Here is a 112174-nt window from a genome sequence, read left to right as displayed (position 1 = left end):
TTCCGTGGTGACCGGTCGCGTGATGACCGGCCCCGTGAGGACCGTGGCGGCTACCGGCGCGATGACCGGCCCCGTGAGGATCGCGGTGGGTTCCGGCGCGATGACCGTCCGCGTGAGGATCGCGGTGGGTTCCGGCGTGACGATCGTCCCGGGTTCCGTGGCGACCGTCCGGGTTTCCGTGGCGACCGGTCGCGTGACGATCGGCCGCGCGACGACCGTGGCGGGTTCCGTGGTGACCGACCTCGTGATGACCGGCCCCGTGAGGACCGCGGCGGGTTCCGGCGCGATGACCGACCCGGGTTCCGTGGTGACCGGCCGCGTGATGACCGGCCCCGCGACGACCGCGGCGGCTACCGGCGCGACGACCGCCCGCGTGAGGACCGTCCGCGTGAGGACCGGGGCGGGTTCCGGCGCGACGACCGGCCCGGGTTCCGTGGTGACCGGCCGGGCTTCCGGGGCGACCGGCCGCGTGACGATCGGCCCCGTGAGGATCGCGGCGGCTACCGCCGGGACGACCGGGGCGGTTACCGGCAGGACGACCGGGGTGGGTACCGGCGCGATGAGCGCCCGGGCTTCCGCCAGGACCGTGCCCGTGATGACCGGCCGCGCGAGGACCGTGGCGGATTCCGGCGTGACGACAGGCCCCAGCGGCCCGGAGGCTTCGACCGCGACCGTGGCGCCGGCCGTGACCGTGGTTTCGACCGCGATCGTGGTCCCCGCGATCGTGGCCCGGCCGAGCGGCCGGACCGGGGCCGGTACGACCGTGCCGACCGGGCACCCCGCGACGGCGCCCGACGTGATGAGGCACCGCGCGGCGGGTACCGGCGCGACGAGGCACCGCGTGACGCCGGCCGCTGGGCCGACCGCCCCCGGGACGAGCAGGCTCGCACCGACCGTGGCCGGGAGACCTTCCGGCGAGAGGTCGGAGCCCGGGAGACCGGCCCGGAACTGGACGAGAGCATCACCCCGGACATGCTCGACAACGACGTACGCGCCGAGCTGCGCTCGCTGTCGCGGTCGGTGGCCGAGACTGTCGCCCGCCGGCTGGTGGCCGCCGGTCAGCTGGTCGACGACGACCCCGAGACGGCGCTGGAGCACGCGATCGCCGCGCGCAGGCTCGCCTCGCGTATCCCGGTGGTACGGGAGGCGGTCGGGATCGCCGCGTACCACGCAGGGCAGTGGCAGACCGCTGTCGCGGAGCTGCGCACCTACCACCGGATGACCGGTCAGCAGACCCATCTGGCGGTGCTGGCGGACTGCGAGCGGGCCCTGGGCCGCCCGGAGAAGGCGATCGACATCTACCGGTCGGCCGACCGCGGCCAGCTCGATTCGGGCGAGGCGATCGAGCTGCTGATCGTGGCGGCGGGAGCGCGACGCGACCTCGGCCAGGACGAGGCGGCGCTGGCGATGCTCCAGGTACGGGAGCTTGGCGTCGACGCGCCGTGGGCGGCCCGGCTCCGGTACGCGTACGCGGACGGGCTGCTGGCCGCTGACCGGCGCGACGAGGCGCGGGAATGGTTCGCTCGTGCCGTGGAGGCTGACGACGAGGCCACCACGGACGCGGCCGAGCGCCTGCTGGAACTCGACGGCGTGACCCTGGACGAGGCCGAGGACCCCGACGACGAGTACTCCGAGGAAGGCGAGTACTCCGAAGACGACGGCGACGGGCGCGGCGATGACAGGCGCGACGGCGATGACGTCGCCGCCGATCGCGACGAGGACGACGCCGACGAGCACGACGATGACGACGCCGCTGACGACGACGAGGCCGAGTTCGACGACGACGATGTCGCCGCCGATCGCGACGAAGACGACGACGCCGACGAGTACGACGATGACGACGACTACGAAGACGAAGACGAAGACGAAGACGACGACGAGCTCGGATATGACGACGAGCGCGGCGATCGGGTCCACCCAGCCGACGTCAGCGACGCCATCGGCATCGACGACGAAGATGACGAAGACGACGACGAAGATGACGACGACCGGGACGTCGAAGATGATGACGACGAGGACCGGGACGACCGAGGCGACGACGATCTCGACGAGACCGGCGGGGAGTCGCGCGAGCGCGACAGCCGCCCGGCCGATCGCGACGAGGTCGACGTGGACGACGCGGACGTCAAGGACCTCGACGACGAGTTCGACACCGACGGCGCCGGGGATCGGCGGCCGGGGGCGGGCGGTGCGCCGGGCGAGGGTACCCCTGCATGAGTGGGCAGGCGCGGGTCGTCGATGGGTACGACCTGATCATCTTCGATCTTGACGGCGTGGTCTACCTGGGTACCGAGCCGGTCCCGGGTGCCGCCGACGCGATCAACCGGTTGCATGAGGAGCACCGGGCGCTCGCGTACGCGACGAACAACGCCGGCCGGCTCCCGCAGGATGTCGCCGCGCTGCTGGTCTCGCTCGGGATCCCGGCCTCCGCCGACGAGGTGATCACCTCGCCGCAGGCCGCCGCCCGGCTGCTCGCCGAACGGTTGCCGGCCGGCTCCCGCGTGCTGATCGTCGGAGCCGACGCGCTGCGCGCGGAGATCGCCGGGGCCGGGCTGGAACCGGTCGACACGGCAGAGGACGCGCCGGCCGCGGTCGTGCAGGGGTACGGGCCGGACGTCGGGTGGCGCATGCTGGCCGAGGCGAGCGTGGCGATCCGTGCCGGTGCGCTGTGGGTGGCGACGAACGCCGACCGTACGCTGCCGTCGCCGCGCGGCCCCCTGCCGGGCAATGGTTCCCTGGTCGCGGCGCTGGTTACCGCGCTGGACCGGGCGCCGGACGCGATCGTGGGCAAGCCCGAGCCGGCCCTGTTCAACCAGGCCGCCAAGCGGATCGGGGCGCAGCGGCCGGTGGTGGTCGGCGACCGGCTGGACACCGACATCGAGGGCGCCGTGCGGGCCGGGATGGACAGTGTCCTGGTACTCACCGGGGTGAGCACGGCCCAGGACCTCCTCGCCGCGCCGGCGCACCAGCGGCCGACGTTCGTCGCGTTCGACCTCACCGGACTGTTCACAGTGGACTCGTCGAGCGACGAGTCTGGCTCGGCGCGTCTGACGCCGCGCGGCGACCCAGACCAGTCGGCCAGCGGCTGGCGGGTGAGCCGCGAGGGGGACGCCCTGGAGCTGGCCGGGGAAGGTACCCCCGTCGAAGCGCTGCGGCTGCTTGCCGCGCACTCCTGGGACGGCGGGCCGCCGGACGCGGTGATGGCGGCGGGTTCCGCGGCGGAAGAGGCGCTACGTGTCCTGCGCCTGACCGGCTGAGCCGTCCGTCACATCAACTTGCGCAGCTTGAGCAGGTCGAACGGGTTGGCGTTGATCGACACGCGGCCGGAGGCCCAGGACTTCGCCAGGTCCAGCTGGCCGGCGACCAAGGCGAGCAGGTCGTCGCTGGTGGTGGTCAAGCGGATCTTCGCCTTCGGGTCGTCGCCGTCGGTGAGGTCGACGAGCCGCCCGCCGGTCAGCCGGCCGTGAAACGAGACGCCGAGATCCTTGATGGTGCAGGCAAGCGGGCGGTCCAGGTCGATTTTCGTCCCGACCTCCGCCGCGTGCTCCGCCATCCGGTCGGACAGCTCGTGCAGAGCCGTCCGACACTCATCCACCGTCGCCATTTCGCCTCCTGTACCGGCTTTCCCCCGCGATGTGCGGTGTCTCGGCACGGTACCGCACCGCGGCGACCGCGTCCCTTGTAGCGTGGCAGCAGTACGCAGATGTCGGCGCGAAATTGACGAGGTGTGACGGTCATGGCAGGACGCGAGGATCTTCGCTCGATGCAGGAAGCGTGGCGGGCATATCTAGATCTGGCGATGGGGCTGACCGAGACGTCCCGTAAGCGCGCGACGAGCGTCGCCAAGAAGCTGGTGGGCCGGGGCAACGCGACCGCCGAGCAGCTCCAGAGCATGGCCGAGGAGTTGATCAGCACCAGCATGGCGAACCGGGAGGCGATCACCCGGCTGGTCCGGTTCGAGCTGGACCGGGCGCTGGGCCGGGTCGGCCTGGCCACCGCCGAGGAGGTCTCCGAGCTGACCACCCGGGTACGGGAGCTGGAGCAGGAGCTCAGCGAGGCGCAGACAGCGGCCGCCACCGCGCCGGCGACCACCACCACGGTCGGCGTGCCGGTCGGCGCGGCCGGGCCGGTCAAGGCGGTCCGCAAGGTCGCGAAGAAGACCGTCGCCAAGAAGACGGCGGCGAAGAAGGCCGCGGCGGCGCTGGATCCGGCCGCCGCCGGTCCGACGGCCACGGCGGCCAAGAGCCCCCGGGTGACCGTGCGGAAGGCCAGCACGGGCGACGCGGTGGTGAAGGTGACCCCGTCGCGGGTGGTGGCGAAGAAGGCCGGATCGTCGGTCACGCCGAGCAAGGTGGCGCCGAGTAAGGCGGTGGCCAAGAAGGCGGTCGCGAAGAAGGCGGCCAAGAAGGCGGCCCCGGGCGCGGCCGGCGAGCTGGGTCAGGCGTGACCGGGATGGACGGATACCCGACCGGGGGCGGTCTGGGCCCGGATCCGGTCGTGGCCGGCGTGGGTACCGGACCGGAGGCCGCCCCCGGCACGAGCGGGGAGAGCCAGGCGTCCGGGCCGACCGGGCATCCACTGGTCGACGCGGCCCTGGCGCAGCTCGACCGGGTCGCCGGGCAGCCCGCCGCCGAACAGGTCGCAGCGTACGAGGAGACTCACCGGGTGCTTCAGCAGACGCTGGCCACCATCGATCAGACCTGATGGCAAGACGTACCCGGCTGGATGCCGAACTGGTCCGTCGTGGCCTGGCCCGGTCCCGGGAACAGGCGGTGGAGTTGATCGACGCCGGGCGCGTCGAGGTACGCGGGACGGCCGCGCACAAGGCCGCCGCCATGGTCGACCCGGCCGACCCGGTACGGGTGCTGGGCGGCGACCCGAGCGACGAGTACGTTTCGCGCGGCGGGCACAAGCTGGCCGGAGCCCTGGCGGAGTTCGGTCCGCGCGGTCTTTCCGTGGAGGGCCGGCGGTGCCTGGATGCCGGGGCGTCCACCGGCGGCTTCACCGACGTGCTGCTGCGCGCCGGTGCCCGGCAGGTGGTCGCGGTGGACGTCGGGTACGGGCAGCTGGCCTGGTCGCTGCGTACCGACTCGAGAGTGGTGGTGCACGACCGCACCAACGTACGGGCGCTGACTCCGGAGCAGATCGACGGACCGGCCGAGCTGACCGTGGCCGACCTGTCGTTCATCTCGCTCCGTCTGGTGCTGCCGGCACTGGTCGCCTGCACGGCACCCGATGGCGACCTGGTACCGATGGTCAAGCCGCAGTTCGAGGTGGGCAAGGGACGGGTCGGTGCCGGTGGTGTGGTGCGTGACCCGCAGGTGCGCGCCGAGGCCGTGCTCGACGTGGCCCGGTACGCCGCCGAACTCGGACTCGGGGTGGCCGGCGTGGCGACCAGCCCGCTGCCCGGTCCGTCGGGCAACGTGGAATTCTTCCTCTGGCTGCGCCGGGACGCGCCCGGTGTCGACGAGACGGAGGTTCGTACCATCGTCGGCCGGGAGGTGGGTCAGTGAGCAGGGAGGCGTTGCTTGTCACCCATACCGGGCGCCGCGACAGCACGCAGCATGCCCGTACGGTCGCCGCGGACCTGCACGACGCCGGCTTCACGGTACGGGTGATCGCCGAAGAGGCACCCGATCTGGACATGCCCGGCGTGGTGCCGGCCTCGGGCCCGGACGCCGCCGAGGGTGTGGAGATCGTGTTCGCGCTGGGCGGCGACGGCACGCTGCTGCGCGCCGCCGAGCTGGCCCGGCCGGCCCGGGCGCCGCTGCTGGGCATCAACCTGGGCAAGGTGGGCTTTCTCGCCGAGGCGGAGATCGAGGACATCGACAAGGCCGTCCAGGACGTGGTGAACCGGTCGTACACGGTGGACGAGCGGCTGACCATCGACGTGGTCGCCGAGAAGGCCGGCTCCGCGCCGGTGCGCTCCTGGGCGCTCAACGAGATGAGCGTGGAGAAGGGCGAGCGGGAGCGGATGCTGGAACTGCTCGTCGACGTCGACGGGCGTTCGCTGTCCCGGTACGGCTGCGACGGGGTGGTGTGTGCGACGCCCACCGGATCCACCGCGTACGCGTTCTCGGCCGGCGGGCCGGTGGTGTGGCCGGAGGTGGAGGCGCTGCTGCTGGTACCGATCAGCGCGCACGCGCTGTTCAGCCGGCCGCTGGTGACCGCGCCCACGTCGACCATCACGGTCACGGTCGACCCGTACACGACCTCGGCGGTGCTGAGCTGTGACGGGCGGCGGGTGTTCGACCTGAGCCCGGGCACGGTGGTCACGGTGTGCCGGGGTGAACTTCCGGTGCGGGTGGTGCGGCTACACCCGCGGCCGTTCACCGACCGGCTGGTGGCCAAGTTCGGCCTGCCGGTGGACGGCTGGCGGGGCGGTCGCTGACCCGCGACTGGTCTGGGTCGTCGCGCGGTGACAGACACGCCGAGCCAGACCAGTCGAAGCGCTCCGTCAATCCAGCGTGATCGCGTGCTTGGCCCGCTCGACCGACTCCTCGGCCGGCGGCCCACCCGGGTTCTCCGTGGCCAGCGCCTGGTTGAGCGCGACGAACGGGCGCATCCGCCGCTCGTACCGGTCGAACCCGGCCGGGTGGTCGCCGCCGGCCCGGGCGAGTTCCTGGGCCAGCACGTACGCGCCGACCAGCGCCAGGCTCGTGCCTTGGCCGGACATGGGTGACGGGCAGTACGCCGCGTCGCCGAGCAGCGCGACCCGCCCCGCCGACCAGCGGTCCATGGAGATCTGCGCCATCTCGTCGAAGTAGAAGTCGGTCGCCTCGTCCATCCCCTTGAGCAGTCGCGGTGTCTCCCAGCCGACGCCGGACAGCTTCTCGGTCACCAGGCGCTTCTGCGCGTCGACGTCGCGGTGGTCGAACTCGACCGGTTCGCCGCCGAAGCCGAGCGTGACCCGTAGCTCGGTGTTGTCGTGCACCGGGTACAAGGCGTATCCGGCGTGCCCGGCCTGCACCCACAGTTGCCAGTTGTCCAGGTCGAGGATGTTGTCCATGCCGAAGACCGCCAGGTAGGTGTTCATCGGGCGGAGGAAGTCCGCTTCCGGCCCGAAGACCAGCCGCCGCACGGCCGAGTGCAGGCCGTCGGCGCCCAGCACCAGGTCGAAGGTCCGGGACGCGCCGCGCTCGAAGTCCACCCGGGCGCCGCCGGCGTCCTGCGTGATCGCCGCGATGGCGTCGCCGAAGACGTACTCGACGTGCTCGCGGGTCTGCTCGTAGGTCAGGCGGTTGAGGTCTTCGCGCAGGATCTCGATGTCCGGGCTGTCGAGCCGGCCGCTGCTGTAGGTCGCCTCGGTCGACCGCATGATCTCGTTGCCGTCGCTGTCGAGCACCGACATGCCGCGCATGCGGGTGCGCAGCTGTTGCGCCTGGGGCAGGATGCCCATCCGCTCGATGACGTCGAGTGCGACGCCGCGTACGTCGATCGCCTGGCCACCCGGGCGCAGCCCCGGCGCCCGCTCGACGACGGTCACGGCGAACCCGTGGCGGTGCAGCCAGTAGGCCAGGGCGGTGCCGGCGACGCCGGCCCCCGAGATGAGCGCGGTTGCCACGATCTTCCTCCTCTATTTACGGTGTACGCGACTGAATGTACGACGTAAGAACAGCGCATGCAAGGTCGGATCTGCTACCGTTCTGTACTAGTACAGGAGAGGAGATTTCCGCCGTGACCGTCTCGGGACCGCCGTACCAGCGCATCGCCGCCGACCTGCGCCGCCGGATCACCGGCGGAGAGTTGGCGCCGGGCGACCGCCTGCCGTCGACCCGGCAGATCGCCCGGGACTGGAACGTCGCGCTGGCCACGGCGACGAAGGTGTTGGCGCTGCTGCACGCCGAGGGGCTGGTGCGCGCCCGGCCGCGGGTCGGCACCGTGGTGGCCGGCGCCCCCGAGCCGGCGCCATCGGCAGGGGCAGGGGCCGGGCAGCCGGCCGGCGGCAGCCGGCAGTCCCGCACCGGGACCGAGCACGAGCTGACCCGCCAGCGGGTGGTGCGCGCCGGCATCGAGATCGCCGACACCGAGGGGCTGGACGGACTGTCCATGCGCGGCGTCGCGGCCCGGCTGGGCGTGTCCGCCATGTCGCCGTACCGCTATGTCGACGGCAAGGAGCACTTGGTCGTGCTGATGGCCGACGAGGCGTACGGCGAGGAGGGCTACCCCGACGCACCGCCGCCGGACTGGCGGGCGCACCTGGAGCTGGTCGGGCGCACGCTGTGGCGGCTGCACCGCAGGCACCCGTGGCTGGCCCAGGTCACTCCGCTGACCCGGCCGCTGCCGCTGGCCAACCTCGCCACCCACGCCGACCGGTCGCTGGCCGCCCTGGACGGCCTCGGGTTCACCGATGCCGAGATGCTCGACCGGCAGATCCTGCTGTACGCGCACGTCCAGGGGCTGGCCACGCACCTGGAGAGCGAGGCGCGCGCCGCGGCCACCAGCGGCCTGTCCGACGAGGAGTGGATGGAGCGGCAGGGCCCGGCGATGGACGCGATGGTCACGTCCGGGCGCTACCCGACCTTCGGCCGGGTGCTGGGTACGCTCACCGAGACCGGCTACGACCTCGACCTGGACGCGCTGTTCGAGCTGGGCCTCGGGTACCTGCTGGACAGCGTCGCCGCGGACAGCGCCCGCCGGCAGCGCGGCGCGGCACCCGCGTGATCCGGCGGCCTGTGGAAAACCTGTCACGTCATCGACCCGAGCGCGCATAACGCCAGGCCGGAACGGTCGAACGGGACCCGGGACCGGGTGCCGGCCTGGCGGGGTGTCCCAGGGCACGGATAGTGTCATTCCGTGCTTGAGGAGCTGCGCATCACCGGGCTCGGGGTCATCGAGGACACCACCCTTCCCCTCACCCGGGGGATGAACGTCATCACTGGCGAGACCGGCGCCGGCAAGACCATGGTGGTGACCGGTCTCGGCCTGCTGTTCGGTGGGCGGGCCGACGCCGCCCGGGTGCGGGCGCAGCCGGGACGCGCGCTGGTCGAGGGCCGGCTGCGGCTGTCCGGCGCGACCGCCGCGGCGGTCGCCGAGCGGGTGGTCGACGCGGGCGCCGAACCCGACGAGGACGGCAGCGTGGTGCTGTCCCGCACGGTCACCGCGGAGGGGCGCTCGCGGGCGCACATCGGCGGGCGCACGGTGCCGGTCGCCATCCTGGGCGAGGTCGGGGAGCAGGTCGTGGCCGTGCACGGCCAGTCCGACCAGCTGCGCCTGCTGCGCCCGGGTGAGCAGCGCTCCGCGCTGGACCGGTTCGCCGGCTCCGATCACGACAAGACGCTCGCCGAGATGCGCGAGCGCTACCAGCAGTGGCGCGCGGTCGAGGACGACCTGGCCGACCGCAGGCGCAACGCGCGGGAGCGCAACCAGGAGGCCGACCTGCTGCGCCTGGGCCTGGACGAGATCACCCGGGTCGATCCGCAGCCGGGCGAGGACGAGGTGCTGCGCGAGGAGGCGCAGCGGCTGGAGCACGCCGAGGGTCTGCGCGCCGCGGCGCAGCTGGCCCACCAGGCGGTGGCCGGGGCGCCCGACGCCGGTGACGAAGCGCCCGACGCGACCAGCCTGCTGGGCCTGGCCCGCCGCACGCTCGAGGGCCAGTCCACTGTGGACCGCCAGCTCGGGGAGCTGGCCGCCCGGCTGGAAGAGGCGGCCACCCTGGTCGCCGACGTGGCGGTGGAGTTGGGCAGCTACCTGGACGTGCTGGACGCCGACCCGGCCCGCCTGCAGGACGTGTACGAGCGGCGGGCCGCGCTGCGCGCGCTGACCCGCAAGTACGCCGAGGACGTCGACGGGGTGATCGCCTGGGCGGAGCACGCCCGCACCCGCCTCGCCGAACTGGACACCTCCGACGAACTGCTGGAGGAGCTGGACCGGGAGCGGGTCCGGCTGGCCGGTGAGGTGGCCGAGATCGCGGCGCGGGTGTCGGCCGGGCGGCGCGAGGCAGCCGGCCGGTTCGCCGACGCGGTCACCGTGGAACTGGCCGGGCTTGCCATGCCGCACGCGCGGGTCGACGTCGTGGTGGGGCCGCGGCCGGCCGGGCGCGGTGAGCCCACGTTGACCGTCGCCGGCACGGAGTGCGGGGTGGGGCCCGACGGCGCCGACGACATCGAGCTGCGCCTGCTCGCCCACCCGGGCGCGCCCGCCCTGCCGTTGCAGAAGGGCGCTTCGGGCGGCGAGCTGTCCCGGGTCATGCTGGCCATCGAGGTGGTGTTCGCTGGCGCCGGTGGCCCGCCCACGCTGGTCTTCGACGAGGTGGACTCGGGCGTCGGTGGGCAGGCCGCGGTCGAGATCGGTCGGCGGCTGGCCCGGCTGGCCCGCGCGCATCAGGTCCTGGTGGTCACGCACCTGCCGCAGGTGGCCGCGTTCGCCGATCAGCACCTCGTGGTGGCGAAGGACACCGGCGGTGCGGTGACGACCAGTGGCGTGCACGCGGTGGAATCCACCGAGCGGGCGAGGGAACTTGCCCGGATGCTTGCCGGTCTGCCCGATTCGGACCTGGGCATCGCGCATGCCGAGGAATTACTCGCCGTGGCCGATCGGGAGAAGCACGGCTGAACTCCGCGTTCGCGGACGTGGGCCCGCCACCAAGATCGACACGAAGAGTGACTTGGTGTACGTCGGGACGGACTTAGTCGTAGGGACGTGTCAGGATGGGTCACGATGCGTCTACCTACGTTGCGCCGGGCCCGGAGCGCCGATCCGGGCGTGATCACCGGTATCGCGCGGCTCGACCGACGGACCAAGCGGCTGGTCGGACGGCTACGCCCCGGTGACGTAGCCGTGATCGACCACGTCGATCTGGACCGGGTCGCCGCCGACTCCCTGGTCGCTGTGGGTGTTGCCGCGGTTCTCAACGCGAAACCGTCGATCTCCGGCCGGTATCCGAACCTCGGGCCGGAGGTTCTCGTTCGCGCCGGCATCCCGCTCGTCGACGACCTGGGCGAGGAACTGTTCGAGCAGCTGCGCGAGGGCGACCTGATCGCCGTGGAAGACGACCGGGTGCAGCGGCGTGGCGAATCGATCGCACAGGGTAACCGGCAGGACACGGAATCGGTCGCGGCCGCGATGTCCGGCGCCCGGGAGAGCCTGTCGATCCAGTTGGAGGCGTTCGCCGCCAACACCATGGAATACCTCAAGCAGGAGCGTGAGCTGCTGCTCGACGGCGTCGGCGTGCCGGACATCGAGACGCGCATCGCCGGGCGGCACGTGCTGATGGTCGTCCGCGGCTATGACTACCAGGCCGACCTGGACGTGCTGCGCCCGTACATCCGGGAGTTCAAGCCGGTGCTCATCGGCGTCGACGGCGGCGCGGACGCGCTCGTCGAGGCCGGATACAGCCCAGACGTGATCATTGGGGACATGGACTCGGTGACCGACGACGCCCTGCGCTGCGGCGCGGAGGTCATCGTCCACGCGTACCCCGACGGGCGCGCCCCGGGCCTGGCCCGGGTCCACCAGCTCGGGGTCGCGGCGCTGACCTTCCGGGCCGCGGCGACCAGCGAGGACCTGGCGATGCTGCTCGCCGACGAGAAGGGCGCCTCGCTGATCGTCGCCGTGGGCACGCACAACAACCTCGAAGAGTTTCTGGACAAGGGCCGCGGCGGAATGGCCTCGACGTTCCTGACCCGGCTCAAGGTCGGTGGCAAGCTGGTCGACGCCAAGGGTGTGAGCCGGCTGTACCGGCAGAACATCTCGGGCTCATCGCTACTGCTGCTCATCCTGTCGGCGATCGCCGCGATGGCGTCCGCGCTCGCGGTGTCGACGGTCGGCAAGGCTTATCTCGGCTTGGCCGCCGAGTGGTGGGACAACTTCATCTATTCGGTGCAGAGGCTGCTCTAGTGATTAATTTCAGGTACCACGTGGTCTCACTGACCGCCGTCTTCCTCGCGCTGGCCATCGGCCTGGTCGTCGGTACCGCCGCGCTCAACGGCACCTTCGTCGACACGCTCAAGGAGCAGGTCACCTCGCTGAGCAAGCAGAACCAGCAGTACCGCGACCAGGTGACCCAGCTGGAGGCGGGCGCGGGCAAGCAGGAGAGGTACGCCTCCGACTCGGCGGCGATGCTGCTGCAGGGTCGGCTGGTCGGGCGCCGGGTCCTGGTCGTGTCGATGTCGACGACCAGTTCCTACGTCGACGACGTGATCAAGATGCTCACGATGGCCGGGGCGAAGGTCACCGGTCAGATCGAGGTCGAGGACAAGTTCTTCGACCCGGCCTCCAACGAGGGGCTGCTGGACCTCGCCGGTACCACCGTGCCGGCCGGGCTGACCAGCAACACCATCAACAGCGACGGGGTCGAGACGGCCAGCAACCTGCTGGCCTCGGTGCTGCTGGACCACAACCCGCCGGTGTCCGCCGACAGCCTGCGCAGCGTGGTGACCTCCTTCAAGGAGGCCAACTACATCGAGCCGACCGGACAGCCGACCGGCCCCGCCGAGGCGGTCGTGGTGCTGGGCGCCCAGCCGTACACCGACCAGCAGGCTGACGCGAAGAACAAGAGCGTGCTGACCATGACCGCCCAGTTCGACAAGGCCGGTGCCGAGATCGTGGCGACCAACGGCGCGACCGGTGCGGACAACATCGTGTCGCAGCTGCGCTCGGATCCGACGCTGCAGAAGACGGTGTCCACGGTCGACAACCTCGCCACCCCGCAGGGGCAGGTCGCGGTCGCGCTGGCGGCCGACGAGCAACTGGTACTCAACCGGGCCGGCCACTACGGGCTGGGCGGCGGCGCGACGGCGATGCTGCCCAAGCTCGTCCAGGGGAGCTGAGCGTGCGCCGGATCGCGCTGGGGGTGGCCGGCGGCCTGGCCGCCGTAGCGGCACTGCGGGCGCTGCGTGGGGCGCCGGGGGCGCAGCGGTTGGAGCGCACCAACTTCCGCGGGCACACGGTGAGCCTCGCCGGTGGGCCCGCGCTGGCCGTGGCGGCGTCGGCGACGGCGGCACTGGGCGCGGCGAGCGCACCGGCCGCGGCGGCCGCACTGTGCGCCGGGCTGGGTGCGGGCGGGGTGGGCTTCTACGACGACGTGGTCGGGTCCCGGCCGGAGCAGAAGTCGGCGAAGGGCTTCCGCGGCCACCTCGGCGCGCTGCGCGAGGGCAGGATCACCAGCGGACTGGTCAAGATCGCCGGGATGGGCGCGGCCGGGCTGCTCGCCTCCGCGCTGCTGGACAGCGACGGGCGGGGTGGGGCCGGGTCGGCCGGCGGTGCCTCCGGCCGGCGCCAGCGGCCCGGCCGGGACGGGCGCGGCGGCTCGGGGGCGACCCTGGTCGGTCGCGGCGGCGCGGGCGCTGGCTCGGCGGTGGCAGGCCGGCGCGGGGGCTCGGTTGCGGGCTCGGGCACGCGCGGCCGCCGGCGGCCCGGATCGGCAGCCGGACGGGTCGGCGACGTGCTGCTGGGCGCCGGGGTGATCGCCGGCACCGCCAACCTGGTCAACCTGCTGGACCTGCGGCCGGGGCGAGCGTTGAAGGCCGGGCTGATCATCGGGGCGCCGTTGCTGCCGGGCGCGGCCGGCGGTCTGGTGGCCGGCCCCGCCGGAGCGGCCGGCGCGCTGCTGCGTGAAGACCTCGGCGAGCAGATCATGCTGGGCGACGCGGGCGCCAACGCGCTGGGTGCGCTGCTGGGCGTGGCGCTGGCCGCGCGTACCGGGCCGGTCGGGCGGGCCGCCCTGCTGGCCGGCATCGCCGGGCTCACGGCGGCCAGCGAGAAGGTCAGCTTCACCAAGGTCATCGAGGCGACGCCGGGGCTGCGCGAGCTGGACGCGCTCGGCCGGCGCAGCGGCTGAGCCCGGTGGCGGCCTCGTCGTCCGGTGCTCAGCCTCCCGTGTCCGGGGGGCCGACCCGCGCTCCCGCCGTGTCACCGACCGATGGTCCGGCCGTAACGTCGACCGATGCTCCCGCCGTCGCACAGGCAGATGCTCCCGCCACGGCGCCGGCCGGTGCTCCCGCCACGGCGCCGGCCGGTGCTCCCGCCACGGCGCCGGCCGGTGCTCCCGCCACGGCGCAGACCGATGCTCTCGCCGTGGCGCCGGCCGGTGCCGAGCAGCCGGTGGGCGCCGGGCCGCTCGGGGAGCCCGCGATCGGGCCGTCCGCGCCGCTGGGGGAGCCCGCGATCGGGCAGCCGGCGCCGCTCGGGAAGGCCGCGATCGGAGACCTGGCGGCAGAGCGGGAGCCCGCGGTCGGGGAGCCCGCGGTCGGCGAGCCCGCACCGGTGGACGGCGACAGCGGTGCCGCGCCACCCAGGATCGCCCGCGCCGCCGCGCTGATCGCCGGGCTCACCCTGGCCAGCCGGCTGGTCGGGTTCGCCCGCATCCTCGTGTTCGGCTACGCGGTCGGATTCACCCTGCTGGGCGCCGTCTACCAGACCGCGAACACCACACCCAACATCATCTTCGAGATCGTCGCCAACGGGGCATTGGCCGCCCTGGTGGTGCCGCTGGTGGCCGGCGCGGTCAGCCGGCGCGACCGCGACGAGGTCGGCCGGACGGCGTCCGGCCTGCTGACCTGGGTGCTGCTGCTGCTGGTACCGATCGCCGTGCTGGTCGGGCTGATCGCCCATCCGGTGATCTGGCTGCTGGAACCGCACGGTACGCCGGACGAGGTGCGCGTCGGGACCGGGATGCTGCGGGTGTTCGCCCCCCAGCTGCCGCTGTACGGCGTCGGCATCGTGATGAGCGGGGTGCTGCAGGCCCACCGGCGGTTCGCCTGGCCGGTACTGGCCCCGCTGCTGTCGAGCCTCACGGTGATCGGCGCGTACCTGGCGTTCGCCGCCGCCGAACCGGGCCGGCTCGACATCCCCGCGGTCGGCATCGGCGGGCAGCTCATCCTGTCGGTGGGCACCACGCTGGGCGTGGTGGTGCTGTCCCTGTCGTTGATCATTCCGCTGCGGCGGCTCGGCCTGCGGCTGCGCCCCACCCTGCGCCTGGACGACCACGTCCGCCGCTCGGTACGCGGACTGGCCGGCGTCGCGGTGATCACCGCCGCCTCCCAGCAGCTGACCCTGGCGCTGATCATCGCACTGGCCAACTGGGACAGCCCGAAGGGCTCGCTGGTGGTGTTCACCCAGGCCCAGACCGTGTACCTGGTGCCCTGGGCGGTGCTCGCCGTGCCGGTGGCCACCTCGGCGTACCCGGCGCTGGCCACCGCGGTGGAAACCGGTGCGGCACAACGGTTCCGGGAGACCCTGGCCTCAGCGACCCGCAGCGTGCTGCTGCTGTCCGCCCTGGGCGCGGCCGCCCTGGTCGGGCTCGCCGGGCCGATCGCCTGGATCCTGGCGCACCTGGCGAAGGCCCCGCAGGCCGGTACGCTGACCGCCGCGATCGCCGGCTTCGCCCCCGGCCTGCTCGGGTACGGGCTGTTCGCGCTGCACTCCCGGGCCCTGTACGCGCGCCGGGACAACCGCTTCGCGGCGTTGGCCACACTGTCCGGCTGGGGCGGCGTCGCCGTCGTCGGGGTACTGGTCGCGCTGCTGTTCCCGGCCCGGGACCGGGTACCGGCGCTGGCCGCGTCCAACTCCGCCGGAATGCTGGTGATGGGTGCCGTCCTGGTGACGCTGATCCGGCGCCGGGTCGGTGCCGGTGCGCTGGCCGGGGTGAGTCGGGCGGCGGGTACCGCGGTGCTGGCCGGTACGCTGGCCGCGTTGGCGGGGATCGTGGTGCGCTGGCCGCTGACCGGCACCGGCTGGGGCGTCGTGTCGCGGGCGCCCGGCGGCACCCCGGGATACTCCGGCGTCGTGGCGGGCGGCATCCTGTCCGGTGTCACGATCGCGCTCGTCTTCCTCGGCGTCGCGGTCCTGGTCGACCGGCATGACGTGCGACCGATGCTGGCCCGGTTCGCCCGTCGGGCCGGGGCCGGACGGCTGGCGCGCCGGACCGGCGCGGGACGGATCGAGCATCCGGCGACGCAGCGACCCGAGCACCGGGCCGAGGCGACGCGGTCCGAGGCGACGCGGCCTGAGGATCGGGTCGCGGCGGGGCGGTCCGAGCACGGGGCCGACGTGGCGCGGCCGGCCGGGGGCGCGGGGGCGCCACCCGAGGGGACGGGAGGTGGCCGATGACGGCGCAGGTGGCTCTGGTCCTCGCTTCCAGCACGGGAGGCATCGGGCGGCACATCGAGTCGCTGTCCGCCGGCCTGGTCGCGCGGGGATCGCGGGTGACCGTGTACGGTCCGGCCGCCACCGCCGACCGGTTCCACTTCGCCGGCGACTTCGTACCGGTGGAGATCCCGGCCAGCCCGCACCTGCGTGACGCCCGGGCGGTGGCCACCCTGCGCCGGGCGCTTGCCGCACGCCGGCCCGACATCGTCCACGCGCACGGGCTGCGGGCCGGCCTGGTCGCTGGCTGGGCCCGGCCGGCCGGTGTGCCGCTCGTGGTCACCTGGCACAACCCGGTACCCGCCGGCAGCGGCCTGCGCGGCCGGCTGACCCGGACGCTTGCCACCCGGGTGGCCCGCAGCGCGCAGGTGACCCTGGGCGCCTCGACCGACCTGGTCGAGCGGGCCACCGCGCTGGGCGGCACGGACGTGCGCCTGGGCCCGGTGGCCGCGCCGGAACTGGTGGCCGACCGGTCGCCGGCGCAGGTACGCCAGGAGCTGGGGATCGACGCGGACGCGCCGCTGATCGTGTCGGTGGGCCGGCTGCACCCGCAGAAGGGCTACGCGATCCTCATCGAGGCGTCGGTGCGGTGGGGCACTCGCCGGCCGGCCCCGGTGGTGGCGATCGCGGGTACCGGGCCGCTGTACATGACCCTGGCCTCGCAGATCTCCAACACCCGGGCGCCGGTGATCCTGCTCGGGCACCGTGGCGACGTCGCCGACCTGCTCGGCGCCGCCGACCTGGCGGTGGTCAGCAGTGTCTGGGAGGCCCGGCAGTTGTTCGTCCAGGAGGCGATGCGGGCCGGCGTGCCGCTGGTCGCCACCGCCGTCGGCGGGCTGCCCGACCTGATCGGCGACGGCGGGCTGATGGTGCCGCCGGGCGACGTGGACGCGCTGGACGAGGCCGTGACCCGGCTGCTGGACGACCCGAAGCTGGCCGCCGAGTACCGCGAGCGGAGCCTGGACCGGGCCCGGCAGTGGCCGAGCGAGGCGCAGACCGTTGACCAGGTCGCGGCCGTGTACGCGGAGCTGACCGGGCTCCCGGTAGGCGGCTGATGCGCCGCGCCGGCATGATCCCGTACCTGGCCGTCGTGGCGTTCGCGCTGGCCAGCGTGTTCGGCTTGGTGTCCAGGCCGGCCACCGGGGCGCCCAGCGAGCACGTCGAGCACGTCATCGTCGCCGGCACGGCGGGCCTGCGGTGGGACGATGTCGATCCGGTCGACACCCCGAACCTGTGGCGGCTGGCCCAGCAGGGCTCGATCGGCGCGCTGTCGGTGCGTTCCGCGCACTCGCCGACCTGCCCGCCGGACGGCTGGCTGACCCTGGGGGCGGGCAACTACGCGGAACGTACCGACCCGGCCCTGCAGATCACCGACGAGTGCCCGCAGACCACGGTCAGCATCCAGCAGCAGGGGCGCAGCGCCACCCTGCCCGACCAGGAGACCGACGTCGCCGACTGGAACCGCCAGCTGGGAAACCACGTCCAGCCCGGGGCGCTGGCCGACGCGTTGAGCTGCACGGTGGCCGTCGGTCAGGGTGCGGCCATCGCGGCGGCCCGCCCGTACGGCCGGGTCGACCGGTACGAGCCGACGCTGCCGTCCCGTCCCGGCCCGCTGCTGTCGGAGTGCCCGCTGTCCATCGTGGATCTCGGCACGCTCGACGCGACCGACCCGGACGCGCGTGCCGAACAGGCGCGACAGGTCGACGCGCACCTGGCCACCGTGCTGGCCGGCCGGCCGAAGTCGTCGCTGGTGCTGGTGGCCGGCCTGTCCGACACCGACCGCAGCTCACGGCTGCACGTGGCCATCGCCGACGGGCCCGGGTACCGGGGCGGCTGGCTGACCTCCTCCAGCACCTCCCGCCAGGGGTACCTGCAGCTGACCGACCTCGCGCCGACCACGCTCAACGCGCTGGACCGGCCCGCGCCCACCGAGCTGTTCTCCGGCCAGCCGGTGGACAGCGCGCCCGGCCGGCCGACCGACGTGGTCAACGCGGTGTCCCACCTGTCCGACGCGGATCGCGAGGCCGACGCGCAGCGGCACGTCGCCGGCTGGTTCTTCGCCATCCTGACCCTGTTCGAGCTGGTTCTGTTCGCCGGTGCCGTGCCGCTGCTGCGCCGGGCGCGGCGGGCGCGGAGGCTTGCCGGGCGGCGGCTGCGGCCGGCACCCGTCGCGCTGGTGCAGGCCGCCGAGGTCCTGCTGGTCGCCGCGTCGCTGGCGGTGCCCGGCGCGCTGATCGCCGACGCGGTGCCCTGGTGGCGCAGCGGCGCACCCGGCCTGATCTTCGCCATCTCGACGCTCGGCGTGGTCGCCGGGCTGACCGTGCTGGTGATGCTCGCCACCCGGGGCAGGGGCACGCTGGCGCCGCTCGGCGCGGTCGGCGGGATCAGCGCCGGCATCGTCGGGATCGACGTGCTGACCGGGGCCCGGTTGCAGCTCAACGGCGTCGCCGGGTACTCCGCGGTCGAGGGGGGCCGCTACGCCGGGCTGGGCACGATCGGGCTCGGCCTGATCATCGCCGGTATCCTGCTGGCGGCCGGGTGGCTGGCTCAGCGGCTGGCCCGCAAGTGGCGTCCGGTGGCCGTCGCCGCCCTCGGCGCGGTCGGGGTGATCCTGGTCGGCAGCCCGTACCTGGGCGCCGAGGCCGCCGGCGCGATCGCGCTGACCGCCGGGGTGTGCGTGGCGGCGGCCATCTGCACCGGCGGGTTCCTCACCTTCGCCCGGCTGGCCTGGGCCACCCTGACCGGGCTGGTGGTGACGACCGGCTTCGCGCTGCTGGCCGTGCACCGGCCGGCCGGCGACCGGGGCAGCCTGGGCCGGTTCGTGTCCGCCGCCCGCAACGGCACCGGCGGCTCGCTGGTGCAGTCGACCAGCGCGACGAACGGGACCTCGGTGGTCACCAGCCCGCTGACCCTGGTGGTCCTCGGCTCAGTGATCTTGATCGTGTTCGTCCTGCTCCGCCCGACCGGCGGGCTCAAGCGGCTGTTCGGCATCTATCCGGCGATGCGGGCCGCGCTGATCGGCATCGCGGTGGCCTCGGCCCTGGCCGGTTTCCTGGACGGGGTCGGGTTCAACGTGGCGGGTGCGGCGGCGGCCACCGCGGTACCGCTGGCGACCCTGGCCGCGCTGCGGGTCCTGGACCACGCCGACGACCGCACGATCGTCGTGCTGCCGCTGGGTGAGCAGGTGCCTGCCGGGGTACGCCCGACGCTGGCCGGCGTCGGCGAGCCGGTCGGCGTCGCGTCCGGCGTGGCCGAGCCGGGGAGCGCCGCCGCGGGCGACGCGCCGGGTGGGTCCGACGGCGGTGTCCGGCCATCGACGCACGCCAACGGGGATCAACCGGGAACCGACACCGCGGTTAACACCGGTCAACAGGAACCGGACACCCCGGTGAGTGCGCCGACAGCACCGGTCGGTGACGTGTTACCGTGAAATCCCGTGGACCGCGCGGTAATCGCGCGTGACGGATACGACCACGGGAGCAGGCGTTGGCCCCATCGGCACGAACGACCAGGCACATCTTCGTCACCGGGGGCGTCGCCTCCTCGCTGGGTAAGGGCCTCACCGCCTCCAGCCTCGGCAACCTGCTGACCGCGCGGGGAATGCGCGTGGTCATGCAGAAACTCGACCCGTACCTCAATGTCGATCCGGGAACGATGAACCCGTTTCAGCACGGTGAGGTGTTCGTCACCGAGGACGGCGCCGAGACCGATCTGGATGTCGGGCACTACGAGCGTTTCCTCGACCGCGACCTGTCCAGCCGGGCGAACGTGACCACCGGACAGATCTACTCCGAGGTGATCGCCAAGGAGCGGCGCGGCGAGTACCTCGGCGACACCGTTCAGGTCATCCCGCACGTGACCAACGAGATCAAGGCACGGGTGCGGGCGATGGCGGCGCCGGACGAGGACGGCCGTGTCCCGGACGTGGTGATCACCGAGGTGGGCGGCACGGTCGGCGACATCGAGTCGCTGCCGTTCCTCGAGGCGATCCGGCAGATCCGGCACGACATCGGCCGGGACAACTGCTTCTACCTGCACGTGTCGCTGGTGCCGTACCTGGCGCCGTCCGGTGAGCTGAAGACGAAGCCGACTCAGCACTCGGTCGCCGCGCTGCGCAGCATCGGCATCCAGCCCGACGCGATCGTCTGCCGGTCGGACCGGGAGATCCCGGAGAAGCTCAAGCACAAGCTGGCGCTGTACTGCGACGTGGACCGCGAGGCGGTGGTGTCCGCCCCGGACGCGCCCAGCATCTACGACATCCCGAAGGTGCTGCACCGCGAGGGGCTGGACGCCTACGTGGTGCGCCGGCTCGGGCTGTCCTTCCGCGACGTGGACTGGAGCCGGTGGGACGACCTGCTGGAGCGGGTACACCACCCGAAGCAGACCGTCACCGTGGCGCTGGTCGGCAAGTACGTCGACCTGCCCGACGCGTACCTGTCGGTGTCCGAGGCGATCCGGGCGGCCGGGTTCGGTCACCGCGCCCGCGTCGAGCTGCGCTGGGTACCCAGCGACGAGTGCGTGAGCCCGTCCGGGGCGGCCACGGCGCTGGCCGGCGTCGACGGCGTGGTGATCCCGGGCGGCTTCGGGGTACGCGGGATCGAGGGCAAGATCGGTGCGGTCCGGTACGCGCGGGAGAACGGCATCCCGACGCTCGGCCTGTGCCTGGGCCTGCAGTGCATGACGATCGAGGTGGCCCGGCACCTGGCCGGCCTGGACGGCGCCAACTCCCGGGAGTTCGACGACCAGGCCACGCACCCGGTGATCGCGACCATGGCGGAGCAGGCCGACATCGTGGCCGGGCGCGGTGACCTGGGCGGCACCATGCGGCTGGGCTCGTACCCGGCCCGGCTGGTGGAGGGCTCGCTGGTGGCCCAGGCGTACGGGGCGACCGAGGTGGAGGAGCGCCACCGCCACCGGTACGAGGTCAACAACGCGTACCGGGACGTGCTGACCAAGGCCGGGCTGCGGATCAGCGGCTGCTCGCCGGACGGCCGGCTGGTCGAGTTCATCGAGCTGGACCCCGAGGTGCACCCGTTCTTCGTGGCCACCCAGGCGCACCCCGAACTCAAGAGCCGCCCGACCCGCCCGCACCCGCTGTTCGCCGGGTTCGTCGGCGCGGCGCTGACCTACGCCGACGCCGACCGGCTGCCGGTCGAGCTGACCGAGGCATCGCGGTGACCGAGGCGTCGACCAGCACGACCGACGCCCAGTCCGAGCATCCGGTACGGGCCCGGCACGAACGGTTCGCCGGGCCGGTGTTCTCGGTCGTCACCGACGAGGTCCGGATGCCCGGCGGTGACTACGTGTCGCGCGACTACGTGGTGCACGTCGGTGCCGTCGGGGCGGTGGCCATCGACGACCAGGAACGGGTGGTGCTCGTGCAGCAGTACCGCCACCCGGTCGGCGCGCGCCTGTGGGAGCTGCCGGCCGGGCTGATGGACGTCGAGGGCGAGGACCTGGTCGCGGCGGCGGCCCGGGAACTGGCCGAAGAGGCCGACCTGTCCGCGAAGCGGTGGGAGATGCTGGTCGACGTGCACACCACGCCGGGCGCCTCGACCGAGGTGATCCGGCTGTTCCTCGCGCGGGACCTGTCCCCGCTGGCCACCGAGCTGCGCTTCAAGCGGGAGAACGAGGAGGCCGACCTGGTCACCCGGATGGTGCCGCTGGACGAGGCGGTCGCCATGGCGTTGCGCGGCGAGATCACCAACGCGGCCGCCCTGGTCGGCCTGCTCGCCGCGGCCCGGCTGCGCGATCAGGGGTGGCCCGCCGGGCAGCCGCTGGACACTCCGCTGCCCCGGCCTCCGATCGCGCCCGTCAGTCCCCACTGAGCGCAGCCAGTGTGGCGGAGGCGCGCACAGCCCAACGGCACTCACGAGCGCCGCGGTTGCGTCAGCCGGAAATACTGTCCGATTTCCGGCTGAACCGCGCCGTGGTCGCCGGCTGATCTGGCTCTCGAACGCACAGTGTTCTATTGACTACTATGGCCCGGTGTCCGAGCAGGAGCGGAATGTCCCAGTCGCGTGGTCACGCCGGTTCCGGGGTGGTCGCCCCGAACAGCCGGTCTTGAGCCGGGAGCAAATTGTCCAGACGGCCCGGAAGATGCTAGACGAGGAGGGATTAGAGGGGCTGTCGATGCGCAGGCTGGGCGCCCGCCTGGAAGCCGGCGCCACGTCCGTCTACTGGTACGTGGCGAACAAGGACGAACTGCTCGACCTGGCGATGGACGAGGTGCTGGCCGAGATCACCATCCCGGATTTGACCGGCGACTGGCGGGCCGACCTCTACGCCCTGGTCAAGGGGCTGCGGGCGATGATGTTCGCGCACCCGTGGGCGCTGCAGGTCTACAACAACCGGCCGGTGTTCGGCCCGCACGCGCGGGAGTACGCGGAGGCTCAGCTGCGCCTGCTGCGCTCGGCCGGGTTCGTCGGCGACGACCTGGACGGCGCCTTCCACATGATCGTCGACTACGTCCGGGGCTCGGTGACCATCGACCCACCCCGGCCGGTGCGCCGGCCCCGCCGGCACAGCGACGGCGAGCAGCGCATGACCCTGAACGACTCGACGCCCGACGTGGTCGCCCCGTACCCGGCGTTGCGCGAGTACCGGGAGCACGCCCTGACCCACGACCGCTCGCTGCTGCTGCAGCGGCGCTTCGACTTCGGGCTGCGCGTGCTGCTCGAGGGTCTGGCCCGACGTCTGGACAACGCCAAGCACCCCTGAGGTTCGGTTGCCGCTGACAGGTGCCGCGCGGCGATTCCGGGGTATGAGGAGGATCGGACGGTACCCGCAGGCCGCCCGGTTTGCGGGGTCCCGGCCGGCAACGCACCGTCACCGACCCGGTTTCCAGCCTGACAGGCGGCGGCCCGATCGGGTGGCATTGTGTCGCCGGCTGACCGCCCGACGACGATCTAAACTCCGGGCGTGGTCGGCAACGAGGCCGGTCACGCCGTGTCCAGAGGGGTCAACGTGAAGGTCGCAATCCCGCGCGAGGTCAAAGACCAGGAGTACCGCGTCGCGATCACACCAGCGGGGGTGAACGAATTCGTCCGTAACGGCCACGAGGTCTACATCGAGGCCGGCGCGGGCGAAGGTTCCTCGATCTCGGATGCCGAGTTCACTTCCGCCGGAGCCACCATCCTGCCCAGCGTCGACGACGTGTGGGCCACCGGCGAGCTGGTACTCAAGGTCAAGGAGCCGATCCCCGAGGAGCACCCGCGGATGCGCCCCGGGCAGGTGCTGTTCACCTACCTGCACCTGGCGGCGTCCAAGAAGTGCACCGAGGCGCTGTTGGAGCGCAAGGTGACCGCCATCGCGTACGAGACGGTGGAGAACTCCGACGGGTCGCTGCCGCTGCTGGCGCCGATGTCCGAGGTGGCCGGGCGGCTGGCGCCGCAGGTCGGCGCATACCACCTGATGGCACCGGGCGGCGGGCGCGGCGCGCTGCTGGGCGGGGTCACCGGCGTGTACGCGACCCGGGTCGTGGTGATCGGCGGCGGGGTCTCCGGGCTGTCCGCGGCCGCCATCGCGCTGGGCATGCAGGCCCAGGTGCTGCTGCTGGACAAGAACATCAACAAGCTGCGCCAGTCGGACGCGATCTACCAGGGGCGACTGCAGACCGTCGCGTCCAACGCCTACGAGATCGAGCGCGCGGTGCTGGAGGCCGACCTGGTCATCGGCGCCGTCCTGGTGCCCGGCACCAAGGCACCCACGCTCGTGTCCAACGAACTCGTGTCCCGGATGAAGCCGGGCAGCGTGCTGGTCGACATCGCGATCGACCAGGGCGGGTGCTTCGAGGACTCGCATCCGACCACGCACGCCGACCCGGTCTACCGGGTGCACAACTCGCTGTTCTACTGCGTGGCGAACATGCCCGGCGCGGTGCCGCACACCAGCACGTACGCGCTGACCAACGTCACCCTGCCGTACGCGGTCGAGCTTGCCAACCGCGGCTGGCGCGAGGCGCTGCAGTCGGACAAGTCGCTGGCGATGGGGCTGAACACGCACGACGGGCAGGTCACCTACGGTCCGGTCGCCGAGGCACACGGTCTGCCGTCGGTGAAGCTGGACGAGGTCCTGGGATAATCCAGGTGTGAACTCGGCGGAGCGGGTGGTCCAGGCGTACCTGGACCACCTGACCGTCGAGCGGGCGCTGGCCGCCAACACCCTCAGCTCGTACCGGCGGGACCTGACCCGCTACGTGCGGGCGCTGGACGGCACCGGGCTGGCCGAGGTCACCCCGACCCGGATCGCGGACTACCTGGCGAGGCTGCGCGAGGGCGACGACGAGCACCCGCCGCTGTCGGCCGCCAGCGCCGCCCGGGCGGTCAGCGCGGTGCGGGGACTGCACCGCTTCGCGGTCCGCGAGGGCCTGGTACCCGACGACCCGGCGCGGGCGATCACCCCGCCGACGCCGCCGCGCCGGCTGCCCAAGGCGCTGGAAATCGGGCAGATCGAGGCGCTGCTGGGCGCGGTGCCCACCGACGGGCCGCTGGGGCTGCGCGACCGGGCGCTGCTGGAGTTCCTCTACGGCACCGGCGCGCGGATCTCCGAGGCGGTCGGCGCGGCCGTCGACGACCTCGACCTGGACTCCGGCGGCGTGCTGCTGCGCGGCAAGGGCGGCCGGTCCAGGCTGGTACCGATCGGCGGGTACGCGACCGAGGCCCTGCACGGGTACCTGGTCCGCAGCCGGCCGGCGCTGGTCGCGGCTGGTCGCGGTACCCCCGTGGTGTTCGTCAACGCCCGCGGCGGCCCGCTGTCGCGGCAGAGCGCCTGGACGATCCTGCGCCGCGCGGCCGTCGCGGCGGGCCTTGACCCGTCGAAGATCTCCCCGCACACGCTGCGCCACTCCTACGCCACGCACCTGCTCGACGGCGGCGCGGACGTGCGGGTCGTGCAGGAACTGCTCGGCCACGCCTCGGTGACCACCACCCAGATCTACACCCTGGTGACCGTCGACAAGCTGCGCGAGGTGTACGCCACCGCGCACCCCCGGGCCCGCTGACGCGCGGGGCCGGCGGTCATGTCCGCTCGTCAGGTGCGGGGGACCCCGGCTGTGTGCCGGCCGGGAGGGTGCGTCAGAGGACGGCGAGCCGGTCCACCAGCAGCTGCGTCCTCTGCTCGGTGTACTCCGGCGGCTGCCGTCCCGCCCGGCTCAGCGTCGCCAGCCCGTGCAGGGCCGCCCAGAACACCTCGGTGAACAGCCCCGGGTGGACGCCGTCGCCGGCGACCTCTCCGAGGCTCTCCAGCAGGGCGGCGAAGGCGTCCTTCAGAGGTTCCGGGGTGTCCGCCTGCGCGAACGCCAGGCCGCCGTCGAGCTGGAATATGGCGTCGTAGACCGCCGGGTTGCGTGCGGCGAAGTCGAGGTAGGCGCGGGCGAGAGCGGTGACCCGGGCGCGCGGGCCGTCCGCGGCGGAGGCCGCGACCCGCACCGCCGCGGCCAGCTCGGTGGCGCCTTCGAGGGCGACGGCGCCGATGATCTCGCGCTTGCCGCGGAAGTGGCTGTAGAGGACGGGCTGGCTGTACTCGATGCGTTCGGCGAGCTGGCGGGTGGTGACCGCGTCCCAGCCCTGCTGCTCGGCGAGTTCGCGGGCCGTCGCCAAGATGAGGCGTTCGCGGTCCGCCCGTTCGCGGTCCTTGCGTTCCTGTACCGACATGACCCGATCCTAGCACCGCTAGACAAGCGAGCGGCAGTAGAGCTAGCGTTGCCATGTCAGCTATCAACGCTAGATTCTGGAGGGGTCGTCATGCTCAACGCACTCGAGGTGCTCACCACCGTGGTCCTCGGCGTGATGGTGGGGGTGGAGTTCTCCGTCGCCTTCGTCATGCGCCGGATCTTCGACGGCCTCCCCGGCGACAACGGCCTGCTCGCCCGCTCCCACGGGGGCCGGATGCTCGGCGCCGTGATGCCGGTCTGGTACATCACCTCGCTCGTCCTCGTCGCGGTCTCGGCCATCGCCGGATGGCACCACCACGGCACCGGCCTCGTCGTCGCCGCCGGCGCACTGCTGATCCTCAGCGTGATCATGTCGATCCTGCTGCTCGTCCCGATCAACAACCGGGGCAAGACGTGGACCCCCGACAATCGGCCCGCCGACTGGAAGCAGCAGACGAACCGCTGGGACCGCTATCACTACGCCCGCGTCGCCGTCCTCATCGCCGCCTTCGCCGTGCTGGTCGCCGGCTTCACGGCCTAGTAGACAACGGGTTCTCGCCGGTTGTCGTACGCGAGCCGGAGCGTCACGGTCGATGTCGACTCATCCGGCCGCAGGTCGAGGCAGAGTTCGTAGGGATCCAGCCAACCACCCGGACGGCAGCCGACAGCGACAGCCGACACCTCGTCCCAGGCGACCGGCCAGCCCTTGGTCTGCCGCAGGTGCTCGCCGAGCCGCCGGGCCAGCTCCCGCACGTCCATGCCGTTCGTGCCGTCCGTGCCGTCCGTGCCGTCCGTGGCGGAGATGGTGAATCGGCGGAAGCACGAGCGGGGACCGAAACCGTAGCCGCCGGGCATGCCGCAGCGCGCCTCCTCGTGCGCCACGGCCATCGCCGGAGGCAGGGGGAGGACCGCGTCCCGTGGCGGCAGCTGCTGGTCGCCGACGACCGGTACGGTGACCGTCGCCGCCACGCCGATCGCCCACCCGAGCGCGCCGGCCAGCCACGCCGTGGTCGGCCGCCTGGGTGGCCGCCGATGCCACACCTCGACCGTGCTCGCGCACGCGACGATGGTCCCTGTCCCGATCAGGTACCAGCGCAGCCCATCGTCCATCGTGGGCGGGGTACCGAAACTGCCGAACGCGACCGTCCACAGTGACCATCCGGCGACACACGCGACCAGTGCGACGGCCACGCGCCAGGCATACGGCCTGGATCGGCCCAGCAGAGCCCACGCGACCGGGAACACCAGCACCACAGGCACGACCACGGCGACCTCGGCCGGCTCCAACCTGTCGTCCGCGACCGCCGGCTGGGTGATCGGCCACACCGGGGCCGTCGCGGCGAACGCGCCGGCCACGAACAGCAGTCGTGACCGCCGCCGCCACGGTCCCGGCGGCCGAACCACGGCGGCGCGGCAGCGACTGCCCCACCGGCTGATCCGCCCACCCACGTGCGGGAAGCGCCGACCCGCGAGATATCCGAGCAGCGCCACCGCCACAAGCATGATGACGTCCAGAACCTTGGCCACGTGCCTTCGACGTCAGCGGCCGCGAAACGGTTGCCGGACCGGGTTGCGTGAATGAGGCGGGTCATCCGGTACCGGCGGGCACCGGCTGGCCCGGGCGCCGCCATTCGTACAGCGACAGGGCGACCAGGAACGCGGTGAGCAGACCGAGCGCGGCCAGCGCCGGCAGCGCCTGGGCGGCGGGCACCAGCGCCAGCGCCACGGCCGCGGCAACCGCCTGGCTGGCAGGTACCGCGCCGAGGGTCAGCCGCGTGAACGTCGCGCGCCCGGCCAGATACAGCACCACGCCGCCGTACAGCGCGGTCGCCGACACCCAGCCCAGCGGCTGGCCGTCGGGCCGGTCACGACCGGCCGTGTCGTGCAGCACCTGTTCGATGCCCAGCGCGACATAGATGATCCCGGCGATCAGACCGAAGTGCGTGATGCTGTACGCGTCCCCGCCGATCTGCCCCCGCCGCAGGCCACGCAGCCCGGCCAGGGCCCGGGCGGCGGCCGGCGCCACGTACTCGAAGTACAGCCACCACAGGCACAGCGCGGTGGCCAGCCCGAGCAGTGCCGCCACCATGACCGGGCCGCGGGTGACCGCCCGACCGGCGCCGGCGCCCACCGAGATGAGGGATTCGCCCAGCGCGATGATGACCACCAGGCTGTGCCGCTCGCTGAAGTGGCTCGCGCTGCGCAGCAACCAGCCGCTGGCCGCCGACGCGATCCGGCCGCCGCCGGTGTCGATGACCAGCGCCACGAGCCAGAGCACGGTCTGCGTGGATCCGCCCGCCACCGCCCCGAGAACCAGCGGTATCCAGCTCGCGGCGGTCGGAACCGAGAAGCGGGTCAGGGTCTGGCGCTGGCGCCGGTCGTCGGCCGCCACGTAGAAGTACAGGACCAGTTGCAGGCTGCGCGACGCGCCGAACGCGACTGCCAACGTCAGCGGCGCCGCCAGGCCGGCGCCGGGTCGGCGGAAGGCATCCGGGATGACCAGCGCGGCCACGAACAGGGCCGCCATCCCGAACGCGGTACCGGCGCGGATCAGCCCGACGTCGGCGCGCGCCTGGTTGCCCAGCCACACGTACGGCTGCCACGAGTACCACATCAGAAACAGCAGCAGCAGGCCCTGCGCCAGGGTGAGGAACGTGGGCGGCCGGCCCATGAACGCGATGATCCGGGTCAACGCGAACACGAACACCAGGTCGAAGAAGATCTCGAAGTTGGTCGCCCGGTGGTGCTCGTCGGTCTCCGTCGGCCGGGACCGCAGCAGGCGCCTCATCGCCTCATTTTCTTGGCCCGCGGCGCCCGCTGGAGGGGGATCGGCGATCCCGGGCGCTGGTGCACAGCCTGGCTCGCCGCGCACCATCCGGAACTCACCTCGACCGCGAGGCCGTGCTCTTCGGTGCGGAACAGCTATCCCGTCGCCGTCACCCGTTCGAGATAGGCAACCCGGTGGCGGCCGGGCCGCCGTACCAGGCATGATCCTCGCCATGCCGACCGTGGTCTCCTTCGCCGACAAGCCGACTCTGGTCGGGAAGCGGGTGCGGCTGCGACCGGTCCGCGAGGACGACGCGACGGTCGTGGCCGCGTTGGACCCGGAGACGCTGCGGTTGACCGGTACCCACCGGATACCCGACCTGGAGGCGCTGCGGCGCTGGTACGGCGGCCTCGCCGTGCACGACGACCGGCTGGACCTGGCGATCGTCGAGCAGGGTTCCGACACCTACGTCGGGGAGGTCGTGCTCAACGAACTCGACGCGGACAACCTGTCCTGCGGGTTCCGGATCCTGCTGGCCGGCCCCCGGCACTTCGGGCGGGGACTGGGTACCGAGGCCGCCAGGTTGATGCTCGCGCACGCATTTGAATCGGTCGGGCTGCACCGGGTCGAGTTGGAGGTCTACGGGTTCAATCCCCGGGCACGGCACGTGTACGAGAAGGTGGGCTTCGTCACCGAGGGGGCCAAGCGCCAGGCGCTACGGTGGGACGGAGCCTGGGTCGACGCGTACATGATGGCGATTCTGGCCGATGAATGGGCCGAGCATCACGGGTACCCGTAGGAGGAACTTCCATGCCCGCCTGGGTCTGCGTCACGTGCGGTGTGCAGCAGTCCGATTCGGCCGAGCCCCCGGCCGGCTGCCCGATCTGCCAGGACGAGCGGCAGTACGTCGGCTGGGAAGGCCAGCAATGGACGACGATGGCCGACATCGCTCGCGACCACGCCAACGACCTGCGCGAGGAGGAGCCCGACCTGCTGGGCATCGGCATGGAGCCGAAGTACGCCATCGGGCAGCGGGCGCTGCTGGTGCGCACCCCGGAAGGCAACGTGTTGTGGGACTGCACGTCGCTGGTCGACGACGCGGCCCGCGAGCAGGTCGAGCGGGCGGGTGGCATCGAGGCGATCTGCATGTCCCACCCGCACTTCTACGGCGTCTGCGTGGAGTGGGCCGACGCGTTCGACGCGCGGATCCTGATCCCCTCGGCCGACCAGCAGTGGATCCAGCGCCCGTCGCCGCGGGTGCAGCTGTGGGACGACGAGGTCAACCCGGTGCCCGGGGTGACCGTGGCGCGCATCGGCGGGCACTTCGACGGCGCCGCCGTACTGCACTGGCCGGCCGGGGCCGGCGGTCGAGGCGCGCTGCTGACCGGCGACACCATCACGGTGGTGCAGGACCGGGACTGGGTGAGCTTCATGTGGTCGTACCCGAACCTGATCCCGCTGGATGAGGCGACGGTGGAGCACATCGCGAGGCAGGTGGAGCGGTTCTCCTTCGACCGGGTGTACGGCGGCTGGTGGGGCCGGGTGGTGGTCAAGGACGGGCCGGCGGCGATCCGCCGGTCGGCGGACCGCTACATCGCCCGGCTGCGCGGCGAGGCTAGCGCGTCCTGATCCGCTCCTTCGCTGCCGGCTACCAGTGCCGGCCGGTTGGGATGTCGGCCATTTCCGGGGTGGACAGGTGCAGCACCCGGTAGCGCTCGGTGGCCTCGTGGGCGGCGGGTACGTCCTCGTGCCACAGCACGAAGCGCGCCAGCTGCCAGTGATGCGCGTCGACGGCCAGGGCGGCGCAGTGCACGCCCTCGGTGCCGGCCAGCGCGCTCAGCTCGTCGAGGGCGTGGGCGACCGCGGTGGCGAGGTCCGTGGCGGTGAGGTCGGTGCTGGCGAGGTCGGTGCCGGCCGCGAGCGTGGTCAGCAGGCGCGACGCCGCCCGGGGCGGGTCGGCCACCGCCGGTCCGGGGTGGAACCCGACGCCGGTCCAGTGCCGCACGACCGGGCGGCCGAAGTCGTCGACGATGCCCTGGAAACCGCCCCCGCCGACCAGGAACTCGCTCATCCGGCCGGGGTCCTGCCAGAGGTAGAACGGCGCGTACTGGTTGACCGGTGAGCCGTCCACGCCGCGCTCGCGGATCGCGTACGCCTTCAGGCCCAGCCCGGCCCGGTCGTCGAGCAGGTGACCACGGGTGGCCACCCGGGTCCGGATGATGTCCATGTCGTAGTCGGCGGGCAGGGTGACGTCGTACTGCATGGCGTACACGGGGTCTCCTCGGTTCGGCGCTCCGGGCTGTACATACTAGTAGGTACAACGGTCGGCGGGAACCGGTGGCATGCTGTGCGCGTCCGATCGAAGAGATGCCCCCGGGCAAGGAGGTTGTGATGGACACGCGCCGGTACCGGACGCTTTCCGCGCTCGCGGTGGCCAGTCTGGCGGCCGCGGCCCTGGCGGGCTGCGGTGCGGGCGTCGGGACGAGTACCGCCCACACCGCCTCGTCGGGCGCCGTCGGCACACCGAGCATCAGCCCGGTCCCGGCCAGCCCGGCCCCCAGCGCGCCGGCCGGTGCGCCGAGCACCGGCGGCAGGGCGACGCCCGGGCCGGGTCGCACCGGAGCGACCGGCGGCGGCGCGACCGGTACGGGCACCGCGAAGCCTGTACCACTCAGCTCGCTGACCTGTGGCGGGCCGGCCACGGTCCCCGGCACGCTTCCCGACCGGGACTGGGCCGAGGCCGCATCGTGCCCGGTGGCCGGGTCGCGCCCCGGTGACGGCGGCCCGGTGAACCAGCCCGGGGTCCCCGTCGTCAAGCACGGCAACCTCGCGCCACTGGTCTCGGCGCTGCACCAGCCCGACGCACCGCGGAGCCACGGCATGTGCCCGGACTACCGGATCCTGATGCCGACCTTCTGGCTCGTCGACGGCACCGGCAAGGCGTACCAACCGCACATCCCGGTCAACTCGTGCGGCCAGCCCTCCGCGGCGGTCGTCAGCGCGCTCCAGGCACTCGGCCTGGCCTGATTCTCGCCAATTTTCGCCTATCGGGCCTGTGCCCGCGTCCGTCACAAACCGGCTCCCGCTGTGCCCAGTGGGCGCCTTCCGGACACCCCGTACGCTGGTCCGCGACAGCCGCCGCAACACGCCGGCTGGGCTGCACGGTTGGGCCCGTCCGGTGGCGTACAGTCGGGCCACGACGCGTACTCCTGCACAGGCACCTGGAAGTCCGCGAGCGGCGGCGCCGACCCGTCGTCGGGAAGGGCGTAACAAGATGACAGGCATCGAGCACCAGGCCGAATCGTGGACCTCGCAGATGCGCGCGGAGCAGTCCGGGGTCGATCTCGGCGCGGAGCTCGGGCCGGCCGATCCCACCGCATTCACTCAGCGCCGGCCGATTCCCCAGCCGGTACCGCTGGACGCCCACGGTCCCGCCCGCATCATCGCGATGGCCAACCAGAAGGGTGGCGTGGGTAAGACCACCACCACCATCAACCTGGGTGCGGCGCTGGCCGAGTACGGCCGGCGGGTGCTGCTGGTCGACTTCGACCCGCAGGGCGCGCTGTCGGTCGGTCTCGGCGTCAACCCGCACAACCTGGACCTGTCCATCTACAACCTGCTGATGCACGACGACTGCACGCTCGACGACATCCGCATCAAAACCGATGTCGACGGGCTGCATCTGCTGCCGGCCAACATCGACCTGTCCGCGGCGGAGATCCAGCTGGTCACCGAGGTGGCCCGGGAAATGGCCCTGGCGCGCCTGCTGCGTCCGGTACTCAAGGAATACGACTTCATCCTGATCGACTGCCAGCCGTCGCTGGGCCTGCTCGCAATCAACGCGCTGACCTGCGCGCACGGTGTGCTCATCCCGCTGGAGTGCGAGTTCTTCAGCCTGCGCGGTGTGGCACTGCTGCTGGACACCATCGACAAGGTGCGCGAGCGGCTGAACTTCGACCTGGAGCTGGAAGGCATCCTGGCCACCATGTACGACTCGCGCACCACGCACTGCCGGCAGGTACTGCAGCGGGTGGTCGAGGCGTTCGGCGACAAGGTCTACCAGACGGTGATCACCAAGACCGTCAAGTTCCCGGAGTCGACGGTGGCCGGCACCCCGATCACGTCGCTGGATCCGGCGTCCTCGGGTGCCCGCAACTACCGGCAGCTGGCCCGTGAGGTCATCGCGGCGCACGCCGAGCGCTCCTGATCCACCGAGCTGGGTAGGGTTCCTGTCGTGACTCTGCCCGAAGTCTCCCCGGATGCCGCGCCGGAGGGCGTCGACGTCGATGCCGGCGCCCCGGCCGATGTGGCGACGGTCGGAAACCAGGTCGCGGAGCCGGCCAATGATCCGAGCGTGGAGGCTGCGGCTGATCCGGCCGTGGAGCCGGCCGGCACGAGCCGTTTCCAGGTCACCCTGACGAACTTCACCGGACCGTTCGACCTGCTGCTCCAGCTGATCAGCAAGCACAAGCTGGACGTGACGGAAGTCGCGTTGCATAAGGTGACGGACGAGTTCATCGCGTACATCCGGGCCATGGGTGACGATTGGGACCTCGACGAGGCCAGCGAATTCCTGGTGGTCGCCGCGACCCTGCTGGACCTGAAGGCGGCGCGGCTGCTGCCGGCCGCGGCGGTCGAGGACGAGGAAGACCTGGCGCTGCTGGAGGCGCGCGACCTGCTGTTCGCGCGGCTGTTGCAGTACAAGGCGTTCAAGGAGGCCGCGGCGGTCCTGGCGACGCTGTCGGAGACCGGGGCGCGGCGGTGGCCGCGGGCGGTGCGGTTGGAGCCGCAGTACGCCGAGGCGCTGCCGGATCTGGTACTGGGCATCGGGCCGGCCCGGCTGGCCGAACTGGCCGCCCGGGCGTTGGCCCCCAAGCAGCCGCCCGCGGTCTCCATCTCGCACGTGCACATGGTCCGGGTCAGTGTCCGGGAACACGCGGCGTTGCTGCGCGAGAAGCTGATGCAGGCGCGGGTGGCGACATTCCGGGTACTGTGCGCGGATTGCCAGTCGACCCTGGAAGTGGTGGCCCGGTTCCTGGCGTTGCTCGAGCTGTACCGCCAGGGGGTGGTGGCCTTCGAGCAGGTCGAGGCACTGGGGGAGCTGACCGTACGGTGGACGGCCGCGGAGGACACCGGGTCCGCCGACGTTCAGATCGACGAGTTCGAGGGCACGCAGGCGGAGTCGGAGCCCGGAGCCGAGTCGGGGGCTGAGTCGCAGGCGGGGGTCGAGGCGACAGCGCAGCCGCAGGCCGGGGTTGAGCCGGCAGCGGAGTCGGAACGGGCGTCTGTGGCGGCCGCGGAGCCGGGGTCTGGGCCGGCGCCGGAGCCGACGGACGGGGAGAAACGGGATGAGTGACAACAGGGCGGACGATTCGCTGGCCAGTCAGGCTGCGGCGTGGATTCCGCCGTGGGCGCGGGAGCGCCAGCCGGAGCCGGACAACGAGCCCGAACCATCGGCCGAGTCGTCGCCATCGCCGGAGCCGGAGGCTGGGCCGGCGTCCGAGCGTGGGCCGGCGTCCGAGCGTGGGCCGGAGGCCGATGCTGAGCCGGGGGCGACCGTAGAGACGGGCACGGAGCCGGGCGCCGGGCCGGCGGCGGTACCGGAGCCGGAAACCGAGCCGGAGCGCACGGCGACGCCGACGGTCGACCCGGCCGCGGAGCCGGGGCCGGTCGCGCAGCCGGTGCCGGAGCCGGTCGGCGAGCCGGCGCTGGTGCCCGAGCCGCTTCCGGTGGCGCCCGTCGAGCAGCCGCCGGCCGAGCAGCCGCCGGGTGAGCCGGACGCGCCGGCGGAGCCGGAGCCAGTCGGATCACAGGCGGCGCAGTCGGCTTCGCTCGCGGCGGACGGGTCTGCGGAATCGCGTCCGGCGGGCGCGGCGACGGCCGACCCGCAGCCGGGTGCGCTGGAGTTCTCGGCCGGGTCGGAACAGGCGACCGCGCAGCCGGCCGGCACACCGCCCGTGGACGCACCGCCGGCGCAGGACGATGAGGTCGCCGGGCAGCCCGAGGCGCTCGCCCGGGCCGACGCGTCCCTGGGGGCGCACCGGGTCGCCGAAGCCGTACCGTTCGCCGAGAGCGGGCCGATCGCGCGGGCCGAGCCGTTCGCCGACACCGAGCCGGTGGACGAGGCCGAGCCGACCGACGAGGGCGGACCGGTCACGCAGGCACCCCCGTTCACCGACGGGCCGCCGGTCACCGAGGCGCCCCCGTTCACCGATGCCGCGCCGGTCAGCGAGGCCGCCGCCGAGCCGGCCGAAAGCCCTGTCTCGCCGGCCGGCTCGGGCACGGCTTCACGCCAGGACGCGCTGCCGCTGCCCATCGAGGACGGGGCCGGCGAACTGCCGCCGATCGCGCAGTTGCCGGCTGCCGAGCTGCGTGCCGCGATCGAGGCCATCCTGCTCGTGGTCGACGAACCGGTCACCGAAGGCGTTCTCGCCGACGCGCTGGAGCAGCCGGCCGAGCGCGTCGGCGAGCAATTGTCCGCGTTGGCCGAGGAGTACGAGGGGCAGGAGCGCGGTTTCGAGCTGCGCCGGGCGGCCGGTGGCTGGCGGCTGTACACCAGGACCCGGTACGCCCCGTATGTCGAACGATTCGTGCTCGACGGGCAGTCTGTCCGCCTGACCCAGGCGGCCCTGGAGACTCTCGCGGTCGTCGCGTACAAGCAGCCGGTGACCCGTTCGCGGATCTCGGCCATCCGCGGTGTCAACTGCGACGGGGTCATGCGTACCCTGGTAACCCGCGGCCTGATCGAGGACTGCGGTGCCGAGCCGGAGACCGGTGCCCACCTCTACCGCACGACCAGCCTGTTCTTGGAAAAGCTCGGACTGGACTCGGTGGATCAGCTGCCGCCGCTTGCCCCGTTCCTACCTGATGATGTGGATGAGATCGCCGATGCCCAACGCTGAGCGGCTCCAGAAGGTCCTCGCCGCTGCCGGCGTCGGTTCCCGCCGGGCCAGCGAGGAATTGATCGCTGCCGGGCGGGTGACCGTCGACGGGCGCACCGCCTCCCTGGGCGACAAGGTCGACCCGAGCGCCGCCGAGATCCACGTGGACGGCGAGCGGGTCATCGTCGACGCGAACCTGGTGTACCTGGCGTTGAACAAGCCGCGTGGGGTGGTCTCCACGATGGCCGACGAACGCGGCCGGGAGGCGATCGCTGACTTCCTGAGCAACATCCCGGAACGGATTTTCCACGTCGGGCGGCTGGACGCGGACAGCGAGGGGCTGCTGCTGCTGACCAACGACGGTGGGCTGGCGCACAAGCTGATGCATCCGTCCTTCGGGGTGCCGAAGACATATCTGGTCGAGGTGCCCGGGCCGATGCGCCGCGGGGTCGGCAAGCAACTGACCGCCGGCATCGAACTGGAGGACGGTCCGGTACGGGTGGACAACTTCCGGCTGGTCGACTCCATGCCCGGTCGGGTACTGGTGGAACTGGTGTTGCACGAGGGGCGTAAGCACATCGTGCGACGGTTGATGGACGAGGTCGGGTACCCGGTGTCCCGATTGGTGCGCACCGCGATCGGACCGGTACGGCTGGGCGATCTGCGCCCGGGACGGCACCGGCGCCTGGGCCGCGCCGAGGTGGCGGCGCTGTTCAAGGCCGTCGGCGAGTAGCGAGTAGGGGCGCGCCGCGTGCCGGGTCCGGCCGACCCGGCATGATTGGTGTGGGTTGGCCGAGCAGTAGGGAGACGAAGGCGTGGACGCGTGGGTGGTGGCTGTCGACGGGCCGTCCGGTTCCGGGAAGTCGACGGTGTCCCGGCGGCTGGCCGCCGAGCTGCACGCGGGCTACCTGGACACCGGGGCGATGTACCGCGCGGTGACCCTGGCGGTGCTGACGGCGGGCGCGGATCCGACCGACGCCGAGGCGGTCGTCAAGATCGCCAGTGAGGTGACGCTGGACAGCGGTACCGACCCGGAGAACCCGCACATCCGGCTCAACGGCGAGGTGGTCGACGGCGAGATCCGCGGTCCGGACGTGACCGGCGCGGTGTCCGCGGTCTCGGCGGTGCCCGCTGTGCGGGCGCTGCTGGTGGCCCGGCAGCGGGAGATCATCGCCGAGGCCGACCGGATCGTGGTGGAGGGGCGCGACATCGGCTCGGTGGTGGCACCCGACGCCGACCTGAAGGTATACCTGACCGCCTCTGCGGCCACCCGGGCGCAGCGGCGCAGCGCCGAACACGACACCGACCTGCAGACCACCGCGGCGGCGATGGCCCGCCGGGACGCGCTGGACTCCAGCCGCGCCGCGGACCCGCTGGCGCAAGCTCCGGACGCCGTGGTGCTGGACACCACCGAGCTGGGCATCGACGAGGTCGTCAGCCGGCTGGTCGAGCTGGTCAGGAGCAGTCGGTGACTGATCCGTTCCAGGCGGCCGTTCCGGAATCGCTGGACGACGTCGACCTGGGCGTCGACGGCGACCTGGACGCCGGCACCGGCGTCGACGGCGACCGGGAGGGCCCGGCTCCGGTGGTGGCCGTCGTCGGGCGACCCAACGTCGGCAAGTCGACCCTGGTCAACCGCATCATCGGGCGGCGCCAGGCGGTGGTCGAGGACGTTCCCGGGGTGACCCGCGACCGGGTGGCCTACGACGCGCAGTGGAACGGCCGGCGGTTCACCATCGTGGACACCGGCGGCTGGGAGCCCGACGCCAAAGACCGCGCCAAGGCCATCGCCGCGCAGGCCGAGGCCGCGGTGGCCACCGCCGACGTGGTGCTGTTCGTGGTCGACTCCCGGGTCGGCTCCACCGACGTGGACGAGGCCGCGGTACGCATGCTGCGCCGCAGCGCGAAACCCGTGCTGCTGGTGGCCAACAAGGTCGACAACGCGACGATGGAGATCGAGTCGACGTCGCTGTGGTCGCTGGGGTTGGGCCAGCCGTACCCGGTCTCGGCTCTGCACGGCCGCGGCTCGGGCGACCTGCTGGACGCCGTGCTGGAGGCGATGCCGGCCCCGGCACCGCCCGACACCCCGCGCCCGCGCGGCCCGCGCCGGGTGGCGCTGGTCGGGCGGCCCAACGTCGGCAAGTCCAGCCTGCTCAACCGCCTGGCGCGGGAAGAGCGTGCGGTGGTCGACTCGGTCGCCGGTACCACCGTGGATCCGGTGGACAGCCTCGCCGAGATCGGTGGGCAGACCTGGCAGCTGGTGGACACCGCCGGGCTGCGTAAGCGGGTCGGCCAGGCCAGCGGCACGGAGTACTTCGCGTCGCTGCGTACCAACGCCGCGATCGACGCCGCCGAGGTGGCCATCGTGCTGCTGGACGCGAGCGAGCCGATCATCGAGCAGGATCAGCGGATCCTGTCGATGGTCACCGAGGCCGGCCGGGCGCTGGTGCTGGCGTTCAACAAGTGGGACCTGGTCGACGAGGACCGCCGGTACTACCTGGATCGGGAGATCGACCGGGAACTGCGCCGCATCCCGTGGGCGATCAAGGTCAACGTGTCGGCGAAGACCGGCCGGTCGGTGGACAAGCTGGCACCGGCGTTGCGCCAGGCGCTGGCGAACTGGGAGAAGCGGGTACCGACGGGGCAGCTGAACCAGTGGCTGACGGCGCTGGTACAGGCGACTCCGCACCCGGTACGCGGGGGGCGGGCGCCTCGGGTGCTGTTCGCCACCCAGGCCAGTACGAGCCCGCCGAAGTTCGTGCTGTTCACCACGGGGCTGCTGGACGCGGGCTACGTGCGGTTCGTGGAGCGCAAGCTGCGCGAGGAGTTCGACTTCGAGGGCACGCCGGTCGAGGTGACCGTACGGCCGCGTAAGAAGCCGTCCCGCTGACAGTCCTCTGAGGACTGTCCCTTGTGGATATCGCAGCGCGGGCGCAGGTACCAGGACCCGCGCCCGCGTGGCGTTCCTCTGCGATCAGCCGAAGCAGTTCGGGACCGCGTTGGTGCTGCCCGTGCAGTTGGTGGGACGGTTGGCGACGATGACCGAGTTCTGGTCCACCGTCACCAGGTTGTTGTTGGTGGCGATCCCACCGGGCGCAACCGTCGAGAGGTTCGCGGTGACCCGCGCGGCAGTGAGGGTGAGGCGCCCACCCTCGTTCGAGATCCCGCCAGCCTGCGAGGCGGTACCGGTGGCCCGGTTGAGGCTGACCTGACTGCGCCGTACCACGACGTTGCTACGGAGGTTGCGAATCCCGCCGCCGTTGCCGCTTGTCGCGGTGTTCCCGTTGACCTCGCTGTCCTCGATCACGGCAGAGGCTACCGGGGTCAGCGCGGGGAGGAACAGAGCGTAGACGCCGCCGCCCCCGTCGTTGCCGGTAACCGTGTTGCGGTCCACCGTGGTACCGGATACGTAGAGGGTGCATCCCACGCAGAAGATGCCGCCGCCAGCGGTGGCCGTGTTGTCGGAGACGGAACTGTCGGTGATTTTCGTGACCGCCTCCGTGCTGGTGATGCCGCCACCTTCGGATGCACTCGTGTTGTGGTCGATCCTCGCCCTGTCGATGACGGCGGCCTTCCCGTCGAAGAGCCCTCCACCCTCATCCTCACTGGTGTTGTAGCTCACCTCGACATTGCGCACGGTCAGCTGGCCCTCGTTGGAGATCCCTCCGCCCAGGTCCTGCGCGTTGTTGTTGCTGACCCGGCTGAGGGACTGCGCCGTGGCGCTGGTGGTCTTCGAGTCCTTGCCGTTGTCGTCTCCGAGGACCGCGGTGATGCCGTAGTTGGCGATGCCGCCGCCGTCGGAGGTGCTCTGGTTGCGGGTGACGGTGGTGTTGTGGAGGGTGGCTTGTCCGCCGGCCTGCACGAGGATGCCGCCGCCGCCCGGTGAGTCGGGTGCGAAGCCTCCGGTGATGGTGAGATTGTTCAGCGTGAGTCTTCCGCCGACGCCGACGTTGAGGATGCGGAAGTTCGTGGCGCTGGCGGCGCGGGTGATGGTGGCGTCCTGGCCGTTGATGGTGATGGGTTGGGTGATGATGGGCAGGCCGTCGGCGCCTTGGTTTGTGGTCAGGGTGTAGGTGCATCGTGGGGTGAGCGTGAGTTGTGCTCCGCCGTTGGCGTTTGCGCTGACGATTGCTGCGATGAGTTGGTCGGCGGCGCAGGGGATGAGTTGCTGGTTTTGGTTGGCGGTGGACGGCGGGTTTCCGGCGTTGGCCCCGCTGGCTTCGGCTCCCGCGGCTGCGCCGCTGAACGCGGCGATGCTGGCTACTCCGGTCAGTCCCGCCAGTCCGGCGGTGTACCACCGCGCCCGTCGTCTTCGTGGCGGTGCCGCTGCCGCGATACCTCGGTGTGTCAATTGATCGTTGAACATCGAATTACCTCACCCTCTCTGCAAGCACATGGGCGGACGCGCAGAGGTGGCGCGAGTTGCCATGAACCGGACGCGGATGCTTGATATCACCGTAGGGTAAGGATTTCTCACTTTAGGTTCATATCCGAGATAACCGCACGTTTAGGGCATGAACCCCTCCGGGTCGGTCGTCGCTAGTCCCAGGGTGTCGCCCGTCCGGCTGTCGCCGCCGAACGCCGAGTTCGCAAGCGATGTGAGCTCGGCGGCCACGGCGGCCGGGCTGGTCGTGTGCGGGAGATGACCGCTGTCGATGACCACGAGCCTCGATCCGGGGATCAGGTCCCGGGCCGTCTCGGCGGCGCCGAGCGGCAGGACGGGGTCGTGTCGCCCCCAGATCAGCACGGTGGGGGCTGTGATCTTCCCGGCCTGGGCCCGGAGGTCGTGCTCGGGAAGGTTGAAGCTGCGCCAGATGTCGGTGACCGCCGCCAGCCCCGGGGTGGTGCGTGTGATCGCGATGGCGTCGGCGCGCGCCCGGTGGTCGGCGGCGGTGCGCGGGCGCGTGTACGCACGGGAGAACAGCGGATAGATACGGCGGACGAACCATGGGTGGCTCATCAGCGCGCAGAAGACGCGGCCGGGGAGCCGGGAGCCCTCGAAGCCACCCCCGTCGATAATCATCAGGCCCTTGACCAGGTCGGGCCGCCTGATGGCCAGCCGGGCCGCGACGTTGCCGCCGACCGAGTTGCCAGCCAGGACGGCGCCGTCGGGCGTGAGCGATTCGAGGAGTTCCTCGACGATCTGGGCCAGCCGCAGTTCAGTGGACGCCGCCGTGCCGGCCGGGGACCGGCCATGGCCCGGCCAGTCGACGCCGATGCTGCGGTACCCGTCGGGGAGCAGCCTGCGGATCTCGTCGTAGTCGTGTTGGTCATGGCCGCCACTGGGCAGCAGGACGATCGGGTCGCCGCTGCCGAGGCAGTCGTAGGCGACCGTTCCGCCGGATGTCGAGACTGTGGTCATGGGCCGAGCCTACTACGGTGACCGACCGGTCGGTCAGTCACAAATTCCCGCGCAACGACGGCATATACTCCGGGCGGTGGCAGAAGGAACTCGAATGGCCGGCGCGCTGCAGACGCGCGAGGCGCTGCTCGACGCCGGCGCGGCTCTGGCTGAGGAGCACGGCCTCGCCGGCGTCAGCGTGAACATGGTGGTCGCGCGGGCGGGGGTCGCCAAGGGAACCTTCTACGTGCACTTCAAGGACCGCGCGGCATTCGTCGATGCCATGCACGCGCGCTTCCACGCGCGGGTCGAGGCCGCCGCCGGCGAGGCGATCGCGGGCCTGCCGCCCGGTGCCGAGCGGCTCTTCCGCGGTTTCGAGGCTTACCTTGACGTCTCGCTCGCGAACAGGGGCGTCAAGGCGCTGTCACTCGAGGCCCGCTCGGATCCGACCGTGCAGGACTCGATGGCGGCGCGGCGCGAGCGCCTTGCCGCAGCGGGCGTGGCCGATCTGGAGGCCATGGGCTGGGACGACGCCGGAGCGGCGGTGCAACTGCTGGCCGCGATGACCCGGGAGATCTCGGTACTGGAATTCGACGCCGGCCATCGGCTGCCGGCATCACGCCGCGCGCTGAAGCGGTTCCTCGGAATCTGAATCGTCCGATCAGGACCTCCGACAAGCCAGATCGTCCCAGATCGCAAGGCGCCCACTCGGACGGCCGAGGCTAGCAGCAGGCCGTCGACTTCTCGTCACCGTCGCTGGCCGTGGCTTCGCCGCAGCAGCAGGCGCTGTCCTCGGCCTTGTTCAGGTTGTCGGCGTCGCCCTTGACCACGTAGACCTCCCACGGCTCGTTGCCCGGTCCGTGCACCCACACTTTGTTCTGCAAGGCGTAGCAGCAGGTCGTGTCGTCCTCGGTGAGCGTCATCAGGCCGGTGTCGGCCAGGCGGGTGGTGGCGGCTTTGACCTCGTCCTCGCTGAAGACCTCGACGCCGAGGTGGTCCATGACGGTGGGCTGGTCGGCCTCGCCTTCGAGCAGGACGAGCTTGAGCGGCGGCTCCTCGACCGCGAAGTTGGCATAGCCGGGGCGGCGCTTGGCCGGCTCGACGCCGAACAGTTTCGAGTAGAACGCGACCGATCCCTCCAGGTCGGAGACGCGCAGGGCGAGCTGGACGCGGGACATGACCGTACCTCCCTGATTAGATGTCCTTCTAAGCAGAAGCTTGCACGCTGCCTAGACAGTTGTCAAACTAGACCGGTGTCTAGACAAGAGCTGCCTATCCTCGACGCCTCCTGCTGCACCCCGCTGACCAGCGAGGCGCTGACCGAGGAGTCGGCCGTCGACCTGGCCAAGGGCTTCAAGGCGCTGGGCGACCCGGTCCGGCTGCGGCTGCTGTCCCTGATCGCCTCACGCAAGGGTGGCGAGGTCTGCGTCTGTGAACTGACCGACGCGTTCACCCTGACCGGCCCGACAATCTCCCATCACCTGCGCGTGCTGCGCGAGGCCGGGCTGATCGACTGCCAGCGGCGAGGCACCTGGGTCTACTACTGGATCATCCCGGCGAAGCTGTCCGCCCTGTCTCAGCTGCTCGACGTGCCGGCCGCGTCGCCCGACGCGGTCTCCGCGTGAGCCTGGCCCGGCGGGCCTCGGCCGAGTGCGCCGGCACCGGCCTACTGGTCGCGGCCGTGGTCGGGTCCGGGATCGCCGCGACCCGACTCTCACCGCACGACGTCGGCCTGCAACTGCTGGAGAACGCGTTGGTCACGGCGCTGGCGCTGGGTGCGTTGATCCTGACGTTCGGGCCGGTGTCCGGCGCGCACTTCAACCCGGTCGTGTCCCTGATGGACTGGTGGTTGGGCCGCCGTACCGGGACCGGGCTGACCGGGCGGGACCTGTGCGCCTACCTGGTTGCCCAGGTGTCCGGCGCGATCGGCGGAGCGATCCTCGCCGACATGATGTTCGGCCTGCCGGCCGTGGCCTGGTCGCACACCCATCGAAGCGGGCCGCACCTGTGGCTGGCCGAAATCGTGGCCACGGCCGGGCTGGCGCTGCTCATCTTCGCGCTGGCCCGCTCGGGCCGCACAGTGGTGGCTCCGGCGGCGGTCGGTGCGTACATCGGCGCGGCGTACTGGTTCACCTCGTCGACCTCGTTCGCGAACCCGGCGGTGACGATCGGCCGGATGTTCACCGACACCTTCGCCGGCATCGCCCCTTCCTCGGCCCCGGCCTACCTCGCCGCGCAGCTGCTCGGCGGGCTGGTCGCCGTGGCCGGTCTGTCCTGGTGGTACCCGTCCGCCGGGCAGGCCGCGAACGTGGTGGTCGTCCCGTCGGTCATGTCCGATCTGAGCCGGAGACCATGATGAGTGACAAGCCGAGCGTGCTGTTCGTCTGCGTCCACAACGCCGGCCGCTCCCAGATGGCCGCCGGGTGGCTGCGTCACCTGGCCGGTGACCGGATCGACATCCGCTCGGCCGGCACCGAACCCGCCGAGCAGATCAACCCCGTTGCGGTCGCCGCGATGCGCGAGGTCGGCATCGACATCACCGATCAGAAGCCCAGGGTCCTGGACAACGACGCCGCGCGGGACAGCGACGTCATCATCACCATGGGCTGTGGCGACACCTGCCCGTACTTTCCCGGCAAGCGCTACGAAGACTGGAAGCTGGAGGATCCCGCCGGGCAACCCCTCGACACCGTACGGCGGATCCGCGACCACATCCGCGACCGGGTGCAGGTCCTTCTCGGGCAGCTACTCCCTGACCGCTCCGTCTGAGCTGTGGTTTCAACCGGTGGCCCTCCGCGATCCAGAACGCACTGCCCAGCTCGCCGCACAGGCTGAATCCCGCGGTTCGACCGACCGCGGCCAACGAGACCACCCCGACGTGGTCATCCGCCCACGTGGTACGGCTGGGAGCTGCGTGGGCACCCCGGGCGAAGCGACCGCCATTGTGCGCACGGGCGAGGGCGACGTACGCCGCCGGCAGCCGCCGTCCAACCTCTGCCTCCACCGTTCGCACAAGCTCGTCAGTCAGCGGGGCCTCGAACGGCCCGGACTTGTCGAAGACCGTCGAGGGATCGAGCACGGGCCGACCATAGTCCATCGCCTTATGGCTCGATAACGGGTGCGCCGCGAAGACGTGGGCGACGCCTCCGCCGCTGAGGACGGTGGTGCTCGTCGATTACGAGGGCCGTGTCGCTGGGGACGCCGGCAGGCGCTGCATTGCTGCCTGTAGCTTCGATCGGAGATCGTCCACCGCCTGAGACAGTTCGTCGCTGGGCAGATCGTCGATCCTCTGATCGCCGAACGGGCGGGGCTTTCCCGCATCGTCCAGCGGATGCGCCCAATACGACGCGATGTTGCGTGCGAACGCCAATACCGGCTCACCATCGGCAACCGGAAGTCCCGGTAGGTCGGACTTTGTCACCGCGTCTTCCGGCACCGGTTCCCGCAGCGTCTCGGATAGCTTCTGGATGGCGTCCACGGTCGGTCCCAGCGAGTTCAGATAGGCGCTGAGCAGCTTCGGCATGTCGGAGCTTCGCACGAGCGGCGACGCTGGCCACTGACGGCCGTCCGGGAGCGGGTACTTCGAGGGGGACCGCTGAACTTCGCTCCGCGCGTGTACTTCGGGCTCGTGGTCGAGCGCGTCCATGACGGAGACCGGCGGGATCGATGTCAGGATCTGTTGCAGCTGGCCGATCATCACGGTCCGCGGACGGCTGCTCGTACAGGCATCAACGGCCGCGCCCACAACGGCCCCTGCCGCCGCTACGCCGGCCAGCCTGAGCACGTCGCGGCGGTGCAGCTGGGGCATGCCCAACCACGTTGTCGACGGTGTCGGCTCCTCAGCTTCCACAGGTCAGCTCCTTTCCAAAGTTCGGGACGGCGTCGGCCGCGACGGATGCACAGCAGAACAGCTTCGATGCCTCCGTGTTCTGGCGGTACCTCTGCTGTTCCCCTTCCAAAGCCAATTGCTCCTGCGCGAATTCGTGGACCTTGCCAACGTAATTCCCGATGATGATTCCGGTGGCGATCGCCATCCCCACGACTACCAAACATGCGGCACCCAGGGCGATGATGACTGGCCACGGCTTCGATGCCGCGTTGGCCATGACGTCGACAACCAGCACGGCCGTCGCCAGCGACACCGCTCCGATGACGATTCCCGCAGCCGCGTCCGAAGCTGCGACAGCCACGAGCGTGCCGCCGGCGACCGCCGCGTCAATCGCCTCGATCAGTTTTCCGAGCAGGGTACGTGCGCCTTCCGACGCGCCCTTGAACACGCCCGTCACTGTCGACAGCGACAATGCGGTGCCGGCCGCGGCCCAGGCGGCGAACGCGACCGCTGCCATTTTCTTCAGGTCTGCGGCCTCCTCCTTGGCGCGCTGGCCCGACGCGCAGTGGGCTGCCCCGCTGTTGCGCGCGGACGTCAGGCCGTTGAGCGAGGAGACACAGAGGGAGCTCTTCGTCGGGCGAGGTGTCGTGCAGATGTCGCTTGCGATGTAGGTCGCCAGGTTGACTGTGACCGTCCAGAATCCGTTCCCGTTGTCAGTCGGTCCGGCATCCGGCGGGCGATTGCAGGCAAGAAACAATCTGCACCACTGATTGTCGGGGCCGGGGTCGAGTGGACTGTCGGTGGCGCGGGGGAGCGTCCACGTGACCGGCTCATCGGCCGAGCCCTTGGCGGCGCCGATGTAGAACCATTCGTCCCTGCTCGGGAGACTCTTAGCGGAGAACGCGCCGATGAGGCCGTACCGGGGAACCTCCGGCATCAGCCACCCGCCCGCCGCGTCGGCGCGCATCTCGACCCACCCGCTCGGCGGCGTTCGCCCGGTCAGGAAAACGCCCGAGCCGATCTCGCCGGTTGCTGCCAACCACGCGATCCGGTCCGGCCGCCAGATGCGGTTGTCTCGCAATGTGCTGGGCCAGCCGGAGACCTGCGGGCCGACTTCCACCACGCCCCACCGATCTCGCGTCCGAGACGTTGGCCCGACTTTGACGATCAACGGGTGCGTAAAGAGAGGCGTTGGCATTGCGGTATCTCCTTTACCGGTTGCGGAGGCTCGATCGCCAGCCTGTTGAACGCGACCGCGCTGTGCCAGTGGCCATCTCGCCACCTTGACAACAACGGGATCGCCTACTACGTGAGCCGGCTGGTTAAGCTGTCGAATGACTGGGGAGGCCGGGGTGGACGAGGCCGCGCTGTTGCGCTGTGGGCTGCGTGCCAGTAACGCGATCGTCAATGACGAACCGTTCGAAAAGATCTTGACTGACGGGCTGCGTCACACCGTCGGCGCGGACACCGCGACGATCACCATGTGGCGCCACACGCCGGCCGGCCTGCCCTCGATGACGGTGTCTGGCCAGGACGTGCCACCACAAGGAGAATTGCGCGCCTGGACCGAGAGGTTCGGCGATCATCCGTACTTCGCCCACCTGCTGACTACTCGCGATCCGCGCCCGTACCGGACCAGCGACTTCATGCCGTTCGATCGCTTCCGGAACACGACCGTGTACCGCGACCTCCTCGCTCAGTACGGGCTGCGCCACCAGCTTGCCGCGACCCTGACCTTCACCGATCAGGAACTGGTGTTCATCGGGTTGCTGCGCAGCGGGCAGGACTTCTCCGATAGCGAGGTCCACGCCGTGGCGCACGTGCGGAAAATGGTGTCGGCCGCACTCGCGTACCGAACCGAGGTGCGGACCATCCGTGCAAAGATCGGACTCAAGCCGTTCGCCGAGCCGGTACGCGAACTCACTCTGACCGCGCGGGAAAACCAGGTACTGCGGCTCGTCGCCGCGGGGCATACCAACGATCAAGCCGCCATGCGGCTCGGGGTCAGCACCCGCACCGTGCGCAAGCACCTGGAGTCGGTCTTCGCCAAGGCACAGGTGCCCAGCCGAGCCGCCGCCGTGGCCTGGTGGCTGCGCCAGTCCGGCGATCCGCGGGCACAAGGCTGAGCTGAGCCACGGCGTGTGCTCCGGTAGCCGGCTGCCGCTGACCCGGTGACGAGCGACGGCCTCGGCCCCACGCGGGCCTGATCAGACTCGCGCGGGGCCGGATTTGTTCGCTGTCGACGTCTGCCAGCAGTTGCCCTGGCGACTGCGGGATCAGCCGAAGCAGTTCGGGACGGCGACGGTGCTGCCCGTGCAGTTGGTGGGACGGTTGGCGACGATGACCGACTTCTGGTCCACGGTGATCCGGTTGGTACTGTTGAAGACCCCGCCAGCGACCGCCGAAGAGTTCTCGGTGATCTCGGCCGCCGTGAGGGTGAGAGCGCCGGCGAAGTCGAAGATTCCACCACCCCGCGAGGCGGTGCCGATGGCTTGGTTGAGGCTGACGTGGCTGCGCCGTACCACGAGGTTGGCGCTGCCGTTGTTGATGCCGCCGCCGTCACCCGAAGCGGTGTTCCCGTCGACCTCGCTGTCCTCGACCACGGCAAAGGCCGACCCGCCCAACGGGGCCGGAACGCTCTGGTTGAAGATGCCGCCGCCGTCGTCGGTCGCCGTGTTGTGGTCGACTTTGGTGCTGCTCACGTAGATGGTGCTCGACACGCACTCGATGCCTCCGCCGTCGCCGTCGGCCGTGTTGTCGGAGACGGTGCTTGCGGTGAGCTTCGTGACGGCGGCGACGGTGGTGAGACCGCCGCCGCTGGAATCCGCAAAGTTGTCAACGATGCGGGTCTGTTCCAGTACGGCGGTGCCCCGGTCGGTGATGCCTCCGCCCTCGATGTCGCTGGTGTTGTCGCTGACCTCGATGTCCTTCGTGGACAGCTGGCCCTGGTTGTAGATGCCTCCGCCGGAGACCGGGGTGCTGTTGTTGGCGACCTTGCCGCCTCCGTGGCCGTCTCCCAGGACGGCGGCAATGCCGTAGTTGGCGATGCCGCCGCCGTTGGTGGTGCTCTGGTTGTGGGTGACGGTGGTGTCGTAGAGGGTGGCCCGGCCCCCGGCTTGGACGAGGATGCCGCCGCCGCCCGGTGAGTCGGGTGCGAAGCCTCCGGTGATGGTGAGATTGTTCAGCGTGAGTCTTCCGCCGACGCCGACGTTGAGGATGCGGAAGTTCGTGGCGCTGGCGGCGCGGGTGATGGTGGCGTCCTGGCCGTTGATGGTGATGGGTTGGGTGATGATGGGCAGGCCGTCGGCGCCTTGGTTTGTGGTCAGGGTGTAGGTGCATCGTGGGGTGAGCGTGAGTTGTGCTCCGCCGTTGGCGTTGGCGCGCACGATCGCCGCGATGAGTTGGTCGGCGGCGCACGGCACCGGTGCTTGGTTGCCGCCTTGGGTGGTGGCGGTCGACGACGGGTTTGCCGTGCTGGTGGACCCGGTTGCTTCGGCTGCCGTGGCTGTCCCGCTGAACGCGGCGACACTGGCCATTCCGGTCAGACCCGCCAGTCCGGCGGTGTACCACCGTGTCCGTCGTCTTCGTGGCGGTGCCGCCGCCGTGATACGCCGGTGTGTCGGTTGCTTGTTGGACATCGAGTTACCTCACCTTCCATTGACGGCATTGCACAGCGGTTGCCCGGGCGAGCACCGGATCAGCCGAAGCAGTTCGGGACGGCGAAGGCGCTGCCCGTGCAGTTGGTGGGACGGTTGGCGACGATGACCGACTTCTGGTCCACCGTGACCAGAGGATCGTTGGTGAAGATCCCGCCAGGCGCTACCGTCGACGAGTTTTCGGTGACCTGGGTGGCGGTGAGGTCGAGCCTGCCGGACGAGTTGGAGACCCCGCCGCCCTGCGAGGCCGCGCCGATGGCCTTGTTGAGGTCGACGTGGCTGCGTCGTAGCACGAGATTGCTCAGGCGGATGCGGATCCCCCCGCCGTCACCGCGCGCGGTGTTTCCGTTGATCTCGCTGTCCTCGACCACGACGGAGGATGACCCGATCGTGGTGAAGCCCTCGATGTCGATGCCGCCGCCGTTGCCGGTGGCTGTGTTGCGGTCGACCGTGGTGCCTCGCAGGTACACGGCGCTCAGCAAGGAGGCGATGCCGCCTCCCCCGCTGCCGGCTGTATTGTCGGAGACGGAACTGTCGGTGAGTTTCGTGATCGCGGCGGCACTGGTGATGCCACCACCGTTGGAAGCCGCCGTATTGTGGTCGATTCGGGTCTGTTCCAGTACGGCGGCCCCTTGGTCGATGAGCCCACCACCCAAACTTCCGCTGGTGTTGTAGCTGACCTCGACGTCCTTTGTGGACAGCCGGCCCTCGTTGTAGATGCCTCCGCCGGAGGTCTGGGAGCTGTTGTTGTCGACCCCGTTGCCTCCGCGGTCGTCTCCGACGAGGGTGGTGATGCCGTAGTTGGCGATGCCGCCGCCGACCGCTGCGCTCCGGTTGCCGGCGACGGTGGTGTTGTGGAGGGTGGCCTGTCCGCCGGCTTGGATGAGGATGCCGCCGCCGCCCGGTGAGCCGGGTGCGATGCCGCCGGTGATGGTGAGGTTGGTCAGCGTGAGGTTCCCGCCGACGCCGACGTTGAGGATGCGGAAGTTGGTGGCGGTCGCGGCGCGGGTGATGGTGGCGTCCTGGCCGTCGACGGTGATGGGTTGGGTGATGATGGGCAGGCCGTCGGGGCCTTGGTTTGTGGTCAGGGTGTAGGTGCATCGTGGGGTGAGCGTGAGCTGCGCGCCGCCGGCAGCGTTGGCGTGCACGATCGCCGCGGTGAGTGCGTCGGGGGAGCAGGGGACCGCCTCGTTCGGGTTGGTTGCCGCAGCCGTCCCGCTGAGTGTGGCGACGCTCGCTACTCCGGTCAGTCCCGCGAGTCCGGCCGTGTACCACCGCGCCCGTGCCCGTCCCTGAGCGTTGGACATCGACGTCACCCATCCTCTCCGCCGGTGATAGTGCCGCGCTGCTCGAAGCAGCTCAAGTCGCCATAAACTTCGCGTAGCGATCGAACATCACGGTATCGCGAAGGTTTCTCGCGACGGGGATTGATCGGAGAGAAACGCACGTTTGGGGCACAGACCGCCCACCGGTCTCCGCTTGTCTGGTGGCCCGGCCGCGATGACTACCGCCGACATCGCCCGGCGGATACGTCGATCGCCGATCCGATGGAGGCGCCTCCATCGGATCGGCGATCGGCTCATTCGATGCGGATGGTGCTTGTGCCGCGGATCTGACCGTGGGCGAGAGTGGCGACCGCGGTTGCGACGCCAGGCGGCTCGTACTCGGCGACGACCCGGACGGCGGTCGCTCGGCTACCGATCTTCAGATCTAGCCATGGCTGAGGCGACAGGTCCTCAGCACTCGGCGAGGCTGCCATTGTCGGTCAGGTAGCTATCCCAGACCCATCCCTCGAATTCGGTTCCATCGGCGCGTACGTGGGTCCAGGTGTTACCCGCGCTGTTCCTGACATAGCAGTGGTACTGGAGCAGCACGGTGGAGTCGACGTAGAAGGAGACGGCACAGCCCGAATTCGGTCCGTCATGGACCGCCACATCCCCGTCGCTCGCGAACACGTGGCCCGTGTCGGAGTCCTTGTTGGACCATGCGGGGTGGGTACACGCCAACGGTTGCATGTCACGGGCCGTGTCCGCCGTCGCGGTCGTCGCCGTTGAGCGGGCTCCTGTCGCGGACTGCGCAGACGCGGCGGTGGCGGTTGCACCGAGAAGGCCGATGGCCAATACCGCCGAGCCTGCCAGGACGCTGACTTTCGCACGCATGCTTCGCACCATGGACTTCCTCTCTTCGCCTGGAGACGTCATCGATCATGACGTCTATCAACAAGCGTTGGCCAACGCTTGTTGGCAACGTATTCGCGGATGACGGTCGATGTCAATGCATCCCGATCTATGACCATCGACACGTCTCATCGCGAAACTGCCGGCCGCTTGTCAAACGTCGGCCCGGCAACGGCGGTGGTCAGCCCAACGCGGCAGCCCAACGCGTCGATCGGCCGCCCGGGGCCGATCCGGGGCGCATCGGGCTTCTACGCCTGAGGAGCGGACATGTGAGGTATGCGACGGTGTGCCTCAGGTCTCCCGGAGCACCTGATCGATGGTGTGCCGGCCGACGCCGGCCATCCTCGGGTGCTCTGCCTCGTGCAGGAGCACCGCGGTACCCATGTTCAACGCCCAGCCCCGGGCACGGTCCCAGGTGTCGGCGTCGTACGTCGACCCGGACCGCTCGTCGAGGCGGGCGCGGAAGGCGCGGCGGTCCTCGGCGTCGAAGACCAGCCACGCCGCGGCCAGATCGGTGGCCGGGTCACCGGCGGTCAGGTCGCCGAAGTCGATGACGGCGGCCAGCCGCCCGTGTTCGACCAGCAGGTTCGCCGGGTGCGGGTCGCCGTGCAGCCACAGCGGCGGCCCGGCCCATCCGGGTACCGTGACCAGCCGGTCCCACAGGGTGCGTAGCCGCTCGGCGTGCGGGATCGCCCCGCTTGCCAGCCGCTCGTACACGGCGCGGGTGCGGGAGGACAGCGGTACGCCGCGCACCGGATTGTGCGGCGCGTCGCCGGGTGCCGGCACGTGCAGGTCGGCCATGAACCGTGCCAGGTCGGCGACCAGGCCGCCTCGCTCGTGCGGTGGCAGGTCGGAGGCGGGGCGGCCGGCCCTCCAGCGGGTGATGCTCCACGGCCAGGGGTACCAGTCGGTGGGTACGCCGACCCGGACCGGCACCGGTACCGGGATGTGCAGGCGGCCGGCGAGCACCGGCAGCCACCGCTGCTCGTTGAGGATCAGTTCGGCGGCCACCCGCCGGCGCGGCAGCCGGACGCACAGGTCGTCGCCGAGCCGGTAGAGCGTGTTGTCCCAGCCGTTGCCGACAAGCGTCAGCGGGCCGGCGAGGTCCGGGTGCTGGGCCTCGATCAGACGCGCGACCAGATCCTCGTCGATGGCGATGTCGGCGACCGGTCGATCCATCACCGCATCATCGGTCATCGACCGGACTCGCCGGCTGCCGGTGTGCTCAACGGGTGGCCGGCCGGTTCGCTGGCCAGCCGGGGCGCTGAACCCTCAGCCGTCGAGGACCTCGTCCAGCGGGCGGCGGCGGGTGGGGTAGCCGGGCTGGCTGTACCCGATGCGCAGCACCAGCTGCGGTGCTCCCGCGCGGCCGACGCCGACGCGTAGCCGCTCGCGTGCGGCGGGGACCTCGATGGCCTGGGACAGCATCGACACCCCGAGCTGCTGTTCCGTCGCGGTCAGCAGGACGCGCTGCAGCGCCTGACCGGCGACGAGCTGATCGTGGACCGTGTCGCCGGTGGTGCCGAGCACCGCGACGAGCGGTTCGGTTTCGAAGTCGCGTCCGGGTGCCCGGGGGCCGGCGCCGAATTCGCGCATGGCCAGCAGGTCGTACGGCTCCGGGCCGAGCCCGGCGGCGTCGGCGGCCACGCCGTCCGGATCCTCGTGGCCCCGACGGCTCCACGCCGCCAGTTCGGCACGGTAGCCGGCGTCCCGGTTGAGCGTGGCGTCGGCGGCGCGGATCACCTCGGACACGACGGACAGCGGAGTGTGCCCGATGAGCAGTTCCAGCCACGCACCCTCGTCCCTGGCCGCGCGCACGAGCTCGGCCCGGCTGGACGCGGGCACCGGCTCCGGCCGGAACGGGCGGCGGTTGCTGTGCCGGCGATCGATCGCGGCGTGCAGCGCGACCTCGCGGGGTGTGGCGGGCCGCGGCCTGCCGGGCGTCAGCCGGGCCAGCAGGTCGGGCTGACCCGCCTGCGGACGCAGGAGCACCTGTGCCGGCCGGCCCGCCACGGCGAAGGCGAGGCGGGCATTGAACAGGGCCGCGCCGCAGGCCAGCCGCACCGCCCAACCGGAGGGATCGGCCACCCGCAGCTGCCGCCGGGGATCGGCCAGGATCTCCAGCGTGTCGCCGTGGATCCGGAACCGCCACGGCTGGGTGTTGTGCATGGACGGGGCCCGGATCGCGGTCGCGACCGCGGCGACGAACAGCGCCCGGTGCGGGGTGCTGGTCCGGCTCTCCATGGTCTAGGGCCGTTCGATCGTCTGGTCCGCGCGCAGGCGCGGCGTGTGCGGCGCACCGGCGTGGTCGGGGTCCGCCACGCCCAGGCGCAGCACCAGGTACGGCTCGCCGAGGTCGGCCAGCAGGCGCCGCAGGGCGAGGCGGGTGGCGGGCACCTCGGTGGCCGCCGACAAGGGCAGCACCGACAGGCCCAGTTCGGTGGCGGTCAGCCAGGCGTCCGACAGCGCCTCGCCGGCGCGCAGCCAGCCCGTCGCGCAGTCCTGCTCGCCGTAGAGGATGGCGAAGGTGGCGCCCGTGTCGTGCTCGGCGCTCACCGGCAGCGCCCCGGCGTGCCCGAAGTCGCGGCTGGCCACGGTGGTCTGGGTCGGCCGATCCGGGATGGCGGCGTCGGGTACCCCGGTGCCGGTCGGCCGGGTGCCGCCGGTCCAGTACGCCAGCTCGGCCCGCCACGCCTCCTCGGCGGCTTCGGTGCGCTGCGCGAAGGACACGGCGGAGGCCAGTTCGACGATCCGGCCGGCGGGCACCACGTGCAGCCGGGCGCCTTCGCGCTCGACGGCCGCCATGACGGCGCTCAGCCGGTCGCCGTCGACCGGGGTGGCGGTCACCGGGCGCCGGTCGGTGTGCCGGATCTCGATGGTCTGTACCCGGCGCAGCGCCCGCGCGGTCACCGGGATCCGCCCGGCGGTCGTGATCGTCGCCAGGTGGTCGGCCTCGGCCGCCTCGGGCAGCCGAATGACCCGCGCGTCCCAGCCCTGCGCCGACAGGGCGGTCCGGGCGTGGTGCAGAGCGGCCCCGCAGCTCAGGACGGCCAACCGGCCGTCCGGGTCGGTGATGCCGAGCCGGCGGCTGTGGTCGGCGTACAGGTCCAGTACCTCGTCGTGGACGCGCCAGTGCCACGGCTGGCTGTTGTGGATGGACGGCGCGTACCCGGCGGTCGCGGCGGCCCGGGCGAGGGCGTCGGTGATCGGTTGCACGGCGGGTCTCCCTACGAACCGGTGTCCTGGTCGCCTCCACGCTGCGCCCGCCGGGCCGCCGCCGGCAGGGCCAGAGGTCCCGATCGTCCGGGACCGGGTCGTCGGACCCGGGCGGCCGCCATCCGCCCAGGCATGCGCCAGGGCGATGGGGAGTACGGGATCGCGGCGGTCGGGTTGCGGTGCCGGCGTGCCGAACGCGAGCCCGGACGGTGTGCCGTGTCAGCTGAACTGGACCGGTATCCGGTGATCAGGACGGCCGTCCTTGGCCAGGATCGAATGCTCGTCGACCTGCACCCGGTAGAAGCGCAGCCCGGTGTCGCCCTGGACGTCGGCCGGTACCCAGGCGACACCGCCGTGGCTCAGCGACCGCCGGGAAAAGACGTCGATGCCCTCGGTGATCTCCTCGCCGGTGACCTCGACCGCCCGTGCCCGTAGGTAGACGCCCTGACCGGTGCTGATGCGTGCGCTCGAGTCAAAGATGGAGATCCCGACGTCGGAGCGCGTCGCGATGTTGCGCGAGTGCGTCACCTCGGGCGAGGAGACCCAGTAGAACCGTGTGAAGCCGGCGTGTGCGAAGTACACCGGGGAGGACCATGGCTGCCCGGTCGCATCCGCGGTCGCCAGGACCATATACAGGCTCTCGTCGATGATCCTGCGTGCGATGTCCTCGTGCTGTTGCGGCATCAGACAGTCCTCGCAAAGGTCGGTCGTGAGACGTCAGGAAGAGCCTAGGTGCGTTTGGTGCCCGGACGCACCGGTGTCGGCGCACGGCCTACCCGGAGCACCGGACGAGACCACCGCCCCGGCCTGCTGGCAGAGAGGTCCCGGCCGGCCAGGGCCGTTCGGCCCTGCCGACGAAGGGCAGGGCGCGGTAGAAAGAGGCATGATCCGTGTTTTCCTGCTGGACGACCACGAGGTGGTGCGCCGGGGCCTGGCCGACCTGTTGCAGGCCGAGGGCGACATCGAGGTGGTCGGCGAGTCCGGTTCGGCGGTGCAGGCCACCCAGCGCATCCCGGCACTGCGCCCGGACGTCGCGGTGCTCGACGCCCGGCTGCCCGACGGGAACGGGATCGATGTCTGCCGCGACGTGCGGGCCGTGGACTCGTCGATCAGGGGGCTGATCCTGACCTCGTACGAGGACGACGAGGCCCTGTTCGCCGCGATCATGGCCGGTGCGTCCGGGTACGTGCTGAAGCAGATCCGGGGTACCGATCTGGTCGACGGGGTGCGCCGGGTGGCCGCCGGGCAGTCGCTGCTGGATCCGGCGGTCACCTCACGGGTACTGGAGCGGATCCGCAACGGCATCGAGGAGCCCAACGAACTCACGTCGCTGACGGCCCAGGAGCGGCGGATCCTGGAGTACATCGCCGAAGGGCTGACCAACCACGAGATCGCCGAGCGGATGTTCCTGGCCGACAAGACGGTGAAGAACTACGTCTCCAGTGTGCTGTCCAAACTGGGGCTGGAGCGCCGTACCCAGGCCGCCGTACTGGCCACCAAGCTGCTGGGCGCCGAGCGCCGCGCCAGGTAGCCGGAAAGCCGGGGACGTCGCGGTTATCCCCGAACCGTCCACGCGACCGCCACAGCGACGGCGGCCACCGATACGACAGCGATCCGCCTGCCGTGTTCCCGGAGCATCCAGCGGATCCAGAACGCGTAATCGGCTCTCGCGGCGATTCTCTGCCGCACGTTGGGCAGCGGGATACGCCGCCTGCCTCCGCCGGGCACGGCGACCACGCACTCAGTGACGAGCGTGAGCACCCGCGCGACCGGCGAGAGCGGCGTGACGTCGAACTGCCAGCACGCGTCGGGGGACAAGGACTGCTCCCACGCGTCGCGTGGACTGATCGCGAAGCCGTCCCCGATCAGGGTGACCCGCATCAGATCGTCCGCGCCCGAGCCCGCTGGCCCGGCGTCCGCCGCGCGGCCGGCCAGGTCCGCGAGGTCCTCCTGAAGAGGCTGGTACGCGGCGATGCCCACCTCGACGCGCCCCGGCAGGCCCTGCCACATCTGGGTGGGAAGGGCGAGGGTCATCAGCCCCTCCCGGGTCGAGTGCTCGATGGGCCGGATCCCGTCGTCGCTCCACCGGTAGGAACCGGTGCGCCTGCTGCGGACCACCTGTCGAAAGCCCAGCCGGTACATCTCGGCGTCCCGCACCGCCTGCAGCGACACGTGTGCGATGGCGGCGACGAAGAGCGCCGGGAGCAGTGTCGCGACGATCGGCGGCAGGCCCCAGCGAAAATAGACGGCGAGCGCCGGGAGGATGGGCAGATATCCCACGGCGAGGTTGCGTATCAGCCTGGCGGTCCGCACCTCCTGAGCCTGTCAACGGATTGCCGAGGAGGCAATCGATCGATCAGAGGAGCGGGCGACCGCGCTGGGACTACAGCGGAACCGTCCACTCCACGGTGATCCCCGAATCGCCCGTCGCCGTCACACGTACCTCACCGCCGTGCCGGGCGGCGCGTTGCCGGAGGTTGAGCAGTCCACTGCGTTCGTCCACATCGGACGGTACGCCGACCCCGTCGTCGGCAACGGTGAGGCGCAGCTGTCCCTGAGTCACCGCCACCCGTACCGTCACCGAGGTGGCCCGCGCGTGCTTGACCACATTGGACAGTGCCTCGCGTAGCGCGGCGAGAAGGTCCGGGCGCACCTGCTCGGGTACCACGCTGTCGATCGGCCCGTCCAGCCGCAGCCCCGGGCGGAAGCCCAGCGACGCGGCGGCGGCGTCGACCGTGGCGTGGATGTCCGCCCGCAGGGTGGCCGCCACCGGGCTGCGCAGCTCGAAGATGGCCGAGCGGATGTCGCGAATGGTGTTGTCCAACTCGTCGACCGCGCCGCCGATGCGCTCGGCCACGTCCGGGCGGGCCAGTCGCGAGGTTGACTGCAGTTGCAGGCCGGTCGCGAACAGCCGCTGGATGACGACATCGTGCAGGTCCCGCGCGATGCGCTCGCGGTCCTCCAGCACCACCAGCAGCTCCCGCTCGTCTTGGGCGCGGGCCCGTTCCAGAGCCAGCGCCGCCTGACCGGCGAAGCTGGACAGCAGGCTCACATCCACCTCGTCGTCGAACCGTCCACCGCCGGGTTCATGGGCGATGACCAGCAGGCCCTGTACCGTGCCGGAGGCCGCCAACGGCGCGATCATCGCCGGTCCGCCGCTGACCTGCACGGGCCACGTCGCCGCCGTGCGCAGGTTGTCCACGACGACCGCCCGCCCGTCGCCGATCACCGTGCCGAACGTGCCGTCTGTGGACAAGAGCGTCACACCGGGCAGGCCACGGTGGTCCGGGTTCACCACCTCGACGGTGAGCCGCCCGGCGTCCGGGTCGTGCAGCAGGACCATCACCACCGCGGCACCCGACACCTCGCGGGCCCGACGTGCGACCAGTTCCAGCGCCGAGGTCCGCTCGACCTCGCCGAGCAGGACGTTGGTGATCTCGGCGGTAGCCTCCAGCCAGCGCTGCCGGTACCCGGCCGTCGCGTACAGCCGGGCGTTGTCGATCGCCACCCCGGCCGCCACCGCCAGCGCGCTGACCAACTCCTCGTCGTCGCGGGTGAACTCCTCGGCGTCGCGCTTCTCGGTCAGGTAGAGGTTTCCGAAGACCTGGTCGCGGGCGCGGATCGGGACGCCGAGGAAACTGCGCATCGGCGGGTGGTGCGGCGGGAAGCCGAACGAGCGCGGATGCTCGGCGATGTCGCGCAACCGCACCGGATGCGGCTCGTCGATCAGCAGCCCGAGCACCCCACGGCCGGTGGGCAGGTCGCCGATGCGCCGGTGCTCCTCGACGCTCAGCCCGTCGGTGATGAACTCCACCAGCCTGCGGCCCGGGCCGATCACCCCCAGCGCCCCGTACCGGGCGCCGGCCAGCCGGACCGCCGCCACCACGATGCGCTGCAGGGTGCTGTGCAGATCCAGGTCGGTACCGATGCCGACGACCGCGTCCAGCAACGCCGAAAGCCGCTCGCGGCTGGACATCACGTCGCCGACCCGGTCGAGCAGTTCGGTCAGCAACTCGTCCAGGCGCACCCGGGACAGTGGCGAGAGCCCCAGCGACGGGGCGGTCCAGAACTCGCCACCGTTACCAGGGCCTGCGGGATCGCTCACCCGCCGATGATATCGAGCGGCCGGGCCTGGTCGCCCCGAGGAAGAACGTCCCGGCCGCGCCGGGACCTTGGCCTCTGCCCGGCGCACCCGTTCGTTGCCACTGTGTGTTTGGGCACGCACTGGCCCGGCCAAGCGTGGCGAACAGTGCCGACAAGGAGGCAACGCGATGCGCCGAAGGACCTTTGACACCATCCTCTCCGCGGTCGGCGTCATGCTGACCCTCGTCCTGCTCGTGGCGGGCGGCCTGCTGATGTGGGGCTACAGCTTCGCCAACAGCAACGTGCACGACCAACTCGCCGCCCAGCAGATCTACTTCCCCGCGGCGGGCAGCGACGCGCTCAAGCCGGCGGCCATCGGCCCGTACCTCAACCAGTACGCCGGCCAGCAACTCGTCACCGGCGCGCAGGCCAAGGCGTACGCCGACCACTTCATCGCGGTACACCTGAGCGAGGTGGCCGACGGCAAGACCTACGCGCAGGTCAGCACCGCGGCCCAGGCCGACCCGACCAACGCCGCCCTGCAGGCGCAGGTGAACACCCTGTTCAAGGGCGAGACCCTGCGCGGCATGCTGCTCAACGCCTACGCGTTCTGGAAGATCGGCCAGATCGCCCTGTATGCCGCGATCGCCAGCTTCCTGTTGGCGGCGGTCATGCTGGTGCTGTCCGTACTGGGAATCGCGCATCTGCGGCGGGTGCCCGAGCAGGCCGAGGTACTCGCCGGCCGCCCCCGCACGACGGAGCCCGTGAACAGCTGAGCGCGAGTCCGCCGGCCGCCCGGGGCACCAGCCCCGCGGCGGCCGGCGACGTCTGTCGCGGGGTGGGCGCGTTCAGCCGGGTTCGCCGGCCGGCTCGGACAGGTACAGGCAGAACGGGTGCCCGGCCGGGTCGAGGCACACCCGCACGTCGTCCTGGGGCTGGAAGTCGGCGACCGTGGCGCCCAGCGACACCGCGTGCGCGACGGCTGCCGGCAGATCGTCGACGGCCACTTCGAGGTGCATCATCATCTGCTGGTCGCCGGACCCGGCCGGCCAGGTCGGCTGCCGGTACGCGGTCTCCCGCTGGAACGACAGGCCACGGCCGCCGTCCGGGGCCCGCAGGTACACGTCGTCTTCTTCCGCGCGGGCGATCTCCCAGTCGAGCAGCGCGGCGTAGAAGGCCGCGAGCGCATGCGGGTCCGGGGCGTCGAGGTTGATGCCGGTCAGTGTCAGCCGTGCCATGTCTGCCTCCCGCCTCGCACGCTAGCAGCCGGATCGGGGTGGCGCAGGCCTCGACAGTCGTGGCAGACTGTTCTAGAACTGCTGATCTGCTTCTAGAACAGTGAGGTGAGCTGGATGACCGACCTGAGGCTGCGACCGCGCGACCTACCTCGACCGCGCGACCTGCCGATCGTGCGGCCGGCGGGGACGATGAGCGACCCCGGTCCGCGCGGCAAGTTCGGCGACCACGGCGGCCGGTACGTGCCCGAGTCCCTGGTGGCCGCCTGCCAGGAGGTCGAGGACGCGTTCCGGGACGCCTGGTCCGACCCCGGATTCCGGGGCAGCCTGGCCACCCTGCTCGCGGTGCACGCCGGGCGCCCCACGGCGCTGACGCCGGCCTGGCGGCTGTCCGCCGAACTGGGCATCACCCTGCTGCTCAAGCGCGAAGACCTGGCCCACACCGGCTCCCACAAGATCAACAACGTCCTCGGCCAAGCGCTGCTGGCAACCCGGATGGGACGCACCCGGCTGCTCGCCGAGACCGGCGCCGGCCAGCACGGGGTGGCCACCGCCACCGCCGCGGCGCTGCTCGGCCTGTCGGCCACCGTCTTCATGGGCGAACGCGACGTGGAACGCCAGGCGCTCAACGTGTTCCGGATGCGGGTACTGGGTGCCGAGGTGGTACCGGTGGGCACCGGCAGCCGTACCCTCAAAGACGCCACCAGTGAGGCGATGCGGCACTGGGTCACCTGCGTCGACGACGCGTACTACTGCATGGGCTCCGTGGTCGGACCCCACCCGTACCCGTGGATGGTCCGGGAGTTCCAGCGGGTCATCGGCGAGGAAGCCCGCGGGCAGTGCGCCACCGAACTGCGCACCGGCGTACCCGACTACGTCGTCGCGTGCGTCGGCGGTGGCTCCAACGCGGCCGGCACGTTCGCCGGATTCGCCGACACCGCCGCCCAGTTCGTCGGCGTGGAAGCCGCCGGCGGCGCCGGCGCAACCGAGGGCCGCACCGGTGTGCTGCACGGATTCCGCTCGCGTTTCCTGCAGGACGACGACGGCCAGATCACCGAAGCCGAGTCCATCGCCGCCGGCCTGGACTACCCCGGCGTCGGCCCGGAACACGCGTACCTGCGCGACCTCGGGCGGGCCCGCTACGTCACCGTCACCGACGCCGAGGTGGTCGACGCCGCGCTGCGGCTGGCCCGTACCGAGGGAATCCTGCCCGCCCTGGAGTCCGCGCACGCGGTCGCCTGGGTGATCCGCGCGGCGGAAAGCGGCGAACTGCCGCCCGGCGCCACCGTGCTGCTGACCCTGTCCGGACGCGGCGACAAGGACACCGCCACGCTCATGGAGCTGGTGTGATGGGACTGCTGGAGATTCACCTGCGGCAGCGCCGCGAGGCCGGGCGCGCGCTGCTGATGCCGTACCTGACCGGAGCCATCACCGGCGACTGGGTCGACTACCTGCGCGCGTTCGTCGACGCGGGGGCCGACGCCATCGAGATCGGCCTGCCGTTCTCCGACCCGACCCTGGACGGCGCCACCATCCAGGAGGCGTCCCACGTGGCGCTGTCGCGGGGCGCGAGCGTGCGGGCAATCCTCGCCGGCCTTTCCGGCCTGGAGCTGGGCGTGCCGCTGGTGGCCAGCACGTACCAGAATCTGGTCCTGCACGACGGGCCGGAAGCGTTCTGCGGCGCGCTGCGCACCGCGGGCGTCGACGGTCTGATCGTCGCGGACCTGCCGCTGGAGGAGGCCGACGAGGTCGAGCAGGCGGCCGCGGACGCCGGGGTCGACCTGGCGCTGCTCGCCTCGCCCGCGACCCCACCGCCGCGGTTGGCCGCGATCGCCCGACGCAGCCGGGGATTCGTGTACGCCGTGTCGCTGATGGGCACGACGGGGGAGCGGGCGGCGCTGTCCGCTTCGGCCACGACGCTTGCCGGGCAACTGTGCGAAAGCACCGATCGGCCGGTGCTGCTAGGGTTTGGCATCTCCACACCCGACCAGGCGGCGCAGGCCATCCGGACGGCGGACGGGGTCGTCGTCGGCGCCGCGATCATGCGACGGATCCTCGACGGCGCAAGCCCGGCCGATGTCGGCGCCTACCTGGCGGCGATGCGGCAGGCACTGGACCAGGAGCGTGAACCCGCATCATGACCCGCGAGGCCGGACACGAGGCGAGGTACCGCGTCATCGCCGCCGACCTTGCCGAGAAGATCCGGGCGGGACACTACGAACCCGGCGAGGCGCTGCCGGCTCAGCGCGAGCTGGCCGCCTCGTACGGGGTCACCCTCATGACGCTGCGCCAGGCGCTGCGGCAACTGTCCGACGAGGGGCTGATCGTGCAGCAGGCCGGCCGCGGCACGTTCGTGGCCCCGCCGCACCTGGCCTACCAGCTCGGCTCGCTGTCCAGCCTCGCCGACGACCTGAAGAAACAGGGCCACGAGGTACGCACGGCGATGCTCGGCCGGTCGCTGCGGCAGGCACCGGCCTGGGTCACCGCCGCCCTGCGTACCCGGTCCGGAGAGGCCGCGCTGCGGCTGGAACGGGTACGCACGTTCGCCGGGCGCCCGGCGATCCACCAGGTCTCGTGGGTCCGCCAGCCGTACGCGGCGCAGCTTCGCGACCGGGACTTCACAAGCGTGTCGCTCTACGAGGCGCTGGCCGATGTCGGGGTGGCGGTGGCCCGGGCGTCGGAGACGATCCGCCCGGGGGTACTGGACGCGAACGTCGCGCAGCACCTGGGGGAGGACGCGGGCGTACCGGTGTTCCTCAGCGACCGGATCACCTACGCGCTGGACGGCACCGCGGTGGTGGTCGACCGGGCGACGATCCTGGGCAGCATGATGGAGGTCCGTACCGAGCGGGCGGCCACCGGGCTGTCGCTGCAATGGGGTGCGGCGGGTTGAGCGTTACTGGGCTTGCCGTGTCTGGGGCATGGTCCGCTTGCCCCACGGGTTCGGGCTGCGCCACGTCCTCGTGTGGATGAGGCCGACGGCCAGGACGCCCAGCGCCGCCGCGGTGTAGCCCGCGAGCCGGTGGTCGCCCACGTGGGCGAAGTGCCACGCCACGGCGGCGATGACGAGCGCGCCCCAGCCGCTGAGCACGCTGGCCACCGGTGAGTCGCGGAACGGGGAGGGGTTCCGCCCGTCGCCGGTGCTGCCCTGGACGTAGTACGGCAGGCCGTTGCCGGCGAAGAAACCGGCGATCAGGGCCAAGACAATGGTGACCAGCATGGGGTGCCTCCGGGGAAACGTATAATCGGACTCGTGACTCCGATTAGACGATACGGACTGGCGACTCCGGATGTCAACGCGGCCAAACCCCTGCGTGCCGACGCCCGGCGCAACCGCATCCGGGTACTCGAAGCAGCCGACGAAGTCTTCGCCAGCAAGGGAACCGGGGCGTCGACCGAGGAGGTGGCCCGGCACGCCGGGGTGGGTGTCGGTACGGTCTTCCGTCACTTCCCGACCAAGGAAGCCTTGCTGGAAGCCGTACTGGTGGAGCGCTTCGGCAGGCTCGCCGAAGAAGCCCGCAGCCTGGCCGGCGCCGAGCGGGCCGGCCCGGCCCTGTTCGACTTCCTCGCCCGCATCGTCAACCAGAGCGCGTCGAAGAACGCCTTCACCGAAGCGCTGACCTCCGCCGGCGTCAACGTCGAGAACTCCATCGGCGAGGTCGGCCAGGAGTTGTGGAGCGCGCTCGACACCTTGCTGACCCAGGCGCAGCGGGCGGGTGCGGTACGCGAGGACGTGCGCACCGACGAACTGATCGTGTTGATCGTCGGCGCGTCACGGGCGGCGGAGTACGCGAGCCGGGACGCCGACCTTCAGGCCCGCGCGGTCGCGGTCATCTTCGACGGTCTGCGCCCAGCGCCGTCTGCCTAGACTTTACGGGACGACCAGGCCCCACGAGCCTGCGTCGGCTGCGGCAGAAGCAGCCGCTCTTTGAAGCACCTCCATATGGCCGAGCACGGAAAACCCGTCCTGGCTTCCCGGCCAGACCAAGGCGAGCCGACGGTCGCTCTCGGCATTAACCAACAAGCGGTTGACCTCGGCGGCAGGAATGATCGAGCAGTCCGTCCACGGATCATAAGACGCCGGAACGCGAAGATTATCCGGGGCGAAGTCGTACAAGTTCAGCATCACGCCGTTGATCGCCACCGCATAGCCCGTCGAGGCCGGATCACCGGGACTGAAAACTGTCGAGACACGAAGGTCGACGCCGCAGTCGGCGAGTGCTTTCGTCATGCCGGTCAACCACGCTTCGACGTCGCCCTTGCTGAGGTCTTCTCCGTCAGCGCGCCAAAATCCACCGGCCGTCCACGTTGCTTCCGGCTCGTCAGATGTCATGAGCGTCTCGACGATGGCGGTCCTCTCATCGTCGGCGACGCCATTCCACAGACCTGCTGAGTCGAGAGCATGCAGAAGGTCCTCGAAATGGTGCGCCTCGGAGTCGTCGAGCGCCGTGTTGCCAATCAGCTCGCGCCGAACGACTCCTGCAGCACCAAGGATTCTCTTGACCATGTTCACGGTATTCATAATGCGGCATCAACATCGCCGAGAATTGGTCCCCACAGCGGGTCGGTCAGCCGTGATGGCAGGACGGCACAGGACTCCCCAGTGATCACAGAGCGTCGCAGCTCCATGGTCACCGAGACCTGTGCCCCTGCTCATTGCCGAGGCCCGAACGCCGCCTGGCTGCGCAACCTCTAAGAACGCCTCATAGAATGGATCTTGGAAGTGACTGATCGCGGTGGTCGTTGATCAGGTGCGGGCCATGAAGGCGACCCAGATCCAGACCGATTCCGGTCGACCGGGCTCGAAACAGCACCTGATCACCGAGGCGTACGGCATCCTGTTGCAGGCGTCGCTGACCGGCGGCACGCAACGACGTCACCCAACTCATGCCGCTGATCCAGCACGTCCCGCCAGTACGGGGGCGCCGCGAGCGCCCACAAACCGGCGTCAGCCGACTGGGCCATCGTGTCCAGAGGGGACGCGGCGGTACATCCTCGTCAGGCGGGGTGCCTTTGTGCCGCACCTATAATGGACGATATAGTCCACGGAAGTGCCTCGCAGAGTGTGTCGGCGAGGACTGGATACAGGGAGGTATCGGATGAAGGCGATCGTGGTGACGGACCAGGCCGCGGGAACGGCCGGGATGACGCTGGCCGAGCGGCCCGAGCCACAGGCGGCGATCAACGATGCCGTCGTTGAGGTTCACGCGTCGGGATTCGTCCCGACTGAGCTGACGTGGCCCTCGACCTGGACCGATCGCCTCGACCGTGACCGCACGCCGTCGATCCCCGGGCACGAGCTGGCCGGAGTGGTCACCGCCCTCGGCTACGGGACGGCGGGACTGTCTGTGGGGCAGCGGGTTTTCGGCCTCACGGACTGGACTCGCGACGGCACACTGGCGGAGTATGTGGCCGTCGAGGCGCGTAACCTCGCGCCGCTGCCCGGAGACGTCGACTTCACGGTGGGCGCGAGCCTGCCGATCTCGGGCCTGACCGCTTGGCAGGGACTGTTCGAGCACGGCCGCCTTCGGTCGGGGCAGAGCGTCCTCGTGCACGGCGCGGCCGGCGCGGTCGGGGCGCTGGTCGCCCAACTCGCACGTGAGTTCGGCGCCTACGTTATCGGCACCGGACGGGCCGCCGATCGCCAGAAGGCGCTCGACTTCGGCGCGATGGAGTTCGTCGACCTCGAGAACGATGCCCTGGAAGACGTCGGCGGCGTCGATCTGGTCTTCGATGTCATCGGCGGCGACATCCAGAAGCGGTCCGCGGGCCTGATTCGAGCCGGAGGCACGCTGGTGACCGTCGTCGGCCCGCCCGAGGCGCGGCCCGCTGACGGCCTGGCGGTCGACTTCGTTGTCGAGTCCGATCGTGTCCAACTGGGTGAGATCGTCCGGCGGGTGCGTGACGGACGACTGCGGACGAACATCGGCGACGTCGCGACCCTCGACGATGCCGTCGCCGCCCTCAACCCGACCGGGCGACGCAAGGGGAAGACGATCATCCGCGTTCGTCCGTAAGGACTCCGGGACGCGACGGCCGGGCGGCAGATCGGCACCACAAGCCTGGCGCCTATAGCCAGCCAGTCTTCGTGTTCAGGGCGAGATTGCCCGGCTCAGGTCCTGGCCACGAAGGTGAACAGCCGCTGGCCGGGTATCAGCGCGGCGGGCTCGCCCGTCAGCCGGTGCGCGCCCACCGACATGAAGCCGTCAGGGCTGGTGTCGAACGCCTCCTCCCGGAAGCCCGCCTCGCCGAACCAGGACCGGATCGCGGGAGTCAGGTCGGGCGCACTGCGGTGCCTGGTCCAGAGGACGAGCGCTCCAGGTGCGCACAGGCTGGGCAGGGCGGCCACTGTGGCCTGGATGTCGCTGTCGGTGATGTTGCCGAAGATGCCGCATGCCACCACTATCTGGGCCGGTACCGCGCCGGTGCAGGCATCGGTGATCCCGGCATCGGCCTGCAGCACCTCGACGCCGTGCAGCCCAGCCGTCTGCGCCGCCTGCCGTGCGAGCGCGACGTTGCGCTCATTCAGCTCGACCAACCGGGCGCGCACGTCATCTCGGCGCGGATGTTCGGTCAGCACGCCGATCACGTCCCGGCCCTGCCCGGCGCAGAGGCTGATCAGGCGGATGTCCCCGGCGGGCGCACGTTCGAGCTCGGCGCGCAGGTGCCCCTGCACGAGCTTCCCCCGCCGCGAGAGCGGGGAGCCTGGATCGTCGTAGTCTCGGTGCCATTCCACCCAGTCGCGCTGCGCCACTGGGCCAGCCTACGGCCGCCGATCCAGTACGCAACTTCAGCCTTCGGTGGGACACCTGGAGCCCGCCGCCCGGCTGGTTCGACAACGACGAGTTCGGCGCGACAGCGCGCAGCTTTTCTCGGGGTCAGTGCGGGCCGACGAACTCGATACTCTGTGCCGTCCCAGGCCTCGTACTTCCTGTTGTCAGAGTCGTGGCGGATGTCGACGTTCTCGAGGTTGCCGGTCGTAATCATTATGGTTCCTGTCGCATCGGTGTTGGCGCGTCCCGCGTGGCCCGGGTGCAGCGTCATTGCAGGACCAAATAGTCCACTCCGCAAATCAGCCCGAACACATGCGATCGCCCAGAGCATCGCGCAGGTGCTGGGTGATGCGGGTGATGCTCCGGTGATGATGCGTCCGTCGTGCCGTCCCAGGTCGAGTTTGGCGTCGAGGGTGTCGAAGATGGCTCGGCGGTCTGCCGCCGCGGGTTTCGTCGGATTCGACGCCACGACGGCTATCACCCTCATCCTCATCCACCTCCTGGCCGCCGCCATCGTGATCCCCACACTGGCGAACCGACTCGCGGCGGTCGGGCAGCCGAAGCAGGGCCACTGAGAGGCGTCTTCCTGGGAGCGACCTTCGGGCCCGATGGCGGGTCAACTCGGCTCAACTCCCCGTCTGCCTGATCGCCCATTTGGTCGGCGGCGCTCTTGCCGCGATCGTCTATCCACTGGTGTTCGCGGCAAAGCAACACCCATGCCACGGCAGGTCGACGTGGAGACCGTGTCGGCCGCCGCCTAGTGCCGGATGTGTCCGGCCGGGGCACAAGCTCAACGGCTGCCTCGGCCAAGCACCGACCCACGCGCTTCCCTGCGAGCAGAATCAATTGACTACGCCGGTGTGAGGTGGACGAAGCTGAGGACCTGTTGCGATAACTCCTCCCTTGACCCGGCGGCCCCGAGCGGTCCCACGTTCCTGTTGCACAGCCGCGCCATGATGGACGGCGCGGGCACGACGCGTACCAGATCACGCCGATTCCTAAGAAGCGGGGGGAAAGCCAGTGATCAGACGGATTTCCATGACCCTGTCGGCCGGAGCTCTGATCATCGCAGTCGCCGGCTGCACGGCGACTCGACCGGCACCGTCTGTCGAGGCGTCCTCGGATGCGCCACGCGAGTCGGCCACGCCTTCGCCCAGCATGGACAATGGCAAGACCGTGCCCATCGAGACTCCACTGACATTGCAGACGAGCTTCGGCGACACAGTCCAGGTTCGAGTGATAGTCGTGGCTCCCGACGCCAAACCGAGCGGCGACACTCCCGGGCCGAAGCACGGCATGTACGTCGGCGTGCTCATCGAGGAGACAGTGCTCAGCAGCAGCAGCGGCGCAATGCTGGATGCGGGCAACTTCGCCCTGACGGGCCGCAACAAGGTCCGCGCGGACCGAACGGGCAAGATCCGTGTGTCGTCTGGCCCGGACCCGCTGGAGCCGCTGTTTCCGAGCGCTGAATTCCACGCTGCTGGCGATACGGTGACCGGGTGGGTGATCTTCGATATCGATCCCCTGCAACTCAAGGGCGCCGTGCTCGACGTGTGGGCAACCTACGAAGAACTCGCTCACGTCAGGATCTAGTCGCGGCGCTCCTGCTCGGCGGCGTAGGCGGCGTTCAGGCGTTCGAGGGGGCCCGGGCCGTCGTAAGGCTTCGGCGGGGCGTCGAGGTGGCGCACTCGGAGCTCGTCCATGAGCTCCTCGATGAACGCCGGGCCCGCGTCGCGCATCATCCTCTGCCGGATCTGGAGCTCCTCGGTGCCCGGGCGCCAGTCGAGGCCCCAGTTGCCGAGCGCGTAGAGGACCGGGAGGGTCCGGATGCCGGCTTCGGTGAGGCTGTAGCGGGCGCGCTGCCCTCGCGCCGCAGTGCCCCGGGTGAGGATCCCCGCCTCGACGAGCCGCACGAGGCGGTCGGCGAGGATGTTCGAGGCGATGCCCTCGACCGACCCGGTGAGCAGCGCGCGGAAGTAGCGGCGGTCGCCGAAGATGACGTCGCGGAGCACGAGCAGCGTCCACCGGTCTCCGAGCACCTCGACGGCCGCGCTGATCGGACACCCGGACCGTGGTTCCACGACTCCTCCTTGACAGGCACTTGGCCCCCAATATAGTAGTTGCAAATCGCAATCACTAGGGGGAGGAGGGGATGATGGGCCGCTTCCTGTACTGGATGAACGTGTCCCTCGACCTGCGGATCGAGCAAGTTCCCGGGGACGACGGCGCCGGCGAGTGGCTACGCATCGACGAGGAGCTGCACCGGGAGTTCAACGCGCGGGCGCGAACACTCGCGGGCATGGTCCAGGGCCGGGTCATCTACGAGACGATGGAGGAGTACTGGCCTCGGGCGCGCGAGGACGCGTCGCTGCCGGACGTCCTGCGTGAGTACGGCGAGATCTGGACCTCCGCGCCCAAGGTGCTCGTCTCCCGCACCCGCCACAGCGCCGATCACAGCACCCGGATCATCGGCGGGGACGACGCGATCGAGCAACTGGCCGCCCTCAAGGCTGAGACCGAAGGCACCCTCGGTGTAGGCGGCGCGGCCCTCGCCACGCAACTGCTCCGGGCGGGGCTTCTCGACGAACTGCTGCTCTTCACCCACCCGGCGATCCTCGGCTTCGGCCGGCCGCTGTTCGACGACTGGGACATGCCGATCGAACTCGACCTGCTCGAGCACCGATCGTTCAAGCAGGGTGTCACGATGCACCACTACGCCATCCGGGAGACGAGCTGATGCTGAGACAGGTCGCGGACGGCGTGATGGTTCACGAGAGCGAATTCCTCCAGAGCAACACCATCGTCGTGCAAGGCCGCGCCGGCGTGTTGCTTGTCGACCCCGGTTTGCAGGACCACGAACTGGCCTGCCTCGCCAACGACCTGTCCGCATCGGGCCGGACCGTCGTGGCGGGCTTCTCGACGCATCCGCATTGGGATCACCTGCTCTGGCACGCACAGCTCGGCGAAGCGCCCCGCTACGGCACGGCCCGCTGCGCGGCCGCTGTCCGGGAACAGCTGTCCCACCCCGACGCGAAGGCCCGCATCACCGAACACCTGGCCGAGACGGAAATCGCCGGGAAGGTCCCGCTGGACCTGTACGGCTTCATCACCGCCTTGCCCGCCGGGACGGCGCGGATTCCCTGGGACGGCCCCGAAGTGCGGGTCATCGAGCATCAAGCGCACGCGCCGGGCCACGCGGCGCTGTTCGTCGAGGAGCGCGGGGTTCTCGTCGCCGGCGACATGCTCTCCGACGTCCTGATCCCGATGCTCGACCTGAACGACGCCGCCGACCCGATCGAGGACTACCTCGCGGCATTGCGGCTCATGGAAGGCGTGGCGGCCGACGTCGACGTCGTCGTACCCGGCCACGGGTCGGTCGGCGCAGCCGGTCAGGTGCACGAGCGGATCGAGCGGGACCGGGCGTACGTGCTCGCCTCGCGCGACGGCCGCGAGCCCGGTGACCCGCGGATCGGCCCCTCGGCCAAGCCCGGCTGGGAGTGGGTGAGCGATCTGCACCACGGGCAGGCCCATCGCCTGGCCGCTGGTCGCTAAGCCGTGTTCCATAGGCGCGCGGGCGCGGCGGGAGACGCTCCGGATGCGCGCGCGGTCTTCCGTTGGCCGGGGTCCGGTGTCTCCCATAATCGGCGCCTCCCCCGGGATCCGTTCCCCGAGGGAGACACCGGCGCGGTCAGGACAGGAAGCTTCCATAGGGACCGTTGAGGATCTGGTCCTTCTGGGCCTGGCTGAAGTGCGTGTTCGGGTAGTCGTAGAACGACGCCGACATCGGAGTCCCGTCCGTCGACGAGGAGTCCGGCAACCCGAACGCGTGGCCGAGCTCGTGCACCATGCCGCCGTACCACCGGTTCATCGGGCCGTTGACACCCGCGGCGCCGTCGGCGTCGTGTTCGCACAGGATGACCCAGCCTCCGCCGCCGCCACCCCCGGCACCCTGCCCCTCGGCACTGATCTCGCCCACGTTGATCCAGCGACTGTCCGGGGCGTGCAGCGAGAGTTTGCGCAGCAGCTCCTGCTGCATGTTGAACACGGCCCACCAGTAGCGGTCGCTGCCGTTGGGTGTGTTCTCGTACCAGGACTTCACGTGGTCGCCGTTGACGACCTCGACGACCGTACTGTTGAGCGTGAAGCTCTTGCCCAGCTCCTGCCGGTAGTAGCGCTGCGCCTCGCGCATCACGTTGGCGATACCGTCCGGCCAGCGCTGGTCATAGGCGACGTCGGAGGGCTTGAGCCAGTAGACCCGCACGGTGCGCACCGGCGGCTGGGTCGGCGGTGCCGTGGTCGGCGTGCTCGTCGGTGAGGCTGTCGTGGGCCGGGTGCTCGGTGTGGGGGAGGCCGTCGTCGGGCGCACGGTGGGGCTGGTCGTCGGAGAGGTACTTCCGGTGCAGGCCACGCCGTTGAGCGTGAAGCTCGCCGGTACCGGGTTGCTGGTGTTGTTCCAGGAGCCGTTGAAACCGAACGACGCGGTGGCGTTGGTGGCCAGGTTGCCGTTGTAGCTCACATTGATGGCCGTGACCGCGCTACCGCTCTGCGTCACGGTGGCGTTCCACGCCTGGGTCACGCTCTGCCCCGCGGCAAACGACCACCGTAGGGTCCAGGCGGTGATCGGGTCACCCAGGTTGGTGACGTTGACGTTCGCGCTGAAACCGCCCGCCCACTGGGTACCGACGGTGTAGGCGACCCGGCAGCCGGCCGTTGCCGCGTAACCCGCGGTCGTGGCGACGGTGGCGGCGGCCGCGCAGACAAGCCCGGCGGTCAGCGTGGCGGCGACGATTCTGGTGCGGGATCCTCGACGGTGCATCCTTGTCTCCTCGCAGGAACGCCCGCGCAGACCCGCGGGCACGGCGTACTCCCATCACGTCCCGCACGGTGAACGCGAAGAGCGACCAGGATCGGGCCATGGCCTGGCTACCCGATCGCGATCAGATCCTGCCGCATTATTCGATCCTCGTCAATGTGTGCGGTGCGCTTTCGTACCGTCACCACTATCTTGCCTGCGCGTGAAGTTGCCTGGCTGGCCGCGTGTTTTCGAGCGGTCACGCGGATTCGGTGAACGCTCACATTCCTGATGCGCGCGGCGGCGGCGGTCGCGCGGTCAGGGCGTCGCGGTCGGTCGCATTCCGTCGAAGAGGATGGTCAGTGCCCGACGACGGAATCGCCCGGTTGCGCATCACACCACCCCCAGATGGGGGAGAGGCGCTCGCTCCGCGCGGTGAGGTGTTCGACGCCCGCCGCGTCGAGGCTGTACCCATGTCACACTCCATCCGGATGGCCGCGATCGCGGCCACGGTCGCTGTTGTTCTCACCGGTACGGCTTGCTCCGCCGGCCCGTCCCGGTCCGCCCAGGCGGCCGCGAAACGGCAGGACCCGAATGTCGCGCCGGACGACATCACGCGGATGATCAATTGCTACCGTGCGCACGGTCTGCCGAACTACCCGGACCCGACCTACGACCCCGGCGACGGGCAGTGGCATTTGCCGAATCAACGCCCCGCCCTGACCACCGCGATCCGCCAGGCATGCGCCTCGGTGATGCCCGAAGCCACGCCGGCATCCCCGATTCCCACCGCACAACTGGCCGACCTGCTCAACTTCGCCAAGTGCGTCCGCGCGCACGGGGTGCCGGACTGGCCCGACCCGGGCGTGGACGGCACCTTCCGATCCGACAACGTGCTGGACGTCAAGCGTGACCCGGGTACCCGGGCGGCGGTCGAGGCGTGCCAGCAGTACCTCGGCAGTTCCGGAGGCAATATCAGCGTGGGGCAGCCCAATGGCTGACTGGCGGCGTGGTGGCTACGCCGCCCTGGGAGTGCTGGCGGTGGCCGGCACCGGCTGGTTCGCGCTGCACCGGGCGGCGCCGCGGGTACCCGCGTCCGGTCTGTCTGCGACCGGGCTCGCGACGGTTGTGCGTACCGACGTCACCGTCCGGGACCTCGTGGGCGGCACCCTCGGATACTCCGACCAGGGTGTGGTCGTCGCCGCCACGTCCGGGACGCTGACCTGGATTCCGGCTGTGGGGACGATGGTCGCGGCGGATCAGCGACTGTACGAAGTGGACGGTCGACCGGTCAGGTTGTGGACCGGCGCCCGACCGGCCTGGCGCGACTTCGCCCCCGGCATGGCCGACGGGCCGGACGTCCGGCAACTGGAGCGCTGCCTGGCCGCCCTCGGTTACGGCGCCGGCCTCACCGTCGACGACCACTTCTCCGCTGCCACGGGCACGGCGATCCGGCGCTGGCAGCACGCTCACGGATTGCCCCGTACCGGGGTGATCAGACTCGGCGAGGTGGTCTTCCGTCCCGCACCGGTACGCGTCGGCACCGTGCCCGCCGCGCTGGGCGCACCGGTCTCGCCGGGCACCCCGATCCTCACCGTGACGGCGACCACGACGGCTGTCACGGTCGACCTCGACCCCGATAAGCAGGGCGCGGTGCATCCCGGCGACCGGGTCAGTGTCAGCCTGCCCGGCACCGCGGGTACGGCCGGCGGTCGGGTGGCGACGGTCGGCGCCGCGGTCCCGTCGGGCACCGACGCGGCCGGCGGGTCGGCACCCGTGGGCACGACCGTGGTGATTCCGGTGGTCATCCGGCTCGATTCCCCCGCCGGTGCGGGGATCGGGCCGGTGCAGGTGGCCATCACCACCGCGCAGGACCGGGGGGTACTGGCGATACCGATCGACGCGCTGCTCGGCGCGCCCGGTGGTGGGTTCGAGGTGGCGGTCCACGACCGGTGCCGGCGCCGGCTTGTGGGGGTCAGGACCGAGCTGTTCGACGAATCCGACGGGCTGGTCGAGATCGAGGGCTTACCGGAGGGAACTCCCGTGGAGGTACCGGCGTCATGATCGTGGAGCTTCGCGACGTTCACAAGACCTACCCCGGAACCCCACCGGTGCATTCACTGCGCGGGGTGAACCTTTCTGTCGAGCCCGGTGAGCGCGTCGCGGTCGTCGGCGCATCCGGTTCGGGAAAGTCGACGCTGCTGAATCTGATGGCCGGGTTGGACCGGCCCAGCGGCGGCCAGGTGCGCATCGCCGGTGTCGACATCGGCAGCCTCAACGACCGCGAGTTGTCCGGCGTGCGGGCCTACCACATCGGTGTGGTCTTCCAACACTTCCACCTGATGGAGTCGCTGCCCGCCGTGGAGAACGTCGCCGCGGGGCTGCTCTACCGGGGCGTGGCCGCGCGGGCACGCCGCGAGTACAGCTATGCGGCGCTGGCCCGGGTCGGCCTTTCGCACCGGCGCGACCAGCGGCCGGGAAAGCTGTCCGGCGGTGAACGCCAGCGGGTGGCCATCGCCCGGGCCATCGTCGGGCGGCCCACTCTGCTGCTGGCCGACGAACCGACCGGCAATCTCGACTCCGCCACCGGCGCCGAAGTCATGACGCTGCTGCACGAACTGGCTCGGGAGGGCTGCACCCTGGTCGTGGTCACCCACGATCGGCGGGTGGCCGGCACGCTCGACCGGCGCATCGAGGTACGCGACGGTCAGGTGATCGCGCCGTGAACCGCTCCCGGATGCGCCCGGCCGACCTGCTGCCGACCGCCACCCTCGGGCTGCGGGCCCGGCCCTGGCGTTCCGCGCTGTCCGCGCTGGGGATCGCGATCGGCGTGGCCGCCATCGTCGCCGTACTGGGCATCACTCAGTCCAGCAAGGCGCAACTGCTGGCGCAGATCGACCGGCTCGGTACGAACCTGCTCATCGTGAGCAACGGCCACTCGGTGGAAGGCGACGAGGTCGAACTGCCACCCAGCGCGTCGGCCAGCATCGGGCACCTGCCGGGGGTGCGGGCCGTCTCGGCCACTGCGGAACTGCCGGGAAGGCACGTCTACCGCAGCGATCAGATCCCGGCGGCGCAGACCGGCGGGCTCGCGGTCCGCGCCGCCGACGTGCGTCTACTTTCCACATTGGACGGAAGCCTCGGCGCCGGGCGCTTCCTCGACAACGCGCTGAGCGACTACCCCTCCGTCGTTCTCGGCGCACAGTGCGCCGCCGCGCTGGGGTTCGACCGGCTGGACCGCCCGACCCGGATCTGGCTCGGCGGGCATTGGTTCACCGTCGTCGGCATCCTGCGCCCGCTGGCCCTGGCTCCGGAAATCGACCGGTCCGCGCTGATCGGCTTCGGTGTCGCCGGTCAGCTGTTCGGCTACGACGGCCGGCCCAGCCGGATCTACGTGCGCACGGACGTAACCGCGGTCAGCACCGTCCACGCCGTGCTGGGCGCCACCGCTGATCCGGCCGATCCGAGCCAGGTCGCGGTCAGCCGGCCGTCGGACGCGCTGACCTTCCGGGCCGCCGCGGCCGGCGCCCTGAACTCCCTGTTTCTCGGGCTCGGCGGCGTCGCGCTGCTCGTCGGCGCGATCGGCATCGCCAACGTCATGGTGATCGCCGTACTGGAACGGCGGATCGAGATCGGGCTACGCCGCGCGCTGGGTGCCGCCCGTACCCATGTGGCGGCACAGTTCCTCGCCGAGGCACTGGCGCTGTCCCTGCTCGGCGCCGTCGCCGGCCTGGCTGTCGGGTTCGCGGTCGTCGGCGCGGTCGCCCGCGCCCACGGGTGGGCCGTGGCGATGCCCGCAACGGCGCCACTGGTCGCCGGTGCGGGCGCCGTCGCCGTCGGCGCACTGGCTGGGCTGTACCCGGCGCTGCGGGCCGCGCGGCTGTCACCCACCGACGCGCTGCGCGCCGGTTAGCCTTGACCGATGGGACTGTGGGTCCGCACAGCCGTCTCGTACGTGCTGGTCACCCTCGCCGCGGTGCTGCTGGTCGAAGCCGTACTCATCGGCTTCTACGCCCCCCGGCTGGTCAGCGACAAGGTGAACGAAGAGGGTGTGCTGGCCGACCTGCGAAGCGACATCCAGGCGACCGCGCTGAAACTGTCAGTCCGGATCAGTGCGGGCAACGGCGCCGGGCAGCCGGCCACTATCCCGGCGGCCATGCCGGGCGCCGCACCGCGCCCGGCAACCGACGGCCCGGTCCGGCTACTGCCGGAGCACGCGGGTCCCTGCACCGCCGCGGCAACCAACCACCTGTACCTGCTGGTGGGCGCCGACGGCACGGTGCTGGAATCCTCGGCGGCGCGGTGCGTGCCCACCGGGCGGCCTCTGCCCACGATCAGCGAGGGCCACGACGCGGCAGCCGGCGCGAGCGGGATCGGGCCCGGCGTGAACGGCGACCGCGTGGCATGGGCGTTGTCACCCGTCGTCGCGGCACCGCCGGGTTCCCTCGACGCGGCGGCGACCCCGGCCGACCTGACCGGGATCGCGGGGGCGCACCAGGTCGCGACGCTGTACGAGCAGCAGCCGATCACGGCCGGACACCACGGCCGGCCGAGCGACGCGCGCTCCCTGCTCACCCCGGGACTGGTGGTGCTCGCCGGCGCGGTACCGGTCGGCCTGCTGTTCGGCTACGTCAGCATGCGCCGCCCGGTACGCCGGCTGCACCGCCTCGCGACCACCACCCAGGCGCTGGCCGACGGCGACCTGGACCGGCGGGTACACGTCACCGGCCGCGACGAGCTGTCCCGGCTGGAAGCCGACGTCAACCGCATGGCCGAGCGGCTGTCCGCCTCCATCGACCGTGAACGGACCCTGGCCGACAGCCGCGCCCGGACCACCGAACGCGCCCGCATCGCCCGGGACCTGCACGACTCGGTCTCCCAGGACCTCTTCTCACTGCGCCTGCTCGCCAGCGGCATCGCCCGCGCCCTACCCGACGACTCGCCGCTGCGCACCCAGTTGCGGCAACTGGCGAGCACCGCCGACACCGCCACCCACCAGATGCAGGCCATGCTCCTGCAACTGCGCCCCACCGCATCCGCCGAGCACGGACTGCCCACCGCCCTGCGGCAGCTGGCCGAGACCTACCGCCAGCGGGTCGGCATCACCGTGCACACCCACCTCGACGACGTCGAGCTCGACCCCGTCCACGAACACGCGTTGCTGCGCATCGCGCAGGAAGCCTTCGCCAACGCCGTGCGCCACGGCGACCCGACCGACCTGACACTGACCCTCACCGGCGACGTGCTGCGCGTCCACGACAGCGGCCATGGCTTCGATCCCGGCGCACCCAGGCTCGGCATGGGGCTCACGCTCATGCGCGAACGCGCCGCCGAGATCGGCGCCCGCCTGGCCGTGGTCAGCTCACCGGGCGCCGGGACAACCATCGAGGTCCACCGGGCATGATCCGTCTGCTGATCGTCGACGACCACACCGTCGTACGCCAGAGCCTGTCGTTCTTCTGCGCCCAGGAGCCGGACATCGACGTCGTCGGCCAGAGCGCCTCCGGCGCGCTTGCAGTCTCCATGGCCCGTGCCGCCCAGCCCGACGTGGTCCTACTCGACCTGTTCCTGCCCGACCGCGACGGCATCGAAGTGCTGGCCGAGATCCGGCAGGCCAGCCCCGGTTCCCGGGTCGTGATGCTCACCTCCTCGCCCGAGGACGGCCACCTCATCGCCGCGATCGACGCCGGAGCGACCTCGTACCTACTCAAAATCAGCGAGATCACCGAGGTGCTCAGCACCGTCCGCGCCGCCGCCCGCGGCGAAAGCGTGCTGCCGCCCACGGCCACCGCCAAACTGCTCAACGCCGTCCGCCAGCGCCGGGAGCGCAATGACTCCCACGACCGCCTCACCCCGCGCGAACTCGACGTGCTCGCCGCACTGGCCCGTGGCCAGACCAACCGCGAGATCGCCCGCGGTCTGCTCATCGGTGAAGAGACGGTGAAGTCCCACGTATCCAGCATCCTGGGCAAGCTCGGACTGGCCGACCGCACCCAGGCGGCCCTCTACGCCCTGCGCCGCAGCCTGAACCGGACGCAGGACACCTGAGCTCGCCTCGACAGGCCGTCGGCGCCGATCCGCACCTGGTGCTGCGTCAGGAGTTCGCGGTCAACGCGGCCAGCAGGTCGGGCACCCGTCCGAGCGCCCGGGCACCGGCGATCGGATCGCTGTAGTCCCGGGTGTGCACGATGCGCCCGTCGCGGATCGTCATCACCATCAGGAACCGCAGGGCGAACGGCTCGCCCGAGGCGACCAGCTGGCCGTGCAGTTCGTACTCGACGACGACCACCTCCGGGTCGGCGGTCTCGTGGATCCGCACGCCCGCCAGGTCCGTGTAGCGCCGCACCGCCGCGCCGGCCGCGAACCGGGCGCGCAGCTGCTCCCGGGTCGTCTCGATGCGCTCCGGATACAGCGGTGCCACCGCAAACGGCATCTCGATGACGACCTCGTCGGCGTAGAAGTCGGCGAGATCGCCGGGTTGTCCGCTCACCGTCGTGCGCAGGAACTGTTCGACGAGGTCTCGTGGTGTCGTCATGCCGGCCCTTTCGTAGAATCGGAGAGTGCGCCCCGGTTAGAGCGTACCGGAGAGTGCGCCCCGTTTACAGGCGGGGCCTGGAAGGAGTGGATCGTGGCCGAACGGACCGTCCGCGCCGACGCGCGACGCAACCGAGCCGTGCTGCTGCAGGCGGCGGCCGAAGCGTTCGCCACCGGTGGACTCGGCGTACCGCTCGACGAGATCGCCCGGCGGGCCGGCGTGGGGGCCGGCACGCTGTACCGGCACTTCCCGACCAAGGAGGCGCTGTTCGAGGCCGTCGTCCACGACCGCATGCAGAACCTGATCGAGGCCGCCCAGGCGCTACGGAAGGCCGACGACGCCGGCCCCGCCCTGTTCGAACTCCTCGACCGCCTGGTGGCCGAGGCCGGGCCGAAGAAGGACCTGGTGGACGCCCTGGTCGGCGCGCAGGTCGACGTCCACGCCAGGCTCGGCGGAATGGGTGCGCAGCTGCGCGAGGAGATCCAGCACCTGCTGACAGCGGCCCAGCGTCAGCACGCGGTACGCGCGGACATCACCGTCGGCGACCTGATGGCCCTGATCTCCGGGCTGCTGCTCGCCCTGCACGGCAACGGAAACCACCACGCGGCAGATCCGCAGCGGATGCTGGCGGTACTGCGAGATGGGCTCTCGGCGGTCCGGTAGCTCGCGGGCGGCCTGGTCCTTTTCGGGCGGCCAAGCCGTCGCGGTCTCCCGTCGAAGGACGCGGCCCGCAGCGTGGCCAAACGCCTCGTCGAGGGCCGCGGTCAGTGGCTCGGTTCAGCGGGGTCGTGTTTAGGCGGCCGAGTCGCGGAGCGTGGCCAGCGCCCCGTCGAGCGCCGCTGCCAGCGGCTCGATCGAGCACATCGTCTGGGTGAGCAGCAGGCCGCCCTGCAGCGACGCGAAGACCGACAGCGCCAGGCGCTCCGGGTCGGCGTCGGCGCGCAGCAGGCCCGATTCGCGCATGCGTTCCGCGCCGGCCTGCAGGTACCCCCGCCATTTGTTCAGATGCTCGGCCACGTCGGCGGCCCGCGCCGGGTCGTTGCCCATCAGCTCGCCGGCCAGTGACCCGATCGGGCATCCCCAGTGCGGTTGCGAGCCGTAGTGCGCGATGACGGAGTCCCGCCAGCCCTGCCACGCCTCCCAGGTGTCCAGCGTGTCGAGGTACGGCCGCTGCGCCTGGAGCACCCGCTCGGCCTGGAACGCCGCGATCGCGCCGACGAGCTCGCTCTTGCCGCCGGGGAAGTAGTGGAACAGCTGGCTCTTGCTGGTCGCCGTCCCCGCGCGGATGTCGTCCAGGCTCGTGCCGCCGACCCCGCGAGCCAGGATCAGGTCGGCCGCCGCCTCCACGATGCGCTCACGGGTCGCCGCCCCCTTGGGCGTGAGCTTCGTCGCGGTCATGACCCCCATGGTACCGGCGCTGGACCGACCGGTCCAATCCTGTGTTAGCTTTCTGGACCGATGGGTCCAATGATTCTTCGAGATCAACTGAGAGGCACAGCATGGGTACACGACTAGCCGGCAAGACCGCCCTGGTGACCGGCGCCACCAGCAACATCGGCCGGGCCATCGCGGTCGCCTACGGCGCCGAGGGCGCCCACGTCGTCGTCTCCGGCCGCGACCAGCGGCGAGGCGCCGAGGTCATCGCCGAGATCGTCGCGGCCGGCGGCCGAGCCGACTTCGTGGCAGCGGCGCTGGACGGCTCGGCAAAAGCATCCGGCGACCTGGCGGCCGAGGCCACCAGGATTCTCGGCGGGCGCATTGACGTCCTGGTCAACAACGCCGGCATCTACCCCGGCTCGTCAACTGTCTCGACCGACGAGACGACCTTCGACACGGTGTACGCGGTCAACGTCAAGGCGCCCTACTTCCTCACCGCGGCAATCGCACCCGGCATGGCGGAGCGCGGCAGTGGTGTGATCATCAACTTGGGCTCCTGGATCGCCCGCCTCGGCATCCCGATCGGCTCCCTGTACAGCTCGACCAAGGGCGCGGTGGAGACACTGACCCGGGCCTGGGCGGCCGAGTACGGCCCGGCCGGGGTACGCGTCAACGCGATCTCGCCGGGCGTGATCCTCACGCCGGACATGTCGGCGAACGAGGACCACCCGGCGCAGGTGATGATGCGCGGCACGCCGGCGGGCGGCAGCGGCTCGCCGGACGCGATCGCGCACGCGGCGGTGTACCTGGCCAGCGAAGAGTCGAGGTTCGTGCAGGGCACGGTGATCGATGTGGACGGCGGCCGGGTCGGGGTCGCGGTGATCGCCGGCTGAGGTTTGTCCGGGCGCGTGCCCATGTGGTGGGAAGGGCGGGGCGGGGCCGGTACGGAGGTGCGCTACGCTGTACCGGCCGCCAACGGTGAATGCCGTACGCGGTGACGGGACGTGGCGCAGCTTGGTAGCGCACTTGACTGGGGGTCAAGGGGTCGTGGGTTCAAATCCCGCCGTCCCGACCAGGAAAATCGCAGGTCAGGGCAGGTCTCCCCGCTAGGGGTACCGGCCCTGTTCCCGTTTCCGGGGACCACGGGGAGAATCTCGGGAGAAGATCTTGGGAGGTTCACTCTCCCACCTTCCGGGCGCGCTCTCGCAGCAGCCGATCCAGCACGGCGACCGGGGAGTGGGGCGACAGCGCGCGGCGGGCGTCCAGCGCGGTGTGCCACAGCCCGGTGAGCCCGTCGAGGAGCTGCGCCCGCATGTCCGCCGTGACGTGTGAGTACCGGGCCTGAACCGACCCGTCCTCGTGTCCCATGCGCTCGTCCGCCAGCTTGGCCGGTATGCCGAGTCCGTCCATCAGCGTCTTTTGCGTGTGCCGCAGCCCATGCGGGGTCAAGCCGGGCGCGATCGGCGCCCAGCAGGCTTCCGCCCGGCCGGCCGCGTTGCGACCGCGCACCGGGATGCCAGGCCACGGGACGGCCAGCAGCGGTACCGGCCGGGCCGGCTGGGGCGCCTTGGCTGGGTACCAGCCGGTCACCGCCGGTTGGAACAGCCAGGTTGCGAAGCCGTTGCGTCGCCAGTGCGGCGCCGGCTGTCCGGGGGCACCGCCGGGTACGTAGCCCAGCTCGCCTGCCGCCAACTCCACTCGGACCCGGGTCGCTTCGGGCACGGAGCCTGGGTGGTTGAACACCGCCGAGACGGTGCCGGTCGACAGCCCGGCCCGCCGCGCGACGTCGACCAGCTTCGGGCCGGCCCGGCGGGCGGCACCGTTGGCCGACCCGTTGCCCCGGAACGCGTACGTCTGGCCGTGGCAGGCACACGCGGCCGGTTCCGTCCGGCGAATGTGATCGGTCAACAGCGCGGCCAACCAGTCGGGCAGGTCGATCGTGCGGCGTGACTCGTCCTTGGGCGGGCAGCGGAGGAGTTTGCCGTTGTCGAGTTCGTAGAGTTGCCACTCCACCCGGACCGCCGCCGGCCGGACGTAGCCAACCTCCAGGCCGACGACCTCACCCCAGCGCATCCCGGTGAACCCCATCAGCACGACCGCCACGAACTCGTCATCGCGGCCGGACAGCAGCGCGGCCCGTTCGGCGATGAGCAGCACCCCGAACGCGGTCGTGACGGCCTTTTCCGGGCCGCGTCGCTGGGATCGGCCCACCCGCTTGCCCCGGCCGCGCCGCCGGGCCGCCGGGTTGGACTCCCTCAGCTTCTCTTCGACCGCATCGGCCAGGATCAGGTGCAGCACCTTCCGCCGACCGCTGATGCTCGACTCGGCATAGCCGGCCGCCCGCTGCTGCTTCTCCCACGCGGTCACATCTGCCTTCAAAATGTCGGCCATCGCCATGTCCTGGAACTTGGGCAACAGGTGTTCCTCGATGTGGTGGCGGTAGATCTGCATCGTGGACGGCGCGAGATCCTGCGCGGCGTACCAGCGGTTGGCGTAGTCGCTGAACAGGATGCGGCCATCGGCCGGGTTGCGGTGTGAGCCGGCCCGTACCTTGGCCTCTTCCGCGTCGGCGGCTTGCTGCGCCTCCCGCTTGGTGCGGAAGCGGATCGTGCCACCGGCCGCGTCCTTGACGGTGCCGTACTTGCCGGGCGCGAGCTTGTACCGGCCGCGCCAGTACCCGTCGCGCTTCTCGGGGAATCCCATCGTGTGTTGCTTCCTCTCGTTCGGTCAGGCCGCAGTCTGTGCGGCTGCACGTACGCGGCGGGGTTGCCGCGCGACGAGCTGGACGACCGGGGCGCCGTCCGCGTCGGCCGGTGGGCGGGACTCGCGTCGGGGCGCCGCCGGGGTAGCTGGGTCCGTCGCCGGAACCTCGAACAGCCGCGCGATCTGCGTGACGTGCTCGTCGGTGAATCGGTAGCTTCCGCCGATCCAGCAGAACGGGATGCGGCGCTGGCGGGCTTGTTGTTTGACCCACCATTCCGAGCAGTGCAGGATCTCAGCCACGTCAGCGGCCCGGTGAAACGCCGGGTGTGCCGGGGTGGGGCCGGTCATGGTGTGCGTGTTCCTCTCCGGTTCGGTGTCAAGGTGGGTTTGACAGTGTTTTGGTCAGGCGGCCAGGGTGGCTAGCTCGGCCTGGGCGGCTTGCTGGTGCTCGCGTGCGAGGGCTGCGGAGGTGTTGGCGAGCATGGCGTCTGCGGTGGTGTGCCAGCCGGCGCCGACGAACTGGAGAAAGTTGACGACCAGCGTCGTGGACTGTTCGGGCACGGCCTCGTCACGGCCCGGACCGCCGGATTCGGTGCGGCGGAACACGATGCGCTGATCCCGCAGGAACCCGAAGCTGACGGAGTAGGTGCGGGACTTGGTGAAGAAGTGGCCGCCGAAGCCGAGCATGTGCGCCCACCGGATCAGCCGCCGCCACTCCTGTGGCCGACCTAGCGCCCAGCAGGCCGCGACCAGCCGCTGCGCGTGCGTGCCCTGGGTGTTGGCGAACAGGTCGATCGTGTCGGGGGTCAGCCGGCCGGCGACCATCCCGGCCGCCTCGGTCGACTTGGTGGCGTACTTGGCCAAGTACGCCGCGACCGCCGCGTCCGTGACCTCACCGTCGACACCGGTCGGAACCTTGGCGATGATCTTTGTGAGGATCTGGTCACCCCAGCCGATGCGCCACCCGTCCGGGTTGATCCAATGCGGCTTCGTGGTGAACTCCGTGCCGGCCGCGTGGTCGACCGCGTCGACCAGGTCCTGCGCGGTGAACCCGGGCGGGGGCGGCAGGATCGTCCGGTCGCCGCGGTCGTCGGGATTGGCGCCATCCAGACGGATGATGGCGTGGAAGTGGACGACGCCCCGGCGCTGCATCTCGGCCGCCTTGCCCATCGCCAGCCGGATCGATTTCGGCTCGATGCCCCGGGCACGGGCGAGCCGGTTCATGTACTTGCGGATGGCCTCGGTGGTGCGCCGCCACAACTCGCCGGCCAGCACGTTCCAGACCACCTGCGCCGGGTAGTCGTAGCAGTCCGGGCACAGCGGAGCACCCAGCAAGGTATCGATGTCGGCGTGGCGGGCGAAGCACGCCAGCGGTCGGCCGTGCGGACACCTCGGGTTGTTCCGGCGGGCGTGGCACGGCTCCGGCCGGCAGTCACAGTCCTTGCGCTTGGTGCAGGTGTGGCGCCTGACGTACCGGGTGTGGACCTCACCGAAGCTGGGGGCGGTGAACGTCGGGAACACCGCCGGATGCGCCGAGACGGACTCGGGGACGCCCTTGCCGCCGACCAGGCCGGCCCGCACGATCTGGTACGCGTCGCGCTTGTACCGGGCCGAGCACGAGGGGCACAGCGCCTCCCGGCGGTTGCCGCACGGCTTGTAGATCACCCCGTCCGGCAGGTCGGCGGTGTCCACCGTGGACAACAGCCGACCGGTCTCCGCCTCGATCGTGGACATGGTGCCGTGCAGCCGGATCGGCCGGGCGCACGCCGACGCGGCCCGGACATGCCGCACCCAGGCAGGGAAGTCCGCGCGGGCAGCTCGGGCCAAGGCTTGGCGGTGCGTGTCGGTGGAGCGGGCTAGCAGGGACAGGGTCAGCGAGTCTGGCTCGGCGCACGGGGCCGTACCCGAAGCAGAGGCTTCGGGTACGACGGTCAGCGTCGAGACAGTCACCGGGTCGCCTCGGTGCGACGGCCGTTGACGGTCGGAACAGGTTCGGTTCGGTTGGACTCCATGGCCGCCAGGAGCTGGGCGGCTTGCTCGGAGGACACCTGGAGCCGCACGGCGAGCGTGCCGCGAGGGATCGGCGTTCCGTGCTCGGTGCGGTACTGCCGGGCCACGTCCCGTGCTCGGGTCAGCAGCGCCGGGGAGACGATCGGCAGTGCCAGTTGTGCAGCGCCAGGCTCGGTGACATGCATGTCGGTGGCGGGCGGTGCCAACTGTGCGGGCGTCGTCGTCGGCGTGTTGGGCCGGGTCGGGGTCGGGCGGGCATCCGGGCCGGGCCGGTGGGCCGGTACCGGGCGCAGGATCGACGGGGGCGGGGTGATCCGGGCCGCCACCTGGTTGGGGGTCGGGATGTCCGGGTCAGCCGGTACCGGGGTCGGTTCCGGCGTCACCTCCGGCACGGGTGCCGGGGTGGGGTCGGGAGCCGCAGGCGTCGTCGGCTGCGGGTCGGCGGTAGGTACGGTCTCGTCCACGGTGGACGGGCCGGTGTTGTTGGTGTTAGTGCTCTCTCGGCGGATCAGGGCACGCATGTGCACGGCCAGACCGGCGAACGTCGGGGGCAGAGCACCCACGATCGCGGCCAGGACCACGCGCCAGACCGCCCGGTCGGTCGACATGATGAATAGCAGGTGGTACGCCGACTGGGCGAGGATGCCGATGCCGGCGGCACCGTAGGTGTTGTGCTTGGCGAAGTTGGCCACGGTGGCGGGTACTGGTGACATCCACAGCACCAGGGCCACGACCACGTAGCCGTCCACCGCGACCGGCATCAGCCAGGCGAGCCGGGCAGTGACGCCGAATGCGGACAGCTTCGCGGTGAACCCGGCCAGCTCGGCCAGGGCGATCTAGGTCGACGCGGACAGCCCGAACGAGGCCGCCAGCACCGCCCACGACACCCACGAGGCAAGACGGGGCTCACCGGTCATTGAGGGCTGCGATCCCAGGTCGAGCGAGGCGTCAGGCCCGTCGACCGCCTGTCGGTCCTCCAGAAGGTCGCAGACGTGCTCAGCGTCTCCGTCGCCGAACTTCGCGGCGCAGAAGACGACGCCGATGCTGTCGATGAGCGGTCCGAGGACTTCGAGCTGCTACGACTGATGCTCACCGGACATCCGGCCATCTGGACGGTACTCACGGGCGAGCATTCTCAGGTCACAGAGCAACAGCTCAACGAACTACGCGAACGTCATGAGCAGGTCTGGTCGATGGTGCACGCCAGCCGCTACAGCGAACTCGCTCCTATCCTGCGGAGCCTGATCTCTGATCTGGAAGCCGCGGTTCGCGGAGTTGCCTCCGATGACCTTCGTCGAAGCGCCCGAGAGCTGCTAACGGACACCTACCAGGCGACGGCGGCGATCCTGGCCAAGCTTGCCGAGACGGACGCGGCATGGGTCGCCGCCGACCGGGCGGCATTCATCGCGGAGACGATCGGCGCCCCGCTTGCCGTCGCGGCCAGCCTGTTCCGGATGGCGCACACCTTCCTCAGCCTCAGCCAGGTCACGCAGGCGCAGGAGGTAGCCAAGGCAGCGGTAGCCGCCTTGGAGACCCGCATCAGCAATCAGCCTGAGTCGGAAGCACTGTCGCTCTACGGAGGCTTCCAACTCATCCTCGCGGTCTCAGCGGCACGCGACAACGCCCGCGCGCAAGCATACGAACACCTCGCCACCGCGCGGACCATCGCCGAACGCATCGGAGGCGACCGCAACGACTACGGCACCGAGTTCGGACCAACGAACGTCACGATCCACGCCGTAGCCATCGCCGTGGAACTCGGCGACGCCGGTCAGGCGCTTGACCTCGCCCAGGAGGTCGACGCGTCTCAACTGTCGCCGGAGCGGCAAGCTCGGTATCTGATCGACCTCTCGCAGGCTCAGGCTATGCGGCGGCAGATTGGCGAGGCGCTGCACTCGCTCCAAGAGGCTGAGCGGCTGACCCCGGAGCAGACCCGCACCCACCGCATCGCCCGCGCCGTCACCCGCGACCTGATCCAGCTCTCCGGACTGCACCCCAGGCCCGAGCTACGCGAGCTGGCCGAGCGCTTCGGCGTGCTGCCATAGGGGCTGCCGTGCAAGATTCCTGAGCAGAAAGTTCAACGGACGGCCCTCGGTTGCAGCCGAGGGCCGTTCAACGTTCGGCACCGCCGATCTCGCGAGGCATTGAGTCGTGAAGCCAGGCGTTTAACATGCGGCCGGACCGACGGTGCCGAGCACGCCAGGTCGCCGCTCCGTATCCCCCTGTCTTGGCTTGACCATGCGGAGGGCCAGTTACGCGTAGGGGCTGCGCGAACGCTGATCGAGGAGGTCCCACGCTAACCGAGTCATGTCGAACGCAAAGGACGCTGCGTACAGCAGCATTTCAACGTTCGCCGATATCCGTAGGTGCGCCACGCCGGGCGGCGCGCCCGGCAGCTCGACGCGCTCCAGAGCGTTGAAGGTCGTCCAGAAGTCGCCGTGCGCGATGCCGCTGCATATCTTCCAGGTCATGCAGGTGGTCACCTCGCCGATAGCTGTTTGGCCGCCTGCGACTCGAACGATCTCTTCATAGGTAACCCGCTTGACCGCCGACCCCTCGTCGATACCTTCGCGTCGAGCGATCCCGCGTAGGTCGTCGAGTCGGTCGTCTTTAGTCCTCGGTCCTACGTGACCGACGAGTTCCTTGACCTTCTCACCGTTCCGGATGTCCGACGCAGCAAAGCGCAGACGGCGGGTGATGCGGTCGGCCCGGGACGGTGGGGCAAGCATCCACACGGCGGCGCTGGCATTTTCTAGCGCCACGCGGACCAAGGAGTAGGGCGAATACATGTGGATGACTCGGGCATCACGCAGCACGGTGCGCAGCATGTGCAGGTGGTCGACTGAATGGCTCAGGGAGTGCCACACCACCTGGCTGGTTTCGTAGGGGTGCGTTCGACTGTCGTCGCCGTGCAGGGAACTGCTCGGCGAAACCCCGGTCGCAGGGCTTGCAGGGTCGATGCGTCGAAGCCACGGCTCTATCTGTTCCAGCATGGCAATCAGTTGTTCGTACGGCGGTCGCTCGCGTTCCTGCACGAATGAACGGTACGCGCAGCCAAGATCAAGGGCTACAGATTTCAACCCGCACACCGGGCTCGGCACCCCATGCGCCAGCGGGGAAGGAGGTCCGGCCAGGGGTACGGCAGAGTCGGCAGACACTCAACCCGGAAGCGGATCAGTGCGGTAGCGAAGGTGGGCCGCGACAGCTCGACTTACGACAGCGACAGTCCGATCAGCAAGGTGACACAGCAGCAGCAAGTCAACCGGAATCATGAACTTGTCGGTATCGAAGCCATCAAGGTCTGCTTCTGTCGCACCGCGAATCATCGCCCATTCAAAGCCATGGGCGTGCCCAGACAGGAACCTGTACAGCCACTCGGGCTGGCTCGCTGCGGGGGTCGGTTGGTCGTAGCGGTTGAAGAGGTCGACCATGGGCGGCACGTTGACCGTCAGCCGTTCCACGCCCTTTGCATCGGTAGTCACGTAGCCGGCTGCGCGCGCGCCGTTGAACAGCCGCTGGTGTAGGGCCGTGGCGTTCGCGGAATCGCCGGTCATACCCACGGCTGCTTGGAACTTGCGCACCTCCCGCAGGCTACGCAGTTGCGCCGCGTAGCCCCGACCGATGCGCTCAGCGCTGCTGGCGTCGGAATCAAGCAGCCAAAGGGTCAGCAACGCGGGCTCATACGCGGCGCGGGCAAGCGTGTAGGGCGAGAAGGTACGCAGCGGGAACCTATTCAGGTCCCCGGCGATGAGTTGGTGCCAGGTACATAGGTGGTCGAGCGCGCCTACAACGGCGATGGAGGCCGTCCTAAATGCGGATGCGGCATTCCCGACCGACTCGTCAGCGCGCAGGCGGGACTGGGCATGCACCGGCAACCGGTGCTGCGCCACGAAGTTGTCTTCCAGCTCTACGGCGGGGGCCAGGATGTCCAGCAGCCGTTGCCCTAGAACAGGGTCGATAGGAAGCGTCGTCGAGAGATCAATGGACGGATCGGCCAACTAGGTCGCCTCCAACAGCCACAGAAGCGCGATCGTGGAACATCCTAATGCCAGCTAGGTTGTCGTGCGATACGCCGACGATTGGCCATGAGGGCTTGCGGCCCCAATCGTCGATCGGGCGTCGCAATCGTAGGCGAGCGGCGGATCGATCTGGCGATCGGTGCACCGCTGGCCGCCCTCGTACGCCTTGCAGATGTACACCGCATGACCCCCGCAGCGGCAGTCGATCCAGCCACGGTCGAACGCGGCGTACGGCTCCCCTGGCCGGTCATAGGCGTGACCCCGCTGGCAGGTCGATGGTTCGTCCCCAACCAGCTCTCGCCGCTGCTCGTACGGGAACGCCAGGACCGCCGGGTCGGCCCGGCACGCCGCCAGCAGAGCCCGCAGCTCGGACGGGCTGGTCACTCGGTGCTCGTGAACCTCTGTCTTCGGCCAGGCACCGGGCACCGCTCGGCGCACCCGCACCAGCCAGGCAGGTTGCCACCGCCGCATGCCTGCCGATCGTACATATGTACGACACCGGGCCGCTGCCGATCCGGGTGAGAACTTTCCATACGTCTTCAAGGCGGGCCGCAAGCGGCCCGCTGGCGCGGTTCCGGGGCACGGTGCGCGCCTATGCCTCCGGCCCCGGCGCGCACCGACCCCGGACCGCGCCGGCCGACAGCGGGCACCACGAAGCCCAGCGTCTGTCGACATTGGACAGCGCTGGGCTCGGGGCGGAGATTCGTGGACGGCTGACGCTACCCTGGCCGCACCTTGACCGGCCCGCGTTCGGCTAGCCCGTGGACCGGCGCCGACCAGCGACAGATCGGTGGCCATCGTGACGTTTTCGGAACTTGCCGACCGACTTGTCGGGGGAGTGATGGGTCTCGGATGGTTTCTTGCGTGCGTGGCGGTGGGCTGGAACTACAGCAAGATCAGTCGGTCGCGCCGGGAGCAGCTGTTCAGTGGTGTCGACATGCTCTCCGTCGGCCGTAGGAACCCGTGGCTCTTCTACATGTTGTCCGTGCTGGGCCTTCTCTTCGTGGTTATCGCGATCGCGGCTCCCTCCGGCACCAAATGACCCGTCAATCCCGCGCAACTCCGCTGTCGCCGGCCTTCGCACCGATGCCCGGTAGAGGCCGCGCAGCACGCCGGCCTCACCGCTGTGGTGTCTCAGTTGCCGCTGATCGAGTGGTCGGCCAGTGCCTCCGGCGGGTAGGGCCTCCGGCCCTACGACCCGGATCAAGCCTCCGGCGGCCAGGACTGCTCGCCCTGGACCCCGGCGCTCCGGGAAGCTCCGACGTCGGCTCACCAATGACGCACCAAAGGCAACCAGACCGCGCCCGGCCGGTCCAGGTCGTACGTCCGGTAGGGCGCTCCACCTGGACCGTTTGAAGCCGCCGGAGTGTGGATCACGGCCGACGCGCTGATCCCCGCCCGGCCCCGCCTGTCGGCGGTGCTGGCCGTGTGGAGCACCACCACCCTGCCCGCACCGGCCGCCCCGATCGGCCGCCCGCGGCCAATGCCGCGGTGGCTGTCCCGGCTGCTCGACCCCGGGCTGATGCCCTGATGACCCAGGCGTTCACGGCGCCGCGCAACTCGCCCGGCGCCCGCGCCTACTACGACCGGCAACGCGCCCGCGGCGCCAGCCACAACGCCGCCCTGCGCCAACTGGCCAACCGCCTCGTCGGCATCCTCCACGGATGCCTCAAAACCGGCACCCTCTACAACGAGACGACCGCCTGGTCTCACCACCTCAACGAGGCCGCCGCTTGACACTCAAGTTCCTGGGATGGTCTGAGCGGAGTACGACCTACCACGATGGTTGGAGGTGATGCCTGATTATTGCGCTCAGCGTCCATCCGGTAAACAATCGATCGCGGGCATGATCGTCAATCACTTCCGCGCTCGTGCCGGCGACAGGTGGTCGACCGGGTGCGCAACCGGGCGGGCGTGGCGGCGTTGTGGACGGGTGTTGCGTTGGGGAGCGAGGGTGTTGCGCCGTCAGTCTGTCATGGCCGGGCCGGGGATGAGTCGTGGGCGGTGTCTGCACCACGGTTTGTCGGGCGGGGCCGGGAGTTGGCCGGGTTGGCTCGGGCGCTGGCCGCGCCGCCGGCACTGGTACTGATCGAGGGCGAGGCGGGCATCGGGAAAACCCGGCTGCTGCAGGAGTTCCTGACTGCTCGGGAAACCCGCGGTCGGGTACTGGTGGCGAGCGCGCCGCCGGTTCGCCGTCCGTACACGCTCGCTTGCGTCGTTGACGCGGTGCGCCAGTCTACCGACGGGATCGCCGGGCTGGGGCTGACCGGGCTCGCTGGTGCGCTGCGCCCGCTGTTCCCGGAGTGGGTGGCGGACCTGCCGTCGGCCCCTGAGCCGGCAGAGGACGCGCTCGCCGGACGGCACCGGCTGTTCCGGGCGTTGGCCGAGCTGATCGGCCGCCTCGAGGTCGACGTGCTCGTGGTGGAGGACGTGCACTGGGCCGACGAGGCCACGCTGGAGTTCCTATTGTTTCTGGCCGCGGCGCGGCCAGCGCGGTTGAGCCTGGTCGTGAGCTATCGGCCGGAGGATGTGTCGCCAGATTCGCTGCTGCTGCGGCTGTCGTCGCGTCCGCCGCCGGGAATGACGTTGCTGCGGCTCGGCGTCGGGCCGCTGGACGTCGCGGAGACCGCCGAGCTCGTGTCGTCGATGCTCGCAGACGGGCACGTCTCTTCGGCATTCGCCGCTCTGCTGCACGAACGCACCGAGGGCGTACCGCTCGCGGTGGAGGAGTCCGTGCGGTTGCTGCACGATCGTGCCGACCTGGTGCGCCGCGGCGATGAGTGGGTGCGCCACAGCCTCGCCGACATCAGAGTGCCGCCGACGGTGCGCGACGCGGTGCTGGAGCGTGTGCGCCGGCTGCGCCCCGGAGTGCAGGCCGTGCTTCGGGCCGCGGCGGTGCTCGCCGAGGCGAGCGAGCCAGCGGCGCTGCTCGCCTGCGCCGGACTGTCGGCCGATCCGGAACGCTCCGATTGGGCCGAGGCGCTCGGCTCCGGCCTGTTGGCCGAGACCGCCGCCGGGCTGGTGGGCTACCGCCATGTGCTGGCCAGTCGGGCTGTTTACGAGTCGATGCCGGTATCCGAACGGCGTGCATTGCATTTGCGGGCGGGCACCGCCCTCGAATCGTCGCCGCAACCGCCGATGGCGCGGCTGGCCTGGCAGTTCCGCGAGGCGGGCGACACTGAGCGGTGGTGCAGGTACGCCGAGTTGGCCGCCGAGGCGGCGCTGGTGGCCGGCGACGACCTGGCCGCAGTCACCATGCTGCACGATCTGTTGACCACCGCCGATCTGCCGCCCGCGAAGGTGCTGGCGCTGATGGAGCGGTTGCCGCTGGCCCCGCTGACCGGTGCCGACCGGATCGGCCAACTGGTGCGGGTACTTCGCGACGCCATCTCGTCCACGGCCCTGACCCCGAACGAGGCCGCCCGGCTGCGCTTCCAGCTCGGGATGCTATTGGACATGGCGGCCGAGTTCGGCGCCAGTCGCGCCGAACTGGAGGCGGCCATCCCGCACCTGCGCGCTGGGTCCCCGGAGTCAGCTCGGGCCATGTTGCTGCTCGGGTGGGCGCGCGGTGCCCCTTGGCGCCGGCAGGTGCATCTGCAGTGGCTGCACCGGGCCGCGCAGGCGATCCCGCTGCTTCCCCCGGCCGCCCGACCCGGTGCGACCGGTTCCCGGGCCACGGGCCTGCTGCTGCTGGGTGAGGAGGAGGGCTGGGCGGCGGCCGGTGAGGTGCCGGATGACACCGACACCCGGGTACAGCGCCGCAACGTGGTGCTGCGTGACCTCAACGTCGGTGACCTGGCCGTGAGGTGGGGCCGGTACGTGGAGGCCAGGATCCGGCTCGACCGGGCCTACGAACTGACCGGACGCCACCAGTACCTGCGCTGGCGGGTAGGCGTGGCGGTCACCCTCGCCCATCTCGACTGGTGTGTCGGCAACTGGTCGGGCCTGGCGGAACGGGCCGACGCGCTGACTCAGGACGAATCGGTTCTGGCGATGGACCGCCTGGAGAGTGAGCTGGTGTCGGGCCTGCTGGCCACTGCGGCGGGACGCGACGTCGACGCCGCCTTGCTTCGCCTGCTTGGCGAGTGGCGCCAGCGCGGTGCGACGGACTGCCTGATGGAACCGGCTGCCGCGCTGGCCCGTTCGTGGCTGGCCAACGGCCGGATCGATGATGCGTTGGGCGTGACCGAGGAGCCGGTCGCCATCGTGACCCACAAGGAGATCTGGCTGTGGGCGACCGATGTGGTGCCGGCCCGGGTGGACGCGCTGGTCGCCAGCGGTCGGCTCGGCGAAGCCGCCGCCGTGGTGGGCGCGTTCGAGCGCGGTCTGCGGGGCCGGGACATGCCCGCGCCAGCGGCGGGCCTGGCCCTGTGCCGGGCCATCCTCACGCAGGGCGACGAAGCCGCTGAGCGGGCCACGAATCTGTTCGCCCGCGCCGCCGAGGCATGGCAGGCTCTGCCCCGCCCATACGATGCGCTGCTCGCCCGCGAGCGACAGGCGCGATGCCTGCTCACCGCCGGCCGGCCCGATGCTGGGCTGGCTCTGTTGGGCGAGGTGTGCCGTGGGCTGGCCGACCTCGGCGCGTCCGGCGACGCCGAGCGGGTTGCCCGGTTTATGCGCGACCATGGGCACACGCCGCCACCGACGTGGCGGGGTGGGCGGCGCGGCTATGGCGATCAGCTCTCCCCGCGCGAGCTCGACGTCGTACGTCTCGTCATCGCCGGCCGCACCAGCCGGGAGATCGCGGCGCTGCTGCACCGCTCACCGAAGACGGTGACCACGCAGATCAACTCCGCCATGCGCAAGTTCCATGTGTCCTCCCGCACGGCGCTCGCGGTCAGCGCCATCGAGGCCGGCGTGACCGCCGACGGTTCGGCTGAATAATCACCCGGCGCGTCCGGGTGGCGTTCTTTCGGTTATCTGGCCGATCGAAACACTCCGGATCGACGCTCGACACTGGGTGTGCCCGCCACGCGAATCCTCCCGAAAGGCTAGACATCTATGCCCATCTACCTCCCAAACCCCGAATCCGTCGACGAGGAGGGAGTAGACCCGCATGTACCGCTGGCTGGATCGGATGGCGACGCCGACGCCGACCGTGCCGGTACGGACGGCGCGGGCGCTACGACCGGCGATGAGTACGAACCACTCTGACCGCACCGACAGAGGAGGCTTCATGAGGATGCCGACAACGCTTGTTGTCGCCTCGGTCATCGGGGTGACGCTGTTCACGGTCACCACTGCCGTGGCCAAACCGATGGCCGGGACGCCGACAGCGACCGACCAGTCCGCGCACTACACCCGTTCAGCGTGCAACCAACCGGCGAAGAGGGGCCACGCCCGTTGCTACGCGACGGTGTGGACACCGGGCACGGACCACCAGATCAGGCCCAACGCCGACGCACCTCCGGCCGGCGCTCTCGGCCCGGCCGACATCCAGTCGGCGTACCACCTGCCGAATGCGGGCGGCGGTCAGACGGTCGCGATCGTCGACGCGTTCGGCAACTCCCACGCGGAGGCCGACCTGGCGACGTTCCGCTCGCACTACGGGTTGCCGCCGTGCACGAGCGCGAACGGCTGCCTGCGGATCGTCAACCAGCAGGGCAACGCCAGCCCACTGCCGCCCGACGACGCGGGCTGGGCGCTGGAGACCACGCTCGACCTTGACGCCGTCTCCTCCGCCTGCCCCAACTGCAACATCCTGCTGGTACAGGGCGACGACAACGGCGATGACTCGCTCGGCGCATCGGTGGACACCGCGGTGTCGCTCGGCGCGAAGTACGTTTCGAACTCCTACGGCGTGGCCGGCGAGGAACCGGACCAGGTGAACTTCGACCACTACTACAGCCACCCGGGCGTGGCCGTCACGGTCTCGGCCGGTGACGCCGGCGACGTGCAGAGCTGGCCAGCCACCAATCCCGACGTGATCGCGGTCGGCGGCACCCGGCTCACCAAAGCCACGTCGACCACGCGTGGCTGGAACGAGTCCGCCTGGTCGGACGGCGGGTCCGGCTGCTCGCTTTACGAGCCGCAACCGGCCTACCAGGACCGCATCGACACCACGTGCGGTGACTATCGCGCCACCGCCGACATCTCCGCCGACGCGGACCCGGCGTCCGGGCTCGCGGTCTTCGACACCCTCGGTCAGAGCGGCTGGCTCCAGGTCGGCGGCACCAGCCTGTCCTCGCCGCTGGTGGCGAGCATGTACGCACTGGCGGGTCAGCCGTCGGCCGGCGTCCTGCCCGTTTCCTACCTCTACGACCCGTCCAAGTCCGGCGACTTCTTCGACATCACGACCGGCAAGAACGGCACCTGCGGCAACCTGCTGTGCACGGCCGGCCCCGGCTGGGACGGACCGACCGGACTCGGTTCACCCAACGGCGTCGACGCCCTGGTACAGGGCCCGCACGGCGACATCGCCGGCCAGGTCACCGACGCGGCCACCGGCCAACCCATCGCCGGCGCCAAGGTGACGACCTCGGCGGGCTACGTCACCCGATCAGATGCCCAGGGTCACTACGACCTGAGCGTTGTGCCCGGCTCGTACGACGTGAGCGTGAGTGCGTTCCGGTACCCAGCGGTCACCCACTCCGCCACGGCCACCAACGGGCAGACCACGACGCTCGACTTCGCGCTGACCAGCGTGCCGAGCGCGAGCGTTTCCGGCGCGGTCACCGATGGCTCTGGGCACGGCTGGCCGCTCTACGCGGAGATCACGATCGACGGCTACCCGGCCGGGCCGATATTCACCGACCCCAGCACCGGTGCCTACAGTGTCCAACTGCCGCAGGGCGGCGACTACATCCTCCGCGTCGCTCCGATGTACGGCGGCTACCTGGCGCAGCAGACGCGGGTTCACGTCGGTACCGCCGATCTGCGGCAGGACTTCAGAACCAAGGTCGATGAGACCACGTGCAACGCGCCCGGCTACGGATGGAACGGGCTCAACACGACGTTCACCCGCTGGACCGGCGACACCGCTGCGGACGGCTGGTCGGTGAGCGGTGGCACCGCGTCATGGCGGTTCGACGACCCCGGCAACCGCCCGGCGCCTCCCGGGGGTGACGACCGGTTCGCGATCGCGGACTCGGCCTTCTATGGGTCGGCCGGCCTCGGCACGGCACTGACGTCACCGGCGATCGATCTGAGCCAGCAGGCTCATCCGGTGCTGTCGTTCGACGGCTCCTACTACGCGGCCACACGCGGCACGGTCGCCGAGGTCGCGCTGAGCACCGATGGCGGTCACCGCTGGGCATCGGTGTGGAAACACACCACCACCAACGCCATCGGGCACGTAGAACTCCAGATACCCCAGGCGGCGGGCAAGTCCGGCGTGCGGGTCAGGTTCGGCTTCGCCGGCAAGGGCGGCTGGTGGTGGGCGGTGGACAACGTCTCCGTCGGTACCCATGAGTGCGTACCGACCTCCGGCGGACTGCTGATCGGCACCGTCACCGACAAGGCCACCGGCAAAGGCATCGACGGCGCCACCGTGACCAGCGCGGCCGGCCTCGACGCCACCGGGACCGCGAGCGCCACGCAAGACAACGCCATTCGCGACGGCTTCTACTACCTGTTCACCCCCCAGGCCGGAAGCCAGCAGGTCACTGCCACCGCCACCGGATACGTGTCCGATATGGCCAGTGTCGACGTGGCCACCGACCAGGTCACCCGGCACGACTGGGCGCTGACCGCAAAGGGAGGCAACTGATGAACGGCCGCCGACCCACTGCCGAGTGTCCACGCCACGATCCGGCACCGACGAGGAAGGCCCCGACAAGGAGAGCAGAAGTGTCACATCGAGGCGGAATCCCAGTCCCTCGCGGACATCGTGCCGCCCGCAGGGCCGCCACCGCATTGCTGGGTGTGGCCACACTGAGCCTGGCACTCGTCCAGGTTCAGGTCGCACCGGCATCGGCCGGCGGCGCGCTCGGCGCGACGCCGGCCCGCACCACACAACCACCCCCCTCGCCCCACAACCCCGCGGCGCCGAACCCATCCCAGGCCGGGCTCGTGCCGCTGCCTGGCGTCCAGAGCGCGTCCACGACCATCACACTGCTGACCGGGGACACGGTCACGCTGAGCCGGGCAGGCAACACCCACAACTACTCGGTCACGGCGTCGTCCGTACCGCGGGCGAACGGCATCGCGCCTCCGATCGACGTGACCGGCCAGGGCAAGGCGTCCGGCGGCCTCATCGGGGGCCTCATCGCTGTCCCGGCCGACGCCGCGAACCTGATCGCGCAGGGCACGCTCGACAGCGGCCTCTTCGACGTCGCCTACCGCGCCGAAAACGGCCTGACCACGGGCCCGGTCCCGGTCGTCCTGCACTACTCCACCAAGGACAGCAAGTCAGACGTGGCCAAGCAGGCCAAGGCGCTGCCGGCGAGCACCTTCGAATCCACCATCGCCGGCACCAACGACGTCGTCGTGCGGGTGGACCTCGCGCAGGCATCAACGTTCTGGCGGGCCGTCACCGCGACGGCGAAGGTCGACACGTCCACGCCCGAGGGCCGGGTACAGATCGGGCAACCGTTCCCGGCGCTCCAACTCACCGGCGGCCTCCAGGCGCTGTGGCTGCAAGGCCACCGACTCGGTGACCAGGCGGCGCCACGAGCCGGCTCGCCGCTGTACGACGTGGCCGAGACAATCAAGGCGCCCACCGACGCCGACAACTGGTGCGCGCCGCAACAGCCCTTGTGCTTCGAGGCAAACTTCATGATGCTCGGCGTGTCCGGTAATGGCGCGGGCAACTACTACCACGCAACGAGCATCTCGTGCGTCGAGGGCAACCCGTGCACCTCGTACCGCGTGCACTACAGCGTGCCCGCCGGCACCTACCAGGTGAACGGCAAGGTCTGGTTCGTCAAGGACAGCCACTTCACCAACCTCGAGATCACCTATCCGCAGCTGACCGTGGCCGGCCCCACGTCGCTCGACCGCGACGCGAACACGGCGCGACAGCTCGTCGTCGACACGCCCGACCCGACCGAGACCTACAGCAACGGGATGATGAACTACCGGGGGCTACCGGACGGAAGATACTTCGGAGACCTCACCTTCAACCCCTACGGCGACCAGGGATGGTGGGAGCTTCCGACGCCACCGGTCACCCAGGGAACGTTCCACCTCGGTCAGGCGCTGCTGCTCGGGCAGCCACCAGTGACGATGAACGTGACATCGCCACAGCGCATGACGCTGCAAGCCACCTACTCGATGTACACGACCTATCCGACCGACCCCAGAGGCTCCATCCGGTTCTCCGGAGACCACACCTGGCCAGTCGTGTACGTCGGGGAGGGCAATCCCGACGACTACACCGGCAAGGACGTCACCGGAAAGCTCGTGCTGATCCGGGCGCGTCACTACGCCTACTGTCTGGTGTACAAGGACCAGATCCAATTGGCAAAGCAAAACGGTGCGGTGGGCGTCCTCATCGACCCGACCGACCCCTACCAGCCAACGGGCTCCTGCCTGATCCCGATGTACCCGAGCTGGTGGAAGCAGAACCACGGCGATGGGATGCCGGTCGACCTCCCGTACGCGGAGGTCCCTCAGTCGGAAGCGCAGACGCTGATCGACCTGCTCGGCCACGGGACGGTCAAGGTCGCGGTGCACGGCAACGGCCTGACACCGTACCTCTACCAGACCAACACCTACCAGGAGACCCGGGTACCGGACTCCCTGCAGCTGAGCTACGGCCGGAATCAGTTCGCGCTGGGCCGCGACTCCTACCACTCCGCCGAGCCCGGTTCACTCTTCAAAGAATGGGGCGCGTGGCGTCCCGACGAGCATGTCGTCGCCGGCTCCGCCTTCGACCAGCAAGCGATGCCGGTATCGCTCAAGGAGTACAGCGGGCCCGTCACACCGGACCTCGTCCGCCTGGAGACGGTGGAACAAACCACCTCTGCGGGCACCGCCGTGCTGCAATCCTTCAACACTTACCCAGCGCCGGGAGACTCCAGCACCACGAACTGGGGAAGCGGCCCTCTCGCCCCAGGAGCCGTGATCGCCTCGCAGTCCGCCCTGGACGCGCAACCCGGGACCTGGGTCGGCGTGAACGGGCAGGCGTTCTGCTCCTACTGCCGGCAGGGTGACGCGCTTTATTCGTCGATGTACCTCATGGACGGATCGAGCCCGCAGGTCCATAACGGTCCCTGGTACTTCACCGACACGCACCTGTACTCCGGTGGCCAGGAAATCACCGCCGCCCCGGTGAACGGACAGCCCGCCTTCACCCTGCCGGCCGCGGCGGCGAAGTACCGGATGACGGCCGACGGCGGCAACCTGCACAACGAGTGGAGCTTCGTCTCGTCTAGGCCGACGACCGACCAGGTGCCAACGGGCGTCACCTGCATCGGGACTTTCTTCGGCGACGCCGCCCCGTGCCGGGCGGATCCGCTGGTGTTCCTGCGGTACGACGCGGGCTTGTCGCTGGACAACACGGTGGCGGCGCCGGGCCGGCAGCCGCTGACCGTCACGGCGTACCACCAGGACCCGGCGGCACCGGCCATCACCGGCGTGACGTTGTGGACAAGCGTTGATGGCGGTGCCACCTGGAAGAGGGCGAATCTGCACCGGGCCGGCGACGGCAGCTACCGGACCACACTGAACCTACCCGCGGTAGCCAAGACTGATGGGTTTGTCAGCCTGCGGGCCGAGGCCACCGACGCCGATGGCAACAGCATCAGGCAGACAATCGACCATGCCATCACGTTGACATCGAGAAAGTGAGGAACCCAGCCGCCGTAGATCCGCTCTGACCGCAACGGACGCGTCAAAGCGTGCCGCCCCTACCCGACGATCGGGTAGGGGCGGCGCCGCAGCCGGTTTCCCGCGACCGGGCCACCGCTGAGAGACTGGCCCCGCAGACGGTGGTGCTGGCCCGTTCTCCCCAGGCTGCGGGGCGCGGCCAGTAGCACCCGCCGCTGGTGACTTGTCATGTCGCTGCCTCCGCTTCGGGTGAGCGCGATTCGCATAGATCAAGCTCTTATAACGGCGCGCAGGCGCAGGAAGTTCAGACGGCGCGGAAATGACGGAGTGGGAGCCCGTATTAGCCCTGGGGCCGACGCGCACCGTCTCGCCGGCCCAGTCGTCCGGGTACGAAGTCGCCGTCCCCGCCATTGCGAGGTACCGAACAGCGAGTGGCGCGTCATCGGGAACCGTACCGCGATCGGCCCGTGGGAGGAGTTCGACCTCTTCGTCAACGCCGACGGCAGCGTGAGTCTCCATGCGCACGCGAACAGCCCAGTCGTGACCGCTGCCAACGCCGGCTCCTCTCCGTTGATAGCCAGCAGCACCGCGATCGGCCAGGGCGAGGAGTTCGACCTGCTCAACGACTGACCGGGCCTACCAACGCGCAACCGTCACCGGAAGGGCACAGCCATGCCCTTCCGGTCGCGCGTGTCTATACGGAATCGCAAATGGCCTGAGTGCCGGCGGCAGCCCGACGGTTTCGGCGGTGGCGCCTGGTTTTCGACCTACTGTTCCGTCTTCGCCCTCGTGCGCTGCCAGACAACCCCGCGAACGCGTGATGGTTCCGACCTCTTAGCGGCACGAGGATCTGTCTTATGACAACCAGCACCGCGGTCGGCCCGACCGAATTACGCGGATCCCGACGACGTCCGGGTGCCGCTACCGGCCCGATGCTTGGACCGGCACTCGTGGCCGCCATCGCGTACGTCGATCCGGGCAATGTGGCCACGAACCTCACGGCCGGCGCCACCTTCGGCTATCTACTGGTGTGGGTCGTGGTGTCGGCCAGCCTGGTGGCGATTCTGGTGCAGTTCCAGTCGGCGAAGCTGGGTGTGGCGACCGGCCGGAGCATACCGCAGCTGTGTCGGGAACGGTTCCCGCGCTGGGGCAGCAGGGTGCTGTGGCTGCAGGCCGAGGTGGTGGTGTTGGCCACCGACCTTGCGGAGTTCGTCGGCGCGGCTATCGGTATGCGGCTGCTGTTCGGACTGCCACCGGCCCTGTCGGCTGTCGCGACCGCGGCAGCCTCGCTTCTGCTGCTGCAGTTGCGCGGACGTCGGCACGCCCGGCGTTTCGAGCTCATGAGCGCTGCCGCGCTGCTGCTCATCGGTACCGGTTTCTGCTACGACCTGCTCGCGGTCGGCCACCAGTCGGCGGCCGGGCTCGCCGGCGGCATGGTGCCGCAGCTGCACGGTAGCCAGTCATTGGTGTTGGCGATGGGCATTGTCGGGGCGACGGTCATGCCGCATGCGGTGTACCTGCACTCGGCGCTGACCCCGGGGCGCCTCGGATCGACAGCGGCGGCGCGCTGCCGGCCCACTCTTGTGCGCCGGTCGCTGCGCTTGGACTGTGTCGTGGGTCTGGGCGCCGCTACCGCGGTCAACCTGTCGATGATCGCTCTGGGGGCCAGTCTGGGTGCGACCAGCGCCGGGGCGTGGACCGGTGATCTGGTCGACGCTCATCCCGTCCTGGCCCAGAGAGTCGGCGGGGCGGCGGCGCTCGCGTTTGCCGTTGCCGTGCTCTCGTCGGGCGTCTCGTCCTCCGGAGTCGGCACGCTGGCCGGCGATGTGGTGATGAGCGGTTTCCTGGGGCGGCGGGTGCCTGTACAGGTGCGCCGGCTGCTGACCATGACGCCGGCGGTGCTGGCGCTGGTCTTCGGCGTGCCGTTGACCGGACTGCTGATCCTTAGCCAGGTCGTGGTCTGTTTCGGCGTTCCGGTCGCGCTGTTCCTGCTGGTGTTCTTCTGCCGGGACCGGCGGGTGATGGGCCCGCTGGTCAATGCGCGGCTGACCACCCGGATCGCGTTCGGCGCCGCCGGACTGGTGGCCGCCGCCGGCTGCGCACTGCCCGTACTGATGCTGCGGTGAAGGAGACCCTGATGAGTACAACCGACCGATCGCGGCCATCGATCCGGTGTGGCCAGGAGCCTCCCTACTGGCTGGCACGGACGCGAGTCAAGCTGTGCGGTCTAGCCGCGCTGGCGGGCACCGGGATCGGTACCGGCGCACCCGCGTTGGCCACGGCGTGCGTCGCGCTCGCCGGAGCGGCGGTTGTCGCCGCCGTCGCCATTCAGGGCGGCCTGCCGTTGCTGCGCACCCTGTTCTTCATCACGCTACGGCCGCAGGTGGCCGGACCTCACCAGGAAAGGAACCAACCCGATGAACGACTCTGTACCCCAACCCCAGCGCGCGGGCCTGGGCGGCGATGACCCCGGACCGCGCAATGTCATGCTCGACCGGCAGAATCCCGATCTGCTCGTCTCGCCGAAGACAGACTACGGCACGGTACCCAATCTGAAATTCTCTTTCTCCATGGCGCACACCCGCATCGAGCAGGGCGGCTGGACCCGGGAGGTCACGCAGCGCGAACTGCCGATCGCCACCACCCTCGCCGGGGTGGACATGCGCCTGGAGCCGGGTACCTACCGCGAGTTGCACTGGCACCAGCAGTCTGAGTGGGCCTACGTGCTGCAGGGCAGCTGCCGGATCAGCGCGGTGGATCAGGAGGGCCGCAACTTCCTCGACGACGTGAGTCAGGGCGACCTATGGTTCTTTCCCAGAGGGATACCGCACCATATCCAGGCCCTGGACGAGGGCGTGGAGTTCCTGCTGGTCTTCGACGACGGCAACTTCTCCGAAAACGGCACCTTCCTGATGAGCGACTTCTTCGCCCACACTCCGCGCAGCGTGCTGGCGAAGAACTTCGGGTGGAGCCTCGATCAGCTGGACAGCCTGCCGCAGAAAGAGAAGTACATCTTCGCCGGGCAGGTGCCGCCGCCGCTGGAGTCCGACCGGGTGGTCAGTCCCACCGGCGACGTACCTCGCACCTTCAAGCACCGGATGCTCACGCAGGCGCCGCAGCGCTTCTGCGGTGGGACCGTCCGGATCACCGACTCGACGAACTTCGCCGCGGCAAACACCATCTGCGCGGCACTGGTGGAGGTGGAGCCGGGAGGTATGCGCGAGTTGCACTGGCACCCGACCGACGACGAATGGCAGTACTACATTTCCGGGTCGGGCCGGATGGGCGTGTTCGCCAGTACCGGAGTCAGCCGGACGTTCAACTACCAGGCCGGAGACGTCGGCTATGTGCCCTTTGCCTACGGCCACTACATCGAGAACCTCGGCGATCAGCCCCTGATCTTCCTGGAGATGTTTCGCACCCCGAACTTCGCCGACGTGTCGCTGACCCAATGGATGGCCAACACCCCCGCCCAGATCACCGCCGACACGCTGAACTTGCCACGGACGATGATCGAGGCTCTGCCGAAGGACAAGCGCTCTGTGGTCGCCTGACCGGTCTGCTCGGCGTCGCCGGGTCAACAGGGTGGCGCCGAGCGTTGCCGGGCGTCCCAGAGCCTTGCCAGTTGTAGTCGGCTCTGGATTTCGAGCTTGCTGTAGATGGCCCGAACGTGAGTATCGACGGTATGGAAGGAAAGGAATAGTCGAACAGCTACCTGCTGCTTCGTGGCCCCGGCAGCCAGCAGTTCGGCCACTCGCACCTCGCGGCTGGTCAGCAGGTCCAGGCCGTGCGCCGGCCGCGGTCCCGAGCGGCGCTGACGCGCGGCCAGGTCGCGCTCACAACGCAGTGCCCGTTCCTGGTCGCCGGTGGCACCGATCCGGCCGGACAGGGCGGCGCTGCGTGCCGCGGCCTCGCGCGCCTCGGCGGCCGGTATCCCGGGCAGTTGCGACAGGTGCAACAGCGCCTCGGCCAGCGCCGGTCGGGCAGTGGTGGTTCTCAGGCGGGCGACCGCCTCTCGCGCGGCGAGCGGGTCCCGGTCAAGCAGTGCGGCGCAGTGTGCGGCCAGTCCCCGCCACATCGCGTTGTCCACATACCCAGCGATCGCGGTGACGTGACCGGCCACCACGCGGGCTCGCTCGGGCTGACCCAGCAATGCCGTCGCCCGCGCCAGCCACGGCGCCTGATGAGGCACGAGCAGCAGCGGCCGCACCGAGCGGTCAAGGCAAGATACACCGGCATCCAGCAGATCCCGATGACGTACCGGGTCGGGGTCCAACGCGGCGGCGCCGGCCAACACTGCCCACTGCATGGCATCGGGCCATTCGCAGACGGCGTGCTGCTCGATCAGCAGTGAACGCGCCCGATCGACCTCACCACGCCGGAACAGGACCTCCACGACCACCGCGAGCAACCTCAGTCGCGTCTCGTCGGTCAGTTGCCGCGTCGGATCCGGTCGCAGCACCTCGAAGGCCCGGGCCATCGCCTCCGGCAACTCACCGACCGCGAGCCTCACCGCGCAATCCAGCGCGGCCAGCGCTGGCCGACCGCCCTCGCCGAACATGTCGATCTCACCGGCTGCGACCCGCAGCGCGTCCTGCGCACCGTCCAGATCGCCGAGGGCGATCTGGACCGCGGTGCGCTCCACACGCACCAGCGCCGCGTCGGCGCAGGGTGCGGCGGAAGGATCGGCATCCAGCAGTAGCCGGCGTGACGCCGGCACGTCCCCTCGCGACAGCGCCGCACCGGACCGGGCGAGCACGAGGCGTACGTCGCCGCCAGGCGACGGCACGTCCCGTTGCGCCAACTCCGCCTGGCCCAGCAAGTCACCGATGGCCGGATGCCCAAGCGGCGCAGCGACCGCGGCCAGGGAGGTCAGCAGCCAGGATCGATGTGCCGAGGCGACCGGGTGCTCGTCGAGCGCCCGGCGCAGATACTCCAACGCCAGAGACGGCCGACCGGCCGCATGACACGCTCCGAGCCGGCCCAGCAACACCGCCCGATCCTCCGGACCACCGCGATCGGCGGCGATTTCGTCCCCGAGCAACCGCAGCGCCTGATCCAGTCGTCCGGCGCGCATCAGCTGCTCAACGGCGGCGAGAAGCCATTCACGCGCCTGCTTACCGTTCGATGCCGCCCGGTGCCGGTCTCGAAACGCGGCCAGCAACAGATCGGCGGCGATTGACGGCGGCACTTCGGGATCGGTCGCCAGAGTGGACACCAGTTCGGCGTCCGCGGTGCCGGCGAACTTCAGCGCTTCGATCAGATGCGTGGCCGCTGCCGACGAGCGATCGGCCGTTGCCAACACCCGTGCCGCTCGCTCGTGCAGGAACCGCAGCACCGACGGTGGTGTCCCGCGCAGCACCTCGACGTCGGCGGCCACCCGCAGGCCGTCGACCGAGTCGATCAATGCGCCCGCGGCAACGAGGCGTTCCACGCTTTCGGTCAGCCCCCCGCGCCGCCGATCGAGCAGCCGTTCGAGCAGCGAGATCGCGGCGTCCGGGCACATCGCCACGGCGCGCAGCACCTCGCGGTCCACGGGGAACGCCGACGGGCGCGCCCCGACGGACTGGGTCAGACCGGCTCTCGGGCTCGCGATACGCATCCTCGGCCGGCTCACCGGTCGCGATGCGGACACAGCAGCCCCCAACCAGCCGGAGGAGATCCTCGACATGAGCCAACGAACAGATCCACCAATTCGAAGGTTATCCGGATGCCTCGGGTACCCGGGAGCGATCACAGGAGTCCGGCGATGACGGTGGAATCCGTGACAAGGCACCGAAATGGTGACCCTGGCACAAGTCTTCGGCAGCCGCTCCAGAAGCCGGCTCATGTGGTCTACTCGCGCTCGCTGCCTCCTTGCCTCGCTGCCTCGCTGCCGATGCAGCTCGCGCTACCGATCGCTCACGGCGCAGCCCCATGGAATTGTGGGGGTCCAGCTCGGTCGGCGTGTCGGGAGTCAACACGGCTGCCATGTACTCGAGCAGATCCGGGGCCCCACGTATGGATGGCCATGGCGGGAAAGCGGAGACTCAAGTCGCCTATCGCGTGGTCTCGAGGTCGATGCGGCCGCGGCCGAAGGCGTCGATGTGGCCCCAGCGGCCCGGGATGTCCAGGAGTTGGAGGCGCCCGACGCTGTTGGGTAGGGCAGGTTCTACCTTCAAGTGCTCGCCACGCGGATCGAGGCCGAGCAGCGCTCGGAGTAAGAGCAGGATGGCGCCGGCCGACAATGCGTGCGGGCTGCAGGCGCTGGGGTATTGGACGGGGTACTTGGTTTGCCCGCGGTCGTAGCCGGCCACCGCTTCGGGAAGTCGGTTGTGGAAACACTGGGATGCGTCGATCACGGCGTGGGCGATCCGCGCAGCTTCCTCGATGAAACCATAGCGGCGCAGCCCCCAGGCGATCAGAGAGTTGTCGAAGGGCCAGACAGCGCCGGTGTGGTAGCCGAGTGGGTTGTATCGCTGGGCATCGGTGGCCAAGGTGCGCACGCCCCAGCCGGAAAACAGTTTCGACGCGGTCAGGTGTCCGGCCAGATGTGTGGCCCGCTCGGGTGGAACAATGCCGCTCCACAGCAGGTGGCCGATGTTGGAGGCCAGGGAGTCGACCTGCCGGCCGTCCGGGTCGAGAGCGAGTGCGTAGTACTGCTTGTCGTCGATCCAGAAGTCGCGGTTGAAGCGGTCTTTGAGGTCGGATGCCTGCCGTTCCAACCGATCGGCGTAGGCGGGGTCGGCCCAGATGGTGCGGGCCAGGCGGGCGGCGCGGACCTTGGCATCGTAGGCGTAGCCCTGCAGCTCGCAGGTGGCGCGGGGGAAGTCCGGCAGGGTGCCGTCGCCATAGGAGATCGAGTCCCAGGAGCTTTTCCAGCAGTGGTTTCCAAGCTTGTTGTCACGGTTGCGGGACTGGTACCAGACGTAGCCGTTGCCCAGCGCGTCGGCGTAGCTGTCGATCCATTCCAGGCACAGCCGAGCCTCCGGTTCGAGTCGGCGGACCGGGGCAGCGTCTCCCGTCCATCGCTCGTACTCGTCCAGCAGGACTATCCACAGTGGCGTGACGTCGGCCGCGTCGAATGAGGGTGTGTGGCTTCTCCTCGAACGCGGCGGCCTCGCCGAGCCGGGTTGGCGCTTCGGTCACCCCAGGCGGCGCTGACGGCGTTGATGAGCTCGGCGCGGTTGGCGATGATGTTCGGTGAAGCATCGAATGCCTGGTCGATGAAGTCTTCCATCGGAAGTTGCCCAGTGCTCAGACCGAGTTGTAGCGCAGGTACCACCGGACCGCGACCACGATCACCTCGGCAGGGGAACGGAACCCTGCAAACGCCGACTTTGGTGGCGGCCAGGGACGGGGACGGGTCAACAGCCTCATGGGTCAAGCCTCGATGTTGTCAGCAACCAACGCAACGGACCCCGTTCAGTTCCTGCTTGCCACTCTGGTTCTGGACATCGCCGAATTCGCCGCGCTCGCGTTCGCGGATCCACCGCGATTCGCCGGACGAACCCTGGAGCTGGCCGGCGACCAACCGACTCCGGTCGAGGCCGCCGCCATCTCCGAAGCCACCGGCGTTCGAATCCGCTACGATCAGCTCGCCGACGACGAGGCCGCCACGATCGGTCCGGAGGTTTGCCGAGACCAGGAAACGCTGGCAGGCCGGTCACCGCTGGCACGCCGAAATCGAGGCACTCCGCGTCATCCATCCCGGACTGGTACCTTCACCGACCGGCTCACCGAATCCGGGGCCGCCGCTATTCGCCGCCACCTCGACGTCAGCCCAGCGGCGCGGGCAGGGTCACGGTGACGGCGAGGCCGCCGCCGTCGCGTGGTTCGGCTTGCACGCCGCCGCCGTGGGCACGGGCGACGGCCCGGACGATGGACAGTCCCAGGCCGGCGCCGGGAGCCGTGGCGAGCCGATCCGTACCCAGCCGCCGGAACGGCTCGAAGAGGCTCGGGATCTCGTACTGGGGCACCACCGGGCCCGTGTTGGTGACCACGAGGACCGCGCGGCCGGCCGGATCGGCGCCGCTCGCGACCCGCACCCAGCCGCCGTCCGAGACGTTGTAGCGCACCGCGTTGTCCACCAGGTTCTGCACGAGGCGTTCGAGCAGGACGGGGTTGCCGGTGGTGGGCGCCTCGTGCGGGTCTACCTCGACGCAGACCGCCCCCGCGTGGGCCTGTGCTGTCACGTGATCCACGATGTCGGCGAGATCCACAAAGGAGCGCTCGGCGACCTCGGCCTCCGAGCGGGCCAGCAGGAGCAGGCCGTCGATCAGCCGTTCATGGCGCGTGTTGATCGCCAGCAGCGTCTCGCCGAGCTGGCGTACCTCGACCGAGGCGCCGTCGCGATGCACCGCGACCTCCAGGAGGGCCCGGTTGAGCGTCAGCGGGGTGCGCAGCTCGTGCGAGGCGTTGGCGATGAACCGCCGCTGGCCGTCGAACGAGTGGTCGAGGCGCTCCAGCATGAGGTCGAACGTGTCGGCCAGATGCTTGACCTCGTCCTTCGGGCCGTCCAGCGCGATGCGCTCGTGCAGGCCCCGGTCGGCGGCTGGGGCCTCGGCGATCCGCCGGGCGGTTTCAGTCATGCGCTGCAGCGGCTGGAGCATCCGTCCGGCGATCAGCCAGCCCAGGGCGATCGCCGCCGCACCGATCACGGCCAGCGCGATCCCACCCCGGGTGAGCAGCGTGTGCAGCGCTGCCCGGGTGCCGTCCGAGATCAGCTGGATGCTGTGCGTCGGTTCGGACTGTGCACCGCCGCTGACCATCGGCGCGCCGCTGGGGCCGTCGGCCGCCGCGCCCGAGATGGTCACGTTCTTCTCGCCGTTCTGCTGGGAGATGAGCACGTAGGTCACGCCGAGCAGCAGCACGCCGGCGAGCAGGTAGAGGCCGCCGTAGACGAGCGTCAGCCGGGCGCGGATGGTCAGATGGGCGAGCCTGACGCGATTCACGGAATCCGGTACCCCACTCCTGGTTCGGTCACCACCACGGGCGGATCGCCCAACTTGCGCCGCAGCTTGAGGACCGCGATGCGCACCGCGTTGGTGAACGGGTCGCTGTTCTCGTCCCACGCCTTCTCCAGTAGCTGTTCCGCGGAGACCGCGGTGCCGTCGGCGCGCAGCAGCTCAGCGAGGACCGCGAACTCCTTGCGGGAAAGCGGCACGTACCGCCCGTCCCGGTAGACCTCGCGCCGGTGCGGGTCGAGCCGGATGCCGGCGCGCTGGAGGACCGGAGGCGCCGCCGGCCGGGCCCGCCGGCCCAGCGCCAGCACCCGGGCGGCCAGCTCGGGAAACGCGAACGGCTTGGGCAGGTAGTCGTCCGCGCCCAGGGTGAGCCCGGCGACCCGGTCGTCGATGTCGGCGGCGGCGGTCAGCATCAGTACCCTCGTCGAGGCGCCCTCCTGCGCGAGCGCCCGGCACACCTCGTCGCCATGGACGACCGGCAGGTCGCGGTCGAGCACGACCACGTCGTAGTCGTTCACACTGACCCGTTCCAGGGCGGCGCCGCCGTCGTGTACCACGTCGACCGCATGCGCGTCGCCGCGCAGCCACTCGGCGACCGCGCCAGCGAGCAGCGGTTCGTCCTCGACTATCAGGATGCGCATGACTCCCATGGTGACGCAGGGCGAGATTTCTCCGGCGTTAACTTCGACGCAAACGGTCAGGAAATGTGGCGACGGCTCTAATTCGATGCTGGCGGCGGGCGAACGACCCGGCCGCCAGCGAGGAGACGACGATGCGTCCCACGACGGTGCTCGCGATCGGTCTGTTGCTTGCCGTGGGTGTGACCGGATGCAGTAGTGGCAACAAAGGGGCCCAGGTGGCCACGGCCGGCGGCGGCCCGAGCGCCACCGCATCACCCACTGCCACGCTGAGCGAGCAGGATCAGGGGCTGAAGTTTTCGCAGTGCATGCGGGCCAACGGGGTGGCGAACTTTCCCGACCCGAAGTTCGGTGACAGCGGAGGGATGAGCATCAACGTGCCGGACGGGACGGATCCGCAGAAGGTCAACGCGGCGATGGCGAAGTGCAAGCAGTACCTGCCCAACGGCGGTCAGCCGCAGAAGGCGGACCCGGCGACCGTGGACCAGCTGCGGAAGTTTTCGCAGTGCATGCGGGCGAACGGGATACCGAACTTCCCGGACCCGACCGATCAGGGCCTCCAGGTCGACAACAACAAGCTCGGTCTGTCCCCGGACGATCCCAGGTTCCTGGCCGCGCAGCAGAAGTGCAGCAAGTACCAGCCCTCGGGCGGCGGAACCACCCAGCAGCAGGGCGGGAGCAACGGATGAGCGGCGATGACCGGCGGCGTCGCCGGCGCACCGGTCCCGCGGTGGTCGGTGTGGTCGCCGTGCTGGCGATCGGCGCCGGGGCGGCGGCCGCGACCGGCACCGGCCTCCCGCGCCGCGAAACCAGCGGCCAGACGCACAGCGACCTGCCCCCGGCCACCGCGAAGGTGACCCGGCAGACGCTGGTCGACACCCAGACCGAGAGCGGCGACCTGGGTTACGGGGACGACTCGACGCTCAGCGGCCGGCTGGGCGGCACGGTGACGGCGTTGCCGGCGGCCGGCGCGACGCTGGCCCGGGGGCAGGCGGCCTACCGCGTGGACAACACCCCGGTGGTGCTGCTCTACGGCTCGCTGCCGGCCTACCGGGCGCTGGCTCTAGGCACCAAGGGCGCGGACGTCAAGCAGTTCGAGCGGAACCTGTACGCGCTGGGATACCGGGGATTCACGGTGGACGACACGTACTCCGCCGCGACGGTCGCCGCGGTGAAGCAGTGGCAGGGCAAGCTCGGCCTGCCCAAGAGCGGCGTGGTGGAGCTGGGGCGGGTGATCTACACGGCCGGCCCGGTGCGGGTGGACGCCCGGAAGGCGGCACTCGGCGACCAGGCGCAGCCGGGCGGCGCGGTGCTGACCTATACGGGCACATCGCGGATGGTCACCGTCGAGCTTGAGGTGACTGATGAGCGGTTGGCGGTCAAGGGCGCGGCGGTGACCGTCGAGCTGCCCGACGGCAAGACCGTTGCCGGGAAGATCGTCGATACGCAGACGGTGATCGAGCCGGCATCAGGCAACGAGGCCGCCTCGACGAAGATCAAGGTGAGTGTCACGGTCGATGACGACAAGGCGCTGGCCGGTCTCAACCAGGCCATCATGAACGTCGACTTCACCGCCTCGCGCCGGGAGAACGTACTGACCGTGCCGGTGACCTCCCTGCTCGCCCTCGCCGAGGGCGGGTACGGCGTGCAGGTGGTGGAGGGCGGCACCACGAAGGTCGTGGCGGTACAGACCGGCCTGTTCGCCAGCGGCCGGGTCGAGGTCACCGGCGAGGGCCTGACCGAGGGCATGACAGTGGGGATTCCCTCATGACGGCCGTGGTGGAGCGGGACGGCGCCGGTGCGGCCGCAGCCGACGGGGACACCGGCGCCAACCCCGTGGTGGAGTTGGACCAGGTGACCAAGACGTACTCCGGCGGGGTGACCGCGCTGCACGGGGTCACTCTGTCTATCGGGTACGGCGAGATGGTCGCCATCGTGGGCCCCTCCGGCTCGGGCAAGTCGACCATGCTGCATCTGATCGGCACCCTGGACCGGCCCTCAACCGGCACGATCCGCATCGACGGGCACGACGTGGCGAGGCTGTCGGACCGACAACTGTCCGCGCTGCGGGCACGCCGCATCGGATTCGTGTTCCAGCAGTTCCACCTCGCGCCCGCCGTGACCGCCGTCGACAACGTCGCCGATGGGCTGCTCTACTCCGGGGTGCCGGCCGGGCAGCGAGCGCGCCGGGCACGGGCCGCGCTGACCCGGGTCGGTCTGGGCGACCGGCTGGACCACCGGCCGCACGAACTGTCCGGGGGCGAGCGGCAGCGGGTGGCCATCGCCCGAGCCGTGGTCGGTCGCCCGGCGCTGCTGCTCGCCGACGAACCGACCGGAAACCTCGACTCGGCCTCCGGTGCGGGGGTGATGGAGCTGCTGCGGGACCTGCATCAGACCGGCACGACCATCGTGATCATCACTCATGACCGTGACATCGCGGCCAGCCTGCCACGCCAGGTGGCGATGCGCGACGGAAAGGTATCCTGACGTGACCGCACTGCTGTCCCCGGCCCGGCTGCGACCCCGCGATGTCCTGCGCGTCGGCGGCGCCGGTCTGCGTACCCGGCCCATGCGGGCGTTCCTGTCCGCGCTGGGCATCGCGATCGGGATCGCGGCGATGACCGCGGTAGTGGGCATCTCCTCTTCCAGCCGCGCCGACCTGGACCGGCAACTCGCCGCGCTGGGCACCAACCTGCTCACTGTGGCGCCGGGCCAGACCCTGTTCGGCGGCCAGGCCGAGCTGCCCACCGAGGCGGTGGCGATGATCTCGCGGATCGGACCGGTGGAGCAGGTCGCGGCCACCGGCAAGGTCAGCGGCGCCAACGTCTATCGCACCGACCGCATCCCCGTCGCGCAGTCCGGTGGCATCTCGGTTTTCGCCGCGCACCTCGACCTGATGAAGACGGTGGCAGCCAACCTGGCGGCGGGGATCTGGCTCAACGCAGCCACCGCGCAGTACCCGGCGGTGGTGCTCGGGGCCTCCACCGCGACACGCCTGGGCATCACCACCCCGGGACCGGACATGCAGGTCTACCTTGGCCACCGGTGGTTCACCGTGATCGGCATCCTCGACCCGGTGCCGCTGGCCCCCGAACTGGACTCGGCGGCGCTGGTCGGCTGGCCCGCCGCGCAGATCTACCTGCACTTCGACGGGCACCCGACGACCGTCTACACCCGATCCGCCGACGCCGAAGTCGAGGCCGTGCGCGGCGTGCTCGCCGCCACTGCCAACCCGGAGGCACCCAACGAGGTCGAGGTGTCCCGGCCCTCCGACGCGCTGGCCGCGCGCAACGCCACCAACCGCGCCTTCACCGGACTGCTGGTCGGACTGGGGGCTGTGGCACTACTCGTCGGCGGTGTTGGGGTGGCCAACACCATGGTGATATCCGTTCTCGAACGCCGGGCGGAGATCGGCCTGCGCCGCTCGCTGGGCGCGACCCGAGGGCAGGTGCGCCTCCAGTTCCTGGCCGAGTCGCTGCTGTTGTCGGCCATCGGAGGGGTCGGCGGTGTGCTGCTCGGCATCGCTGTCACCACCGGGTACGCCGCCACCCAGTCCTGGTCGTCTGTGGTACCCGTGTGGGTCATGGCCGGTGGCGTGGCGGCGACCCTGGTGATCGGCGCGACCGCCGGCCTGTACCCGGCGATCCGCGCCGCCCGGCTGGCCCCCACCGAGGCCCTGGCTGCCCCGTGAGGTGCCGGCCGGCTCGGCGGTGCATGATCACCTGCGGCAGCATGACGTTGGCGCAGGTGGTTCCGCCGCCCGGGGTGCGGATGGCGATGATGGCCGCCAATCCTCGGACGAGCGCCAAAGCCCGCGATCGACGCAGTTGCCGCAACTCTAAGCGACGCGTCGTAACTCGTGGATCCGGTGCCGTTGCTGGGCTTCTGTCTCACGTGGTGAGAACGATGGCCACCCGCTCGATCAGCAGTGGGCTGATTCCCTCAGTGGGGTGCCGCTGGACGGCCACGCGGCCCGGCGTCCACCGGTTCGCGTAGCCGTCCTCGTGCAGGGCGGCGGCTGGGGCCGATCAGCTCCCCACGATGCGGTTCAGGATGACGTTGTGCACGTGCTGGGCCTTCTCGCTGCCCCGGAACTCGACCTCATAGGTCAGCGCACCGACGTGGATCCCGATCGTTCCGCTGGAGAAGTACTGGCCGGCGAAGGACTTGTTGCTCAACACGCTGACGCTGCTGATCCGCGGGTACGGCACGCTGGTGACGGCGGTCTTCTCGCCGACGAACGACTTGTCCTGGATGATCACCCGCCGGTCGGTCAGGCCGATGAACCCGGTACCGATCCCGTGCGCGTCGTACACCGCGACGAGCCGTTCGCCCTCCACCAGGCCGCTCTGGATCTGCTCCAGCTGGCTGTGCCGGTCGAACGGAACGCCGTCCGGAGTGGTGTGCTTGGCAGTGTTCTCGACAGTACCGTCCACCGTGCTCTCAGCGGTGCCGTCCACGGTGCTCTCCGCGGCGCTCTCCGCAGTACTGTCTAAGGTGCTCTCGAAGGCGTTCTCCAGTTGCGCCGTCGGCTCACTCATCGCACTCACGCTCCTCGCTCAATCTGTCGATCTCAATCGGCGCAAGTGTGCCATCGACCTACAGACGCGCCGTACGCCCCTCGATGCTCGCGGTCCGTGCTCAGCCGCTGTTGGATGAGTCGTCACGGTTGCTCTGGATCGGAGCCAGGTTTTCCGCGTAGGGCACCTTGACGTAGGAGCCGCGGCCGAGCCTCGCGGCGTCGCCAGA

General features: G+C 70.5%; 107 protein-coding genes, 1 tRNA gene and 4 pseudogenes. 71 read left to right on the top strand and 41 right to left on the bottom strand.

Going from position 1 to position 112174, the window contains the following annotated elements; all coding sequences use genetic code 11:
* Positions 1 to 1098 (bottom strand): annotated as a pseudogene (locus Raf01_RS50080) (hypothetical protein); the annotation flags it as partial.
* Between Raf01_RS50080 and Raf01_RS50075 the strand changes: the two are divergent.
* Together Raf01_RS50075 and Raf01_RS36735 are read left to right on the top strand one after the other, a co-directional pair.
* Complete coding sequence (locus Raf01_RS50075; RefSeq protein ID WP_239134254.1) at positions 1048 to 2217, top strand: tetratricopeptide repeat protein; 1170 nt, start codon at positions 1048 to 1050, stop codon at positions 2215 to 2217. The pseudogene Raf01_RS50080 and the gene Raf01_RS50075 sit on opposite strands and share 51 nt — an antisense overlap.
* Entirely contained in the window at positions 2214 to 3257 is a 1044-nt protein-coding gene (locus tag Raf01_RS36735) for an HAD-IIA family hydrolase (protein WP_203922709.1), read from the top strand. Before Raf01_RS50075 ends, Raf01_RS36735 begins: the two co-directional genes overlap by 4 nt.
* Before the next feature lie 8 nt (positions 3258 to 3265).
* Here Raf01_RS36735 and Raf01_RS36730 read toward each other — a convergent pair whose 3' ends face one another.
* On the bottom strand, positions 3266 to 3604 hold the full coding sequence (locus Raf01_RS36730; RefSeq protein ID WP_203922708.1) for an alkyl sulfatase C-terminal domain-containing protein: 339 nt from the start codon (positions 3602 to 3604) through the stop codon (positions 3266 to 3268).
* Between the two features lie 159 nt (positions 3605 to 3763).
* On the opposite strand from Raf01_RS36730, the gene Raf01_RS36725 reads away from it, so the two are divergent.
* From Raf01_RS36725 to Raf01_RS36710, 4 genes are read left to right on the top strand one after another with little or no spacing between them, the layout of a single operon-like run.
* Entirely contained in the window at positions 3764 to 4447 is a 684-nt protein-coding gene (locus tag Raf01_RS36725; RefSeq protein WP_239134264.1) for a phasin family protein, read from the top strand.
* A complete protein-coding gene (locus tag Raf01_RS36720; RefSeq protein WP_203922722.1) occupies positions 4444 to 4704 on the top strand; it encodes a hypothetical protein in 261 nt (86 codons plus the stop codon). Before Raf01_RS36725 ends, Raf01_RS36720 begins: the two co-directional genes overlap by 4 nt.
* Entirely contained in the window at positions 4704 to 5513 is an 810-nt protein-coding gene (locus Raf01_RS36715) for a TlyA family RNA methyltransferase (protein ID WP_203922706.1), read from the top strand. The genes Raf01_RS36720 and Raf01_RS36715 overlap by 1 nt, the downstream gene beginning before the upstream one ends.
* Positions 5510 to 6391, top strand: a complete 882-nt coding sequence (locus Raf01_RS36710; RefSeq protein WP_203922705.1) for an NAD kinase — start codon at positions 5510 to 5512, stop codon at positions 6389 to 6391. Before Raf01_RS36715 ends, Raf01_RS36710 begins: the two co-directional genes overlap by 4 nt.
* 66 nt (positions 6392 to 6457) lie before the next feature.
* Here the strand turns inward: Raf01_RS36710 and Raf01_RS36705 are convergent, their stop codons facing one another.
* Positions 6458 to 7564 (bottom strand): FAD-dependent monooxygenase, encoded by a 1107-nt coding sequence (locus Raf01_RS36705; RefSeq protein ID WP_203922704.1) that lies wholly within the window; start codon positions 7562 to 7564, stop codon positions 6458 to 6460.
* Positions 7565 to 7677: 113 nt separating this feature from the next.
* Between Raf01_RS36705 and Raf01_RS36700 the strand changes: the two genes are divergently transcribed.
* From Raf01_RS36700 to xerD, 13 genes are all read left to right on the top strand, one after another.
* A complete protein-coding gene (locus Raf01_RS36700) occupies positions 7678 to 8664 on the top strand; it encodes a TetR/AcrR family transcriptional regulator C-terminal domain-containing protein (RefSeq protein WP_239134253.1) in 987 nt (328 codons plus the stop codon).
* Positions 8665 to 8796: 132 nt separating this feature from the next.
* Positions 8797 to 10554: a DNA repair protein RecN gene (gene recN, locus Raf01_RS36695; RefSeq protein WP_203922702.1), complete on the top strand. Its 1758-nt coding sequence runs from the start codon at positions 8797 to 8799 to the stop codon at positions 10552 to 10554.
* 105 nt (positions 10555 to 10659) lie between these two features.
* Entirely contained in the window at positions 10660 to 11838 is a 1179-nt protein-coding gene (gene steA / locus Raf01_RS36690; RefSeq protein ID WP_203922701.1) for a putative cytokinetic ring protein SteA, read from the top strand.
* The gene (locus Raf01_RS36685; protein WP_203922700.1) at positions 11838 to 12770 is read left to right on the top strand and encodes a copper transporter; all 933 of its coding nucleotides are present in this window, start codon (positions 11838 to 11840) and stop codon (positions 12768 to 12770) included. Before steA ends, Raf01_RS36685 begins: the two co-directional genes overlap by 1 nt.
* Before the next feature lie 62 nt (positions 12771 to 12832).
* Positions 12833 to 13780 carry a hypothetical protein gene (locus tag Raf01_RS36680; RefSeq protein WP_373319695.1) on the top strand — a complete coding sequence of 316 codons (948 nt, stop codon included), beginning with the start codon at positions 12833 to 12835 and terminating at the stop codon, positions 13778 to 13780.
* A 425-nt stretch (positions 13781 to 14205) separates the two neighbouring features.
* The gene (murJ, locus tag Raf01_RS36675; protein WP_373319693.1) at positions 14206 to 16050 is read left to right on the top strand and encodes a murein biosynthesis integral membrane protein MurJ; all 1845 of its coding nucleotides are present in this window, start codon (positions 14206 to 14208) and stop codon (positions 16048 to 16050) included.
* The gene (locus Raf01_RS36670) at positions 16047 to 17141 is read left to right on the top strand and encodes a glycosyltransferase family 4 protein (protein WP_203922698.1); all 1095 of its coding nucleotides are present in this window, start codon (positions 16047 to 16049) and stop codon (positions 17139 to 17141) included. The genes murJ and Raf01_RS36670 overlap by 4 nt, the downstream gene beginning before the upstream one ends.
* Positions 17141 to 19516: an MFS transporter gene (locus tag Raf01_RS36665; RefSeq protein WP_203922697.1), complete on the top strand. Its 2376-nt coding sequence runs from the start codon at positions 17141 to 17143 to the stop codon at positions 19514 to 19516. The genes Raf01_RS36670 and Raf01_RS36665 overlap by 1 nt, the downstream gene beginning before the upstream one ends.
* Before the next feature lie 56 nt (positions 19517 to 19572).
* A complete protein-coding gene (gene pyrG / locus Raf01_RS36660) occupies positions 19573 to 21264 on the top strand; it encodes a CTP synthase (RefSeq protein WP_203922696.1) in 1692 nt (563 codons plus the stop codon).
* Positions 21261 to 21914 carry an NUDIX domain-containing protein gene (locus Raf01_RS36655; RefSeq protein ID WP_239134251.1) on the top strand — a complete coding sequence of 218 codons (654 nt, stop codon included), beginning with the start codon at positions 21261 to 21263 and terminating at the stop codon, positions 21912 to 21914. The genes pyrG and Raf01_RS36655 overlap by 4 nt, the downstream gene beginning before the upstream one ends.
* A gap of 160 nt (positions 21915 to 22074) precedes the next feature.
* A complete protein-coding gene (locus Raf01_RS36650) occupies positions 22075 to 22806 on the top strand; it encodes a TetR/AcrR family transcriptional regulator (RefSeq protein ID WP_275413129.1) in 732 nt (243 codons plus the stop codon).
* A gap of 246 nt (positions 22807 to 23052) precedes the next feature.
* Positions 23053 to 24168 carry an alanine dehydrogenase gene (gene ald, locus Raf01_RS36645; RefSeq protein ID WP_203922718.1) on the top strand — a complete coding sequence of 372 codons (1116 nt, stop codon included), beginning with the start codon at positions 23053 to 23055 and terminating at the stop codon, positions 24166 to 24168.
* 7 nt (positions 24169 to 24175) lie between these two features.
* Positions 24176 to 25087, top strand: a complete 912-nt coding sequence (gene xerD, locus Raf01_RS36640; RefSeq protein WP_203922695.1) for a site-specific tyrosine recombinase XerD — start codon at positions 24176 to 24178, stop codon at positions 25085 to 25087.
* Positions 25088 to 25160: 73 nt separating this feature from the next.
* On the opposite strand, the gene Raf01_RS36635 is transcribed toward xerD, so the two are convergent.
* Positions 25161 to 25739: a TetR/AcrR family transcriptional regulator gene (locus tag Raf01_RS36635; protein ID WP_203922694.1), complete on the bottom strand. Its 579-nt coding sequence runs from the start codon at positions 25737 to 25739 to the stop codon at positions 25161 to 25163.
* 90 nt (positions 25740 to 25829) lie between these two features.
* Here Raf01_RS36635 and Raf01_RS36630 point away from each other — a divergent pair, with 90 nt between their 5' ends.
* Entirely contained in the window at positions 25830 to 26279 is a 450-nt protein-coding gene (locus Raf01_RS36630; RefSeq protein ID WP_203922693.1) for an anthrone oxygenase family protein, read from the top strand.
* On the opposite strand, the gene Raf01_RS36625 is transcribed toward Raf01_RS36630, so the two are convergent.
* Positions 26276 to 27265, bottom strand: coding sequence for a hypothetical protein (locus Raf01_RS36625; protein WP_203922692.1), 990 nt, complete (start codon positions 27263 to 27265; stop codon positions 26276 to 26278). The two genes, Raf01_RS36630 and Raf01_RS36625, sit on opposite strands and share 4 nt — an antisense overlap.
* Before the next feature lie 61 nt (positions 27266 to 27326).
* Complete coding sequence (locus Raf01_RS36620) at positions 27327 to 28526, bottom strand: low temperature requirement protein A (RefSeq protein ID WP_203922691.1); 1200 nt, start codon at positions 28524 to 28526, stop codon at positions 27327 to 27329.
* Positions 28527 to 28725: 199 nt separating this feature from the next.
* Between Raf01_RS36620 and Raf01_RS36615 the strand changes: the two genes are divergently transcribed.
* On the top strand, positions 28726 to 29304 hold the full coding sequence (locus Raf01_RS36615) for a GNAT family N-acetyltransferase (protein WP_203922690.1): 579 nt from the start codon (positions 28726 to 28728) through the stop codon (positions 29302 to 29304).
* Between the two features lie 11 nt (positions 29305 to 29315).
* Positions 29316 to 30134, top strand: a complete 819-nt coding sequence (locus Raf01_RS36610; RefSeq protein ID WP_239134249.1) for an MBL fold metallo-hydrolase — start codon at positions 29316 to 29318, stop codon at positions 30132 to 30134.
* A 19-nt stretch (positions 30135 to 30153) separates the two neighbouring features.
* On the opposite strand, the gene Raf01_RS36605 is transcribed toward Raf01_RS36610, so the two are convergent.
* Positions 30154 to 30768: a DUF4865 family protein gene (locus tag Raf01_RS36605; RefSeq protein ID WP_239134263.1), complete on the bottom strand. Its 615-nt coding sequence runs from the start codon at positions 30766 to 30768 to the stop codon at positions 30154 to 30156.
* Between the two features lie 128 nt (positions 30769 to 30896).
* On the opposite strand from Raf01_RS36605, the gene Raf01_RS36600 reads away from it, so the two are divergent.
* From Raf01_RS36600 to der, 7 genes are all read left to right on the top strand, one after another.
* Positions 30897 to 31532 (top strand): hypothetical protein, encoded by a 636-nt coding sequence (locus Raf01_RS36600; RefSeq protein WP_203922687.1) that lies wholly within the window; start codon positions 30897 to 30899, stop codon positions 31530 to 31532.
* Positions 31533 to 31779: 247 nt separating this feature from the next.
* Positions 31780 to 32712: a ParA family protein gene (locus Raf01_RS36595; RefSeq protein WP_203922686.1), complete on the top strand. Its 933-nt coding sequence runs from the start codon at positions 31780 to 31782 to the stop codon at positions 32710 to 32712.
* 99 nt (positions 32713 to 32811) lie between these two features.
* Positions 32812 to 33861 (top strand): segregation and condensation protein A, encoded by a 1050-nt coding sequence (locus Raf01_RS36590; protein ID WP_203922717.1) that lies wholly within the window; start codon positions 32812 to 32814, stop codon positions 33859 to 33861.
* 724 nt (positions 33862 to 34585) lie between these two features.
* Positions 34586 to 35407, top strand: coding sequence for an SMC-Scp complex subunit ScpB (scpB, locus tag Raf01_RS50070; protein ID WP_373319691.1), 822 nt, complete (start codon positions 34586 to 34588; stop codon positions 35405 to 35407).
* Positions 35376 to 36119 carry a pseudouridine synthase gene (locus Raf01_RS36580; RefSeq protein WP_373319690.1) on the top strand — a complete coding sequence of 248 codons (744 nt, stop codon included), beginning with the start codon at positions 35376 to 35378 and terminating at the stop codon, positions 36117 to 36119. Before scpB ends, Raf01_RS36580 begins: the two co-directional genes overlap by 32 nt.
* An 82-nt stretch (positions 36120 to 36201) precedes the next feature.
* Positions 36202 to 36858 (top strand): (d)CMP kinase, encoded by a 657-nt coding sequence (gene cmk / locus Raf01_RS36575; RefSeq protein WP_239134248.1) that lies wholly within the window; start codon positions 36202 to 36204, stop codon positions 36856 to 36858.
* Positions 36859 to 36905: 47 nt separating this feature from the next.
* Positions 36906 to 38276 carry a ribosome biogenesis GTPase Der gene (gene der, locus Raf01_RS36570; RefSeq protein ID WP_203922715.1) on the top strand — a complete coding sequence of 457 codons (1371 nt, stop codon included), beginning with the start codon at positions 36906 to 36908 and terminating at the stop codon, positions 38274 to 38276.
* Between the two features lie 84 nt (positions 38277 to 38360).
* On the opposite strand, the gene Raf01_RS36565 is transcribed toward der, so the two are convergent.
* Positions 38361 to 39752 carry a right-handed parallel beta-helix repeat-containing protein gene (locus tag Raf01_RS36565; protein ID WP_203922683.1) on the bottom strand — a complete coding sequence of 464 codons (1392 nt, stop codon included), beginning with the start codon at positions 39750 to 39752 and terminating at the stop codon, positions 38361 to 38363.
* A 141-nt stretch (positions 39753 to 39893) separates the two neighbouring features.
* Positions 39894 to 40748: an alpha/beta fold hydrolase gene (locus Raf01_RS36560; RefSeq protein WP_203922682.1), complete on the bottom strand. Its 855-nt coding sequence runs from the start codon at positions 40746 to 40748 to the stop codon at positions 39894 to 39896.
* A gap of 94 nt (positions 40749 to 40842) precedes the next feature.
* Here Raf01_RS36560 and Raf01_RS36555 point away from each other — a divergent pair, with 94 nt between their 5' ends.
* Positions 40843 to 41379, top strand: coding sequence for a TetR/AcrR family transcriptional regulator (locus Raf01_RS36555; protein ID WP_203922681.1), 537 nt, complete (start codon positions 40843 to 40845; stop codon positions 41377 to 41379).
* Between the two features lie 70 nt (positions 41380 to 41449).
* On the opposite strand, the gene Raf01_RS36550 is transcribed toward Raf01_RS36555, so the two are convergent.
* Positions 41450 to 41905 (bottom strand): ArsI/CadI family heavy metal resistance metalloenzyme, encoded by a 456-nt coding sequence (locus Raf01_RS36550; RefSeq protein WP_203922680.1) that lies wholly within the window; start codon positions 41903 to 41905, stop codon positions 41450 to 41452.
* Positions 41906 to 41980: 75 nt separating this feature from the next.
* On the opposite strand from Raf01_RS36550, the gene Raf01_RS36545 reads away from it, so the two are divergent.
* The 3 genes from Raf01_RS36545 to Raf01_RS36535 are packed head-to-tail and all read left to right on the top strand — an operon-like array spanning position 41981 to position 43496.
* The gene (locus tag Raf01_RS36545; RefSeq protein WP_203922679.1) at positions 41981 to 42352 is read left to right on the top strand and encodes an ArsR/SmtB family transcription factor; all 372 of its coding nucleotides are present in this window, start codon (positions 41981 to 41983) and stop codon (positions 42350 to 42352) included.
* Positions 42349 to 43083: an aquaporin gene (locus tag Raf01_RS36540; RefSeq protein WP_203922678.1), complete on the top strand. Its 735-nt coding sequence runs from the start codon at positions 42349 to 42351 to the stop codon at positions 43081 to 43083. Before Raf01_RS36545 ends, Raf01_RS36540 begins: the two co-directional genes overlap by 4 nt.
* On the top strand, positions 43083 to 43496 hold the full coding sequence (locus tag Raf01_RS36535; RefSeq protein WP_203922677.1) for an arsenate reductase ArsC: 414 nt from the start codon (positions 43083 to 43085) through the stop codon (positions 43494 to 43496). Before Raf01_RS36540 ends, Raf01_RS36535 begins: the two co-directional genes overlap by 1 nt.
* A 22-nt stretch (positions 43497 to 43518) precedes the next feature.
* On the opposite strand, the pseudogene Raf01_RS50065 reads toward Raf01_RS36535, so the two are convergent.
* From Raf01_RS50065 to Raf01_RS36525, 3 genes and pseudogenes are all read right to left on the bottom strand, one after another.
* Positions 43519 to 43824 (bottom strand): annotated as a pseudogene (locus Raf01_RS50065) (SMI1/KNR4 family protein); the annotation flags it as partial.
* A gap of 78 nt (positions 43825 to 43902) precedes the next feature.
* Complete coding sequence (locus tag Raf01_RS36530; protein WP_203922676.1) at positions 43903 to 44577, bottom strand: hypothetical protein; 675 nt, start codon at positions 44575 to 44577, stop codon at positions 43903 to 43905.
* Positions 44567 to 45679: a hypothetical protein gene (locus Raf01_RS36525; protein ID WP_203922675.1), complete on the bottom strand. Its 1113-nt coding sequence runs from the start codon at positions 45677 to 45679 to the stop codon at positions 44567 to 44569. Before Raf01_RS36525 ends, Raf01_RS36530 begins: the two co-directional genes overlap by 11 nt.
* Before the next feature lie 211 nt (positions 45680 to 45890).
* Between Raf01_RS36525 and Raf01_RS36520 the strand changes: the two genes are divergently transcribed.
* The gene (locus Raf01_RS36520) at positions 45891 to 46682 is read left to right on the top strand and encodes a helix-turn-helix transcriptional regulator (protein WP_203922674.1); all 792 of its coding nucleotides are present in this window, start codon (positions 45891 to 45893) and stop codon (positions 46680 to 46682) included.
* Between the two features lie 150 nt (positions 46683 to 46832).
* Here the strand turns inward: Raf01_RS36520 and Raf01_RS36515 are convergent, their stop codons facing one another.
* From Raf01_RS36515 to Raf01_RS36485, 7 genes are all read right to left on the bottom strand, one after another.
* Positions 46833 to 48092, bottom strand: a complete 1260-nt coding sequence (locus Raf01_RS36515) for a right-handed parallel beta-helix repeat-containing protein (RefSeq protein ID WP_203922673.1) — start codon at positions 48090 to 48092, stop codon at positions 46833 to 46835.
* A gap of 161 nt (positions 48093 to 48253) precedes the next feature.
* Positions 48254 to 49519 carry a right-handed parallel beta-helix repeat-containing protein gene (locus Raf01_RS36510; RefSeq protein WP_203922672.1) on the bottom strand — a complete coding sequence of 422 codons (1266 nt, stop codon included), beginning with the start codon at positions 49517 to 49519 and terminating at the stop codon, positions 48254 to 48256.
* 429 nt (positions 49520 to 49948) lie between these two features.
* Positions 49949 to 50371, bottom strand: a complete 423-nt coding sequence (locus tag Raf01_RS36505) for an SH3 domain-containing protein (protein ID WP_203922671.1) — start codon at positions 50369 to 50371, stop codon at positions 49949 to 49951.
* Between the two features lie 309 nt (positions 50372 to 50680).
* Complete coding sequence (locus tag Raf01_RS36500) at positions 50681 to 51568, bottom strand: aminoglycoside phosphotransferase family protein (protein ID WP_203922670.1); 888 nt, start codon at positions 51566 to 51568, stop codon at positions 50681 to 50683.
* Positions 51569 to 51661: 93 nt separating this feature from the next.
* Positions 51662 to 52633 (bottom strand): Acg family FMN-binding oxidoreductase, encoded by a 972-nt coding sequence (locus Raf01_RS36495; RefSeq protein ID WP_203922669.1) that lies wholly within the window; start codon positions 52631 to 52633, stop codon positions 51662 to 51664.
* 3 nt (positions 52634 to 52636) lie between these two features.
* A complete protein-coding gene (locus Raf01_RS36490; RefSeq protein WP_203922668.1) occupies positions 52637 to 53605 on the bottom strand; it encodes an Acg family FMN-binding oxidoreductase in 969 nt (322 codons plus the stop codon).
* A gap of 219 nt (positions 53606 to 53824) precedes the next feature.
* Positions 53825 to 54289, bottom strand: a complete 465-nt coding sequence (locus Raf01_RS36485; protein WP_203922667.1) for a pyridoxamine 5'-phosphate oxidase family protein — start codon at positions 54287 to 54289, stop codon at positions 53825 to 53827.
* Between the two features lie 199 nt (positions 54290 to 54488).
* On the opposite strand from Raf01_RS36485, the gene Raf01_RS36480 reads away from it, so the two are divergent.
* Positions 54489 to 55136, top strand: a complete 648-nt coding sequence (locus Raf01_RS36480) for a response regulator (RefSeq protein ID WP_203922666.1) — start codon at positions 54489 to 54491, stop codon at positions 55134 to 55136.
* A 23-nt stretch (positions 55137 to 55159) separates the two neighbouring features.
* Here the strand turns inward: Raf01_RS36480 and Raf01_RS36475 are convergent, their stop codons facing one another.
* Entirely contained in the window at positions 55160 to 55918 is a 759-nt protein-coding gene (locus Raf01_RS36475; RefSeq protein WP_203922665.1) for a hypothetical protein, read from the bottom strand.
* 70 nt (positions 55919 to 55988) lie between these two features.
* Positions 55989 to 57581 (bottom strand): sensor histidine kinase, encoded by a 1593-nt coding sequence (locus tag Raf01_RS36470; protein WP_203922714.1) that lies wholly within the window; start codon positions 57579 to 57581, stop codon positions 55989 to 55991.
* 295 nt (positions 57582 to 57876) lie between these two features.
* Here Raf01_RS36470 and Raf01_RS36465 point away from each other — a divergent pair, with 295 nt between their 5' ends.
* Positions 57877 to 58464 carry a hypothetical protein gene (locus tag Raf01_RS36465; protein ID WP_203922664.1) on the top strand — a complete coding sequence of 196 codons (588 nt, stop codon included), beginning with the start codon at positions 57877 to 57879 and terminating at the stop codon, positions 58462 to 58464.
* Positions 58465 to 58536: 72 nt separating this feature from the next.
* Here Raf01_RS36465 and Raf01_RS36460 read toward each other — a convergent pair whose 3' ends face one another.
* Positions 58537 to 58926: a VOC family protein gene (locus tag Raf01_RS36460; RefSeq protein WP_203922663.1), complete on the bottom strand. Its 390-nt coding sequence runs from the start codon at positions 58924 to 58926 to the stop codon at positions 58537 to 58539.
* Between the two features lie 162 nt (positions 58927 to 59088).
* Between Raf01_RS36460 and trpB the strand changes: the two genes are divergently transcribed.
* The 3 genes from trpB to Raf01_RS36445 are packed head-to-tail and all read left to right on the top strand — an operon-like array spanning position 59089 to position 61816.
* Positions 59089 to 60273 (top strand): tryptophan synthase subunit beta, encoded by a 1185-nt coding sequence (gene trpB, locus Raf01_RS36455; RefSeq protein ID WP_373319687.1) that lies wholly within the window; start codon positions 59089 to 59091, stop codon positions 60271 to 60273.
* Positions 60273 to 61064: a tryptophan synthase subunit alpha gene (trpA, locus tag Raf01_RS36450; RefSeq protein ID WP_203922661.1), complete on the top strand. Its 792-nt coding sequence runs from the start codon at positions 60273 to 60275 to the stop codon at positions 61062 to 61064. Before trpB ends, trpA begins: the two co-directional genes overlap by 1 nt.
* The gene (locus tag Raf01_RS36445; protein WP_203922660.1) at positions 61061 to 61816 is read left to right on the top strand and encodes a GntR family transcriptional regulator; all 756 of its coding nucleotides are present in this window, start codon (positions 61061 to 61063) and stop codon (positions 61814 to 61816) included. Before trpA ends, Raf01_RS36445 begins: the two co-directional genes overlap by 4 nt.
* A gap of 3 nt (positions 61817 to 61819) precedes the next feature.
* Here the strand turns inward: Raf01_RS36445 and Raf01_RS36440 are convergent, their stop codons facing one another.
* On the bottom strand, positions 61820 to 62143 hold the full coding sequence (locus Raf01_RS36440) for a hypothetical protein (protein WP_203922659.1): 324 nt from the start codon (positions 62141 to 62143) through the stop codon (positions 61820 to 61822).
* 33 nt (positions 62144 to 62176) lie between these two features.
* On the opposite strand from Raf01_RS36440, the gene Raf01_RS36435 reads away from it, so the two are divergent.
* Positions 62177 to 62791 carry a TetR/AcrR family transcriptional regulator gene (locus Raf01_RS36435; RefSeq protein WP_239134247.1) on the top strand — a complete coding sequence of 205 codons (615 nt, stop codon included), beginning with the start codon at positions 62177 to 62179 and terminating at the stop codon, positions 62789 to 62791.
* Positions 62792 to 62794: 3 nt separating this feature from the next.
* On the opposite strand, the gene Raf01_RS36430 is transcribed toward Raf01_RS36435, so the two are convergent.
* Positions 62795 to 63436 carry a hypothetical protein gene (locus tag Raf01_RS36430; protein ID WP_203922658.1) on the bottom strand — a complete coding sequence of 214 codons (642 nt, stop codon included), beginning with the start codon at positions 63434 to 63436 and terminating at the stop codon, positions 62795 to 62797.
* 586 nt (positions 63437 to 64022) lie between these two features.
* On the opposite strand from Raf01_RS36430, the gene Raf01_RS36425 reads away from it, so the two are divergent.
* Positions 64023 to 64940, top strand: coding sequence for an NADP-dependent oxidoreductase (locus tag Raf01_RS36425; protein WP_203922657.1), 918 nt, complete (start codon positions 64023 to 64025; stop codon positions 64938 to 64940).
* 95 nt (positions 64941 to 65035) lie between these two features.
* Here Raf01_RS36425 and Raf01_RS36420 read toward each other — a convergent pair whose 3' ends face one another.
* Positions 65036 to 65677, bottom strand: coding sequence for a class I SAM-dependent methyltransferase family protein (locus Raf01_RS36420; protein ID WP_203922656.1), 642 nt, complete (start codon positions 65675 to 65677; stop codon positions 65036 to 65038).
* 441 nt (positions 65678 to 66118) lie between these two features.
* Between Raf01_RS36420 and Raf01_RS36415 the strand changes: the two genes are divergently transcribed.
* Positions 66119 to 66271: a DUF6069 family protein gene (locus Raf01_RS36415; protein WP_203922655.1), complete on the top strand. Its 153-nt coding sequence runs from the start codon at positions 66119 to 66121 to the stop codon at positions 66269 to 66271.
* A gap of 445 nt (positions 66272 to 66716) precedes the next feature.
* Positions 66717 to 67289, top strand: a complete 573-nt coding sequence (locus Raf01_RS36410; protein WP_203922654.1) for a hypothetical protein — start codon at positions 66717 to 66719, stop codon at positions 67287 to 67289.
* Here Raf01_RS36410 and Raf01_RS36405 read toward each other — a convergent pair.
* A complete protein-coding gene (locus tag Raf01_RS36405; RefSeq protein ID WP_203922653.1) occupies positions 67286 to 67777 on the bottom strand; it encodes a winged helix-turn-helix transcriptional regulator in 492 nt (163 codons plus the stop codon). The two genes, Raf01_RS36410 and Raf01_RS36405, sit on opposite strands and share 4 nt — an antisense overlap.
* Positions 67778 to 67851: 74 nt before the next feature.
* Here Raf01_RS36405 and Raf01_RS36400 point away from each other — a divergent pair, with 74 nt between their 5' ends.
* Together Raf01_RS36400 and Raf01_RS36395 are read left to right on the top strand one after the other, a co-directional pair.
* Complete coding sequence (locus Raf01_RS36400; RefSeq protein ID WP_239134246.1) at positions 67852 to 68433, top strand: dihydrofolate reductase family protein; 582 nt, start codon at positions 67852 to 67854, stop codon at positions 68431 to 68433.
* Positions 68433 to 69248, top strand: coding sequence for an MBL fold metallo-hydrolase (locus Raf01_RS36395; protein WP_203922651.1), 816 nt, complete (start codon positions 68433 to 68435; stop codon positions 69246 to 69248). The genes Raf01_RS36400 and Raf01_RS36395 overlap by 1 nt, the downstream gene beginning before the upstream one ends.
* 136 nt (positions 69249 to 69384) lie before the next feature.
* Here Raf01_RS36395 and Raf01_RS36390 read toward each other — a convergent pair whose 3' ends face one another.
* Entirely contained in the window at positions 69385 to 70512 is a 1128-nt protein-coding gene (locus tag Raf01_RS36390; RefSeq protein ID WP_203922650.1) for a cellulose-binding domain-containing protein, read from the bottom strand.
* Between the two features lie 68 nt (positions 70513 to 70580).
* Between Raf01_RS36390 and Raf01_RS50685 the strand changes: the two genes are divergently transcribed.
* The 7 genes from Raf01_RS50685 (at position 70581) to Raf01_RS36360 (ending at position 76536) form a co-directional block, all read left to right on the top strand.
* The gene (locus tag Raf01_RS50685; RefSeq protein ID WP_275413128.1) at positions 70581 to 70715 is read left to right on the top strand and encodes a hypothetical protein; all 135 of its coding nucleotides are present in this window, start codon (positions 70581 to 70583) and stop codon (positions 70713 to 70715) included.
* A gap of 135 nt (positions 70716 to 70850) precedes the next feature.
* On the top strand, positions 70851 to 71489 hold the full coding sequence (locus Raf01_RS36385) for a hypothetical protein (protein ID WP_203922649.1): 639 nt from the start codon (positions 70851 to 70853) through the stop codon (positions 71487 to 71489).
* Positions 71482 to 72552: a peptidoglycan-binding protein gene (locus Raf01_RS36380; protein WP_203922648.1), complete on the top strand. Its 1071-nt coding sequence runs from the start codon at positions 71482 to 71484 to the stop codon at positions 72550 to 72552. Before Raf01_RS36385 ends, Raf01_RS36380 begins: the two co-directional genes overlap by 8 nt.
* Positions 72549 to 73214, top strand: coding sequence for an ABC transporter ATP-binding protein (locus Raf01_RS36375; protein ID WP_203922647.1), 666 nt, complete (start codon positions 72549 to 72551; stop codon positions 73212 to 73214). Before Raf01_RS36380 ends, Raf01_RS36375 begins: the two co-directional genes overlap by 4 nt.
* A gap of 11 nt (positions 73215 to 73225) precedes the next feature.
* Positions 73226 to 74401 (top strand): ABC transporter permease, encoded by a 1176-nt coding sequence (locus Raf01_RS36370; RefSeq protein ID WP_203922712.1) that lies wholly within the window; start codon positions 73226 to 73228, stop codon positions 74399 to 74401.
* A 9-nt stretch (positions 74402 to 74410) separates the two neighbouring features.
* Positions 74411 to 75892, top strand: coding sequence for a HAMP domain-containing sensor histidine kinase (locus tag Raf01_RS36365; RefSeq protein ID WP_203922646.1), 1482 nt, complete (start codon positions 74411 to 74413; stop codon positions 75890 to 75892).
* Positions 75889 to 76536: a response regulator gene (locus tag Raf01_RS36360; RefSeq protein WP_203922645.1), complete on the top strand. Its 648-nt coding sequence runs from the start codon at positions 75889 to 75891 to the stop codon at positions 76534 to 76536. Before Raf01_RS36365 ends, Raf01_RS36360 begins: the two co-directional genes overlap by 4 nt.
* A 46-nt stretch (positions 76537 to 76582) precedes the next feature.
* Here Raf01_RS36360 and Raf01_RS36355 read toward each other — a convergent pair whose 3' ends face one another.
* Positions 76583 to 77023: a nuclear transport factor 2 family protein gene (locus Raf01_RS36355; RefSeq protein ID WP_203922644.1), complete on the bottom strand. Its 441-nt coding sequence runs from the start codon at positions 77021 to 77023 to the stop codon at positions 76583 to 76585.
* A gap of 93 nt (positions 77024 to 77116) precedes the next feature.
* Here Raf01_RS36355 and Raf01_RS36350 point away from each other — a divergent pair, with 93 nt between their 5' ends.
* Positions 77117 to 77686 (top strand): TetR/AcrR family transcriptional regulator, encoded by a 570-nt coding sequence (locus tag Raf01_RS36350; protein ID WP_203922643.1) that lies wholly within the window; start codon positions 77117 to 77119, stop codon positions 77684 to 77686.
* Positions 77687 to 77815: 129 nt separating this feature from the next.
* Here the strand turns inward: Raf01_RS36350 and Raf01_RS36345 are convergent, their stop codons facing one another.
* The gene (locus tag Raf01_RS36345; RefSeq protein ID WP_203922642.1) at positions 77816 to 78421 is read right to left on the bottom strand and encodes a TetR/AcrR family transcriptional regulator; all 606 of its coding nucleotides are present in this window, start codon (positions 78419 to 78421) and stop codon (positions 77816 to 77818) included.
* Between the two features lie 101 nt (positions 78422 to 78522).
* Here Raf01_RS36345 and Raf01_RS36340 point away from each other — a divergent pair, with 101 nt between their 5' ends.
* Positions 78523 to 79293 (top strand): SDR family NAD(P)-dependent oxidoreductase, encoded by a 771-nt coding sequence (locus tag Raf01_RS36340; protein ID WP_203922641.1) that lies wholly within the window; start codon positions 78523 to 78525, stop codon positions 79291 to 79293.
* A gap of 105 nt (positions 79294 to 79398) precedes the next feature.
* Positions 79399 to 79475 (top strand) — tRNA-Pro (locus Raf01_RS36335).
* A 101-nt stretch (positions 79476 to 79576) separates the two neighbouring features.
* Here the strand turns inward: Raf01_RS36335 and Raf01_RS36330 are convergent.
* The 4 genes from Raf01_RS36330 to Raf01_RS36315 are packed head-to-tail and all read right to left on the bottom strand — an operon-like array spanning position 79577 to position 83874.
* Positions 79577 to 81103: a tyrosine-type recombinase/integrase gene (locus tag Raf01_RS36330; RefSeq protein ID WP_203922640.1), complete on the bottom strand. Its 1527-nt coding sequence runs from the start codon at positions 81101 to 81103 to the stop codon at positions 79577 to 79579.
* Positions 81104 to 81127: 24 nt separating this feature from the next.
* Positions 81128 to 81451: a helix-turn-helix domain-containing protein gene (locus Raf01_RS36325; RefSeq protein WP_203922639.1), complete on the bottom strand. Its 324-nt coding sequence runs from the start codon at positions 81449 to 81451 to the stop codon at positions 81128 to 81130.
* 54 nt (positions 81452 to 81505) lie between these two features.
* Positions 81506 to 83053, bottom strand: coding sequence for a replication initiator (locus tag Raf01_RS36320; protein WP_239134244.1), 1548 nt, complete (start codon positions 83051 to 83053; stop codon positions 81506 to 81508).
* The gene (locus Raf01_RS36315) at positions 83050 to 83874 is read right to left on the bottom strand and encodes a hypothetical protein (RefSeq protein WP_203922638.1); all 825 of its coding nucleotides are present in this window, start codon (positions 83872 to 83874) and stop codon (positions 83050 to 83052) included. The genes Raf01_RS36320 and Raf01_RS36315 overlap by 4 nt, the downstream gene beginning before the upstream one ends.
* Positions 83875 to 84105: 231 nt before the next feature.
* Here Raf01_RS36315 and Raf01_RS36310 point away from each other — a divergent pair, with 231 nt between their 5' ends.
* On the top strand, positions 84106 to 85158 hold the full coding sequence (locus tag Raf01_RS36310) for a transcriptional regulator (protein ID WP_203922637.1): 1053 nt from the start codon (positions 84106 to 84108) through the stop codon (positions 85156 to 85158).
* Between the two features lie 207 nt (positions 85159 to 85365).
* Here Raf01_RS36310 and Raf01_RS36305 read toward each other — a convergent pair whose 3' ends face one another.
* Together Raf01_RS36305 and Raf01_RS36300 are read right to left on the bottom strand one after the other, a co-directional pair.
* Positions 85366 to 86148 carry a hypothetical protein gene (locus Raf01_RS36305; protein ID WP_203922636.1) on the bottom strand — a complete coding sequence of 261 codons (783 nt, stop codon included), beginning with the start codon at positions 86146 to 86148 and terminating at the stop codon, positions 85366 to 85368.
* A gap of 123 nt (positions 86149 to 86271) precedes the next feature.
* Positions 86272 to 87111: a hypothetical protein gene (locus tag Raf01_RS36300; protein ID WP_203922635.1), complete on the bottom strand. Its 840-nt coding sequence runs from the start codon at positions 87109 to 87111 to the stop codon at positions 86272 to 86274.
* Positions 87112 to 87922: 811 nt separating this feature from the next.
* Here Raf01_RS36300 and Raf01_RS36295 point away from each other — a divergent pair.
* The 10 genes and pseudogenes from Raf01_RS36295 (at position 87923) to Raf01_RS36250 (ending at position 101396) form a co-directional block, all read left to right on the top strand.
* The gene (locus tag Raf01_RS36295) at positions 87923 to 88174 is read left to right on the top strand and encodes a hypothetical protein (protein WP_203922634.1); all 252 of its coding nucleotides are present in this window, start codon (positions 87923 to 87925) and stop codon (positions 88172 to 88174) included.
* A 324-nt stretch (positions 88175 to 88498) separates the two neighbouring features.
* Positions 88499 to 88663 carry a hypothetical protein gene (locus Raf01_RS36290; RefSeq protein WP_203922633.1) on the top strand — a complete coding sequence of 55 codons (165 nt, stop codon included), beginning with the start codon at positions 88499 to 88501 and terminating at the stop codon, positions 88661 to 88663.
* Positions 88654 to 88869: pseudogene (locus Raf01_RS36285) on the top strand (IS110 family transposase); the annotation flags it as partial. The gene Raf01_RS36290 and the pseudogene Raf01_RS36285, both read left to right, overlap by 10 nt.
* Before the next feature lie 267 nt (positions 88870 to 89136).
* Entirely contained in the window at positions 89137 to 92016 is a 2880-nt protein-coding gene (locus Raf01_RS36280; RefSeq protein ID WP_239134243.1) for a helix-turn-helix transcriptional regulator, read from the top strand.
* Positions 92017 to 92133: 117 nt separating this feature from the next.
* Positions 92134 to 92286, top strand: a complete 153-nt coding sequence (locus Raf01_RS36275; RefSeq protein WP_203922632.1) for a hypothetical protein — start codon at positions 92134 to 92136, stop codon at positions 92284 to 92286.
* Positions 92287 to 92308: 22 nt separating this feature from the next.
* Positions 92309 to 94840, top strand: a complete 2532-nt coding sequence (locus Raf01_RS36270; RefSeq protein WP_203922631.1) for a carboxypeptidase regulatory-like domain-containing protein — start codon at positions 92309 to 92311, stop codon at positions 94838 to 94840.
* Between the two features lie 155 nt (positions 94841 to 94995).
* Complete coding sequence (locus Raf01_RS36265; RefSeq protein ID WP_203922630.1) at positions 94996 to 97863, top strand: protease-associated domain-containing protein; 2868 nt, start codon at positions 94996 to 94998, stop codon at positions 97861 to 97863.
* A gap of 306 nt (positions 97864 to 98169) precedes the next feature.
* Positions 98170 to 98472, top strand: a complete 303-nt coding sequence (locus Raf01_RS36260) for a fascin domain-containing protein (RefSeq protein WP_203922629.1) — start codon at positions 98170 to 98172, stop codon at positions 98470 to 98472.
* 227 nt (positions 98473 to 98699) lie between these two features.
* On the top strand, positions 98700 to 99968 hold the full coding sequence (locus Raf01_RS36255; RefSeq protein ID WP_203922628.1) for an Nramp family divalent metal transporter: 1269 nt from the start codon (positions 98700 to 98702) through the stop codon (positions 99966 to 99968).
* A 291-nt stretch (positions 99969 to 100259) separates the two neighbouring features.
* Positions 100260 to 101396: an oxalate decarboxylase family bicupin gene (locus tag Raf01_RS36250; protein WP_203922627.1), complete on the top strand. Its 1137-nt coding sequence runs from the start codon at positions 100260 to 100262 to the stop codon at positions 101394 to 101396.
* Between the two features lie 23 nt (positions 101397 to 101419).
* Here Raf01_RS36250 and Raf01_RS36245 read toward each other — a convergent pair whose 3' ends face one another.
* Both Raf01_RS36245 and Raf01_RS36240 read right to left on the bottom strand, forming a co-directional pair.
* The gene (locus Raf01_RS36245) at positions 101420 to 103444 is read right to left on the bottom strand and encodes a helix-turn-helix transcriptional regulator (protein WP_203922626.1); all 2025 of its coding nucleotides are present in this window, start codon (positions 103442 to 103444) and stop codon (positions 101420 to 101422) included.
* Positions 103445 to 103880: 436 nt separating this feature from the next.
* Positions 103881 to 104976 (bottom strand): annotated as a pseudogene (locus tag Raf01_RS36240) (amylo-alpha-1,6-glucosidase); the annotation flags it as partial.
* Between the two features lie 223 nt (positions 104977 to 105199).
* On the opposite strand from Raf01_RS36240, the gene Raf01_RS36235 reads away from it, so the two are divergent.
* Positions 105200 to 105631 carry a Rossmann-fold NAD(P)-binding domain-containing protein gene (locus tag Raf01_RS36235; RefSeq protein WP_203922625.1) on the top strand — a complete coding sequence of 144 codons (432 nt, stop codon included), beginning with the start codon at positions 105200 to 105202 and terminating at the stop codon, positions 105629 to 105631.
* Here the strand turns inward: Raf01_RS36235 and Raf01_RS36230 are convergent.
* Positions 105600 to 106775 (bottom strand): sensor histidine kinase, encoded by a 1176-nt coding sequence (locus Raf01_RS36230; RefSeq protein ID WP_203922624.1) that lies wholly within the window; start codon positions 106773 to 106775, stop codon positions 105600 to 105602. The genes Raf01_RS36235 and Raf01_RS36230 overlap by 32 nt on opposite strands.
* Entirely contained in the window at positions 106772 to 107428 is a 657-nt protein-coding gene (locus tag Raf01_RS36225; protein ID WP_203922623.1) for a response regulator transcription factor, read from the bottom strand. The genes Raf01_RS36230 and Raf01_RS36225 overlap by 4 nt, the downstream gene beginning before the upstream one ends.
* A 131-nt stretch (positions 107429 to 107559) precedes the next feature.
* Between Raf01_RS36225 and Raf01_RS36220 the strand changes: the two genes are divergently transcribed.
* The 4 genes from Raf01_RS36220 to Raf01_RS36205 all read left to right on the top strand — a co-directional run bounded on the left by Raf01_RS36220 (position 107560) and on the right by Raf01_RS36205 (position 111116).
* Positions 107560 to 108114 (top strand): hypothetical protein, encoded by a 555-nt coding sequence (locus Raf01_RS36220; RefSeq protein WP_203922622.1) that lies wholly within the window; start codon positions 107560 to 107562, stop codon positions 108112 to 108114.
* Entirely contained in the window at positions 108111 to 109196 is a 1086-nt protein-coding gene (locus Raf01_RS36215) for an efflux RND transporter periplasmic adaptor subunit (RefSeq protein WP_203922621.1), read from the top strand. The genes Raf01_RS36220 and Raf01_RS36215 overlap by 4 nt, the downstream gene beginning before the upstream one ends.
* Positions 109197 to 109261: 65 nt before the next feature.
* Positions 109262 to 109912: an ABC transporter ATP-binding protein gene (locus Raf01_RS36210; RefSeq protein WP_239134256.1), complete on the top strand. Its 651-nt coding sequence runs from the start codon at positions 109262 to 109264 to the stop codon at positions 109910 to 109912.
* A 10-nt stretch (positions 109913 to 109922) separates the two neighbouring features.
* Positions 109923 to 111116 (top strand): ABC transporter permease, encoded by a 1194-nt coding sequence (locus Raf01_RS36205; protein WP_373319686.1) that lies wholly within the window; start codon positions 109923 to 109925, stop codon positions 111114 to 111116.
* A gap of 337 nt (positions 111117 to 111453) precedes the next feature.
* Here Raf01_RS36205 and Raf01_RS36200 read toward each other — a convergent pair whose 3' ends face one another.
* Positions 111454 to 111861 carry a PH domain-containing protein gene (locus Raf01_RS36200; RefSeq protein ID WP_373319685.1) on the bottom strand — a complete coding sequence of 136 codons (408 nt, stop codon included), beginning with the start codon at positions 111859 to 111861 and terminating at the stop codon, positions 111454 to 111456.
* Between the last annotated feature and the right edge of the window lie 313 nt (positions 111862 to 112174).

It is taken from the genome of Rugosimonospora africana, assembly GCF_016862975.1.
Taxonomy (GTDB): Bacteria; Actinomycetota; Actinomycetes; order Mycobacteriales; family Micromonosporaceae; genus Rugosimonospora; species Rugosimonospora africana.
Note: the sequence above shows the minus strand (reverse complement) of the source record. Positions and strands in the feature narration are given on the sequence as shown.

Excerpts from the sequence above, each read along its gene's own strand:
- Raf01_RS36215 (WP_203922621.1), top strand. The coding sequence starts at position 108,111 with ATGAGCGGCGATGACCGGCGGCGTCGCCGGCGCACCGGTCCCGCGGTG.
- Raf01_RS36580 (WP_373319690.1), top strand. The coding sequence starts at position 35,376 with ATGTGGATGAGATCGCCGATGCCCAACGCTGAGCGGCTCCAGAAGGTC.
- Raf01_RS36250 (WP_203922627.1), top strand. The coding sequence starts at position 100,260 with ATGAACGACTCTGTACCCCAACCCCAGCGCGCGGGCCTGGGCGGCGAT.
- Raf01_RS36340 (WP_203922641.1), top strand. The coding sequence starts at position 78,523 with ATGGGTACACGACTAGCCGGCAAGACCGCCCTGGTGACCGGCGCCACC.
- Raf01_RS36345 (WP_203922642.1), bottom strand. The coding sequence starts at position 78,421 with ATGACCGCGACGAAGCTCACGCCCAAGGGGGCGGCGACCCGTGAGCGC.
- Raf01_RS36360 (WP_203922645.1), top strand. The coding sequence starts at position 75,889 with ATGATCCGTCTGCTGATCGTCGACGACCACACCGTCGTACGCCAGAGC.
- Raf01_RS36395 (WP_203922651.1), top strand. The coding sequence starts at position 68,433 with ATGCTGAGACAGGTCGCGGACGGCGTGATGGTTCACGAGAGCGAATTC.
- Raf01_RS36390 (WP_203922650.1), bottom strand. The coding sequence starts at position 70,512 with ATGCACCGTCGAGGATCCCGCACCAGAATCGTCGCCGCCACGCTGACC.
- Raf01_RS36620 (WP_203922691.1), bottom strand. The coding sequence starts at position 28,526 with ATGAGGCGCCTGCTGCGGTCCCGGCCGACGGAGACCGACGAGCACCAC.
- Raf01_RS36445 (WP_203922660.1), top strand. The coding sequence starts at position 61,061 with ATGACCCGCGAGGCCGGACACGAGGCGAGGTACCGCGTCATCGCCGCC.
- Raf01_RS36440 (WP_203922659.1), bottom strand. The coding sequence starts at position 62,143 with ATGCTGGTCACCATTGTCTTGGCCCTGATCGCCGGTTTCTTCGCCGGC.
- Raf01_RS36485 (WP_203922667.1), bottom strand. The coding sequence starts at position 54,289 with ATGCCGCAACAGCACGAGGACATCGCACGCAGGATCATCGACGAGAGC.
- Raf01_RS36560 (WP_203922682.1), bottom strand. The coding sequence starts at position 40,748 with ATGACCACAGTCTCGACATCCGGCGGAACGGTCGCCTACGACTGCCTC.
- Raf01_RS36535 (WP_203922677.1), top strand. The coding sequence starts at position 43,083 with ATGAGTGACAAGCCGAGCGTGCTGTTCGTCTGCGTCCACAACGCCGGC.
- Raf01_RS36615 (WP_203922690.1), top strand. The coding sequence starts at position 28,726 with ATGATCCTCGCCATGCCGACCGTGGTCTCCTTCGCCGACAAGCCGACT.
- Raf01_RS36495 (WP_203922669.1), bottom strand. The coding sequence starts at position 52,633 with ATGGAGAGCCGGACCAGCACCCCGCACCGGGCGCTGTTCGTCGCCGCG.
- Raf01_RS36365 (WP_203922646.1), top strand. The coding sequence starts at position 74,411 with ATGGGACTGTGGGTCCGCACAGCCGTCTCGTACGTGCTGGTCACCCTC.
- Raf01_RS36730 (WP_203922708.1), bottom strand. The coding sequence starts at position 3,604 with ATGGCGACGGTGGATGAGTGTCGGACGGCTCTGCACGAGCTGTCCGAC.
- Raf01_RS36670 (WP_203922698.1), top strand. The coding sequence starts at position 16,047 with ATGACGGCGCAGGTGGCTCTGGTCCTCGCTTCCAGCACGGGAGGCATC.
- Raf01_RS36565 (WP_203922683.1), bottom strand. The coding sequence starts at position 39,752 with ATGTTCAACGATCAATTGACACACCGAGGTATCGCGGCAGCGGCACCG.
- Raf01_RS36235 (WP_203922625.1), top strand. The coding sequence starts at position 105,200 with ATGGGTCAAGCCTCGATGTTGTCAGCAACCAACGCAACGGACCCCGTT.
- Raf01_RS36460 (WP_203922663.1), bottom strand. The coding sequence starts at position 58,926 with ATGGCACGGCTGACACTGACCGGCATCAACCTCGACGCCCCGGACCCG.
- Raf01_RS36555 (WP_203922681.1), top strand. The coding sequence starts at position 40,843 with ATGGCCGGCGCGCTGCAGACGCGCGAGGCGCTGCTCGACGCCGGCGCG.
- Raf01_RS36505 (WP_203922671.1), bottom strand. The coding sequence starts at position 50,371 with ATGCGTGCGAAAGTCAGCGTCCTGGCAGGCTCGGCGGTATTGGCCATC.
- Raf01_RS36470 (WP_203922714.1), bottom strand. The coding sequence starts at position 57,581 with ATGTCCAGCCGCGAGCGGCTTTCGGCGTTGCTGGACGCGGTCGTCGGC.
- Raf01_RS36500 (WP_203922670.1), bottom strand. The coding sequence starts at position 51,568 with ATGGATCGACCGGTCGCCGACATCGCCATCGACGAGGATCTGGTCGCG.
- Raf01_RS36425 (WP_203922657.1), top strand. The coding sequence starts at position 64,023 with ATGAAGGCGATCGTGGTGACGGACCAGGCCGCGGGAACGGCCGGGATG.
- Raf01_RS36725 (WP_239134264.1), top strand. The coding sequence starts at position 3,764 with ATGCAGGAAGCGTGGCGGGCATATCTAGATCTGGCGATGGGGCTGACC.
- Raf01_RS36465 (WP_203922664.1), top strand. The coding sequence starts at position 57,877 with ATGCGCCGAAGGACCTTTGACACCATCCTCTCCGCGGTCGGCGTCATG.
- Raf01_RS36480 (WP_203922666.1), top strand. The coding sequence starts at position 54,489 with ATGATCCGTGTTTTCCTGCTGGACGACCACGAGGTGGTGCGCCGGGGC.
- Raf01_RS36225 (WP_203922623.1), bottom strand. The coding sequence starts at position 107,428 with ATGCGCATCCTGATAGTCGAGGACGAACCGCTGCTCGCTGGCGCGGTC.
- trpA (WP_203922661.1), top strand. The coding sequence starts at position 60,273 with ATGGGACTGCTGGAGATTCACCTGCGGCAGCGCCGCGAGGCCGGGCGC.
- Raf01_RS36330 (WP_203922640.1), bottom strand. The coding sequence starts at position 81,103 with ATGGGATTCCCCGAGAAGCGCGACGGGTACTGGCGCGGCCGGTACAAG.
- Raf01_RS36220 (WP_203922622.1), top strand. The coding sequence starts at position 107,560 with ATGCGTCCCACGACGGTGCTCGCGATCGGTCTGTTGCTTGCCGTGGGT.
- Raf01_RS36595 (WP_203922686.1), top strand. The coding sequence starts at position 31,780 with ATGACAGGCATCGAGCACCAGGCCGAATCGTGGACCTCGCAGATGCGC.
- Raf01_RS36315 (WP_203922638.1), bottom strand. The coding sequence starts at position 83,874 with ATGCCGGTCGCGGTGGACGGCTACGTGGTCGTGGCCCTGGTGCTGTGG.
- Raf01_RS36715 (WP_203922706.1), top strand. The coding sequence starts at position 4,704 with ATGGCAAGACGTACCCGGCTGGATGCCGAACTGGTCCGTCGTGGCCTG.
- Raf01_RS36355 (WP_203922644.1), bottom strand. The coding sequence starts at position 77,023 with ATGACGACACCACGAGACCTCGTCGAACAGTTCCTGCGCACGACGGTG.
- Raf01_RS36370 (WP_203922712.1), top strand. The coding sequence starts at position 73,226 with ATGCGCCCGGCCGACCTGCTGCCGACCGCCACCCTCGGGCTGCGGGCC.
- Raf01_RS36665 (WP_203922697.1), top strand. The coding sequence starts at position 17,141 with ATGCGCCGCGCCGGCATGATCCCGTACCTGGCCGTCGTGGCGTTCGCG.
- steA (WP_203922701.1), top strand. The coding sequence starts at position 10,660 with ATGCGTCTACCTACGTTGCGCCGGGCCCGGAGCGCCGATCCGGGCGTG.
- Raf01_RS36520 (WP_203922674.1), top strand. The coding sequence starts at position 45,891 with ATGACTGGGGAGGCCGGGGTGGACGAGGCCGCGCTGTTGCGCTGTGGG.
- Raf01_RS36380 (WP_203922648.1), top strand. The coding sequence starts at position 71,482 with ATGGCTGACTGGCGGCGTGGTGGCTACGCCGCCCTGGGAGTGCTGGCG.
- Raf01_RS36415 (WP_203922655.1), top strand. The coding sequence starts at position 66,119 with ATGGCTCGGCGGTCTGCCGCCGCGGGTTTCGTCGGATTCGACGCCACG.
- Raf01_RS36635 (WP_203922694.1), bottom strand. The coding sequence starts at position 25,739 with ATGTCGGTACAGGAACGCAAGGACCGCGAACGGGCGGACCGCGAACGC.
- Raf01_RS36400 (WP_239134246.1), top strand. The coding sequence starts at position 67,852 with ATGGGCCGCTTCCTGTACTGGATGAACGTGTCCCTCGACCTGCGGATC.
- Raf01_RS36375 (WP_203922647.1), top strand. The coding sequence starts at position 72,549 with ATGATCGTGGAGCTTCGCGACGTTCACAAGACCTACCCCGGAACCCCA.
- Raf01_RS36600 (WP_203922687.1), top strand. The coding sequence starts at position 30,897 with ATGGACACGCGCCGGTACCGGACGCTTTCCGCGCTCGCGGTGGCCAGT.
- Raf01_RS36605 (WP_239134263.1), bottom strand. The coding sequence starts at position 30,768 with ATGCAGTACGACGTCACCCTGCCCGCCGACTACGACATGGACATCATC.
- Raf01_RS36630 (WP_203922693.1), top strand. The coding sequence starts at position 25,830 with ATGCTCAACGCACTCGAGGTGCTCACCACCGTGGTCCTCGGCGTGATG.
- Raf01_RS36610 (WP_239134249.1), top strand. The coding sequence starts at position 29,316 with ATGCCCGCCTGGGTCTGCGTCACGTGCGGTGTGCAGCAGTCCGATTCG.
- Raf01_RS36275 (WP_203922632.1), top strand. The coding sequence starts at position 92,134 with ATGCCCATCTACCTCCCAAACCCCGAATCCGTCGACGAGGAGGGAGTA.
- Raf01_RS36270 (WP_203922631.1), top strand. The coding sequence starts at position 92,309 with ATGAGGATGCCGACAACGCTTGTTGTCGCCTCGGTCATCGGGGTGACG.
- Raf01_RS36550 (WP_203922680.1), bottom strand. The coding sequence starts at position 41,905 with ATGTCCCGCGTCCAGCTCGCCCTGCGCGTCTCCGACCTGGAGGGATCG.
- Raf01_RS36510 (WP_203922672.1), bottom strand. The coding sequence starts at position 49,519 with ATGTCCAACGCTCAGGGACGGGCACGGGCGCGGTGGTACACGGCCGGA.
- Raf01_RS36325 (WP_203922639.1), bottom strand. The coding sequence starts at position 81,451 with ATGACCGGCCCCACCCCGGCACACCCGGCGTTTCACCGGGCCGCTGAC.
- Raf01_RS36255 (WP_203922628.1), top strand. The coding sequence starts at position 98,700 with ATGACAACCAGCACCGCGGTCGGCCCGACCGAATTACGCGGATCCCGA.
- Raf01_RS36735 (WP_203922709.1), top strand. The coding sequence starts at position 2,214 with ATGAGTGGGCAGGCGCGGGTCGTCGATGGGTACGACCTGATCATCTTC.
- Raf01_RS36245 (WP_203922626.1), bottom strand. The coding sequence starts at position 103,444 with ATGCGTATCGCGAGCCCGAGAGCCGGTCTGACCCAGTCCGTCGGGGCG.
- Raf01_RS36515 (WP_203922673.1), bottom strand. The coding sequence starts at position 48,092 with ATGGCCAGTGTCGCCGCGTTCAGCGGGACAGCCACGGCAGCCGAAGCA.